The organism is Prochlorococcus sp. ALOHA_ZT_50 (assembly GCF_022447305.1).
Taxonomy (GTDB): Bacteria; Cyanobacteriota; Cyanobacteriia; order PCC-6307; family Cyanobiaceae; genus Prochlorococcus_A.
Genome location: NZ_JAKVCI010000008.1, coordinates 1 through 87,151, shown reverse-complemented (window position 1 = coordinate 87,151; position 87,151 = coordinate 1). Strand labels below are relative to the sequence as shown.

Below are 87,151 nucleotides of genomic sequence, written 5' to 3'. Positions count from 1 at the left end.
GAAGCTCTTGACGAATCTTTTAATGCAATTAAAAAATAACCATTTACTAGTCTTTCTTTAAAGAAAAATAAGTAAATGATTAAAGCTTTGAGAAAAATTATTTTTTAATTATCTTTTACCACCAACTATTACTGGTGGAGTACCTCCTTCTGAACCTGGCAAGCCAGGAACAACTTGAGTACTGCCATCCCATTTGTCTAGGAATAATTTAAAAAGTACTTGATCGTCGAGACTTCTATTTAATGTCTCATATCTAAGTGCTTCTTGTTCAGCAATTTCAACTTCTGTCTTTGCTCTTAGTAATTGCTGACCAGCTATTTGCTTTTGTTCAATAGCAGCTCTATATTCTTCAGCAATCTCTAATCCAGTAAGATCTAAACTTTTAACATCTACATAATCGAATGAGTTCAGTTCTTGCGCAACGGTATCACCTACTTTTTCAGAGATTACGGCGAATTCAGTAGCAATTGTTTCTAGCTCATATTGAGAAAAAACTGATTTTAAAGCTTTTAGCAAAGATGGCTGAACAATTTTTTGATAAACATCGCTATTTCTACTTGCAATTGTTGCAAAAATCCTTCCTGCTTCGTTAGGTTTTACTGAATACTTAACAGTAGCTGTAGCCCTAATAACTTGAAGATCTTTAGTTAAAGTTTCAAATTTTTCGGGTTGAACTTGAGTTTTTATATCAAATGGATATACAGACTGAATAAATGGAAGTTTAAAGTTTAAACCAGCTCTCCTAGAGGGGCCACTTACTTTCCCTAGTGTTGTAACAACTGCAACTTGTCCAGAAGGTACAACAAATAATGATTGGGTGAGCAAAAGAAAGCCAGTAAAAGACAATACAATCAGTAATGTTGCTGTCCCACCAGGACCTGTTGGTGTGACATTTTTAAAGGATGTTGACATTAAATTTTTTCTTTTAATTAATCATATTTAAATAGACTAATTAGTGCATTAATAAGGCATTTAATTAAAATATTTTTTTAATAATTGTAAAAAGAAATATAGAAATAATTATTTAATATTTGATTTCAATTCTTGCAAAAGTTGTAAATAAAGTTCCTCATCTATCTCCCTAATGTCATATTCAGAGGGTAAAACACCATGCTTATGCTCATGTACCGCCATCCAACAAAATTTCTCTATTTCTTCTTTTGAAAAACGAGGATATTCTTTTACTTTCTTAATCAATGATTTAATGAGAGATTCTGAATAATCTGCCATATTTTAAAAAATAATCTTACTAAAGATCTTATCTAAAGTTATTAGCTTTTAGAGGAATGTTCAAAGACTCTTCCAACTCACTAACAAGCTTAATTGCTAATTGAAGATCATTTTTGCTCTTACTAGCAACTCTGAGTGTTTCTCCATTGATGCTGACATTAATTTTTTTTATTTGATCTCTAATATTTTTACTGATTTTTTTTGCGATTTCTTGTTTAATTCCTTGTTTTAATAAAATTGTCTGTTTTACTCTATTACCACTAACCATTTCAATTTCACCGTAGTCAAATATTTTTAAAGATAAGTTTCTTTTTATTGCCTTTTGTCTAATTATGTCATTAACAGCATTTAAGGTTAATTCGCTATTGGTGATTATAAAAATATTTTCTTTATCTAAATCAACTGAAGTGTCTGTGCCCTTCAGATCGTAACGCTGAGAAATTTCCCTTTTTACTTGATCCAAAGTGTTTACTAATTCTTGTCTATCAAAATCAGAAACTACATCAAATGAAAAACTTTCTGCCATAGTAAATTATTAAACGCTAAATATTATTAGCATAAATCATCTTTTAATAAGGGGAAATGGATTAATTTAATCAAAAAATAACAAACTAACCACTTTGCCCATTTCTTCAGCACATCTACAACTATTTAGCAAAGTTTCACTATCGTGAAAGGCAAAGCATATTAATTGATCGCACCTAGTAATAATTTCTTGATTACAAAGACTGCTTGCAAGTGGCAAAGGTAATTCATCATTTTCACTTTTTTCAACCAAATGCATAACCCTTTCAAGTTGATCCTTTATTTCGGGTATTTGTCTATCAAGACTTTGTGGTAATAAGACAGTTAATAATGATGGATTAATATCTAAGACAGCTCGAATAACAGCTGCATTGACACCTTGAGATCCAGAAGTAAGGATATTATGTCCTTCCTCTGCTAACGACCTTGCTATCAACTCAATTAAGTGGATATCTACAACCGGTACGTGTCTACTACCTAAAAAAGCAATTCTCCTTTTCCCATTATCTTGGAGTTTTGCAAGTTCTTGAGCTAAGGCATCAACACCTTCAGTTGCTGGTAGATCTAAAGAGCGACTCAAAATAATATAGTTCCTATATTTGAAATTAGCATTTATCTGAAAAATTGCAGGGAAAATCTATCTTTTCGAGAATTCTTTTTAGATTTACATGCTCTTGAACTAATTGAATAGCATAAGAAGCTTTAATTGATTCATGTATTCTGACATGACCAAAAGCTTGTTCAATAATTTCTACGGAGGAAAGAGTATCTAATTCCACCTTTAAAATTGGCACCTCCAATTCCTCCGCTCTATGAATCAATTGTGACAAAGGATCTCCTAAACCAGTTAAAATAAGGCATTGAGTCGAAGCCTCCAAAGCAGCAAGTTGGATATCAGTTCTATCAGCTCCAGTAACTACAGCCATATTTCGTCTTCTCCTGAAAAATTCCATTGCAGAATTTACCCCCATTGCACCAATACTTAATGTTTCAACAAGTAATTGATCTTTTTCAGGGCAACAAATTACTTGGGCATCTAGTCTTCTTACAAGCTCACCGACGGTGACACTTCTAAGAAGTGGTGATTTAGGCATCACCCCAAACACTTCAATATCCAGATCTTTAAGAGAAGGTATTATTTCATTTTTAACTTTTTCGACTTCTTGCGGCAAAACTCCGTTCAATACAACTCCAGCCAATTTCTCACCTAATTGTTTTTTCGCATCAAGTAATGCATCCACGCTTTTACAATCTTCCCATAAATTCACAATTAAAACTTCAGCATCTAAATCCTTAGCTAGTTGTGGGAGACTTAAGCCATAAATCATACCTTCATGAAGACTTCCAGCTGCCTCTAAAATATTCAGACCTTCAAAATCATCATTAACCAATCCTTCAATCTGATCAAAACCTTTTCCTGGGAGTAAGTCTTTATTAAAGATTCTTTTTTCAGCTGATATATTATCCAATAATCCTACTGAAGAAATTAAATTCTCCTCTTCGATATTTAATGTAGATCCAATAAACTTAACATCATCATCTATTAATCCTTCATAAGACATTGAAGGAAGATTAGTAAGTTCAATACATGTTGCTAGAGGTTTTCCTATGCGTACTTTTTTTTTCTTCTGTAAAAGTTTTTTTGCTATCCCAAGAACCATTGCAGACTTACCACTAAATGGCTCACATGAGCCAATTAATAATATATCGCTCATAATTTAGTAAATTATTTATTAATAGGTTTAAGATAATATTTTTTTCAGAACTAAACAAATATTTATTTATGAGTTTTAATCAAATAAAAAAATAAATAATCTTTTTTTGGTAAATTTATTTTAATTCTTTGGTATCTCATAAAAATCAAGCAAAATGATAAATTCAACCAAAAACGAAAAAACTATAGGGATTACTGGAGCCTCAGGTGCGCTAGGGAAAGAATTAACAAAGTTGTTTCGTCAAAAAGGATATAAAGTGATTGGATTTACTCATAGTAAAACTAATTATGAAATAAATCTTGAATCTCCAAATGAATGGATTAAATGGGAATGTGGGAAGGAGTCGTCATTAAAAAAACAATTAGAAAAGATAGATATTTTAATTTTGAACCATGGTATCTATGATTTGAGTAGAGAAAATTCCAATTATGAAAACTCAATAGAAATAAATGCATTAAGCAAATTCAAATTTTTAAATTTATTTGAAGATATTGCTCTAAGCAATGATTCACTAATAAAAAAAGAGATTTGGATAAATACATCTGAAGCAGAAATATTACCCGCCCTAAATCCGTCATATGAGATTAGTAAATCCCTTATTGGTCAATTAGTTTCTTTCAAAAAAAATCTTCTGGACAAAAATACAAAGAAAAAATTAATAATTAAAAAAATCATCTTAGGGCCTTTTAAATCAGAACTAAATCCTATCGGAATAATGAGTCCCAAATTTGTTTCTAAAAAAATTTATGATTTAGCCAATTCAAAAAATTATTTAGTAATAATTAGTCCAAACCCTTTAACCTATATACTTTTCCCATTGAAAGAATTTTTTAATTTTTTGTATTGCCAAATTATCTATAACTACAAATCATAGTTTTTAGAAATCTCTATCTGTCAATATTTCAATACCATCTTTTAAAACAACTATTGTATGCTCCCATTGGGCCGATAATTTTCCATCTTTTGTTATTACGGTCCATCTATCATTTAATGTTTTGCAAAATTTAGTCCCTTCATTAACAATAGGTTCCACAGCTAATGTCATTCCTTCACGAAGGACGACGTTGGGCAATTCTTTGGTCCGAAAATTAAATACCGATGGTTCTTCATGAAGATTTCTTCCAACTCCATGACCTGTATAGTCTTCTACAACACTAAAGCCATTTTTTACAACAATGTCTTCGATTTCCCCAGCCACATCTAGAAGTGTATTCCCTGCCTTGATTTTCGAAAGCCCCGCATACAATGCTTTATAAGCTATATCACTAAGTTTTTGAGCCTTTGGACTAACTTCTCCTACACAAATTGATATACAACTATCTCCATGGAAACCATCTAAATATGCCCCTGTATCAATTTTAACCAAGTCACCATTTTTAATTATTTTATTTTTACTTGGAATACCGTGGACAACCTCATTATTAATACTAGAACAAATACTAGAAGGGAATCCATGGTAGCCCTTGAAACTTGGCACAGCTCCAAAACTTTTTATCCTCTTTTCTGCGAAATCATCTAAATCTTTTGTACTCATTCCAGGTTTAATTAAGTCATTAATTTCCCTCAAAACAGTTGCTACAATCCTGCTAGATTTTTTCATCAAATTTATTTCACGTGAAGACTTTATTTCAATTCCTCTTCTCCTCTGAATAAAAGGAACTTGATCATTAGCTTTGGAATTATTTTTATTTAACAAAAGATCTGCAAAATGTCTCATTGGAATAAATAATAGTAATAGGTAAATATCTTCAAAATAGCCTTTATGGTCTTGGCTACCTTAAATCTATCAATAACAATGGGAAAGAAACAAAAATGAAAACTTTATTTAATTCTAGGCAATTTCATAAGGCTTTGGCGCCCTGGGTTTTTCTTCCATTATTTATATCTTCAATTACTGGTCTTCTTTATAGGGTTTCAAAAGATTTACTAGGTTACTCTAGAGAACAAGTTCATTGGTTAATGTCTCTCCATGAGGGCGAATGGCTTGGAGATAATGGAGAACTTATATACGTAATATTGAATTCCCTTGGAGTTTTATGGATGCTCGTAACAGGATTCCAAATGTTTTCAAAAACAATTTCATTTACCAAAAAGGTTACTAAAGGCGAGTCAAAAGGTTAAGATATAGAACTTGTAGGATAAAAAAGACCAAAATGGCCAAAGAGAAACAAGAGAAGGAATTAGAAACCGGTATTAAAGCTGACGCATCAGTTGATGTAGCAGTTGAACAAAAAGAAAAAAATACGGTTTCTGAGACTACGCAAACCTTAAGCGCATCCAATCTTATTAAGGAATTTGAGAATGAACAATTAAAAAAAGAATTACCTGAAATATATGTTGGGGACACTGTTAAAGTTGGAGTAAAAATTACAGAAGGTAATAAAGAAAGAGTCCAACCTTATGAAGGTGTTGTCATAGCAAAAAGGCATGGAGGTATTAACCAGACTATTACAGTTAGAAGAATTTTTCAGGGTATAGGTGTTGAAAGAGTATTTATGCTACATAGTCCACAGGTTGCCTCTCTAAAAGTTGAACGTAGAGGTAAAGTAAGAAGAGCTAAGTTATTCTATCTGAGAGATAGAGTAGGAAAAGCTACTCGCGTAAAACAACGCTTTGATCGATAAAGTTGTAAATTAATCAACTTATTGGTCACAAAGACGCTTATAATCATTTAAATGCGTCGTTAGTTCAGTTGGTAGAACGCAGGTCTCCAAAACCTGATGTCGGGGGTTCAAGTCCTCCACGACGCGTTTGATCAACATTATGTAAATCATTTTTTCATAAGATGGAGTTAGATCTTCAACCTGGGGACGTAGTTAAAGTCCTCGAATCAGCAGCTTTAGGATGGGTTCGTGCAAGAGTCATCAGAGTTAAGTCTGGTGGGAGAGTTGTCGTACAAAGTGACCAAGGCAGAGAATTTACCGCTAGAGGCAACCAAGTTAGGTTGATAGAACCTGCTGGTTTTAGACCTCAAAAATAAATAGTTGTTTACACTAAGGCAGTTAAAAAACTAATTATTTCTGTAAATCCTCAAATTAATAAATTTTTTTTATTACAACCCCATAAATTAAGTATTATGATCTGATAATTTTAAGAATGAAGTTCTAAATAAATTTAGAACAAAACTCTGGGACCGTAGTTCAACTGGTTAGAGCACCGCCCTGTCACGGCGGAAGTTGCGGGTTCGAATCCCGTCGGTCCCGTTTTTTCTAAAAGAAATTTGGAAAAACGTTTAAGACTAGCCCCGAGTCCAACGGGTTTATTTCATATTGGGACAGCGCGAACAGCACTATTCAATTGGTTGTATGCACAAAAAATAGGTGGAAAATTTCTTATCAGAATAGAAGATACAGATTTTCTTCGATCTAAATCTGAATATACAAAAAATATATTAGAGGGCTTGAAATGGCTTGGACTTAAATGGGATGAAGAACCTATAAAGCAAAGTGACCGAATTTCGATTCACAAAAGTTATATCAAAAAGCTATTGGAATGTGGAGCTGCATATAGGTGCTTTACAACAGAAGATGAAATATCTGAATTAAGAGAAGAACAAAAAAAGAAAGGATTACCTCCAAAGCATGATAATAGACACAGAAGTCTTTCAAAAGAAGAAATAGAAACATTCATATCCCAAGGGAGGACTTCAGTAATAAGGTTTAAGATTGATGAAAAAATTGAAATTAAATGGGTAGATCAGATAAGAGGCGAAATCAAATGGCAAGGGAAGGATTTGGGTGGTGATTTAGTTTTGTCAAGAAGGGCAAAGGGATATGAGATTGGAGATCCTTTGTATAATCTTGCAGTTGTAGTTGATGATAATTTCATGAATATTACTCATGTTGTAAGGGGTGAAGACCATATCTCGAACACTGCAAAACAAATATTGATTTATAAAGCATTAAATTTTAATTTGCCAACTTTTTCGCATACACCCTTAATACTAAATAGTGAAGGGAAAAAATTATCTAAGAGAGATTGCGTTACTTCAATCGACGAATTTAGAGATATGGGATATTTACCTGAGGCCTTATCGAACTATATGGCCTTTTTAGGTTGGTCTCCAAAATCTGCCGACAGAGAAATACTTTCACTTGAAGAGATATCTGAAATTTTTGACTTATCAGAAATAAATAAAGCTGGAGCCAAATTTAGTTGGGAAAAACTCAACTGGATTAATTCTCAATATATAAAAAATATGGAATCAATAAAGTTAATTGAGATCATGAGAAAATACTGGGATGACAATGGTTGGGAGCCGCCATCTCAAGAATGGGCTAATAAATTAGCAATTTTGATTAGAGACTCTATGACTCTTTTAAAAGATTCAATTGATCAATCAAAACCATTTTTCTTAATACCTACAATTCAAAAAGAAGGTCAAGATTTTCTGGAAAACCGGGAAAGCAAATTATCTTTAAAACTAATCTTAAATTATTTAATTGAGCAAAATACTATAAAACTAAATAAAGAGAAAGCCAAAGAAATAATAAACGAAATCTCAAAAAAGCATAATATTAAAAAAGGGATATTAATGAAATCATTAAGAGTAGCCTTTTTTGGATCTCTCAGTGGGCCAGATTTAATTCAAAGTTGGGAGCTTTTCGCAGAGAGTAAAACTGATAGAACTCGAATTGAAAGATGTCTTTAATCAATCAAAATTATTTTTTTGGCCTAATTTAAGTCTATTTACCAAAGGTTTAGCTGAAAGTCCTTGTATTCCTACTGTCATCAAAATAGTAAGAAAAACTAAACCTTGTAGACGGCCAGCCCCAAGGATACCAGCCTGCTCTAATCTGATAGAAAAAAGAGAAGCTACAGCTGCAGTAACAATACCTCTTGGGGCTAACCAGGCTAAAAATATTTTTTCTTTTAAGTTCAAGTCTCTCCCCATTGTTGCTATCCAGATAGAGATAGGGCGAACAATTACCATCAACATAAAAACGCAAACAACCCCTCCCCAGCCAAGCGGACTTAATTCACCCCAAGAAACGTCAGCGGCCAAAAGAGGGAAAAGAACTGTTATTGCTAATTGAGCTAATTCACCTATTAGATTATCCAATCTCTCCTTATCTATAACTTCTCTTTTGCCTACAATAAAACCTGCCGCGACTGAAGCCGGCAAGCCTGATTCTGGTAAAAAATATTCGCAAATTCCATACACAAGGAAAATAAATCCAAGGGTAACTTGAAGCTCTATACCAAATGAGGCTTCATTTTTTATTTTTTTTAAAATTTCTGATAGTAACCATCCTGCACTTAATCCGATTAAAACTCCTCCCCCTAATCTTTGCATTAATGCTATAAATACATCGTTAATCCCACGAAGGTCCCCTAAAGTCAGTTCTAAAAGCAGTAATGCTAGTACTGCACCAATTGGTTCAAGCAACAACCCCTCAGCTTTTAAAACTTCCGAGAGTGGGGAAGCTAATTTTATTTGTTCCACTAATGGAGAGACAACTGTTGGTCCAGTAGCTAGAACTATGGCACTATATATTCCTGCGACTTGCCATGAGAGGCCAGCCAGCCAATGAGCAATAAAAATTCCAGCTGATAATGAAATAAAAAGTCTTACCAATGAAATTTTCAAAACAGTATTTCTTATATTCCCCTCAGGCAGTTTTAAATTTAATCCCCCTTCAAAAAGAACCAAACAGACCAAAAGCCCCACAATAGTTTCAAGCCCTTGCCCGAGATCTAAAGGCTCAACAAGTCCTAATCCTGATCTTCCAATGAATAATCCAGAAAGCAATAAAATAACAACACTTGGGAATCCTGTAAAAGAAGAAAATAATCGAGCGCAAGCACCTGCAAATACAGTTATCCCCCAAAGTAATCCAAGCCTTTCAGGCGTCATATAAAATTATAAATAATAAAAATATTAATTATTTTGATTAAATCAATAATCTTATCTCAAGTCCAATAAATACAATACTTTTTAATTTAATTCATCGGCTGAACAAGAGTATTTTAAAAAATTCTTTCAAAAATACTTTTAAGAAAATTAATTTTATTTCTATTAAGAAAACTGGCTTATTAAAGCAATAATTATAAAAATAATTCCTATACCAACAGTTGCCATCCTTCCATTCCATATTTCAGCTTGAGGGGTAAAACCTCTTTTCCACAAATTCAGTTCCTTTTTATCAACGAAGTTTTTTGTCTCTTTAATCTCGATTTTAGGTTGTTTGTTCATTGAAATTAGAAAGGAGGGTTTTCTTCATAAAGGGTATTTGCTTGTTCAATTGATAGTCTTCCTGCGACACCTAATTTAAGGGAACTTAAATGATCCTTAAATTTGATCCTGAACAACGCCGCCGCTCCAATCATTGCCGCATTATCTGTACAAAGATCAAGAGGAGCTAAATGAACTTTAATAGATTTTTTACTAGCTTCACTAATCATCATTTTTCTTAATGTATTGTTAGCAGCCACTCCCCCAACCACAACTACATTATCCAAGCTATGATCTTCTGCGCATTTTATTGTTCTCTCTACCAAGACCTCTGCCACTACTCTCTCAAAACTTGCAGCAATATCAGGAATTGGAACGGTCTTCCCATCCAAATTTATTCTCTCAACTAATCTTAATACGGCAGTTTTTAGACCACTAAAAGAGAAATCATATTTAAGAAATCCACCTTTTTTATCAGAAATCCTACATTTTGGTAAATTAAATTTCATTGGGTCCCCATTTTTAGCAATCTTTTCAATTGCCGGTCCTCCTGGATAACTAAGACCTAATAGTCTGCCAACTTTATCAAAGGCTTCTCCAGCAGCATCATCAAAACTTTTCCCAAGTCTTTGCATTCCCCTTCTATCATCAACCTTTATCAATTCAGTATGCCCGCCGCTAACAAGTAATGTAAGAAAAGATTTCTTTGGATAGTTTTCTGAAAATAGAATTGAAGATAAATGCCCCTCCAAATGATGAATTCCCAAAAATGGTTTTGAATGTAACATGCAAAGTGATCTTGCAGTTATAGAGCCAACTCGTAAACAACCAACTAATCCAGGAGCTACAGTTGATGCAATATAATCGACTTCCTCAATTTTGATTTTTGATTCTTCTAAAGCCTTATCTAAAACAAAAGGTAATAACTCTAAATGCTTTCTAGCTGCAAGTTCAGGCACAACTCCTCCCCATTTTGAATGATCTTCAATTTGAGAGGCAATTATATTTGAATGTATTCTGAAAGTATCGCCAATATTAGAAACTATTGAGACAGATGTCTCATCACAACTTGTTTCAATAGCTAAAACTTTATGCATTTTTGATTCAACTTGTTCTATTTTAATATTAATTTCTTACTTAACACACTATAAGGAATTAAAGATTGCAACTTATGAAATTCTTTTTTTCAATCATAACCTCAGTTTTTCTGTTCCTCGGAATTACTCCAATTGCTCTAGCTGCAAATGGGCCTGCCTTAAACGCAGATAGAGCTAGCACAGAATATACTGCTTCAGCCCTCACAAAATGCTCTGAAAATCCTAAATTCATTGAGAGAGCAAATTCTGCAACTACTCAAAAAGACATCGCAAGATTTGAAAGATACGGAAAAGCATCATGCGGAGATGATGGTCTTCCACATTTAATAATTGGACCTCCTCTTGAGCCATGGGGAGCCCTTTTAAATAGAGGTCATGAAGGAGATTTACTTATTCCAGGAGTATTGTTCATTTACATTGCTGGAATTATAGGTTGGTCAGGAAGAGAGTATCTGATTGAATCAAAAAAGACTAAGAATCCAGCAGATCTTGAGATCATTATTGACCTAGACTTAGCCAGAAAATGTCTTGTAAAAGGAGCGCAATGGCCTCTTCTTGCTAATAAACAAGGTAGAAATGGAGATTTAAGAGAGAAAGATAACAATATTACACTTAATGGTCCTCGCTAAACATCCTTAAAAACTTTCATAAAACAAATGTTCAAAATTCTAAACACAAAATTTGTCAGATCTGCTCCAGTGGTAGCAGCAATTTGGCTAAGCCTTACAGCTGGAATAATTATTGAATTTAATAGGTTTTTCCCAGATTTATTATTCCATCCAATGAGTTGATAAATAGAAAATAATCAAGTTTTTATTAACTTGATTATTTTTTTTGCTGTTTCATCAACATTGTGATTTGTTAATGCAAAATCAAATTGATTTGATACTGAAATCTCATAATTAGCCCTTGAGAGTCTTTTTTTAATTGCCTCTTCTTTTTCTGTACCTCTATTTCTTATTCTTCTCTCTAACTCTTCTTTATCCGGAGGAAGTAAAAATATTGACAGTGAATTAGGAAACTTATTTTTTATTTGCCTTGCACCCTCTACTTCAATTTCAAGTAGTACGGTAAATCCCTTTTTTATTTTCTCATTAACAGAAGACAAAGGCGTTCCATAGTAGTTTCCAGCAAATTGAGCCCATTCAAGGAAAAGGTTTTGTTCAATCATTTCTTTAAACTTTTCTTGGTTTAAGAAATAATAATTTTCTCCGTCCTTCTCTCCCTCTCTAGGTTCTCTAGTAGTTGCAGATATTGAAAGCCAAAAATTTTTTTCTTTACCTAATATTTCTTTAACAACTGTTCCTTTACCTACCCCGCTGGGTCCAGTAAGGATAATAAGTTTTTTTTGATTTTTCATATTAAATTTTTTACAGTAAAATAAACATCTTGTGAATTAAAAAGGAATAATGCAAAAAGGTGTTCCACAGATAATGGATATTACATCTATTAGATCTGTCTTGCATTATTTGACAAAGAACATCTTACCTACAAAGTTTGAGACTGCCCAACAACCAGAGCCTAATACAATTCAATTATGTTTCAGAGGAGTTGATTCTCAAACATGGTTAGAAGTTTCATGGAATGGAGACTCTCCTAGAATACTAAAGATAAATAAGCCAGAAAAGATTGGGAGAGAAAGCACACTTTCTAAACAAATAAGATACGGATTAAAGTATATGGCTTTAATTTCGATTGATCAAGATGATTTCGAGAGAGTTATAAAATTTAGTTTTGCGAAAAAACCTGGAGATGAAATTAATAAGTATTTAATTTTTGAATTAATGGGAAAACATAGTAATATTTTTTATCTGGATAATAAACATAAAATAATTGCCGTTGGTAAACAAATTAAATCAAGTCAATCTAGTTTTAGAACAATTTCAACAGGATCAATTTATTCTGGCCCTCCAGTCAATCTCAAAAAACAACCTAGAGAAGATGAGTCTTTTCAATCATGGAAAGACTCAATTTCAATAGTACCTGAGTCTTTGAAATACTGTTTAATAAATACCTATCAAGGAGTAAGCCCTATCCTCACAAAACAATTAGAGGTTGTTAGCGCAACTGTTAATTCAGAAATAATGGAAAAAAATATTGATTTCATTAGCAACTCAGACTTAAAGGAGATATTTAAAAATTGGAAGATTTGGATAAACAGGTTTAAAAACAATAACTTTAACTTTTCTACATTCAACAAAGATTTTTATTGCGTTTGGTTTTTTGATAAGGAAATTAATTGCGAAAATAAAATAGATTTATGCACAAGCTTAGAGAATTATTATGATTATCATCTGAAACAAAAAAAACTTGAATTATTGGAAAAGAAAATTGAAGGGATAATTTTTAAACAGACCAATACTGAGAAAAAGAATTTAAATATTCAATATGATCTTCTGACAAAATCAGAAAACTACGAGATATATAAAGAAAAAGCTGATAATATATTCTCTTCACATGAAATTAAAAAACAAGACATTATAAAGGGACAAAAACTATATAAAAAATCAAAAAAACTAAAGAGATCTAGAGAATTAATAAAAGAAAGATTAAGTATTTACAAAACAAATATAGAGAGATTAGACGAATTCACTACGCTTCTAGAAAATTTAAATTCTTTAAATCATGAAAAACTTTTTATGAGAATCAAACTACTAGAAGAAATTATGGAAGAAATTTGTAACGAGTTTAATATCAATATCAAGAAGCAAAGAGAAGATCAGAAAAGTACATATGAGATAGAGTCTTCACCAATTCAAGTTGACACTCCCACAGGATTAAAGCTTCAGGTAGGGCGAAATATGAGGCAAAATGATTTAATAAGCTTTAAGTTCTCAAAAAAAGGCGATTTATGGTTTCATGCACAGGAATCACCAGGCAGTCATGTAGTTTTGAAGTCTTCATCTCAAGTAGCATCTGAACAAGATCTTCAAATAGCTGCAGATTTAGCTGCTTTATTTAGTAAGGCAAAAAGAAACATTAAAGTTCCAATTAATTTAGTAAAGATTAAAGATTTGCAAAAAATCAAAAACGGAGGACCGGGTTGCGTTTCCTTTAAAAATGGAGAAATTATTTGGGGAAATCCTACAAGAGGAGAAGATTACATTAAAAAAAATCTTAAAACAGTAATTTAGTTTATAATAAAAAAAATTTTTAAATCTAAATGTTTGATTTTCTTTTGGGCACTCATGAATTTTTAGGAAATCATAGTTTTCCAGAATTTATTGTTGGATATCTATTTGGTGCTGCATTAATAATTGGAGCTCCTACTGTTTTCTTACTACTTGCCTTCGTAAGCGCTTTAATGAAAACAAATGGGAAAATGGGTGGATATAGAGAATATGAAACTTATGGTGAATCATCTTTAAATGATGCCCCTCCTTTCTTATTACCAGATCCAACAAATCCTAAATTAAGCAAATAATTAAGTTTATCGAAAAATAAATTGGACTTTGACAATAGTAGTTTTAAACCTTTTTCTTACACAATTTTTATCAAATAATAATGAGAGGTACAGGTCAAAGTGAAAAAAAATTATCAGATTCGATGACTTTTAGTGATCATTTAGAGGAGCTTCGTCAAAGGATACTAAACTCAATTTACTCAATACTTATTTCAATATTCTTTAGTTTTCTCATCATAAAGCCATTAATATCTTTTTTAGAAATCCCAGCTGGTGATATTCATTTACTACAACTTGCTCCAGGAGAGTTTTTATTTGTCGCTATTAAAGTTGCAGGTTACAGCGGATTGATAGTTTCTATGCCTTATATTTTTTATCAAATAATATTATTCATTTCTCCTGGTTTAACAAAACAAGAAAAAAGCCTTATCTTGCCTGCAGTTTTTGGTTCAGGTCTTCTATTTTTTTTAGGATTAATTTTTTCATGGTGGATATTAGTCCCTGCAGCAATAAATTTCTTCATTAGTTTCGGTGCTGATATTGTTGAACCAACTTGGTCTATAGAAAGATATTTTGATTTTGTTCTCTTATTAATGTCTAGCACTGCAATAGCTTTTCAATTGCCAGTATTACAATTTATTCTTGGTTCTCTTGGAATAATCACAACAGAAAAAATGATTTCGAATTGGAAGATAGTTGTAATTTCCTCTGCAATATTATCTGCAGTGATTACCCCTTCAACAGACCCATTGACTATGTCATTGCTATCTATATCGATTGTGTTTTTATTTTTTGTGGGTACTGGATTAACTTACTTATCAGAAAATCTTAAGTCAAAAACTCTTTCATCTTCTCATTAAGATTTAATTGCAAGCTGACAGCTCTACCTAACCTTGGCTTAGCATTGACTTTCTTTAGCCATTCCCTTACTTCTTCTGAATATCCACATCTATTTAAAATCTCGATTTTATCAGCTATCGATTTTTTATATTCATCTTCACTTAAAGGGAATGATTCCTGTCCAAGAAATCCCCACATCATTTGAAAATACACGAATTTTCCTCTTCTAAAGAGTCTAAAATCATATTTTTTTCCCCAGCGATGAATCAAATAATGTATAACTTCATCTACTAGCAATGGGTTCATTTAAATCAATTAATTAAGACTTCCTAAACTTTTACTTTAAATTATTAAAAGTCCTATCTATTTGCAACAGAAATTGAACAATTTGCTCCATAATAACTAATAAATAACAGAACCAAGTAGCGAATGACTCAATTAAGTTCCAATGATGTCCCTTCAATGGGTCGAAGGCAATTTATGAATCTTCTTACATTTGGTACTGCAACTGGTGTAGCTTTAGGAGCCCTTTACCCTGTAGCGAATTATTTCATGCCTTTAAGAGCAGGCGGTGGTGGAGGTGGAACTTCTGCTAAAGATGAATTAGGGAATCCAATAACTAAGACAGGTTGGTTAGCTACCCATCAAGCAGGAGACAGAAGTCTAGTTCAGGGTCTAAAGGGAGATCCAACTTATTTAATAGTTAATGAGGGTGGGGAAATAGGAGAATTTGGTTTAAATGCAATTTGTACTCATTTAGGTTGCGTTGTCCCATGGGATAGTGGTGCTAATAAATTCATATGTCCTTGTCATGGCAGTCAGTACGATACTAACGGGAAGGTAGTAAGAGGGCCTGCGCCTTTATCTTTAGCTCTAGCTCATGTCGATATTGAAGATGATGCTGTACTCGTCAAACAATGGTCAGAAACTGACTTTAGAACTAATGAAAATCCATGGTGGGCATAAAAAAATGAAAGGTCTTAAAAATCAAATCATGAAAAAAACAAGTTTATTTATCTGTACTCTGCTTTTCATTTCAAGCATTGTATTTTATCCAGAGATCAGTTTTGCTTATCCATTTTGGGCTCAGCAAAACTACGAATCCCCAAGAGAAGCCACAGGTAAGATAGTCTGTGCAAATTGTCATCTAGCTCAGATGCCTACAATTGCAGAGGTTCCACAATCTGTTGGAGCAGACAGTGTTTTCAAAGCTGTAGTCAAAATACCCTACAAAAATGATTTAAAAGAGATAGGGGCTGATGGTTCGGAAGTCCCATTACAAGTTGGTGCTGTTGTAATGCTGCCTGATGGCTTTAAACTTGCTCCACAAGAAAGATGGACCGAAGAAATAAAAGAGGAGACAGAAGGGGTTTATTTCACTAATTACAGTGAAGAGAAAGATAATATCATTATTGTCGGACCTTTACCTGGCGATACCAATAAAGAAATCGTTTTCCCTGTACTTTCCCCTGACCCATCCACTAATAAAGAATATCACTATGGGAAATACTCGTTACATATTGGAGGCAATAGAGGTAGAGGTCAGGTATATCCAACTGGAGACAAGAGCAATAATGTAGTATTCACTTCTTCCACCGCAGGAACTATAAATTCAATAGAAACAATTGAAGATGGTAGCTATCAAGTCAATATAGAAAACGATAATGGTGAAATAACTACTGAAGCAGTGCCTGTTGGTCCTCAACTTATCGTAAAAGCGCAAGACAAAATTAATGTAGGTGACCCTCTTACTAATGATCCCAACGTTGGTGGCTTTGGGCAATTAGATGCTGAGGTTGTACTTCAGAGCCCTTATAGAGTTATTGGATTGATTGCATTCTTCATTGGTGTAGGCTTAACACAAATACTTTTAGTATTAAAGAAAAAACAAGTAGAAAAAGTGCAAGCAGCAGAGGGTATCTAACTTTCTCTAAATGCTTATACTTCAAGCTTTTATACAATCTCCAGGAGAAACTTTTTTAAATTTAGGATTTATAACTATTAGATGGTACGGACTTCTTATTTCGGTTTCAGTTTTAATAGGCCTATTTGTCTCTAAAAAACTAGCAAAGGCAAGAAATATTAACCCAGAGTACATTAGTGAAATACTTCCATCATTAATAATCTCTTCAATAATTGGAGCTAGAGCTTATTACGTAATTTTTGAGTGGAGGCAATATAGCGGAGAGAACTTTTTTACTTCTTTTGAACTATTCAATAACATCATTCAAATACCTTCTTTTCTTGCAGTTTGGGAAGGAGGCATAGCAATCCATGGAGGTCTAATTGGAGGATTAATATCTATTATCTATTTCTGTAAGTCGAAAAAAATTAATTTAAAAACTTTTATAGATATATTAATACCCTCGATTATTCTTGGACAATCAATAGGAAGGTGGGGAAATTTTTTCAATAATGAAGCCTTTGGAGTTCCTACAAATTTGCCTTGGAAATTATTTATACCTATCCAAAATAGGCCTTTAGAATTTCTTAATTATGAATTTTTTCATCCTACATTTCTCTATGAGTCATTGTGGAATCTTTTAATTTTCATCGTCCTTATTATTACCTTTAATAAACAAAATAAAACAGATTTTTTCAGGCCTGGCTTTATTAGCTGTCTTTATTTAATAAGTTATAGCTTTGGAAGATTCTGGATTGAAGGTTTAAGAACTGACCCACTATGCATTGGTGGACTTCCACCTTTCTGTGATGGCGGTATAAGAATGGCTCAATTTATAAGTATTTTTCTATTTTCTTCTGGATTAATTGGAATATTTTTTTTAAGATTGAGAACATATAGTGGGAAAAATAGAAAGAATGGATAACAAAATATCCTTTATTGGTGTTGGTCCAGGCGATCCAGAATTATTAACTTTAAAAGCATTAAAAAAGATAAAAATTGCAGATGTCATTATTTGGACTGATTCTCTAATTCCTGAAAAGATTTTAGATTCTGCTAAAGAAGGTTCTGAAAAAATAAAAACGAGTTCGCTCAACTTAGAGCAAATCACCTCAATTATGATAGAAAAATTTCAGGCAGGGAAAACTGTTGTAAGGTTGCATGATGGAGACCCTTGCCTTTTTGGAGCAATTAGAGAGCAAATCGAAATTTTAAAAAACGAAAAAATTGAAATCGAGGTTGTTCCTGGAGTAAGTGCTTTTCAAGTTGCTGCAGCATATCATGAAGCTGAGTTAACCATCCCTGACGTAACGCAAACAATAATTTTAACTAGAGCAGGAGGGCGAACAGGGATGCCCGAAAAAGAATCTCTGAAAGATCTTGCGAAACACAATTCCTCTATATGTCTATATCTAAGTGCTAGGCATGTGAAAAGGTCTCAAGAAACTTTACTAGAGTTTTACCCTCCAGAGACTAAAGTGATTGTTGGATTTAGAGTATCTTGGGATGATGGTTGGACATCATTAATAGAATTAAAAGATATGGAAAAATTTTCTATTGAGAAAAAACTAATTAGAACAACCATTTACATAATTAGCCCAGCAATTAGTAATTCTCAAAAAAGATCTAATCTTTATAATCCATCTTATAAGCATCTCTTTAGGAATAAATAATCTTAAAGTTGATAGAAAAATATTAATTACTATAATTAGTAAAAATTTATTTGCTTTGAAAGAAATAAAATCTGTTTCGGGAATCAACAATAAAGGAGGAGATTCCTCTTTAAAGAGAATCGGAAATTTCATTAAAGAGGCTAGGTTAAGTAAAAATCAATCAATTGAAGAATTGGCTTCTGATTTAAAAATTGGAGCTCATCAACTTGAAGCCATAGAAGAAGGTAATGAAGAAAAACTACCTGAAAAAGTATTTATCAAAGCAATGATTAGACGGATTTCACAGAAGCTAAAACTTGATACAGAATTTTTAATGGATGAATTCAAGACAGAGAGGAAAGAAGTGAAAATTGAAGAAATAGTTGAAGAAGTTTCCAAAAAAAATTATAAATCTAGGCAATCTAAGAATTTTAATCCACTAGGATTCCTAATATTTATTTTAATTTCAGGCTTTCTCGGACTAATCGCCTCGTCCTTAATTTTCAATTTATTTTCAGATTCTTCTCAGAATCAAACTCCAAAACAAGAACTTATTAAAAAAACTAAATAACTTTTAATTCCAAATTCTTTAGTTCTTTTATTACATTACGGCATAATCCTAAGTTCCATTTTTCAAGAAGAAGATCATGGTTTCTATCTAAAGGTAAAAGTTGAAATGTAAGATTATTTTCCTGCAATTTTATTTGAACTGAGGAGATCACCTTGTCAGGTCTTTGATCAAGAGCTGCTGCTAGTCTCAGGATTAATGACATTTCAAGAACTAATGTTTTATCTTCTTTGGATATTAAATTTTGCCAAGACTCATGTCTTTTCTTGGGTAGAGTCTTTCTATGGTACCTAGCAATTGAAGCAATAATATTTGTTTCTGCTTCAGAATATCCCAACAACTCACAATTTTTTATTAAGTACCAAGAGTGTTTGTGATATGAACCAACATTCACGTATTTCCCACAATTATAAAGATTAGAAGCTGCCCAAAGAAGTTCTTTAGCTTTAGGGTCATTATCGCTATGAAAGATATTTTTAGTCTGATCATAGATTTGAAAGGCAATATCAATAACTTTCTCAGCTCTTGTATTATCTACTCCAAACTTTCTGGCCTGATGAACTATAGTTGTTTTTCTAATATTGCTTTGAATATTTAACTCGTTTTTAATTATCCCTTTACGAAGCATCCAATCCACAACCAAACCCTCTCGAAGCGCCCTCTCACTTATTATTAATTCATTAAAGTTCAACATCTCCATTGCGGTGTTTAATATCAATGCTCCTGGAATAATTATTTCTGCTCTTCTCTCACTTAATGAAGGTATTTTCTTGATTTCCGAAACTGGCAATTTAATTAGTTTTTCCAATACATTTTGTAAATTTTCCCTTTTAAATTTATAACCATGCAACTTTTGTTTAGATTCTCCCAAATCATCTGAAATCAAATTTCCTAATGAGGTTGCAGTGCCACTGGTTGCAATCATAGATAAAGGCTTATCTCCCTTAGATCTACTCTTTATTTTTCGAACAGATGGTTCTAAAGATCCTTTAATAAAAGTTGTTAGAAAACTCGATCTTTCTGAATTTATAGACTCTTTATTTAAAAAATCATTTTTAAGTCTTACCGCACCAATTCTCGAACTGGTAAGAGCTATAGCATCTTTTTTATCTGCAAGTATTAATTCTGTAGATCCTCCTCCAATATCTATGATTACAAAAGACTGATCTTCAAAAGCCATACCAGAAAGAACACCAAGGTAAATTAATCTGGCTTCCTCAGAACCACTTATCATTTCTATTTGAATATCAGTTTCATCAAGAACTCTTCTAATAAAATCTTGACCGTTTGGAGCTTCCCTAACTGCACTTGTTGCTGCTGTTACTATTTGTTTTACTCCATTACTTTTACAATATTCCTTAAATCGCTTAAGAGTAACTAATGCTCTTTGGATTGATTCTTCAGTAAGATTACCCTCCTCATCTCTTTCTCCAAGACGAGTGGTTGATTTATCAGTGAATTTTATTGAAAATGATTTTAATTCTAGATTAATTTCTGCTACCAAGAGATGTGTAGAGTTAGTTCCAATATCTATAGAAGCTACTAAAATTTGCTTTTCTTGAAAATATCTTAAATCTTGTTTCTGTATCATTTCTTTTTATAAGATGCAGATATCTTTAATCCATTAATAAATATACCCAAGATTGATTATTAAATAATAGAAATCATTTAATCCTAGTAAGATTATTTAAAGTTATGAAATATACAATAGGTCATATGCAAAATAAAAATCGACAAATTAAATTAAGTACTTTTTTTGAATTATTAAGGTGGAATAAGCCGACTGGAAGAATGATCTTACTTATTCCTGCTGGATGGAGTTTATATTTAACCCCAGATGCTAATCCAACATTTTTAATGTTGCTAAGAATAATACTGGGAGGACTACTAGTAAGTGGATTAGGCTGCGTGGTTAATGATATTTGGGACAAAAAAATTGATCAAAGAGTTGTTAGGACAAAAAATAGACCTCTAGCTGCAAATAAAATCGGTCTTAAAACAGCTTATTCAATTCTTTTCTTTTTAATTTTATGTAGCTTCTTTTTAACTTTGTCACTACCTCAGCCTGGAAGAATCCTTTCCATTTCACTTGCTTTTTTAGCTTTACCTATTATTTTAATTTATCCTTCTGCCAAAAGATGGTTTAAATATCCTCAATTAATCTTATCCATATGCTGGGGTTTTGCTGTCTTAATTCCCTGGGCCGCAAATGAAGGCAATTTAAATAGTATTGTTTTATTATTTTGCTGGCTAGCTACCATTTTTTGGACTTTTGGCTTTGACACGATTTATGCTTTAGCAGATAAAAAATATGATATCAAAATTGGAATAAATAGTTCCGCTGTTAACCTCCAGAACAATACAAGAATAACTATTCAAATTTGTTATTTTTTAACTTCTAGTTTTCTCGCATTATGCGGATTTATTAATCAAATGGATTTTATTTTTTGGCCAATTTGGCTTACAACGTCAATCTTAATGCAGAGAGATATACTAAAAGTATTTCCTGAGGAAAAGCAATCAATAAAAAATATTGGGAATCACTTCAAAAATCAATCAATTTATGGAGGAGTCCTTTTATTAGGAATTATTATTGCCTCATAAATTCTAAATATGGTTTTTAGATTAAAAAAAGGGGATTTAATAGATATTTTAGCTCCAGGCTCCTTTATTGATGAAGACGAAAATTTTCAAAAAGGCATAGAAATCTTAAAAAACTGGGGCTTGGAAATTAATGAAAATAATTCTCTATCAAAAAAATTTGGTTATTTTGCAGGTGATGATCTAACTAGATTTGAAGAACTGGAAAAAGCACAAAATAGTAAGCTAATCATTTTTGCAAAAGGAGGCTGGGGTTCAGCAAGACTTTTAGAAAAAGAACCTTCTTGGCAGCATGGTTTAATGCTTGGATTCTCAGATACATGTTCTTTATTACTATCTAAATATTCTCAAGGATTTATAGGTTCTATTCATGGGCCCATGGTTACTGGCCTTTTCAAAGAGCCAGAGTGGAGTCTTGAGAGATTAAGAAATTTACTTTTTGAGGGATATGTTGAGGACATAAGAGGAATTCCTTTAAGAGGTGGGAAAGCTAAAGGAGAAATTATCGTTTCTAACTTAACTATTGCTACTTTTTTAATTGGTACTAATCACTTTCCAGATTGCAAAGGGAAAATAATAATTTTTGAAGATATTAATGAAGATATTTATAAAATTGATCGCATGTTGACTTACCTCAGAATGACTAAAACACTTTCTGAAATTGCTGGTATTGGATTCGGAAGTTTTTCTAATGATTCCTGCGACCTTGAATGGAAAGATTTACTAAAAAACTGCATTATTGAAAGACTCCAAGAGTTTGATTTTCCTATTCTTTTTGACCTCCCAATAGGCCACATATCGGGAAATGCTTGCATTCCTTTAGGATACGAAGCCACCTTAAATGGTGATGATGGCATTCTTAGTATCGATACACCTTTTTAACTAGGGGTTCTTCACAAAAAGTTTTGCTATTTTCAAATCTATAGGGGATGTAATTTTTATATTTGAATAAGTTCCTTCAATAATCTTCACTTTCCAATTAAGCATTTCGAATAGTGAGGCATCATCTGTGACTTTCCAGTTTTTATCAATTGCCATCTTATGAGCTTTTTTTAATCTATCTACTAAAAAGCCCTGAGGAGTTTGCGCTGCCCATAAATAATTTCTATCTGGTGTTTCTTTAATAAAACCTTCATTATCAACAATCTTTATTGTGTCAGTTACCTTAGTAGCCAAAATTACAGCTTCATTTTCATCTAATTGCTTGGCACAAAGGTCTATCAATTCAGGATTAATTAGACATCTAGCACCATCATGTATTAAAACTTTTTCAGCATCTTTTGGTAACGCTTTTAAACCATTAAAAACTGACTGTTGTCTGGTGTCACCACCATTAATCCAATGAACTTTATGGGCAAAATCCTTTGCTGAATTTAATAATAAATTTTTATCTTTCGGTTGCCCAATTATTCCAACCCAATTTGTTGAGCTTGCAGAAAATACAGATTTAAGTGTCCAATAAATCAAAGACTCTCCCTCTAAATCAATAAGTAATTTATTTTTTCCAGCTTTCATTCTGCTACCGCTCCCTGCAGCTGGTATTAAAAAGTGCACAATAGAAGGTCTTAATATTTTCTAGACAATTATAAATAAAAGCAATATCTTTACACAAATAGTACTACGATTGAAAATTATAAAATTTCATAATGTCCAATACAGATTCATTATCAGGCAAAGTTGCTTTAATCACTGGAGCTAGCAGAGGAATTGGTAAAGAAATTGCTTTAGAACTAAGCCGCTTAGGAGCAGAAGTTTTTATTAATTACTCTTCTTCTGATGAAAAAGCTGAAGAAGTTGTAAATTCAATAAAAAATTCGGGAGGTAAAGCTCATAAATTAAAATTTGATGTATCAAGAGAGGATTCTGTCAGTTCAGCTTTTGAAGAAATCATAAAAATTAATGGTTCCATTGATATTCTTATTAACAATGCTGGTATTACTAGAGATGGACTATTGATGAGAATGAAATCGGAACAATGGGATGATGTACTAAATACAAACTTAAAAGGAGTTTTTCTTTGTACAAAATATGCTTCAAAATTTATGATGAAAAAAAGAAGTGGTAGTATCGTAAATATTTCATCTGTTGTTGGAATAATTGGTAATCCCGGTCAAGCAAATTATTCTGCAGCTAAAGCTGGAGTTATTGGATTCACCAAAACTTGTGCTAAAGAATTTGCTTCAAGAGGTATAAACGTAAATGCAATAGCTCCAGGCTTTATAGAAACAGAAATGACTGAAAAACTTAATACTGAAGAGATACTTAAAGTTATCCCTTTAGGGAAATTAGGAAGTTGTACTCAAATTGCAAACTTAGTGTCATTCTTAGTTTCAAGTGATGCAGGAAGTTACATTACAGGGCAAACAATCAGTATAGACGGGGGTATGAGTATTTAGTTATGTACTTTCATAAGGCTGGCCTAATTCATCTCTCAACCTTCTAATTTTTTGTAAAAGTTTTAGTCTTCGACTTCTAGCAGTTAATGTCAAGAAAAATCTTAAAGGAAAGTATATTAGTGTCATAGCAATCGCGAGGATTGCGGTAAGAGTAAAAATAAGATTATTTGTTTCTTCCATAACTTAAAGATACTCTTATTTGAGTTAATTTGTATGTCCTATTAAAAGAAATTCGGCTTTCCCCACTTAATTAAATATCCCTTAAAAATGATTCTATGGGAGATTAGAATAAGACTAAAGATCGAGTAAACATGGCTAAACAGTTAAGTTTTTCTAATGAATCAAGAGAAGCGCTAGAAAAAGGTGTGAATTTCGTAGCTAATGCAGTAAAGGTTACTATTGGGCCAAAAGCAAAAAACGTTGTAATAGAAAAGAAATTTGGTTCGCCAGATATAGTAAGAGATGGATCTACAGTTGCTAAAGAGATCGAGATTGAAAACCCTATTTCTAATTTAGGTGCGAAATTAATAGAACAAGTTGCATCCAAGACAAAAGAGAGTGCTGGTGATGGAACAACAACAGCAACCATTTTGACTCAGAAGATGGTTCAGGAGGGATTAAAAAATATTGCTTCTGGTGCCAACCCTATGGAGTTAAAAAAAGGTATGGAGGCAGGCCTAGCTTTTGTCTTAGAAAAATTAAGTTCCAAAAGTATTTCATTAAGTGGTTCTGATATCCAAAAAGTTGCAACAGTTAGTGCTGGAGGTGATGAAGAAATTGGATCTATAATTTCGAAAGCAATGGATATTGTTACTTCAGATGGTGTAATAACTGTTGAAGAATCTCAATCACTAGAAACAGAATTAGATATAACTGAAGGAATGTCTTTTGATAGAGGTTATAGTTCTCCATATTTCGTAACAGACCAAGAAAGACAAGTTTGTGAACTTGAAAACCCTAAAATATTAATAACTGATCAAAAAATCTCAACTTTAGTTGATCTAGTTCCAATACTTGAAGAAATTCAGAAGTCAGGCTCACCTTTTCTAATTCTTGCTGAAGATATCGAAGGAGAGGCTTTAACCACTCTGGTTTTGAATAAGAATAGTGGGGTTTTAAATGTAGCTTCCGTAAGAGCTCCGTTATTTGGTGAGAGAAGAAAAGCTGCCCTTGAAGATATTGCAATTCTTACAGGGGCTAAGTTAATTAGCGAAGATAAATCGATGACACTTGATAAAGTATCGATTAATGATTTAGGAAAAGCAAAAAAAATAACTATCACAAAGGATAAAACTACAATTGTTGCCTTCGAAGACACTAAAGATTTAGTTAAAGCGCGAGTAGAGAAATTAAAGAGAGAAGTTAATATAACTGAATCTGAGTATGATCAGGATAAAATCAATGAAAGGATAGCCAAACTAGCCGGAGGAGTAGCTCTTATCAAAGTAGGAGCTGCTACAGAAACAGAGATGAAGTATAAAAAGTTGAGAATCGAAGATTCCCTTAATGCTACGAAAGCTGCTATTGAAGAGGGTGTTGTTTCTGGAGGAGGACAAACTTTAATTGAAATATCAGATGACCTTTTAAATTTAAGTGAAACATCTTCAGATGATTTAAGAACAGGGATAAATATAGTCAAAGAAGCCCTTTTGGAACCCACCAAACAAATAGCAAAAAATGCTGGTTTTAATGGAGATGTAGTTGTCGCTGAAATTAAAAGACTTAACAAAGGCTTTAATGCTAATTCAGGAAAATATGAGGATTTAAAAGATTCAGGAATATTAGATCCAACCAAAGTAATAAGATTAGCTCTTCAAGATTCAGTATCTATTGCAGCTATGCTCCTCACAACAGAAGTTGCGATGGCCGACATTCCAGAGCCTGAAGCCGCAGCCCCTGGAGGACCAGGTGGAGATCCAATGGGAGGAATGGGTGGCATGGGAATGCCAGGAATGGGTGGCATGGGAATGCCAGGAATGGGTGGCATGGGAATGCCAGGAATGGGTGGCATGGGAATGCCGGGTATGATGTAAAAGCTAACTAGCTTTTTTATCGTTGTTAATCCACTTTCTTAAATTTTTAATATAAGGTAGGGGTAATTTTGGGGTTTCAGTAAATTGATTTATTTTATTAGAATTTTGATTTTTGCTAGATATTTCATTGCTGCTAGCAGTTTCCAGGCCATTTGATTCCCACTTTGTTTCTTCAATATTTTCAAAAGTTTTTGATAATTCAAGCTTAATTTGTTCTTGATTTTCTTCATGCACTTCATCAATTAAAGAGATCTGTTCTTGATTTTCTTCTTCACGCTGATTTTCTTTTTGTAGTGAACTATGGATTAATAAATCATTTAATGAATCAATCCCAAATCTATGGACCCACTTAAGAACAACATTTTCTTTAAGCAAAAAATTATTTTCTAAAGAGGCTTGTTTAAAAACTTCTATTAAATGATTTTTTAAAAGCATAAAATTTCTAATTTAACTTTCTATTTAACAGAGGCCTTATAATAATCAAGGAAAAAACTGTTAAAGAAAATAAAATTGAGATACAACTCTTACAAGTTAAATCACCATATGGGGCATGTAAAGCCACTAATTCTAAATCCATAGTTTGTGTATAGGCAGTCCTAATAGGTTCAATAGCAAAAGTTAATGGATTTAATGAAGCTAACCAGCCCAGCCAATTTGGCATAAAAGAGATTGGAGCTAAAGCAGTACTCGCAAATAGAAGAGGTAAATTTATTACGAATATAAGAGCGATTAATTCAATATGTCCCGGCAAAACAAACGCTAAACATAAACTTATTGATGTCACAAAAAGAACTAATAAAATTAGTGTTGTAAATACAATTCCTAAACCATATAAGTTGGGCCATCCATAACCCAAAATGTATGAAACAATCATTATTACAATACTCTGAACAAAGCTCAAGATTGTTATGTAAAAAAAAGAAGATAAAACTATGGATAATCTACTGGTTAAAGGAGCCACAAGTAATCTATTAAGAAATCCAAACTCTCTATCAAACATTAAAGGAAGACCAGAGTTTAGGGCTCCGCTAAAAGCAGTAAAAACAATAAGTCCTGCTCCTAAAAAATTCCCATAAGAATCAACTCCTGGTAAAAAACCTTCAGGAGCTTTAGAGAATAATGCCCCAAATAAAAAAAGCCAAATTATTGGTTGTAATATTCCTGCTAAAAGAGTTGATGGTCTTCTTTTTAATTGAATAAATAATCTCTTTGTTAAGGCAAATGTTTCTTGATATAAAAAAAATAAATTATACTGTTGTAATTCCATAATTAGCAGTAATTAGTATTCATTATAGTTAGTTAACCAAAAGTTTTTTTATCGCATGGATTGCTTTGATTCTTTTTTTAGGTCTCTTTTCCCTGCCATAGAAATTTCAGCATCCAATAATGTTTTCCCAGTTGCCTGAAGATATACATCATCCAAGCTTGGCTGACTTTGGGTAAGAGAAAAAATTTCAAACTTTGAGAAGGCCAATTCCACTTTTAGCTTCGTAAGTAAATCTTTTTGCTTATCTGCTACGAAATTTATCGAGAAACCTTGAGCTTCATTTATGATAATCTGACTAATTCCATCTATTGAAGATAAAATTTGACATATATTTTTTGCTTCTTCCTGATTACTAAATTCTCTTACTTTCAAAGTTACTCTATCTCCTCCTAATTTATTTTTGAGCTCTGCAGGAGTCCCTTTTGCTATAACTCTTCCATCATCAATTATCACTAATCTGTCTGCCAATTTATCTATTTCATCAAGATAGTGACTACTTAAAATAATGGTCATTCCATTATTTCTCAAATCTTTCAAAAGTTGCCATATAATATTTCTACTTTCAATATCTAAACCAACTGTAGGTTCATCCAAAATTAATACTTGGGGCAAATGTAAAAGTCCAGCTGCCAGATCTATTCTTCTTTTCATTCCCCCTGAATAAGTTCCGCACTTACGATCAATCCAATCATTCATTTCTAATTGATCTATTAATTTATTTATCCTTTCAAATTTTTTATTTTTGTTGATGTGATATAAATCTGATTGAAAATCCAAAAGCTCTCGTCCAGTTAATATTTTATCAAGTGCAATGTCTTGGGCAACATAACCAATTAATTCTCTAATTTTCCTTGAATTTTTTATCAGATTAATATTATTTATAAAAACTTCTCCACTATCAGGCTCTATTAAAGTAGCGAGTATTTTTATTAGTGTTGATTTGCCAGCACCATTTGGACCTAGTATTCCGAATAATGTGCCAGCTTCAATTTCCATCGATAAATTTTTTAATGCATTGATATCTGAATAAGATTTTGAGAGCCCTTTAACTTTTATATAATTCATCAAACTTACTATTTACTTAAAAAACATTTTACATCTAATTTAATTACTAAGCAGGGATACTATAGATAAAAATATTTGCATAGATTGCTGCTCAAATTCTACGGATAGTTGGGTTCTGGAAATTAATAACAAAAGACAAATACCAAACATATAGAGAATAGACCACCTAAAAAGAGACTTTGCTCTTGAAAGATCATCAGGAGATTTCTTTAATTCATTTATTAATTGCAAAAGTCTTCCATTAAATGGCAATAACATAATTCCGTATAAGAGACCCCCTTCAGGTAAAGCAAAGACTCCCATAATACTCATTAAAACTGTTGCCCATCCGTAACGAGAAATCGCTTTAGCAGTAAAAACAGATCCTTTAACAGAAGGGAGCATAGGAATACCAACAGATGCGTAATCATCCTTCAACAAAATTGCAAGTGCCCAAAAATGAGCTGGGGTCCATAACATTACTAAACCAAACAACCACCAACCACTAAGACCTACATGCCCTGTGGCAGCAGACGCTCCAACTAAGGGTGGTATCGCACCAGCAACTCCTCCGAAAACAATATTTTTTGTTGTACGAGGTTTCAAAATAACTGTATATAAAATTACGTAGCTAAATAAACCAAGAAGAGTTAATCCCGCAGCCAAATAATTTACACCACTTACTAAAAGCATCGAAGCTGCCAAAGTACATGATACGGCAGCTAAAAATACAGTCTCAGATGACAACTTTCCTGCTGGCAAGGCTCTTTTGCTAGTTCTTGTCATCCTCTTATCTAATTCCATTTCCCACAAGCAATTAAGAGCTCCTGCTGCTGCTGCTGCCAAAGCTCCGCCTCCTAAAGTACAGATAAGTTTCGGTGAAGACAAAGGCCATTCTTCTGTTAAAGCCATTCCTCCTAAAGTTGTTGCCAGTAAAAGTGGGATTAATCTAGGTTTTGCTACTTCAAGCCAAGGTGGCAAAGTTAATCTTTTTCTTGAAGGTACAACTTCATCCCTAATTGAAGATTTATAGTTCAAGTTTTCTAAGTTACTACTGTTCATGAATTGATACCAACCATTTGAGAATTTAGGGAGTGGTTTAGACCTTTTTTGGTAAAAGGATTTCTAAAAATTAATGTTGTTAATATCGCAATAAATAAAGAGGCGTTAAGTTGATGACCGATAATAAAAATAGGTTCATTCAAATTTGTTTTAAGACTTAAAACACCCAAAGCAATTTGGGAAAACAAGAGAAAAATAAGTGCTGAGAGATATTTCCAATTTTCATTAAGCAAACTTCTCTTATAAATTGCAGTAGCAATAATCAATAGAATTGAAAAAGCAATTGGAAAAGCAAATAATTTATGAGTATTTAGAATTAGACATTGTTTATTAAAAGATAAGCAAATATGTGCTGACCAGGTTGATGAAAGCCTTACTCCAATAAAAGATTGAATCAGAGTAAGTAAAAGAGGAACAAACAATAATAATCTCCACCAAATTAATGGCTCTTCTATGTCGTCATTTTCTAAATTTTGATTTATTGAAATTGTTGTAATGAGAAGTAGAAAAGCTATTAAAAGATGGCCAGTAACAGTATATGAATCAAGCAGGTTTATTACTGTTAAAGCTCCAAAAGATCCTTGGACAATAACGAGAAAAAGTAATAATGAATAAGTTTTAGGTAACCAATTTGGAATTTCATTTTTCCAAATAATTGAAAGCGCAAATTTAAAAAGAATTAATATTCCAACCAGAAAAGCATCTAGACGATGAAACCACTCTAGAAATACTCTTAGGTTCATATGATTAAAAGGCAAAAAAGATCCATAACATAATGGCCAATCTGGACAGGCAAGTCCCGCCTCCATGACTCTCGTAGCACCTCCAATTACGATTAGTGCGATAAGTGCAAATACACTATGACTTCCCAACCTTTTAAAAATTGTCAGATATTTTGATTTATATAATTGGTTATTAATCAAATGGATAAAACCTATTATTTTGCATAATAAATTAGATTCAAAAACCAAACATTAATTAAAAATTAATATGTTTAATTTAAAAAATAATTTACTAATTTAATCTTTTTTCCCTGACAATTAACTCTAAAAAGTTATTAATAATACGCCTTTTATTTCATAAATCTTAAGAAGTTGTGAATTTAAATGTTTTTCTTTTAACAAAGGATGCAGGATTAAAAAAATTGAATATCTTGAGGATATAAATACAAATTTTTAGAGATCAATTGTTAAATAAAAACATTTATTTAATACTAATTATTTCCCTCGTTTTTGCTATATCTTTTTGGATTGGTTTTAATGTAAATTTGCTCCCAGCGGAAGCAAGTATTAATGCACCAATTTACGATGAACTTTTTAAAATTCTTTTCATCATTGGATTAATTATTTTTATAGGAATGACAATAGCAGTTATTTATAGCTTATTTAAGTTTAGGAAAAGAAATGATCAGATAGGCGATGGTATAGCTTTAGAGGGAAATTTAAGCTTAGAAATTGTATGGACAATTATCCCTTCAATAATTGTTTTATTAATAGGTTTATATAGCTACAACATCTACGATCGAATGGGAGGGATGAAAGAACTAAATCATAACCACGAAATGATGAGTTCTAACACTGAAAAAATATGGGCTGGAATAAGTCAAACTTCTGATAATGAAATAGCAATAAATAATTTATCAATTGAAGTTTCAGCTATGCAATTTGCATTTCTATTCAATTATCCCAAGGGCAATTTCATATCAGGAGAACTACACGTTCCTGTTGATCAAAAAGTATCAATGAAAATGGAATCCAAAGATGTAATTCATGCTTTTTGGGTACCAGAGTTCAGAATTAAACAGGATATTATTCCTGGACAACCTACTATTCTAAATTTCACTCCTACAAAAGTAGGAAAATATCCGATAATTTGCGCAGAATTATGTGGCCCATATCATGGAGGAATGAGAGCCTCCATAATTGTTGAAGAAGAATCTGATTACAACGAATGGTTTAACAAAAATAAAAAACCAGAGGTAAATTTATGACAATATCAATTGATCCACAAAAAACTAATAATGAAAGCCTTCAACCTAAAGGCTGGCTTAGATACTTTAGTTTTAGCCTTGATCATAAAGTAATTGGGATACAATACTTAGTCTGCGGTTTTCTTTTCTATTTAATAGGAGGAACCTTAGCGAGCGCTATAAGAATTGAACTAGCTAGTCCAATGTCTGATTTTATGCCAAGAGATGTTTATAACCAAGTTTTAACTTTACACGGAACAATAATGATATTCCTTTGGATAGTGCCTGTAGTTAACGGTGCTTTTGGAAATTATTTAATTCCATTTTATGTAGGTGCGAGAGATATGGCATTCCCAAGATTAAATGCCGTAGCTTTTTGGTTAATTCCTCCTTCAGGTTTGATGCTGGTAGCAAGCTATTTTGTTGAGGGTGCTGCTCAGGCTGGATGGACGGCTTATCCACCTTTGAGCATAACTACTCCTCAATCAGGACAAATTATTTGGATTCTGAGCGTTCTATTACTTGGAGGCAGTTCTATATTTGGTGGAATAAACTTTATCGCGACCATTATCAAATTAAGAAGGCCAGGATTAAAACTTATGCAATTGCCAATGTATTGTTGGGCAATGCTTGGAACAAGTCTATTAGTTGTTTTGTCAACTCCTGTTTTAGCAGGCACTTTAATTCTACTTAGCTTCGATATCATCGCTAATACAGGTTTTTTCAATCCTGTTTTAGGTGGCAATGTCGTAGTTTATCAGCATTTATTTTGGTTTTATTCTCATCCAGCTGTATACATTATGGTCCTTCCTGCCTTTGGTTTAGTTAGTGAAATACTTCCTGTACATGCTAGAAAACCACTTTTTGGATATACAACAATGGTTTTTTCAATAATGGGGATAGTAGTTTTAGGTTTAGTTGTTTGGGCGCATCACATGTTTACGAGTGGAACGCCCCCTTGGATGAGATTGTTCTTTACTATTGCCACAGCATTTATTGCTGTTCCAACAGGTATAAAATTTTTCAATTGGGTTGCAACATTATGGGGAGGTAAAATTTCCATCAATAGTGCAATGTTATTCTCTTGCGGATTTATTATAAATTTTGTTTTTGGAGGTATTACAGGAGTTGCTTTGGCACAGGTACCTTTCGATATTCACGTACATGATACCTATTTCGTTGTAGCCCATTTTCATTACATAGTTTATGGAGGGACTGTTTTTATTATTTTCTCTTCAATTTATCATTGGTTCCCCAAAGTAACTGGGAAAATGCTCAATGAAAAATTAGGAATTTTACATTTTATCATTACCTTTATTGGATTTAACTTGTGCTTTGCTCCTCAACATTGGCTTGGTTTAAATGGAATGCCAAGAAGAGTTGCAGAATATGATCCTCAATTCCAGTTCGTTAATCAAATTAGTAGCCTTGGGGCTCTTTTGATGGCTATAAGTACAATTCCTTTTTTAATTAATGTATTCCTTAGTGTGAGAAATGGAAAAGATGCTGGAGATAACCCTTGGAATGCTCTTACACCTGAATGGTTAACATCTTCTCCACCTCCAGTTGAAAATTGGGAAGGAGAAGCTCCATTAGTTGAAGAACCATATGGTTATGGTAAAGAAATTTCTGAACAAAAATAAAAACATATGACAACACTAGATAGCTCAAAAGAAATTCAAAAAAATAATTCTGAAGTTAATGAAACACATGAAGACTTCAGAATGTTTGGTCTTATAACTTTCCTAATTGCGGACGGAATGACTTTTGCTGGATTCTTTGCTGCTTATTTAACTTATAAAGCAGTAAATCCATTACCTGATGGTGCTATTTATGAATTAGAACTACCAATACCTACACTCAATACAATTTTGTTACTTGTTAGTAGTGCAACTTTCCATAAAGCAGGCAAAGCACTTTTAAAAGATAAAAACTCTGATTCCCAAAAATGGTTATTTTTTACTGCTTTTCTTGGAATTATATTTTTAATATGTCAATTATTTGAATATTTTCATTTACCTTTTGGATTAACCGATAATTTATTTGCAAGTACTTTTTATGCTCTTACTGGTTTTCATGGATTACATGTCACTTTAGGCACTTTAATGATTTTAATTATTGCTTGGCAATCGAGAATCAATGGCGGAAGATTAACTAGTCAAAATATGTTCCCATTGGAAGCTGTTGAATTGTACTGGCATTTTGTAGATGGAATATGGGTTATTTTATTTATTATTTTGTATCTTTTATAAAAAACTAAATTTTAAAAATTAAATATATTTTTTATTAATTTATATTGCCACAGTTCTCCTTTTTAGTAAGAATATATAATTAGAAATTTGTCAGATAATGCTAGAAGGAAAAGAACTTCTTGAAAAAGCAAAATTATTAAGTAAAAAATCTGAAGATGAGATAGCAAAAGGTTGTGGGTACGTAGGTCCTAGTGGAAGAATCTTAAGAAAAAGTTTTTATAGGGCGCTTATCGAAGCTAAGGGTTACAAAATAGGAAATGGTCGTCAGGGGAAAAATGGTAATAGAGCTTCAAGAGGCAGACAGACAGAATTCAAAACTAAAGTTCATGGCAATGGGAACCTATTAATTGGTCATGCCTACACCAAAAAATTAGGTCTAGAACCTGGTCAGGAATTTAAAATCGATCTTAAAAAAGAGTCAAAAACAATTTATCTGATTCCATTAAATTAAAAAATATATTTTACCAACCGTTTTCTTTAAGCCACTCCGAAGAAATATTATTTGAAGATAAATCTTGATTACTATTTTTATTAAATAAAAGTAATTTCTCTACATATTTAATTAGTGCATCTGCCTCAAGGTTTACGCTGTCACCGATATTTAATTTATTCAGATTTGTGTTATGCCAAGTATGAGGAATTATCGCAATAGTAAATATTTCTCCTTCCTGCTCATATTTTGCAATCGTAAGACTTATACCATTTACACAAATACTCCCTTTATTAACTACATATTTTGAAAAATTATTATTTTTCCACTTTATTGATAAGAGCCAAGATTTCTCTAATTTTTCTATATTCTCAACTGTTCCAAGGCCATCAACATGTCCGCTGACTATATGCCCTCCTAGACGGTCAGACACCCTAAGAGCGGGCTCCAAATTAACAATCTGATTCAGGTTCGACTTTACTCCTAAAGTTGTTTTTTTTAATGTCTCCTCACTAACATCAACAGTAAATTTATTTTGAAAAATCTCTTTAACTGTCAAACAAATTCCATCAACAGCTATGCTGTCACCGATTGCCATATCAAATAAATTATCTAGAATTTCAATTTCTAAAATATTTTTTTCTTGTCTTAGTTTTCCAACTGATTGAATTATTCCTGTAAACATAGATTTAAGAAAAATATTTTTGCAAAATTTTGTATTTACTTTAATTTACTTTAAATGATTTTCAACTATAAATAAATTAAAGAGTAAATAAAAAGAAATTGATCATATTTAGATGATTATTAATTCACAAAAAAGATCATTTGGTAGAGGGGCGAAAGTGAGCTTATTCACTTTAGGGACAATGCGAGCAACTGAAAGTCTCGAAAAAATGTATAGCATAATAAAAAATGCATATTATGTAGGAATTAACCACATAGAAACAGCACCCTCTTATGGTGATGCTGAATCACTTATTGGAAATTCAATAAAAAAATTAGCAATAGAAGAGAATATAAAAGAAAAAAATTGGGTGATTACTTCCAAAGTTTTACCAAAGGGTGATTTTGACTTTTTAAAAAATAATTTTAAAAAGTCTCTTAAAAATTTAAATCGCGAGAAAATTAATAATCTTGCAATTCACGGACTCAACTTAAAACAACATCTAGATTGGGTTCTTGCTGGAGAGGGTAAGAAATTCATATCTTGGATACTTGAGAAGGAACTAGTTGATCAAGTTGGTTTTAGTTCTCACGGAAGTTATTCACTAATTAAAGATGCAATTAACTGTGAAGTTTTTACTTTTTGTAGTCTTCATTTACATTATTTAGATCAATCTAAGATTGCTTTAGCAGAGGAAGCTATAAAAAAAGGTATGGGAGTTTTAGCAATATCACCTGCAGATAAAGGCGGTAGATTGTATTCTCCAAGTGATATTTTGATAGAGGCCTCTAAGCCTTTTCATCCATTAGAATTAGCGTATCGATTTCTTCTCGCAAAAGGCATTACAACTTTATCCTTGGGGGCGACAAACAAAAAAGATTTTGAATTTGCGCATAAACTTAGAAACTCATTCGAGAAGCTTACAAAACTTGAAAAAAGCGCCCTGAATAAAATTGAGGAAGTTTCTAATGAAAGATTAAACTCAACCAAATGTGAACAATGTAGATCTTGTCTTCCATGTCCAAATGAAGTGCCTATTCCAGAAATACTTCGTTTAAGAAATATATCTATTGGTTATGGCCAATTAGAATTTTCAAAAGAAAGATACAATTTAATAGGAAAAGCTGGCCACTGGTGGGAAGAAAAAAATTCCTCATTTTGTCAAGAATGTAATGAATGTGTTCCTAAATGTCCTAGTAAATTAGATATACCAAATTTATTAAAGGAAACTCATAACTTATTAATTGAAAATCCTACAAAAAGATTATGGGGATAAGGACTCATTCCAGATATTTTTAAGATTAATTTTTTGTTCATTTGTTAAGACAGGGAAAGACCAACTATTTTCCCAACATTTCTCAGAAGGTCCTGAGATGGGGAGCATTTCAGTTTTATATTTACTTTGCAAATAATCACTATTGAATGGAAGATACCAACCCTGGCTTACTAATTTATCTACTATTGATTTATTTTCTAAAGATTTAATCCATTTAATTAATATTGCATTATTTAGATTTGATCGACTAAGTAGAAAATGCCACATCAAAGGTACGCCTTGGCTTGGGAAAACTAAAGAAAGCCTTGGATCTATTTTTAAATATTTTGAACAAAGACTATAAGGAACTATTGCGACAATAGCATCAGAATTAATCAACCAATTGAGCATATTTTTATCATCAAATAACATTGCTTGGCTTTTGAGTTTTTTTAAAGAATTAGATGAATTAATTTTTTGAGCAATTGACAATATTATTCTGGGACTTTGTGGAAAAATAATTTTCCCAGTTAATTTTTTAGAAAGAAGAAAATCCCAAGATGTTCTGGCTGAATTTATTAATTCTTTATTATTTTTAATGATAATTGTATAGGGTACTACGCCAATAGGAAATAATTTACTCCTCTGATTTTGATTAAAGCTTCCCAAAAAATCTATCGATCTCTTATCCAAATTTTCGAACAGTGCATATTCATTTATTTTTTCAAATTCTGAAAAATCTATACTAGAAATCCATCCATCATTTATTAAAGTAAAGTCAGAATTGAAAATTGTGTTTCTATTTTTTTGTAGCTGAATATTTTCAAAATTAATTTTTTCCTGCTTCCAATCTTTTGGAATCGTATCTTTAAAAGATTCTGGATAAAAAGAATTTTGTAATGCAATTTTTACTTTATTAGGTAGATTACTGCAAGAGTTTAAGAAAAATAAAAGCGAAAGCTTACCACAATTTAAAAATTCTCTTCTGGTTGCAAATTTTGAAAACATTCAGCAATCCTTCTCTAAAGAAATTTGACCTAGGCCCTTCATCATTTCCAGATTTTGTTGACACAATGAAACTATTTCTTCATTTTTAAATCCATCTAAGAAAGCAAGCAATGATATTCCACCAGCACCTACACCTTCTTTTACATGACCTAATTCATAATCCTTCAATTCTTTGTATTTTGAAGATTTGAAATTTAAAGGACTGGCTAAACCTAATAATTTGACATCATATTTTTCATTAATTAGATTTACTAAATCATTTAGAGAATTATCTTTCACAAGCCACCCAGTTGTCGCAATAAAAACATCTTCAATAAATTCATCTTTATTTTTTTCATCTAAAAATTCTAATACAAGCAAAATGACCGCTAACATCTGACTTCCTCCAGACAATATTACAGGTTGTTTTGCTAACCTGGCACCAATTAATAGACCCATTGAGAAAGCTTGGAAAGGATCACCTACCGCCGCGACAACATCAAAAGAGTCGAAATCAGCCTTGAAATTTGCATTGAAAAGTCCTCTTTTAACTACTTGTCTTCTTAGTTCTCTTGGAGCTTTAAATAAACTACTCCCTACTAAATTAGATACCTGCAAACCAAAAGCTTCCATTACTGCCTGAGCAGTTGTGGTGCCCCCCGGTACAGATTCAGAAATTAAAACTGGTTGTTTTAAGGATTTTCCTATCGCAAGACCTTTTTCATAGAGATTTAAAACTCTCTCTTTAGTCATCGATTTACCAGTAGTAAGACAATTTGATGGGCCCAAATTTCTATCTTCTACAACCAAATGATTAAAATAAGGCTTTGCTCCTATTCCCAGAGGAACAATAACTGGATAAATATTTATAAGCTTTGAACAAACATGACTGATTAGGGCCGGAGTTACTCCTGCATTGAGAAGAGGCAATTTATATTTATGATCTTTTGAAGCACCCTCAAGCAAAAATTCGGCATCTGCGAGCGCAGTTGTTCTCCTTGATTTTGCATTAATACCTGCTGCGGAAATTCCTGGAATTTGAGATGTATTAGTGCCAGCAATTATAAGAAATATTTTTAAATTTTTAATATTCTTTTTCAGTATTTCTATCTTATTAAGTTGTCTTTTTTTATTGGATTCATTACCAAAAAAATTTATCCCTAATTCTGTACTGTACATTCTTACTTTTTTTAATTATTAAAATCAACTAAGCTATTTAACAATCTTGGAGGATCTGGGATGGTTAATTTAAATCTAGGAAACAGAGAATAGGCAACTACATGTACAGTTAAAACATAAACTATTTCTTGAAAAATTATTAATAAAATTGCACCTAATTGTATACTCAAAATTGAGGGATATAAAGGTAAATTAAATAATCCAATGAACTTTTCTATTAGACCATAACTCGCTCTAGTAATTAACACCCAAAGATTATCTCCAACCAACGTAGATAATGCTATTACTCTTAGTAAGAAGCCAAGGGTTCCAATAACAACTCCCCCAGTTAAACTAAGTTTCCAACTCTTTTCTTTAAACCAACACCAACCTAACCAAAAAGCCAAGATCCCATAAGGAAATAAAAATAAAGTTCCTCTAACAGGACCCATAATTATGAATAAAAGTAGAAATTGTATTAGGAGTCCTTCCAATGCAGTTTTAGTTCCTCTTCTCAAGTGCAACAGGATCATTGGGAGGGGTAAAATCAACCTTAATAAAGCTCCCCCAATTGGCAAATAATATAATGCAACCCATAATAAAGACGAAAGAGATGCTAAATAAGAGGTCTCGACAATATTTAATGCTTCAGTTTTTGTTGTTATTTTCATTTTTTGTTGAATATTTTTAATTAATTTTTATTCATACTTTTATTTTTTGAATCTAAGATACGTTCAATCTTTTCTATTTCAAAATTTACCTCAGAATTACTCAATATGGAACTCAACTCTTCCGTGGGATCTTTTGGATCTACATCTTTTAAAATGAATATTATTTTGTAAGATTGAAGCTCAATTTTTCTTTTTTTTGAAAGATTCTTAATTTTTTTATTTTTTTTATCATCAAATTTTTTGTTTTCTTTTTCTAAATTTATATCGTTTTTATTTTCTGGAACATTTTTTGGCTTTTCTACTTTTTTAATTTTTTTATTTTTTTTATCATCAAATTTTTTGTTTTCTTTTTCTAAATTTATATCGTTTTTATTTAATAAGTTATTTTGTAAATCTTCATTTTTGCTTGTTTTTTCTAAATCATTAAAACTACTTTCAAGAAAATTTCCAATCCTCCCTCCAGAGCATGATTGCAAGAAAATTAAAAAAATTAATAAAAAAAATTCTTTTTTTTTAAAAATCATATTTTTTCTAACTTTTCTTTTTCCTTGTAGTTTTTTTATTACTAATCTTTGTTTTTTTTAAAATTGCGCCTTTTTTATCTTTTAGTTTTTCTTCTAAAAGAGATACTGCTTCATCTATGGTAAATTTTTCTATGTCAGTATCTTTGGCAATCGAAACATTAGTTTTGCCACATTTTAAATAGACCCCATATCTTCCATTTAATATTTGAATTTTTTCTTTAAATTCTTTCGGTTTTCCAAAGTCTTTAAGTACCTCTTGACCACCTCTACCCATTTTTGGCATCGCAAGAATTTCTAATGCTCGTTCTATATCAACTGTAAAAACATCATCCTCTTTCTTTAAGGATCTGTTTTCAGATTCATTTTCATTTTTAATCCATTTGATATACGGGCCAAATCTTCCTCTATCAGCCTCAACAACTCCTCCTTCAGGATGAACTCCTAACAATCTAGGCAAACTTAAAAGTACAAGAGCCTCATCTAGAGTTAGATCATCAGTTTTCAACTCTTTGGGTAATGAAGCTCTTCTTGGTTTAGCTTTATCTTGATCATTATTTCCCAATTGTACGTAAGGTCCATAAGGGCCAAATCTTAAAAAGACTTTTTCCCCAGTTTTTGGATCAGTTCCAAGATCTGATGGGCCACTTAAAATTTGATCAACTTGCTTTATATCTAAATCTCCAGGAGTAATATCCATTGGAAGATTACCTTTAGCCTGAATTTCATTACCAGATTCATCAATTTTTGTACCCTCTAGCCAAGGTCCGTTAGAGCCTATTCTGACTACGCAAGGAAGGTCTTCGAAATCAACTTGTCTATAAGCTTTACCATCAATATCACCCTCTGTTTTCTGAACCTTTACCTCCAAACCATTTTTACCTTTATAGAAAGTTTCGAGGTATGGTAGCCACTCAAGATTGCCTGAAGATATTTCATCCAATGAAGATTCCATTTTTGCAGTAAAAGTAGTATCAACCAGATCAGGAAAATGTTCTTCTAATAGAGCAGTAACAGCAAAAGCTGTAAACGTTGGAGCCAAAGTATTGGAAGATATATTCGCATAACCTCTATCAACTATGGTCCCAATAATGCTGGCATAGGTAGAAGGTCTTCCAATCCCTTCTTTTTCAAGAACTTTAACTAATGCAGCCTCTGTATATCTTGCAGGAGGTTTAGTTTCATGAAAAGTAGATTCCTTATTAGTAACTTCAAGACATGTTCCAGTTGTTAAGTTTGGGAGAATAATTTCTTGTTGTTCAAGGGATGAACTTGGGTCATCACTTCCCTCGACATAAGCTCTGAAGAATCCTGCGAAATCAATACTTTTCCCGCTCGATTTAAATAATCCATCCCCTACGCTAATTTCAGCATTAATCATTGTTAGCCTAGCTTCCGCCATTTGACTAGCTACAGTTCTTTTCCAAATTAAATCGTAAAGAGATAAGTCTCTACCAGTTAGATTAGTTTCCTTTGGTGTTTTAAATACCTCACCTGCCGGCCTAATAGCTTCGTGTGCTTCTTGAGCATTTCTTGCAGTTGAATTAAATTGTCTTGGTGAGTTAGATAAATATTCTTTTCCATACATAGAACTGACACATTCTCTAGCAGCTCTTGTGGCTTGTTCGGAGAGATGAACTGAATCAGTTCTCATATATGTTATGAAACCTCTCTCATATAGCCCTTGTGCACATCTCATAGTTTCTCTTGCAGACAAACGAAGCTTCCTATTTGCTTCTTGTTGTAATGTGCTAGTTGTAAATGGAGGAACTGGCTTACGAGTGGATGGCTTTTTTTCGATTTTTGAGACTAACCAATCCTCTGAGGAAAAAGTCTTCAATAAATCATTTACTTTTTCTTCTCCAATTATTAAAGATTTATTTCCTTGTTTTAATTTGCCGGTCTGTTCATCGAAATCGGAACCATTAGAAATTCTTTGACCGTTTAAACTGAATAATTTAGTTTCGAAAGTAACATTATCTTTTACTAGGGAAGCTTTAATCCCCCAGTAACTAGCTTTTTTAAAGGATCTTCTTTCTCTCTCTCTCCTAACAAGAAGTCTTACAGAAACTGATTGAACACGACCAGCAGATAATCGGGGGGCTACCTTCTTCCAAAGTAAAGGAGATAATTCATATCCAAAAAGCCTGTCCAAGATTCTTCTTGTTTCTTGAGCCTGAACAAGTTCCATATCAATTTCTCTTGTTTGGTCTAAAGCTTTATTAATTGCCTTTTTTGTAATTTCATGAAAAACCATTCTCTTAGTTGGTATTTTAGGCTTAAGTATTTGCAGGAGATGCCAGCTAATACTCTCTCCCTCTCTATCTTCATCAGTTGCCAGTAATAGCTGGGTCGCACCTTTCAATGCATCTTTCAACTCTTTAACAACCTTTTTCTTATCTTTTGGAACTATATAAAGTGGTTCAAAATCTTCTGTTGTATTAACTCCTATCCTTGACCATTTTTCCTTTTTAACCGCAGCAGGTATTTCAGCAGCTCCTTTTGGAAGATCTCTTACATGTCCCATTGAAGCGAGAACTTCATAATTAGAAGGCAAAAACTTTCTTATAGTTTTTGCTTTGGTGGGACTTTCAACAATAACAAGTGTGTGATCCAAGGTTTATTTCAAAAATTGGTGTTTTTGTTCAGTTAGGGCATATTATGATTATTTGAAGCTTTTTCAAGTAATTTCTTCTGAAAATTTCAAAAATCATACCCACAAATTATAATCAAGTTAAGATTAACTCTTAGACCCTTACAATCAAACATCTAATTTAATCCAATTTAATAAAGTGCCCAACGAAATCTTTACAATTAATTTAAATGCTCAAGCCATTATTCCAGAGGCTTTTATTTTATTAGGTATTGTTGGAACACTTCTTGTAGATTTAGCTGGAGAAAAAACTGCATCAAAATGGGCACCAATAATTTGCTATTTATCAATTGGCAGCTCTCTTGTTAGTTTGGCATTGCAATGGAGTAATCCGGTAGAAAGCGCATTCCTTGGGTCCTTTAATTCAGATAATTTGGCAATCGCATTTAGAGCAATAATTTCTTTATCAACCTTAGTATCTTTACTTATAAGTTGGCGTTATACAGAACAAAGTGGTAGCCCTATTGGCGAGTTTGCTGCGATAGTTCTTTCGGCCACCCTTGGAGCAATGCTTTTGTGTGGATCTACTGACCTTATTAGTGTATTTATATCTCTGGAAACTTTATCTGTAGCAAGCTACTTACTTTCTGGTTACCTCAAGAGAGATCCAAGAAGTTCAGAAGCGGCCTTAAAATACCTCCTTGTTGGATCAGCTGCTGCTGCTGTCTATTTGTATGGATCCTCTTTTCTTTATGGATTAAGTGGTTCAACAAACTTAGCGACAATAGGTTTAGAGATTATCAATAAGCCATCCTTCATTACTTCACTAGCTCTTGTATTTGTCTTATCAACAGTTGCATTTAAAATTGCTGCTGTTCCCTTTCATCAATGGACTCCTGATGTATATGAGGGTTCACCTACACCTGTAGTAGCTTTTTTATCTGTTGGTTCAAAAACAGCGGGCTTTGCATTTGCAATAAGAATATTAAGCACAACTTTCTCTTCTTTTGACGAAGAATGGAAACTTTTATTTACCATTTTGGCCATATTGAGCATGGCTCTAGGAAATGTTGTAGCTCTAGCTCAAACCTCAATGAAAAGGATGCTAGCTTACAGTTCTATTGGACAAGCCGGATTTGTAATGATTGGAATAGTATCTGGCACACAAGATGGTTTATCAGCAGCTGTTTTATATTTGGCTGCATATTTGTTTATGAATTTGGGTGCATTTTCTTGTGTAATACTTTTCTCACTAAGAACTGGTTCTGACAGAATTCTTGATTACTCAGGACTTTACCAAAAAGATCCTCTCATTACATTAGGCTTAAGCCTTTGTCTTCTATCTCTTGGAGGTTTACCTCCAATGTTAGGATTTTTTGGAAAGATATACTTGTTCTTTGCAGGTTGGGCAAATCATCAATATCTATTAGTAATAGTTGGATTAGTAACTTCAGTTATATCTATTTATTACTACATTTCAGTGATAAAAATGATGGTAGTTAAAGAACCACAGGAAGCTTCTGAAATAGTCAAATCATATCCTGAAATTAATTGGGGAATTGTAGGATTACCTCCCTTGAGAATTGCACTTTATACTTGCGTGGCGGTAACTGCTCTTGGAGGAATCCTATCTAATCCTCTTTTTAAATTAGCTAATACAGCAGTTTCAGAAACTCCTTTCTTACAAGATATTATTGCTACAGCAAACAATATTTCCTAGAAGAATTCTTCAATAAATGTCTAAGAAAGTCGCGAGTTTAGAAAATATATCTAAAACATATGGGAAAGAGGATCTAACTGTTAAAGCCTTAGACAGCATAAACTTAGAAATTTATAAAGGTGATTATTTAGCTGTAATGGGAGCTAGTGGCTCAGGCAAAAGTACAGCTATGAATATTATTGGATGTCTAGATAGACCATCTGAAGGTATTTATAAATTAAATGGTATTCCTGTTGAGAATTTATCTGATGATGAGCTCGCGGAAATACGTAACCAAAAATTAGGCTTCGTTTTTCAACAATTTCATCTTCTTTCAGACGCAACTGCACTTGAAAACGTAACTTTGCCAATGATTTATGCTGGTATTGAGCCTGAGCAAAGATTAGAGCGAGGTAAGAATGCCTTAAAAAAAGTTGGCCTTTCAGAAAGAATGAATAATCGCCCAAACCAATTATCCGGAGGTCAACAACAACGAGTTGCTATTGCGAGGGCTATTATCAATAACCCTGCAATTTTGTTAGCAGACGAACCTACTGGAGCACTAGATTCAAAAACCACTGAAGATGTATTAGATCTTTTTGACAAACTGCATGAATCTGGAATAACTATAGTTTTAGTTACGCATGAAGATGAAGTTGCAAATCGCGCAAAAAAAATAGCCAAATTTAAGGATGGAAGAATAGTTGAATTAAAAGTTAATTAAATTCAAAACCTTCTAATTACCTTCAGTTGAGTTTCATTTTCAATTCTTAAATTCCCATTCGAATCAATATCTTTAATTTTCCATGTATGAGGACAATAACCACTAGGTAAAAAACTTTTAGTAAGAAACTTATTTGCAGATTTAATCACATATTCTTTTTTCTTATTACATTCAATTGAATCATAAAAAGCTTTAAGAACTTTGGCTGTCCAATAATGTTGATTAATATTCTTAGTTTGAAGTACTTTTGATAATGAAATACCTTCTGATGGAGTGTAATTTAAAACATTCATGCCAAGTCCTACTCTTACATAGATAATTTCTTTGCCTCTTGTTATCACCCTTGGTAAAAATCCAATCAACTTTTTTGAACCAAAAAAAATATCATTTGGCCATTTCAAACAAACATTTATATTCTCTTGTCTAAGCATTTCACATAACTTAATACCTAAAGACAAATTAAATATTTGACATGCAAATTCTTTTGAAAATATTGGGTAAGCTGCACTTAACCAAATCCCGCCTTTTGGAGAAACCCAAGTTTTTGAGTTTTGGCCAACCCCTGAGAACTGTTCTCTTGCGATTATCGCTACTGGCTGGTTTTTCTTTATTTCAGAATATCCAAGCAAGTTTGTTAGCTCATTTTCGGTACTTTTACATTTTATTTTGTAATGAAGTGTCCAGGTTGGATATTGACCCTGAATTTTTTTTAAATAAAAAACTGTCTTAGCTGCAGGTCCAATAACTTTCACAAATTCTTTATTAAAACAACGAGCATCTTTTTGAAGATTAGATTAACTTTAGTCTTAATAAGTAAATTTTACAAATTGGACAAAAAGTATTTGCCAATAGTGAATAGAAGGAATCCACATCCATTAAAAAATTGTCTTGATAATTTCAAAAAATCATGGGGAGACTTAGATAAACTTTCTAAAATCAACGAAAACTGGAAGAACTTAATCGGTTTAGAACTATTTCAAGAATGTAAACCATTAAATATTGAAAAAAAAATACTTACTATTGCAGTAAATCATCCACAGTGGCGCCAAGCTTTAATCTATAACAAGCATAAATTAAAAGAGAGAATCGAGAAAATTGGAATAACTTTGAATGAAATAAAAATAATACAAAATTATGAAATTAAAAATAAAAATATCAAAGCTACTAATGCAAAGATAGTTTGGGCAAAGCATCCAAGCAGAATCAATCAAAATAATATGTGCATTTGTACTCTTTGTAATTCCCCTACTCCTGAGGGCGAAATCAAAAGATGGGGAAAGTGTTCTTTTTGTTGGAGAAAAATAAAAAACTAAATTCTTTATTTAGTTAAAATTAGTATTCCCATTTGCCCCCCCCAAATAGTCCTATATTCAGCTTTTTTAAATCCAACTTCCTTAGCAATATTTATAAGCTCATTTTTCTTTGGAAAATTTCTAATACTTTTTTCAATATATGCGTACTCTGGACCTAAATTAAAAAGCCGCGAAATGGTTACTACAATTAATCTCAAATAAATTTTCTGAAAAATATTGGATAAAGAATTTCTTGTTGAGTGATTAAAATCCAAAAATCCTGCCCTTCCCTTATCCTTCAAAAGATCAAAAACTTTTTTTATTCCTTCTTCAACATTATTTAAGTTTCTAAGTCCATATGACATGCAAATCCCATCAAAATTTTTTGAATAATCATTAATTTCTAATACATCTTTAATTTCCCACTTAATAAATTTATTTTTTTTAAGCTCTGATTTTTTTTTTGCAATATTTAAGATATCCTCTGCACTGTCAATCCCAGTAATTGAACCCCTTGGACTAACTCTCTCAGAAATTAAGAATGCTAAATCTCCAGTTCCACAGCATAAATCAGCCCAATCTTCACCATTTAAAGGTTCCAATAAATTAACTAATTTCCTTTTCCATAATCTGTGCAGCCCAAAACTTAATAGATTATTTAAAAAGTCATATTTATAAGAAATTTTATTAAATATATTTTTGACTTCGATAGTTTTTGTGAATTTCATTTTTAAATTTTTAACTTATTTCTTTTTGGTATTAAATTAAATTTTTTATTCATATGGTCTAATTGGAAGTTTTTTTTCGAGGAGGAAAGTCTTTATTTCTCTTAAAGAAAGTTTCTTATCATGAAGTAATGATGCTAAAAGTGCGGCAGATGCCCTGCCTTCATTGAAAACATCATAGATATCTTCTAAACAACCTGCTCCTCCAGAAGCAATCACTGGAATATTAACAATATTGGTAACAGATTCAGTCAGATGTAAATCATATCCATTCTGCGTGCCATCACCATCCATTGAAGTAAGCAAAATTTCCCCTGCGCCTAACTCCTCAACTTTCTTTGCCCAACTTAATACATCTATTCCAGTATTTTCTCTCCCTCCTTTTACATATACCTCCCATTCATCAGTCTTATTAACTTTTCTTTTAGCATCAATTGCTATCACGATACATTGATTACCAAATTCTCTAGAACTTTTAGAAATTAAATCAGGATTTCTAACAGCAGAAGAATTCAAACTCACTTTGTCCGCTCCAGCTCTTAAAAGATCATTAATTGAAGAAACAGAATCTATTCCTCCACCTACTGTAAATGGGATTTTTACTGATTTTGCGGTCCTAGAGACAAGGTCAACTAATGTATTTCTATTTTCTACACTAGCTCTAATATCTAAGAATACTAATTCATCTGCGCCCTCATCAGAATACCTACAAGCCAATTCAACAGGATCGCCTGAGTCTCTCAAGTTAACAAAATTTACACCTTTAACCACTCTGCCATGGGCGACATCTAAACAAGGAATTAAACGAAGAGCTACCATTTTAGTAAAAATTGTCCAAATGCTGTTAATCTTGCATAATAGCTTCCATTTTACCTCTTATGGCTGAAACAAAATTATTACCCAAAATCGGTAGTAAAATCAAAATTAACATTAACAAAGTAAAAGATAGACTACCAGCTAAATTAATCGATCAAATATCCTCGAATCCTAAAGCCGTAATAACAGGCTATAAAATGACAGACGGCAGAAGTATTGGAATCACCGCAAAATTTCAGAATGGTGAGCAAAATTGGTTTTTCCCAGAAGAAATTGAGAAAGGTTAAAGAGTAAAGTGAATGATCCAAAACAACTATTAGGAATTAAGGGTGCCTCTGAAACATCAAGTATATGGAAACTCCGTATACAGTTAATGAAACCCATAACGTGGATCCCTTTGATATGGGGAGTTATTTGTGGAGCAGCTGCAAGTGGGAATTTTGAATGGACATTTAGTAATGTTCTAGCTTCATTAGCATGTATGTTGATGAGTGGACCACTTCTGGCTGGTTATACCCAAACCATAAATGATTTTTTTGATAAAGAAATTGATGCAATTAATGAACCAAATAGACCAATTCCTTCTGGGAAAATTTCAATTAAAGATGTAAAAATACAAATCTGGGTATTACTTATAGCGGGTTTAATAGTTGCTTTTCTATTAGATTTATATGCTAAGCACAGCTTCCCCTCCGTCTTACTTTTGGCATTAGGAGGTTCCTTTGTTAGTTATATATATTCTGCTCCACCACTCAAATTAAAACAGAATGGTTGGCTTGGAAATTATGCATTAGGAGCATCTTATATAGCTTTACCTTGGTGGGCAGGACAAGCCTTGTTTGGGAAATTAACTATCGTGACGGCGATACTAACACTTGCTTATAGCCTCTCAGGACTTGGAATTGCTGTTATTAATGATTTCAAAAGTGTTGAAGGAGACTCAAAGCTAGGCTTAAATTCTCTACCAGTAGTATTTGGAATTAAAAATGCAAGTAGAATAAGTGCAGGACTGATTGACATTTTTCAATTAGCAATGGTTGTAGTATTAGTCATTATTGGTCAACATTTAGCCTCTGTAATTTTGGTTTTATTGGTAATTCCACAAATTACATTTCAAGATATGTGGTTACTAAGAGATCCTCTAAAGTTTGATGTCAAATATCAAGCAAGTGCCCAACCGTTCCTTATAACTGGAATGTTAGTTACAGCTTTAGCGATAGGACATAGTTTTTTAGTTGCTTAAGGTGCAAAAGATTAAATTCAAATCTTTTGTTTTAATAATTCCAATATTAATTTTTTCTGGAATATCTTTTTATTTTTTTAGTCTAATATTTAGTACCTTAAAATTTGACGTTTCTAAAAATAAAAAGTCTCGGGAAACCAAATATTCTTACGTAATATCATCTTCTGATAATAAGATACTAAGCAAATTAAGCCGCAAATTTGAAATAGATAATAGTTATCATAAAATTCCATTTTTTCTTAAACATTCTTTTATATCTTCTGAGGATAAAAGATTTTATAAACATAATGGAATAGATTTAAAAAGTATTTCACGTGCCCTTATTCAAAATATTAGAAGTGGTTATGTTAAAGAGGGAGGAAGTACGATTACACAACAAGTTGCTAGATTACTTTTTCTAAATAATGATTTAAGTTTTCAAAGAAAAATCAAAGAAATATTTATATCACTCATACTTGAATTTAGATATAACAAAAATCAAATTTTAAAATTATATTTAAATAATATTTATCTAGGATCAGGAGCATACGGGGTAGACGAGGCTGCCCAAGTTTATTTTGGAAAATTTATAGAAGAATTGACATTATCAGAGATCGCATTAATTGCAGGATTAGCTCCAGCTCCATCAATTTATTCACCTTATCAAAATTTAGAACTAGCTATTAAAAATAGAAATAAAGTTCTTGAATCAATGTATGTTGATGGATATATTTCTCTTGCAAATAAGAATAAGGCTATTAAAGAAAAAATAAAGTTAAATTATCAAACAGCTGATAATTTTTTAGATGATAAATTACTAATAAACTTTATTCTTCAGGAAACAGATAAAAAAATTGGAAGTAAAAATGATTATAAGTTTTTAAGAATTAAATCTTCTATCAACAAAGATTGGCAAGAAAAAGGTCAAAAAATATCAAGATATGCAGGGCCTAAAGAACTTGAATTTGGTCTGTTATCTATCGAATCAAACACAGGACTAATCAGGACAATGATAACCAGCAAAAATCCATCAATTAATGAATACAATAGAGTGATTTCATCTGTAAGACCTTTAGGTTCTACTTTTAAAATAATCCCTTATGCTGCTGCATTAATAGAAGGAATAAAATTAAGCGATAAATTTGAAGACTTACCAATATGCTGGGAAAGTTATTGCCCAAAAAATTTTTCAGAAGACTATAGAGGTTCAATATCTTTGATTGAATCATTTAAAAGTTCATCAAATATCGTTCCAATATCAATAACAAAAAAAATCGGCTTAAAAAATATTATTAATTTAGCGAATTCATTTGGACTAGGTTACGAGCAAGAGTTTGAGGAATTCCCATCATTAGCTATTGGCGCCTACGGAGATAATCTTTTAAACATCACAAATGCATATTCTGCAATAAACAATAATGGGAAGATTCAAAGCCCTGAAATCATAGAAAAAATAGAATCATTTAAAAAACAACCTATTTGGGAAAATAAATCTATTTCCAAGAAAATATTAGATTTAAAAATAAACAAGAAAATAAATAAACTTCTTGAAAAATCTGTAAAAGAAGGCACTTCAAAAGCAGCCTCTATAAAAGGAAAGAAAATTTATGGGAAAACAGGAACATCTGATGGAAATAAAGATCTCTGGTTTATTGGTTCCATTGATAACCTTACAACAGGGATCTGGATAGGTTACGACGATAACAAGGAATCTGAATTATCTAGTGGGAATGCAGCTTATTTATGGAAGAAGTTCATATCTGAAATTTATAAAATTCCAATTAAAAAATAAATTATATTTTTAAGATTTATAAGAAATTATTGCAGAATAAAATCCATCACCAGGATAATCCAAGCTAGGTAAAATTTGCTTTTGGCTAACCAATTTTAAAGTTTTGTTTTTTTCAATAAATCGTTCAATTAATAGATTATTTTCATCGGGACAAATAGTACAAGTTGAATAAACTAAAGTACCATCTTTTTTCAAAAGAGGGAAAATACTCTCCAAAAGTTTTTCCTGTAATAAAGTTAAAGATTTTATTTTTTCTTTACTTAAAGACCATCTAGAATCTGGATTCCTGGAAAGAGTTCCAATGCCTGAACATGGAGCATCTAATAAAATCTTATCAAAATAAGATATAAACTTAGGATTTAATTCAATCAAACTCGTAGCATCAGCCTTAAGGGTATTAACAGATTTCAAATTTAACCTTTCTAAATTTGATTGCAGTATTTTCAATCTTTTTGCTGATCTATCTACGGCAATGATTTCAGCACTATCATTTGTTAATTCTGCAAGGTGGGTAGACTTACTTCCTGGAGCTGCACAAGCATCTAAAATCTTTTCACCTTCTTTTGGATTTAAGAGAGGTGCTATCCACTGAGAAGATCTATCTTGAATTGTCCAAAGTCCATCACTATATCCTGGTAAATTTTTTATAGATCTTGGATTAGATTTTAAAGTAATTCCATTATGTAAATCTTTAATAATTTCAGCATCAATTTTATTTTCATGAAGTACTTTCAAAAAGTTATCTAAATTAGTTTTTAATTGGTTAATTCTCAAATCAATTGATGGTTTTTTATTAAATGCCTTAATGATATTTTCACCCTCGCTATTGCCGACCCATTTATAAAGATCCTTCACAAGCCATAATGGAAATGATTCAAGATATGAAATTCTTTCTTTTCTATCAGAAGATAATTCCGGAAAGATTTTTTGTTCTAATTTTCTTGATGCATTTCTCAATATCGCATTTACAGTTCCCGCTAAACCATTTAAATCTGTTTTTTTAGCTACTTCTACAGTGGTAGAAATAGCAGCAGGAAATGGGATTTTATCCATTTTCAATAGTTGATACAAACCTATATGTAGAAGCCATCTTAACTTTGGAGGCTGCTTTTTATGAGTAATTTTTGATGTATGATCCGTCCAAAGATCAAGAAATTTTCTATACCTTATGCATCCAAAAGATAATTCCGTAATAAAAGCTATATCAAGAGGATTAAATTGATAATTTTTTAAAACCTTTTCAAGAGCATGATCAGAAAAATCACCAGAACTAACTTTTAATAAAATTTCCCAAGCTGCCTTTCTTTGTAAATATCCTATGCTCAAAATATAATTAATTTTTTAAAGATAACTTTAATATACAAAAAATTCAAAAATTTAAACTACTTTTTCAATTGCAGAATTAAACCAAATAAAACCTAAGATAGAAATAAGTGAAAGATTAAATCCTAAAAAAAGAAAGATATTTAAAGAATGGATTCTTTCCCGAAAAAATATTTTTTTCTCTTTTTGATACTTCATTATTAAAATAAAAACTTATTCAGGATTTCAAACGGCAACCAATATTGATAGATCCTGCATCAAGCATTCTGCCTAATTTAATTGCTATGGATTCCTCCAACCTAGTGAAATTAGATTGATGGGTAGTTATCCAATCTAATTCAGAAAAAGTGATAATTCCCGTCGAATTACTTTTTAAAAAAAGTGTTCCAATTTCCATTAGATAAATCTAATTTTTTCTAAGTTAACATCCGTACTTAATATTTCTTCATAACATAATATTCTTTTAATTTTTCAAAGACAACTGTAGGTTATTACTCTTAATTTATTGAATATCTCTTAAAAATTTATCGGCCGTTTTTAAGTGATTATTTAATTTTTCCTCTGACATTTTATCGAGATTTCTCGTTAACATTGCCAGACGATATTGCTTTCTAAAAAAGCTTTCATTATCTTTAATAAATTTCCAAAATAAGCCATCCCATATTTCACACCATGGGCCACTTTTAAAATTAGACATTTTTTTTACATAATTAGAGCTTGATATATATGGCTTTGTTGAAAAGATACCACCATCACTAAACTGACTCATTCCGTAAACATTTGGGACCATAACCCAATCATAGGAATCAATAAACATTTCCATAAACCATTTATAAACTTGGTTGGGGTGAATTCTACATAGAAGCATAAAGTTGCCAACAATCATTAGCCGCTCAATATGATGACAATAACCAAATTTAATAATATTTTTTATAACAACGTCTACTGGTTCAATTCCTGTATTTCCTTGATAAAAAGATTTTGGAATTGGCTTATCTTCAAAATTCCAAAAATTACTATTTCGCATCTTTGTTCCGTACTTTTTATAGACGAGGCAAATAAATTCTCTCCATCCAATAATTTGACGAATAAAACCCTCTAAAGAGTTAATAGGAACATTATTATTTTTTGCAAAAAGTAATGCTTTATTTACTACTACATCTGGGGTTAATAAGCCGCTATTTAAAAGAGGAGAAAGTAAACTGTGCCATAAAAAAGAATTTTCTTTAGAAATAGCATCCTCATAATCTCCAAATAAGAAAAATCTATGTTTAAAAAAATCATTTAACCATTCATCTGCCTCTTCAAAATTAGTTGGATATAAAAAGTTATTACTTTCTCCAATAAACTCAATATCAAAATTGGCTAATGACCTTTCTGCATTAACTACAAATTTATTTTTTTGTAATTTAGGTGTATCGGGTATATTTATTTTTTTTGGTAATTTTTTTCTGTTCATTTCATCGAAACTCCATTTACCACCTTCAGGTGTATCATCAGGATTAACTAATATCTTTTGGCTCTTTCTTTGATTCTCATAAAATCTCCCCATAAGAGGTTTTTTTGCATTTGATGCAAATAAATCTTTTAAATCTTCACTGCTCATAAACATAGGAGAAGGCAAAATATTTAAAGCTAAATTATTACTTTCAACAAAATTATTAATCCTCTTCATTATTAAAAAATCATGAGGGTCAATGAGATTTATTTTCTGATATTTATTTTTAATAAATTCCGATAAGTAATCAACTGTAGAAACATTATTCTTGTTTTCGATATATAAAACTTTAAAGCCAGATATTTCTAAATAATTTTTATAAGCGAGCATAGATGCTCTATGAAAAACTAACTTATTTTTATGGTTAATTAATTTATGAAATTTATCATTTCCAAAAAATAATGAGTCTTCCAAAATCAAAACTTCACAATTTATTTTTAAGATTGGGCTTTCTCTAAAAAGTTGATTCGGGAAAATAATTGATACTTGTTTCATCTTTGCGACTTCCTGTTACTGCATCTTTTTGAACAGTAGATAACATCATCCCAACAGTTTTTCCATTTTTTACGCCACTCAAACGGCCTATTGCAAACAGGACAAGTTTTAGTAGAAAGATTTTTCAAAATTTATAATTTTCTTTTATGAGTAGATTTAAATCTAGTTGAATCTTTAAGGGCCATATGTTTTGTATTTCTTCCCGAAACTCTCTTTCTCCAGACTTTGAAAGATTTGGGTTTAAGATTTTGACGCATAATTTTTATCGCATCTTCCTCTTTTAAACCAAATTGATACTCGATAGCTTCAAAGGGTGTTCTATCTTCCCAACACATTTCTATTATTCTGTCTATATCGATACTTTCCATATTTATTGTTCACATTGTGAGGTACAAAGTTTTTCAATATCGGATCTACCTGTAATTTGAAGTCTATATTTTGCCCAATATCTGTAAACCAATCTCAATAATGGAGATAAGAGCTTAATCTTCAAGGGATAATAAACCCAACCTAAACCAACTAATTCATAAGAATATGCAAGTACATCTAGTCCCCTAATAATTTCACCATTTTCAATAATCCCATGCAGGTTTGACATAGCTTCTGAATATGAGATGTCATTAAAAAGACTTTGATCATAATCCTTACTATTAATATCTATAAATGCAATTTGATTTAAGGTATCTCTTTTTTTAAGAAAATTTGTTTCTCTCAAACAAAGTGGACAACCACCATCGAATAAAAAGGTTAATTTATTTTTCATATTTTTATTCAAATATAGAAATTAAATAACTTTTTTGTGGAATAAAAAATTTTTTTTAGAGTACAAGCTTTATAAAGCCTTAATAATTGCCAGTTCTAATTTAGTGAAATTATATTATCTTATTAATTAATAAGCCATTGATTAAGGGATACATCAATGGTTTAAAACTATTTATGATCAGTCATCTAGAAGATGAACTCCTTCTCCTACGTCAGGAGTAAATTTACAATATTTTTCAAAAATAAGTCCAACACCTCTCATTTTTTCTCCTAATTCATCGTTAAATTTATTCCATTCTTCCGATTCACGATCAGGTAAATCCCACCCTTGTTTTTCTACCATACTTGTTATTACTGTATAGTCCCATTCTATGTATGCCATTGAGTTAATTTAAACTACCAAAATATTATAAACCAAGAGATTTAATAGGTAATCAATATTTTTTGAATATAATTTAAAAGTGTGAAAAAATTATAAATGTCAATTTTGCCAAGAAGATTTGAACGAATCAAAAGTGTTTTAGATTGCAGAATGAAAAACTTGACTGTTTTAGTTGAGGATGTCAATAAACCACATAATTTATCTGCGATATTAAGGACATGTGATGCAGCAGGAGTTTTCGAAGCAAATTTTATTAGCAAAACGAATGCCGTTAAGACTTTTAATAGTACTGCTCAAGGAAGTCAAAAATGGGTAAAACTGAATAATCATGAAAACACTATCACGGCAATATCTGATTTAAAGAATAAGGGTTTTAAATTATATGGAACGACTCTTAATAGTGAATCAGTAGATTATAGAAATTTTGATTATTCTCAAAATACATGTTTTGTTTTAGGAGCAGAAAAATGGGGACTAAGTAATGAACTTATATCAATGGTTGATCAATCAATTTTTATACCTATGAGAGGTATGGTTCAATCTCTGAATGTTTCAGTTGCTGCTTCTATATTATTATTTGAAGCTGTTCGCCAAAGAAAAAATAAAGGTATATTGCCCGCTAATGGAGAAGGGTTAAATATGGATGAATATCAAAAAACACTTTTTGAATGGTGTTACCCAGAATTAGCTGCGGTGTATAAAAAATCAGCTAAAGAATATCCAAAGTTGAATGATCAAGGAGAACTTGATCCTATTACAGATAACTAAATTTATTCAGAATTTTGACTATCAAAAATTTCTTCAAGGTCCTCTCCTATAAAAGAAAGACCTAAAACTAAAAAAAACATTGCCAAACCTGGGAACAAAGCCGTCCACCAGATACCTGTAGGTAAAGCGGCAAGAGCCAGATTTAAATCACTTCCCCACTCTGGGACATCTGCAGGAACGCCAAGGCCTAAAAATCCTAAACTTCCTAATACCAAAACAGCATCTGCAGCATTTAGGGTAAGCAGAATAGGCAATGGTGTTATTACATTTGGGAGAATATATTTAAAAATAATTTTTTTAACATCAGCTCCTGCAACTTGAGCTGCCTCCACATAAGTTTCGGATTTAACCAATATTGTCTGATTTCTGATTAATCTAAAATATTGAGGAGAGTAAACAATACACAATGCCAAAGCCGCGTTAAGGATACCCTTACCCAATACAAAAGCCACAACAACTGAAAGCAAAATTACAGGTATTGAAAAAATAGTATCCATTATTAGTGATAAGCATTTATCAAAAAAACCACCAAAATATCCACTTAATAATCCCAATGGCAAACCCAAACTTAATGAAAAAAGAATAGCTAAGAATACAACTTCTATCGCTAATGATGATCCTTGCAAAGTTCTTAAGCAAACATCTCTTCCTAATCTATCTGTGCCACAAAAATGATTAAGAGAAGGAGGGGCAAAGATATCATTGCTTAACATTGAAAATGAATAGCCAAAAAAATTATTGGCCTCTAAAAATTTCATTATTAAAACAACAAGAAGATAAAAAAGTACAATTAAAAATCCAGCTTTTCTGATATTTGCGCCGACACGATTAAATGAGTTAATATCCAAAATCTTTTTTTAAAGATATAAATGAAATATACCCAATTCTTTTAAAAATAAATAGCTATAAATTTTAAATTAAAAGAAATTACTGGTTTAATTTCAAGACTGCCATAAAAGCTTCTTGAGGGACTTCAACTTTACCCATTGCCTTCATCCTCTTTTTACCTTTGGCTTGTTTCTTTAAAAGTTTCTTTTTCCTAGAAATATCCCCTCCATAACATTTAGATAAAACATCTTTTCGCAAAGCACTTATGCTTTCACTTGCAATAATCCTGCTACCGATTGATGCTTGAATAGGTATTTTAAATTGTTGTTTTGGAATAAGTTCTTTTAATTTCTCAACTAAACTTCTGCCAATTCCATAAGCCTTATCTTTATGAACAATAGAAGTTAATGGATCTGCTCTTTCTGAATTTATTAGAACATCTAATCTAACAAGGTCATTTTTTCTATAGCCAATCAAATGATATTCCATTGATGCATAACCTTGGGTTCTACTTTTCATTTGATCAAAGAAATCTGTAACAACTTCTGCTAATGGAATTTCATAAATCAAGGTAACTCGATCTGTTGTTATGTATTTCATATCTATAAATACTCCCCTTCTTTCCTGACATAAACCCATTAATGTTCCATTAAATTCATTGGGAGCATAAATTTCCATTTTCACATAAGGCTCTTCTATTGATTCTCTAAGTTGTGGATCAGGAATTGTAGAAGGATTATCAATAAAGATATGTTCCTGCTGATTTAAATTAACTTTATAAATAACTGATGGTGCCGTTACGATTAGATCCAAGTCATATTCTCTTTCTAATCTTTCTTGAACAATCTCCATATGAAGAAGTCCTAGGAATCCGCACCTAAATCCGAAGCCCATTGCGCTACTGGTTTCGGGCTCATATTTTAAAGCTGCATCAGATAATTGTAATTTTTCTAGTGATACTCTTAAATCTGGGAATTGATCAGCATCAGTCGGGAATAAGCCACAAAAAACCATAGGATTTGCTGTCTTATATCCAGGCAAAGGATCATTGGCAGGTGAATTTAAAAGAGTAATCGTATCTCCCACTCTCGCATCAGCAACTGATTTTATAGAAGCAGCTAAATAACCAACTTCTCCTGCATGTAATTCATCAACTTGCTGCTGATCAGGCGCCATTATTCCTATCTCATCTAGTTCATAATTTTTCTTACTTGCCATTAATAATATTTTTTCTCTCTTATTTAGAGACCCAGATATCACCCTGAAATAAACAATAACTCCCCTGTACGGATCATAATAAGAATCAAAAATCAGTGCCTTTGTAGGTAGTTTAATTTCATCTTGAGGAGGAGGTACTCTTCTTACGATTGCTTCCAAAATATCTTTAATACCAACTCCAGTTTTTGCTGAACAATTTATTGCATTAGATGTATCAAGTCCAATAATTTCCTCTATTTCTTGTTTTATTTTTTCAGCATCAGCCCCTGGTAAATCAACTTTATTTAAAACAGGAATTATTTCAAGATTATTTTCTAAGGCAAGATAAACATTAGCTAAGGTTTGAGCTTCTACTCCTTGACTTGCATCAACAACAAGTAAGGCGCCTTCACAAGCTTGAAGAGATCTACTAACCTCATAAGAGAAATCAACATGCCCTGGAGTATCTATTAAGTTCAAAACATATTCTTGGGAATCGTCAGCTTTATATTTCATCCTAGCGGCCTGTAACTTGATAGTAATTCCTCTCTCTCTTTCAAGATCCATACTGTCCAAAAATTGTTCTTGCATATCCCTTTGCTGCACAGTACCAGTATCTTGAAGCAACCTATCTGCAAGGGTAGATTTACCATGGTCAATATGAGCGATTATGCAGAAATTTCTAATTTTTGAAACCGATATATCAGTCATATAGAAAGAAAAATTCTCCTCTTATTACATCTTGATTAATATTAGCTAATTAGAATTATGGATGGAAACCAAAAATGGAATTATTTCTTTTTTTAATTTCTTTTATGAAGGTACTGTAATTTTCAGAGACTGATAGTTCTGGATAAATTAAGTCATTTATTTTTTTCTGAAGATTATGCTTATCGTTTAAAAATAAAACAGATTTTTCTAGAACCTCAACCATAATTGAAACCGCAGTACTTGCTCCCGGAGAGGCTCCCAACAAAGCAGATAATGATCCATCAGATGAATTTACAATCTCAGTTCCAAATTTCAAAGAACCACCACCTTCAGTTTTTTTAATTATTTGGACTCTTTGACCAGCATTCTTTAAATACCAATCAGAAGGATTAGCTGATGGCATCATATTCTTTAAATTCTCAACTCTTGAGTTATGGTTCTTTAATGATTGTGATATTAGGTAATTAATTAAATCGTTGTTCTTGAAACCAACGTCTAACATAGAAAAAATATTATTCTTTTTAATTGAACTAAATAAGTCAAAGTATGAACTTTGTTTTAGAAATTTCGTTGTAAATCCAGCAAAAGGTCCATATAAAAGAAGTTTTTTATTATCAATCCATCTGGTGTCTAAATGAGGCACAGACATTGGTGGCGATCCAATATCAGCTTTACCATAAACTTTTGAGTTATGTTTTTCTGTTAGATCTTTTTTCTCGCAAATAAGCCATTTCCCACTAACAGGAAATCCACCATAACTTTTTGCTTCTGGAATTTTTGATTTTTGTAAATAATTAATTGTTTTTCCACCAGCACCAAGAAAAACGTAGCCAGTTCTAATTGAAGTTTTTCTACCTTCAGAACTGATTTCTAGTTCCCATTGTTTTTTATCAATTTTCTTTAAATCTACTAATTCTGTTTTGTATCTAATTTCAACATTTTTGTTTAAGGAAACTAATGACAAATACTCTTTAGTTAAAGCCTCAAAATTAATATCAGTTCCTCTACCTATTCTGGTAGCAGCAATTTGAGTAGATGGATTTCTATCTTTTGTTATTAGAGGAGCCCATGATGAAATTTCATCAAAAGATGTAGAAAATTCCATATCGATAAATTCAGGATTTTCGGTCATTTTCTGAAATCTTTTTTTTAAAAAAGAAATATTATCCTGACCAGACACAAAGCTAATATGAGGAATAAATTTTAGAAACTTCTTAATATCAATTTTCCCTGCTTCATACAATGAGGCCCATAAAGACATGGATGTTTCAAAAGAACGATTTATTGAGAGCGCTTTATCTATTTTTAGATTTCCTTTTTCATCTAAAGGGGTATAGTTTAATTCGCAATTAGCCGCATGTCCTGTACCTGCATTATTAAAAGCGCCAGTACTTTCACTTCCTGGAGCATTTAATTTTTCTATAATAAGAAATTTTATATCTGGTAAAACTTCTGAAATTAGGAGGGCTAAAGTACTACTCATTATCCCTGCTCCTACTAAGACTGCATCAAAGTAGCTATTGTCATTAGTGGGATTTTTAGATGAAGTCACAACAGAAAATTATCTTTTTTGCAATTAATCAGATTTCTTTCTAGGCTTATTATAAAGTTAATCCAAAATTATGAGTACTGAAACACTCTCGCTGACAAACGAAAATGTAGAAAAAGTCCTTGACGAGCTAAGACCTTTTTTAATTTCTGATGGAGGTAATGTAGAGATTGCAGAAATAGATGGTCCAATTGTCAAAGTCAGACTTCAAGGAGCATGTGGTAGTTGCCCAAGTAGCACTATGACTCTCAAAATGGGTATTGAAAGAAAGTTAAAAGAAATGATTCCTGAAATAAGCGAAGTTGTCCAGGTTTTATAAAAATTTTTAACTGAAATATATATTATTTAGTTTTTAATTCCTTCAACAAAGATGATTCCATATCAAGGCAATCAATTGGAAGTCCTTGACCAATAGCGATTAAAAGAGGTGCAAGAATTCCTAAAGTAAAAACTAAATTTGATTGGCTTACATCATATTTACTCAAAGTAAAAGTTATCAAATAAATAATTGAAAAATAAGCATGTAGTGAAAAAAATTCTTTTGGCTTTAACACTGGCCACCTTAAAGTATTTCCCAAGAAATATAAAAAACCTGTCATAAATAAATAGTTACATGAAGATTAAACCAAATATAAACATAAACCTTTTTAGAGACTATTTATAAAAAAATTTACCTAAGATAATAATTAAAAAAACATTAAATCTTCGTTTCTATTTGTAAAAGCTAGACATGCAGTTAAAAATACGCTTATAATAATTTGGTAGCAATCGCTACTTTTTCGTTCACCCTCATTTGAGGGCGCAGTTCGAGTCATACCATGGAACGGGGGATGGCCGTGTTGTCACATCGAAACATGACTACTTTAACTTACAGAGGTAAAAACTACGTTCAAAACAAAGAAGCTGCTAAAAAGCAACTTGTTGAACTTACCTACAGAAGAAACGTATACACCAACAGAATGGATGACGCTTCTTCAAGTAATGAAAAAGCAGAATTAAATTACAGAGGTGTTAATTACACTAAATAATTTAATTAAACAAATTAAAAGCCCCTTTTTCAGGGGCTTTTTTTTTGGCTATATTTATCAAGAGTCCTTTAAAAAATATGTCTGAAAGTTGCTGTAATACAAACACATCGAATAAAGCACCTAATCAATTCGATCATAAAGATGCGATTCAAGAAAGATATGGCTCAGCCGCACAAGAAAAAGAAAGTTGTCTTTGTACACCAGTTGGGTTTAATCCCGTTTTACTTGAAGCAATTCCTCAAGAGGTTATAGAAAGAGACTATGGGTGTGGTGATCCAACAAAATATGTTCAAAAAAATGATATAGTCTTAGATCTTGGAAGTGGTAGCGGCAAAAATGCTTTCATTTGTGCCCAAATTGTTGGGAAAGAAGGGAAAGTTATTGGAGTTGATCAGAATCCTGACATGCTTTCTTTATCAAGATCAGCCTCTAAAGAAGTTACAAAAAATATAGGTTTCAACAATACAGAATTTCTAGAAGGTTCAATTGAAAAACTTGATGAATTAGATAAAGATTTAAATCCATTAATCGCAGATAAATCAGTTGATATTATTTTAAGTAATTGCGTTTTAAACTTGGTAAGTCCAGAATCTAGAAATAACCTTCTAAATAACATAAAAAGAGTTTTAAACGATAATGGAAGAATTGCAATTAGCGATATCGTCTCTAACAAAAAAGTTCCTTTAAGATTGCAAAATGATCATGATTTATGGACAGGATGTATTAGTGGAGCATGGTATGAGCCAGAGTTTATAAGTGATTTTAAAGAACTAGGATTTAAAAATTTAAAATTTGCAGAAAGGAGTGCTGAACCTTGGAAAGTAATTGAGGATATTGAATTTAGAACAGTAACTTTAGTGGGCAATATTTAAAAAAATTCAAGAGTTGAAAATATAATATAAATTTCCATGAGAAATAATCTAAGAGATCAAATACCCGCATTAAAAAATAAGTATTATTTCAACTATGGCGGTCAAGGACCATTACCAAAATCTTCTCTAGAAGCAATAGTTAAAACTTGGGAAATTATCCAAGATTTAGGACCATTTACCAATGATATGTGGCCTTTTATTTACAAAGAAATATTGACCACAAAAAGAATCATTGCGCAAAAATTAGGTGTCAATTCAAAGAATGTAGCTTTTACCGAAAATATCTCTTCCGGTATGATTTTGCCCTTTTGGGGAATAAAAGTAGAAGAGGGAGAAGAGTTGTTAATAAGTGACTGTGAACATCCTGGAGTAGTGGCTGCAAGTCGAGAATTTTGCAGAAGAAATAAATTAATATTCAAAATTTTGCCAATCCAAAAAATTAAAAATCTAAACGACGAAAATATAATTTTAGAGATTTTGAAAAATCTAAATAGTAAGACTAAGATCCTAATTATTTCTCATATCTTATGGAACTTTGGATATAAAATTCCTTTAAAACAAATTTCTATCGAATTAAAAAATAATCGAGAAGATTCTTATTTACTTGTTGATGGTGCTCAAACCTTTGGGCACATAAATATTGAAAAAGAAGTTTTTTATTCTGATTTATATTCAATAACTTCTCATAAATGGGCATGTGGACCAGAAGGACTTGGAGCCATTTATGTCTCAGATAGATTTATTCATGAAACAGATCCAACAATAATTGGTTGGAAATCATTAAAAAAAGAACAAGGCATTTATGAGCCTTCAGATAATCTTTTTCATGATGATGCAAGGAAATTTGAAATAGCTACCTCTTGTATTCCTTTACTTGCTGGGCTCCGGAATTCTTTAGATCTTTTGGATAAAGACTGCCATGAAAAAGAAAAAAACAAAAATATCAAAAAATTAAGTGGAAAACTTTGGGATGAATTAAATCAATCAAAGGGTGTTGAATTAGTTTTAGAAAAAAAATATTTAAATGGGATTGTTAGTTTTAATATCGAAAATATTAAAGATAAGGATAAATTTGTAAAGAAACTTGGAGAAAAGAAAATTTGGATTAGAGTTTTAGAAGATCCAAAATGGTTTAGAGCATGCGTACATCAAATGACTACAGAAGCTGAGATTGATTTACTTGCTAGAGAAATAAAAAAAATATTGACTTAAAGATCTATTGATATAAAAAAAATTTAGTTTACCAAGGTATCTCCGAGTTGTCCCATGCAATAAATTTTCCTGTAGATTCTGGTGATTGATTTTTAATAATATTGATCAAGAATTGGGAGGATTTTTCTTTACTAAATAATTTATGTTCTGGAACAAATTTATGAAAAGGTCTAGATAAATCAGTATCTACTGTTCCTGGATGAAGCAATGTGATAGTAGCCTTTGGGAAACGTCTAGCCCATTCAATACTTAAAGATTTAAAAAACTGATTTTGCGCAGATTTTGCAGCTCTATATGAATACCAACCTCCAGTTTGATTATCTCCAATGCTACCAACTCTTGCACTTATACTTGCAAAATTAAAATCAAAATCTTTTGGTATAAATTCTTCAATCGCTTTAGCTAATAAAATAGGAGAAAAGGCATTTATTGAAAAACTTTCCATCATATTTTTTTTATCAAGATGTTGTAATCTTTTTTCTGGTTGAAGAGAATCACTATGAAGTCTACCTGTAGCATTAACAACTAGCCTTAATTTTGAAGGATGATTTGATATTTTATTTTTCAACTGCAAAAGGGATTGAGAATCCTCTATATCTAATTCCCAAAAAGAATTAAATTCACTTTTTCTTCCACACAAAACAACATCTAAATCTTTTTCACTTTCATTCAGATCTTTAGCTAGTTGTGTTCCAATTCCACCTGCGCCTACAACTAAGGCTAAGCCTTTCATTTTATTAAAAATAACTCCATTGATTCTAAGAAACTTTTCTTGTGATTTGCGTAAAGATCTTTCTTATTTGATTAGGAAATTTTATTGAGATTTATTTTTTTCTTTTAATAATTTATAAGCTATTTTTCTATCATCAAAATTAATAACTTTATCATTGAGAATTTGGTAGTCTTCATGTCCTTTTCCTGCAATTAAAACAATATCTTTTTTATTGGCAAATTTAATAGATTCATTTATTGCTTTAAATCTATCAATTTCAATTGTTATTTTTTCTCTTTTTTTTATACCCATCAAAATATCATTTACTATCTTTTGGGGTTCTTCTGATCTTGGATTATCTGAAGTTATAAAAAGTTGATCAGAAAACTCTTCAGCTATTGATCCCATTAAAGGCCTTTTACTACGATCACGATCTCCGCCACAGCCAAAAACAGTTATTAGTTTCCCTTCACAAAGTTTTTTAATTGATTGCAAAACTTTTTTTAATCCATCAGGAGTGTGGGCATAATCAACAATTACTGTTGGAAGAGATCTTGAAACGTCATTATTATCAATTTGTATTTTCTCCATTCTCCCAGGAGCACCAGGGAAAGATTGTATTAACTTTGATAGATCTTTTAAAGAAAAATTAAGTTTATACAAAATTGTTATTGCTTGAATCGCATTCATTAAATTAAATTCACCGACAAGTGGAACAAAAAGTTGAATTTTTTCCCTAGGTGTATGAAAAATACAGGTGGAACCACTTTCAGTAAATTTTTTATCTGTTACGAAAAAAAAATCATCATTTTCAAATTCACTTTCAGTAATCTTTGTAGAGACTAATAAAGATCTTTTTTCAAGATCAGATGATAATTTAGATATCCAATGGTCATCATGATTTAATACACAAATCCCATCTTTTTCTTTTAAGTAAGGTGGGAAAAATAATTTTCTTTTTGTTTGAAAATATGATTCCATATCTGAGTGATAATCAAGATGATCTTGAGTTAAATTAGTAAAAATAGCCGCCTCAAATTCGCATCCTGATATCCTGTTTTGAGCAATAGAATGAGAACTTACCTCTAATATCGCGAATTCAGATTCTGCCTCAACAGCAGCATTTAATTTCTTTTGAAGTTTATCGGCGAAATCAGTTGTATGAGAAGCCACTTCTGAGAAGCCAGGCCATCTATTAAACAAGGTCCCAAATAATGCAGTCTTTTTCCCTAATTTTTTTAAAAGATATTCCAATAAAAAAGTAATTGTCGTTTTTCCATTTGTACCCGTAACACCAATAAGTTTAAGTTTTCTTGAAGGCCTATTCCAAAACTCAGCGACTATTTGACCAAAAATATAATCTAAATTATCCTCTATAACCAAAATCCTTTCTCGATCAATAGATCCAATTTTCTCTTTTGCAGCAGACCCAATAATGGCAGCCTCTGCACCATTTTCAATTGCCTCAATACAATATTTTCCTCCATCAACATTTAAACCAGGCATACCTAAAAATAAAGTTCCTTTTTGTACTTCTTTAGAGTTAAAAGAAATATTATTGATTTCATGATCGATTAAATCTAATGAAGGAATAATTCCTACCAAATCTAAAAGTTTATGTAATTTTATAGATCTCATATAAAAAAATTATTTCTCCAGAATGGTACTAATATTTTTTTGAAACCAATTCTTTAATTGATCATCTTTTAATCTTGGAGAAATGCGAGGCAATTCTATGATCTCCTCGGACCTAATTCTTTCAACAGCAATAACAGGTACTTCATAATCATATTTTTTATATTTATCTTTATATAAATCGACCCTATCAATATCAATTTCTTTAAGCTCCTCTAGATTAGGGAATAACTCATTAAGATTTATTTTTGCCAGTTTGTTTTTTAATGAATCACAAAGGCAACATCCCTGCCTAACAAAAATAAATATTTTCATTCATTTAGTCAGGCACAGGGTCACATCCACAGGGAGTTAAAGGATGACATCTGCTTAATCTTTTTAAAGTTAACCACCCTCCCTTCCAAGGACCATGTCTAGTAATTGCCTCATATCCATAAGAGCTGCAACTTGGAATAAATCTGCATCTTGGTCCAAAAAAAGGAGAAAACCACTTTTGATAAAACGAAATCATAAAAAGAAGTATAGAAGTAATTGATTTATTAATAGTTTTGAACACTTTAATGATGTAAAATAATATTTCCAGTAGTAATTAGTTTAATTGAATTTAATCAATTATCCAATTTATTGCAATTTTCTATTTAATTTAAAATTATGTCAAGATACCGCGGCCCCAGATTAAGGGTTACGCGTCGCTTGGGAGAACTACCAGGTCTCACCAGGAAAGCTTCAAAGAAGTCTAATCCTCCAGGTCAGCACGGCCAAGCCCGTCGCAAGCGATCAGAATATGCAATTCGTCTAGAAGAAAAGCAGAAACTTAGGTTTAATTATGGAGTTTCTGAAAAACAACTAGTACGTTATGTAAAAAAAGCTAGAGCTCAAGAAGGATCTACAGGAACTAACCTACTAAGACTTTTAGAAAACAGACTTGATAATGTTTGTTTTAGATTAGGTTTTGGAGGTACCATTCCAGGCTCAAGACAATTAGTAAATCATGGCCATGTAACCGTTAATGGAAAGGTTCTTGATATTGCTGGTTATCAATGCAAATCAGGCGATGTAATCGGAATTAAAGAAAACAAAGCAAGCAAAAAACTTGTAGAAGGTAATATAGAATTCCCTGGTTTAGCAAATGTCCCACCTCATCTTGATTTAGACAAACCTAAATTAACGGGAAAAATAAATGGGAAATGCGATAGAGAGTGGGTGGCTCTTGAAATAAACGAACTACTAGTTGTTGAATATTATTCAAGAAAAGTTTAATACTACTTTTCTTTGGATTATTAAATCTCTCATTTTTTAAAAGAGAGATTTAATTTAATTCTTATTTTTAAAAATAATGGGAAATAAGGAAAATAATATAAAAAAGCCAGGTTTTAAGACCTTATCTATTCACCATGGGGAAACATTTGCAGAAGAAACTGGATGCGTTATGCCTCCTATTTTTTCTACATCTACTTTCAAACATGGAAATAAAGATAATTTCGACTACACCAGATCAGGCAATCCAAACTTTAGAATTCTAGAAAACATCCTTAAATCAATAGAAGATTCTAAATACTGTACAGTTTTTGGATCTGGAATTAGCGCGGTAACTGCAATTTCATCAACACTAAAATCAGGTGACAAGATACTCTGCGAGTCAAATCTCTATGGTTGTACAGTGAGGATGTTCGAAAAAGTTTTCAAGAAATTTGGACTAGAAGTTTTATACACAGATTTTACAAACGAAAATAATATCAAAAAGATTTCAAACTTCGAGCCAACCTTGATATGGCTAGAAAGTCCAACTAATCCACTTTTGAAGGTACTTGATATTAAGGCGATTTGTGATGAAGCGAATAAACTCGAAATACCAGTAGTTGTAGACAACACATTTTCTACAGCGCTTATTCAAAAACCATTGGACCTTGGTGCAACACTATCGGTTGTAAGCACCACAAAATTCATTAATGGACATAGTGACGCACTTGGCGGAGCAGTACTTACAAATAATGAGGAATGGAATAGTAAGATGCTTTTCTCTCAAAAAGCTCTCGGGCTTCAACCATCTCCTTTTGATAGTTGGCTCATTACGAGAGGAGTAAAAACTCTTCCTTTAAGAATCGAACAACAAACTAAAAGTGCAGAATTTATTTCTGAAGAATTAGGTAATCATAAAATTATTAGTAAAGTAATTTACCCTTTTAATCAAGAACATCCGCAATTTAATTTAGCAAAATCGCAAATGAAATCTGGAGGTTCAATGATCACCCTAAAATTAAATTTAAATAAAGAGGATACTTTTAAATTTTGCAAATCTCTCAAATATTTCTCTCTAGCAGAAAGCCTTGGAGGAGTTGAAAGTTTAATTTGTCACCCTGCAACGATGACTCATGCTTCTGTTGATGACAAAACAAAAAATCTACTAGGGATAGATGATGCTCTTGTCAGATTATCAATTGGATGTGAAGATACAAACGATTTAATCTCGGACATTTTATTTGCTTTAAATAAATTCTGAAAATTGAGAGATTTACTTAAAAAACCTATATGGAAAAATTTAGAGTTGGGATATGCAATTCCTGATAGTATTCATGCCGTTTCTGTAGCATTACCAACTTGGAATGATGTAATAAATTACGAGGAAAAAGATCAAGAATGCATGAATTTATTGAAGTCCATTTACCCACGATTCGGGCTAAACCCCATAGTGAAAAGATTATGCGAAAAAGTAAAAAAGCAAAATTACTACAACAATAAAAGTATCTGGCCATATCCGAATGAAAGCATAGCTTTTAAAGCTAAAAAATACATTGATAGAAATACTTCTGAACAATTCTCGTTAATAGAAAAAAGAGATAATTTAGCTTTCTTAATAACTGAAAAAGAAGGAAGTATTTATGCAAAATATTTTTGGCAACATACTGGTCTTGGTCTATCTTCAAGAGCTGCCGCTATAGAACTAGGTCTTGAAGATTGCCCTCCAAAATCTTACGTAAATGAATGTTCTCAAAGAATAAAAAATAGAATTTCTAAATCTACAAAAATTAACTCTAATGATATTCACTTAACTTCATCTGGAATGTCTGCATTGCATACATCATTAGAAATCATATATAAATTATTTCCAGCTAAACCAACACTCCAAGTTGGTTTTCCATATGTAGATGTACTTAAATTACCAATGAAAATCTTTCACGGAGCAAAGTTAATTACAGAAGAAAATTGCGCGGATATTGAATTAGAAATCAAAAGAATAAATCCATCAGCATTAATTATTGAACTTCCAAGTAATCCAATGCTCAAATGTGTAAACATTAAAAAAATTTCAAAAATTGCAAAAAAGCTAAATATTCCGTTAATTGTTGACGATACAATTGGTTCGAATTTAAATATAAATTCCATAGAACATGCAGATATAGTTTTTACTTCACTTACAAAAATTTTTTCAGGTAGTGGTGATATTCTTGCCGGATCATTAATACTAAATCCAAAAAGCAAATGGATTGATCAGTTTAGAAATGCATTAAACGAGATTAATATTCCAATACTTTCCGATGGAGATATAGTTTATCTAGAGAAAGTTAGTAGAGATGTAAATCAAAGAGTTTTTGAACAAAATAAAGCATGTTTAGAATTAAAAAAAAGATTAGAGACCCATAGCGAGATTAAAAATATTTTCCATCCTGAAAATTGTCCAAATTTTAATTCTTTACTTACTTCTGATGGAGGATACGGCTGCTTATTATCGTTTGAATTAAATGGAGGATTGAACAAAGCTAAAAAATTTTATGATTCTCTAAAAGTATCTAAAGGACCTAGTTTAGGTACAAAATTTACTCTAGTTTGTCCTTATGTTTTACTAGCTCATTATGACGAGTTGGATTGGGCTGAAAGTTTTGGTATACCCTCGCACCTTATTAGAGTATCAGTTGGATTAGAAGACCAAGATCAATTATGGAAAACCTTTTCTGAAGCACTAAATAATTTCTAAATTCCTAGTATTTACCGTATAGAAACTTATATACTCTTTTTCTGAATAATAGTTAGTATTAATATATATTTTCTCAATATATAAATGGCAAAAATTTATGAGGACAACAGTTTTGCTATTGGAAACACTCCATTAGTAAAATTAAAATCAGTTACTAAAAACGCGAAAGCTACAGTACTTGCAAAAATTGAAGGTAGAAACCCCGCTTATAGTGTCAAATGTAGGATTGGCGCAAACATGATCTGGGATGCAGAGAAAAGTGGGAAACTTACAAAAGACAAAACTATTGTTGAGCCAACTTCTGGAAATACAGGAATTGCTCTAGCTTTTACTGCTTCAGCAAGAGGTTATAAACTGATCCTTACAATGCCAGAATCCATGTCAATTGAAAGAAGAAGGGTTATGGCAGTGTTGGGTGCTGAAATTGTTTTAACAGAGGCATCTAAAGGTATGCCTGGAGCAATAGCTAAGGCTAAAGAAATTGCAGAAAGTAATCCTTCTCAATATTTCATGCCAGGTCAATTTGATAATCCAGCAAACCCTGAAATTCATTTCAAAACTACTGGACCAGAAATCTGGGATGATTGCGATGGTGAAATTGATGTCCTAGTTGCAGGGGTTGGAACTGGCGGCACAATTACAGGAGTTTCAAGATACATTAAGCAAGAGAAGGGCAAGAATATTACTTCTGTAGCTGTAGAACCATCACACAGTCCTGTTATTACACAGACAATGAATGGAGAAGAGGTTAAATCCGGACCACATAAAATCCAAGGAATTGGAGCAGGATTTATTCCTAAGAACCTTGACTTATCAATTGTTGATAAGGTCGAACAAGTAACAAATGACGAATCAATTGAGATGGCTCTTAGGTTAGCTAAAGAGGAAGGTCTATTAGTAGGAATATCTTGTGGGGCTGCCGCTGCTGCTGCTGTTAGATTAGCTGAACAAGATGAATATGCTGGGAAGACAATTGTAGTTGTTCTACCTGATTTAGCAGAGAGGTATTTATCATCAATTATGTTTACTGAAGTTCCAAGCGGAATCATTCAAGAACCAGTCAAAGCCTAAATCTATTTTTTCTCCAGTAGTGAATCTGGTGAAATATACATCGCATCGCCATAAGAGAAGAATCTAAATTTTTCTTTTATGGCTTTTTTATACAGATCTAATAATCTTTCTCTACCAATCATTGCACTTACTAAAAGTAATAATGAACTTTTAGGGAGATGAAAATTAGTTAATAATCCATCAACTACCTTAAATTTATAACCTGGCTTAATTACTAAATCTACGTATTTAGCTATGGGAATAAAGTCATTAATTTCGTGAGAATAACAACTTTCAAGAGCTCTTACGCTAGTTGTACCAATAGCAATTATTTTTCTATCTGTTTTCTTTATTCTTTTTATTTCCTCCACTACTTCCTTATTAACACTTACCCATTCTTTATGAAGTTTTAAGTTACTTAAATCTTCTTGATCAATTGGTTTGAATGTTCCATAACCCACGTGCAAAGTTATCGGTAAGATTATTACGCCTTTTTTTTTTAGATTGGAAATAAGACTTTTGCTTAAGTGTAAACCAGCTGTTGGTGCAGCAACTGCCCCCGGATTTGTTGCATACTCAGTTTGATAACTTTTCTCATGAAAAGATTCTTCTTCGGAATTTTTTATATAAGGAGGAAGAGGGATTTCCCCGTATTTATCAAGAAGTTCATTCATTGAATTGAGACAAGTTATATTTTCCGGAAATTTAATAAATCTCCCTCCAGTTTCTTCATCAACTCCATCAACAATCAAATTAATATCTTGTGCTAATGGAGATTTTAATTTTAATTTTCTATTTATTTTTAACTTTTTTGCTGGCTTTGCCAAACATAACCAAACACATTCATGGGATCTTTCTAAAACTAATAATTCGACTAATGTCTTATTTTCTAATTCAACCTTTAACCTAGCTTTCATAACTTTAGTATTATTTACAATTACAAGATCCCCTTCTCTAAATTCATCTAAAAGATTCTTGGTAAATTTATTAGTTAAACAGTCTTCTTCTAAAAAACTATTTCTAACTATCATCAATCTTGATTCATGCCTAATTGCAGAAGGTTTACTAGCAATTAATGAAGGATCAAGTAAATAATCATAAGCTTCAAGCTTATAATCTCTTTCTTCATTATTAATTTGAGAAATCAATTAAATTTAGGAGACAAGAGTCTCTGGCTCATCTTCAATTAGGGAAGCCAAGTCTTTTAAGAATGAAGCTCCATCAGCTCCATAGATCACTCTATGATCAGCTGTTAGATTTACTTGCATTATTTTTTTAACAGATATTGAACCATCACTATTAGCAACAACGGTTGGTTTCGATGATGCTATGGCTAAAATAGCACCGGTACCTGGAGGAAGAATTGCGTCAAATCTATCAACTCCAAACATCCCAAGGTTAGATAAAGTGAAGGTTCCCGTTGAGTATTCATCAGGTTCTAATTGTTTTGATCTTGATCTTTTTACGAGATCTTTCCATTCCCTAGACAATTCAAATAAATCAGTATTGCATGGTTCTTTTAAAACTGGAGTTATTAGTCCACCATCTTCCATCGCAACAGCAACAGCAATATTTATATTTTCTGGATAAGAAATTCCATTTTCTGAAAAACTTGAGTTAACTTGAGGATGTTTCTTTAGTGTCTTTGCAACTGCCTTTACTAGTAAAGCAGTCATAGTAACTCCGTTCTGTTTTACTTTTTTGTAGAAATTATCTAATTTATCTGTGTTAATGGAATAACCCACCCTAAAACATGGCACATCTAAACTAGATTCCATATTTTTATTTACCGCTTTTTGAAGAGTATTAAATTGAACTGTTTCTCCGGGATTACCAAAACTATTTCCTGAAGTTTCTGGTTTACTTTCAACTCCCAAATTTGCACCAGGTATACTTGCAGGAGAACCACCTTCACCTATCCATGGTATAGAGACTGGTTGGCCATTAGCTTTTAAAATATCATCGGCTTGAATCCTTCCGTGAGGTCCGGATCCATGAACCTTTGCTAAATCAACACCCATTTGAGAGGCAAGTTTTTTAGCTCTTGGAGATGCAATCACCCTCGAAGAAACATTACTCGTAGCAGCATTTATTTGATCACTATTAAAAGATGAGGCTGCCTTTTCACTCATTAATACGACTTCTTTTTCTTGTTTTTCAACAATTTCACTTTGAATCACAGGTTTTTCTTCCGTTTTATTGCTTACCAATTCAAGTTGATCCGAACTAGAAACTTCGGGTTGTTTTCCTTTATTTTGTTCTTGAACAGAAGCTATCTCATCCTCATTTTCTACAATAAGACCGATAGTCTCTCCTACTGGTGCAGTGCTGCCAGCAGGCATTAAAACAGCTGCAAGATATCCATCTTGAAAAGATTCAACATCCATATCTGCCTTGTCAGATTCAACAACCAAGACAGATTCACCTCTTTCAACTTTATCTCCTGGATTTTTCAACCATTCCACAATCTTGCCCTCCGTCATAGTAGAACTCAAGGCAGGCATGAATATTTCGTGAGACATAAGAAAATTGTTATTGCATAAGTTTCAAGGGATTTCTACCAAACTTCCTAAAGTTTTTATGGTTAAGAACCCTTTAAACTCTTGTTTTAATTATACGAAATCATGTTCACAGTGGGAACTCTTAAAACTTAAGAAAGTAATAATTTAGATCGATTAGAATTTAAAACTTTTCGAAATTAAGATTTACTTATATTTATCAAAAATACTAAATCTTCTCTTTAATTATTATCTATAGATTGAATAACTCCATCTTTAACCGTAATCGAGACTTGCATTTTTTCAATAAGATTGTCTCCCACAGTGACATCACAGAAACTATCCACTTGCCCTTGATCAACAATTTCGTCCATTTTTAATTCGCGAACTTGACTCTGTTGTTGAAGTAGATTTCTTTTTTGTTCTTCAATTTCATTTCGTTTTGCTGCGACTTGTTGTTGCACCTGACTAACCTGTTCTTGAACTCTTGGATCTAGGGGATTAACCGATTGGGATCTAATATTATTTACTATTTGCTGCCCCTCTTGCTCCAGTTGCGATAATTGCTGATCAATGTTTGAAATTGCTTTACTTAATTCTTTTTCAGCATCTTCCTTCCAAGTTGGTGTAACTACAGCTTTAATAGCTATTGAGCGCTTTATAGATATTGAGTTTTTTGTTTCCATAAAAAATTAAATTACCTTTTCAATATAGATAGAACAAATCAAATTTTCTTACTAAATTTGTTTTCATACATATTTTCTATTTGTAATGAATACTTTTTTTCTATTTCTTTTCTTTTTTGTTTAAGAGTTTGTGTTAACAACCCATTTTCTAAAGTAAAGGCATCAACAAAATAACAATCTAATATTTGTTCTTCTGATCTTGCTCCTAATCGACTTTTAAGCAAATTATTAATTTGTGATTTGAAAAATGTACCAATTTTCTTATTCAGGTTTAATTTTGAAAGGTCTTCTTCCAAAAACTTGCTTTTAACCAATTCGACATTAGGAACTACAAGGGCTGTTAAACATTTCTTATCTTGTCCTACTAGTTGAATCTGATTAATAAATTCAGAACTAAGGATTTCAGTCTCTAGCGGATTCGGTTCTATATTTTCACCACTTGATAGCACTATTGTATCCTTGGCTCTTCCTGTTATAAAGAGAGAACCATTTGGTATTAGAAAACCTAAATCACCAGTATCAAACCAACCATCCTTGGATAAAACATCATTTGTAGCTATTTCATTATTAAGATAACCTTTCATTACTTGCGGCCCCCTAACAAGAATTTTCCCGACTTCTCTGAACTTCAGAATCTTTTTTTTATCATCATTCACTATTTTGATTTCAGTAAATGAAAGAGGCTGCCCAGATGATCCTCTAACATTTAATTCTCTTCTCCTACAAGTTAATACTGGACTAGTTTCTGTGAGTCCATATCCCACCAAAACATCTACACCTAAAGATTCAAAAAAAAGATCTACATGTTCTGGCAATGCACCTCCACCATTAATGGGAAATTTCAGTTTTTCTCCGCATAGTTGTCTAAGAATATTCGGCCATAAAAAAATAGTAGACAATTTATGTAAAGGATATCGGCTAATAACAGAACCCAGTAAGGGGATTTTTGATTTAAAAGTTATTTGATTTATATCTATATTTCTTATCTTTCTAAGACTTCTTTTGAAAACCGAACTATTACTTATCAAAAACTTAATAAGTTTTTGCTTTTTGGAAGGCATTTTTTTCAAAGCCTGAAAAAAACCATCATGTATTGCTTCCCATAGTCTCGGTACAGTAGCCATGACAACAGGTTTTATTTGTGTAATATCATCTTTAAGAAATTTTGGAATTGTATAGTATTGAGAACAACCGCATGAAAAAAAGAAGTATTCAGCACTTCTCTCATAAGAATGCCAGATAGGCAAAACGCTTAATACAGAGGTCCCTGGTTCTGGATCAGCGATATAGGCTAAATTGATTATTTGATGTAAAAAATTTGCATGAGTCAAAGGCACACCTTTAGGTTTTCCGGTCGTCCCAGAAGTGTAAAGAATAGTAGCGACGTCATCAATTTCTGGATTAAATTTTTCAAGATTATTATTTTGTGAATTTTCTTTTTCTACTGAACTTATGAATGTACTCCAACTTATTAAACTTTCAAATTGTTCATCTTCTAAATTGATTATAAATTTCAGTCTTTTTTTTAATTCTTCTTTGTTGTTTAACTTTAGCCAAATTTCCTTAGATTGAACTATTAGTCCTACTGAATTAGAGTGCTCAATAATATAGTCTAATTCTACTGAAGGAGAATTAATACCTCTCACTGCATTTATAGCTCCTAAACGCATTAAGCCTTGATCTACTGCTAGCCATCTTGGAGAATTTTCAGATATTACAGTAACTACATCCCCCTTTTTTAAACCATAATTTTCGAAAGAAAAAGAGACTTTTGTTATTAAATCAGCCAGCTCAGAATAAGAAAATTTTTCTTTGTATTTCCCTCTTAAATCGCAAACAGCTAAAGTATCACCACATTTAAATTTTAATTTTTCCCAAATTTGATCTATATGATCAAGGTTCTTAATAAAATCTCTATTTTTAGCAAATTTATCTTTTTTAGAAAGAGGTTTGGCTGAAGGCCAGTACGCTAAATCACCCATATTAAATTGATTTTGAAATTTTAATTTCTATTTTGATACAAAATCAAAATTAAATTCTTCCTGAATGATTTTTTTAACAATTCTCTTGACTTCTTGAATATTTAAATTTTTGTTGTAATCAATCATATTTGCCATAAGACAATTTTCTATTCCGCAAGGAACAATTTTATTAAAGTTTTCTAATTCGCAGTCAATATTGATTGAAAATCCATTTATCGTAATCCATCTTTTACACCCAATTCCAATTGATGCGATTTTCTTATTTCCTATCCAAACACCAGTAAACCCTTTTCTAGAGTGACAATCTATATTAAAAGCTCCAAGGATTTTTATAATAATTTCTTCAATTTTTCTTAAGTACCAATTTAAATCTTTATTAAAATTTTTCAAATCTAAAACCAAATACGTTACTAATTGTCCTGGCATATGACAAGTTACCTCACCACCTCTATCAATCTTAAAAACATCATATTTAGCATCATTCAGAGAAAATAGTAAATTATCGTAATTAGATCCTCTCCCCAATGTATAACAGAGTTGATGCTCCCCTATCCAAATAAAATCAGGGTTAGAATTATCTAAAATCAATGCCTCCTGATATTCTTTTTGTAATTTATAAACATCATTAAAAGAAGAAATATTATCAGGTTGTTTAATTATTGCTGTTCTATTATCCATATTTAAGTAGATTTAGAAAGTAAGTAAATATTTTTAGATTTGTTATGAAAATTTTAATCCATGGAAAGAATCTTGAGCTCACTGGAGCATTAAAAGAATATACTGAGGCAAAGATAGAAAAAGCAACACATCACTATAAGGATATCGTTAAAGAAGCTGACATACACCTTTCAATTGAAAAGAATCCAAGAGTCTCGTTCCAAACTGCAGAAGTTACTATTTTTGCAAATGGTACCGTAATTAGAGCTGAAGAAAAAACTGAAAATCTATACTCAAGCATTGATTTAGTTTCAAATAAACTTTGTAGAAAATTACGCAAATACAAAGAAAGAAACAATAAAACAATTCATAATAAACAATTTAAAAATAAAGATTCTTTACCAATTGAAAGTATGGAATCAAATTTTTTAGATAAAGCTTTTTTTAAAGAAGGAACTGAAGCAAGTCTGCCTGAGCCATCTATAAAAAATAAATACTTTGAAATGACTCCAATTTCATCAGACGAAGCAAGAAAACAATTAGATCTAATTGATCATGATTTTTATGTTTTTCGAAACAAGAAAAATAATGAACTTCAAGTTATATATAAAAGGAATCATGGAGGTTATGGACTGATTCAATCTAAATAAGTTTTAAATGCCCAATATTGAATATGAATTAAACGAGAAAATTCATGCGATTATTATTAACCCTTATTTATCATGGGAAGATTTCTGTGTGAATTGCGATTTAATAAGAAAATACAATATCAAAAATATTTCTACTTCACTAAATTATTTAACTGATCTTAAAAACTGTTTGGGTAATTACAGTGCGGATATAAACGCACTTATTTCTTACCCTTTAGCAGATTTACCAGTTTCATTTATTGAAGAATTAGTTTGTTTTGCAAAAGATAAGGGTGCAAAAGGAATTGAATATATCCCAAACTTTATCAATTTATCCAAAAGAAATTTAGAAACTTTCGCTGCTGAAATTGAGCAAGTTAAATTATCTGGATTACCAGTTTCAATAATCATAAATAAATCAAAACTACAAGAAGAAGTTTTTATTAATGCGATAGAAATATGTTTGGAATTAGGAATAAAAAATTTTCAATTCGGGGACGGGTTTGGATCTCCTCTTACATCTAATGATGTCCCCGAAATACTAAAAATAACAGGCTCTCAAAATCAAATAAAAGTTGTAGGTGGTATAAAAAAACTGACACAAGTTATTGATTTGTTTGATAATGGAATTAGTTGCGTTGGAACTTCTAATTTTTGTGAGATTTTCCAAGAAGTAAATTTTTAAATGTCTGGTTCTGGTGAGTGCAGACTAGAGGGTCTCTGTATTAAAGCTTCTCCATTAGGCGAGAATGATAGATTAATAACTATTCTTACTGATGAGCAGGGGATTGTTCGATTAGCGGTACCTGGTGCTAGACGTCCTAAAAGTAGTCTTGCCGCAGCTACTCCATTAACATATTTAAGTCTGCAAATTTTTGGGAAAAGAAATCTTAAATCTGTACGTCAAATTAAAATATTAAAAAGCTATTCTGGTCTAGGGAAAAATATTGAATGTCTTGCAGCCGCGCAAGCAATAACTGAATTAACTTTTTTATTAGTAGGTAATAATGATAAGCAACAAAACTATTTAACTTGTGTTCTTGCACATCTAGATAGGATTTATTTGTATGAAGAATCTAAAGAAGAAGATATTAAAATGCTCTCAATGAGTATTCAATCTTTAATCCATCTATTAGCCATCGGGGGTATTAATTTACCAATTCATCATTGTTGTAAAACTGGAGAACCTATTATTCCACCTTTAGGAAATTGGGAATGGAGTTGTTATTATTTGCCAAGTGAAGGGTTTTCATCCATAGAAGATCCTCAAAGTAATCTAAAAATAAATGCATCTGAAGTTGCTCTATTACAGAGACTTCTTTTCCCCGAATTACCAATAAAATCTAATGGAGAGTTGTTGGGTCCCAAAAAAGTCTGGCTTAAAATATTATTCATTATTGAGACATGGATCTCTACTCAATTAGAGAAGGAGCTATCTTCACTAAAAATGTTGAGAGAAATATATAGTTAGCATTTTCATGAAGCATTAAAAAATTTAAAAAATATGATCATGGCGCCTTTGCCTGTTAACTTAATAAATAGTTAATTCAATTAATGTGGTTCATATTGCCTGGTTGGGAAAAAAATCCCCTTTTTGTGGAAATGTAACTTACGGTAATTCAACTACTAAGGAATTAAAGGCCAGAGGGCATAAAATTAGTTTTATTCATTTCGACAATCCCTCTAGTTCAAATTCATCAAACCCATTATTTCTTGCAAATGATCCTGATGTAAGTCTCCCATATTTAATTAAATCTCAAGTTTATACAATACCCTCACCAAGGGCAGAAAAAGAGCTAAGGCTATCATTGGAAAGATTAAAACCTGACATAGTACATGCAAGCCTAACTTTATCTCCTTTAGACTTTAGACTTCCAGAGCTTTGTAATGAAATTAATGTTCCTCTTATAGGAACATTTCATCCACCATTTGATGCAAAAAATAGAAATCTAACTGCGAGCACTCAACAATTAACATATCAACTTTATGCTCCCTCTTTAGCAAAGTTCGATAAAATAATTATTTTTTCTGAACCTCAAAAAAATGTTCTTGAGAAATTAGGAGTACCTAAAGAAAAACAAATAATTATTCCAAACGGCGTTGATGAAAATATTTGGAAACCTTTTTGCGAAAAAAGTAAAAAATATGATCAGGTAAAAAACAAACTTGGAAATGAAAGAATCTTTTTATATATGGGAAGGATTGCAAATGAGAAAAATATCGAGGCACTTTTACGTTCTTGGCGCCAAACAAAAACTCAAAATTGCAAATTAGTTATTGTTGGGGATGGACCAATGAAGCCAACACTTGAAAATAGTTTTTCTAACCTTGGTAATGAGAAATTAATTTGGTGGGGTGCCGAATTAGATTTAGAAACTAGGATAGCAATAATGCAAATAGCAGAAGTATTTTTCTTACCAAGCTTAGTAGAAGGTTTATCATTATCACTTTTAGAGGCAATGTCTGCTGGTACTGCTTGTGTAGCTACAGATGCCGGAGCTGATGGTGAAGTTTTAGATAACGGAGCAGGAATAGTAATTTCAACTGATAATGTGGCTGCACAATTAAAAACTATAATCCCAATTCTTGTAGAACACCCTTCATTTACAAAAGATCTTGGAGAAAAAGCTAGAGAACGTATACTTGAGAGATACACAATTGCTAAAAATATAAATTCACTTGAAAAAGTTTATATGAACTTAAAAGATAATTGAAAAACCTAACGAAACTCTTTACTTCGATTACTAGCTGAAACTATTGATTCAATTAATGCTGACCTTACACTCTTTTTTTCTAAAACCCTTAAAGCAGAAATAGTTGTTCCACCTGGAGAGGTTACTAAATTTTTAAGCTCAGAAGTAGTAAGTTTATTTTCCTTTATTAGACAAATAGTCCCTAGTATCATTTCCATAACAAGTTCCTCTGAAATTATTTTTGGTAATCCCCCGCTTAATCCTCCATCACTTAATGCTTCTATAATTAAAGCAATAATTGCAGGACCTGATGAAGTTAAAGCTAAAAATATATCAAGGTAATCTTCAGTAAATTCATAAATTTTACTAGTATTTTCAAATAATTTTTTTGTAAATTGTTTCTGATCTTCTGTAATTTCTTCTCCCCAAGAAATCCCTGTTAAACCTTTTCCAATAGTTATTGGAATATTTGTAACCACCCTCACACATTTATGATTAGGAAACTTTTGAGTAAGTCTATTTATTGAAACCCCGGCAAGAATTGAAACTATTAAATTGTCCTTATTTTTTATATGATGGGCCTCACTTATATCATTTAATTGTTGGGGTTTTATCGAAAGAAGTTTATATTGACAATCCCAAATTATTTTTGACTCTTTAGAACCTGATTTATAAACGTTTATATTATGTTTATAATTTTTTTTTATGTTTTCTAAACTTTTTTCTGTATTTACAACACAAAAAACATTCTCTGGCTGAATTAATTTGTTATCTAATAGAGGGGTAACTATAGCACTTGCAATATTTCCAAAACCAATAATCGCAATTTTATCTGTCACAGATTAATCATGAATAAGCACTTAATTTAGAATTACCCCATGCTGGTTCAGGAGTAGTATTTTTGCCCAAACTATATTGTGGTGTGTTTTCTGTAGACACAGAAGAAGGAGAAGCTTCTTCTGGGGAAGAACTAGTTACATTTACACAACTTGGAGCAAAAAGAAAAATACTTTCACCGACTCTCTCTTGATGTCCATCAATTGCATATGTGCCCCCAGCAATAAAATCAACCGCTCTTTGAGCTTGATCAGGATCCATCATAGTTAAATTGAGAATTACAGTTTTTCTCTCTCTTAATGCTTGTATAGCTTGAGGCATCTCATCAAAACTTCTTGGTTCCATTAAGCTTACTTCTGAGGATGAATTTGAGATTCCAGGCATACCAACTACTTTTGATGATCTGTTGTTATTCATAAAATCGAATGGATTTGAATTTGCAAGGGCATTTGCATTCTTTGGATTTTGTTTGAAATTATTAATATCATTTAATTCATCCTCTGAAGCATAATCCAACTCATCAAAATCATCATCGAGATACTCATCCCCTGCAACAACTGCCTTTAATCTAGAAATAAGTGACACCTTTTAAATCCTCTTGAAATTGATTACTAAGGTTTAAGAACCTTAAGTAATAGATTCATTTTTTAAATGAATAAACTACCTATACTTAAATAACGTTAGTTGAACTTTACTGCAAGTTTATAGATAAGATTTTTATAAAAAAATAACTAATTAGGATCTACCTCCAAAAATCAATGATCCTAATCTTAACCAAGTTGATCCAGCGTCAATAGCTTCCTCCCAATCACCTGACATCCCCATGGAACAATCTGGTAGTTGCAGTGAATCAGCGAGAGCACGACATTTTTTGAACAACCCTGAATTTTCTTTAGAGCTAAGTCCTTTAGGATTGATAGTCATCAAACCGGTTAATGAAATATTTTTCAACTCTTGAATTTCTCTCCATTTCAAAATTAAAAATTCAGGATTAAAGCCTCCTTTAGTAGGGTCATCACTCAACTTAACCTGCAACATTATTAATGGATTTTTCTTCTCTTCACGTGAAATATTAGAAATCTTTTGCAACTTTTCAAATGAATCTACTGAATGAATGTATTTAAAATTTTGAACTATTTTTCTTATTTTATTACTTTGTATTCTTCCAATAAAGTGCCAATTTATTTGTTTAAGATCTTTTAAGGTTAATTGTTTTTCAAACGCCTCTTGAACCTTACTTTCACCAAAATCGTTCTGACCTATATTTTGAATAGTCTTGATTTCTTGACTTTTAAATCCTTTACTTACCGCAAGAATATTTACATTTGATGGTATTTTATTTTTTATTTTTAAATAATTTGCAGGGTTCACCTTTTATAAGAAAGTTTGCGTAAATAAATTCTCCCATTTAGATAGTTCTTCAGATCCTTTTCTTCTAGCTTTTTGAAGGTTTAATTCGGCCTGATTACGGGCATCTAAATAAGGTATAACTTCAAAAAAAACTTCTCTCTGTCGAACTTCTACCAAGAAAAACATTTTTTGAGCGTATAAAGTCGCATAAATATCTCTCCCATCATTTCCAGGAGAAACTTGGTATAACATGCCAAATGTTGGATGGTTTAAATAACGCTCAGAACTCAAACCTAAAATATTGTGTTATTTATAATGCACCATACAGTTTTCTAAGAAAAATTGCTATGCAAATAAAACAAATCGATAATGTATTAACAATTACATTGAGAGATTTTGAAGGATAAAGAGTTCTAAATCTGTTGGTTTTTATAATAATTTTTTTCTTTGAGAGTAATGATTCTGCTCCATGATCAATTCTCAGAAATATATTTTGAAATAACCTTTCCACTAAGATTAATAAAACATTAAAGGATTTCTTTAATCCTAAATTTCGAAAATTTATTGATCTAACTGACACTGATTTAATGATATTTTGAAGTTCTTCCTGCACTAGAGGAATAAAACGTAATGCAATTAACAACTGAAAAAGCCACTTACTAGTTGGCAATCCAATCTTTCTTAATGGATACATAAACCAACTTAATCCCCATACAATGTCTTCCTGCAATGTGGTTAAAAGCATCAAATTCACACTATGAATAACGGTAAATATCAAAGTGGAGGTTTTTATTCCTAGTTCAAAGGCTTTTCTTGATAAGTTGTAGGGACCAAAATTAATAAACCATATCTTCTGCGAAGGAATTTGCAAAATATTCCATTCTTTTTGGCTTTCCAGTACTACTTGCAACTCATTGGGATTTCTTAAGTAGCCATCAAGAGATTGAATATCAGACGAGGCAAGTATTGATATACATCCAATTAATAGTGACAAACATGAGAGAAAAAATAATGATCGCCACCATACTCTAGATGGCAATAAACTTAAAAAAGTAATTAATAGTAAAAAACCAACTAAACTCAATCTCCATATTGGACCTGCCCAAATTGGAGTGATTAAAAATATCATTACGATAATTATTTTTAATCTACTATCTATAATTCTTAGCCAACTTCTATTACCATGAACGTATTGACCAACAGAAAATTTGGTTAGCAAATTCATTAATCTTTTTGAATTAACTCAATATTTTCTCTTTCGACTTCTTTATTTAAAGCTCTTTGCTGTTTTCCTCTCCAAAGTAAAATGAGGGGTGTGCCTTCAAAGCCTAAATTTACTCTAATTTGTTTTTCAATATATCTTCTATAAGTTATTCCGAATAATTTAGGGTCATTTACAAAAAGAGTAAAAGTGGGAGGTTTGTTCTTTACTTGAGTACCGTAATAAAGCCTACCTTGCTTGCCGCTTCTCTTCGTTGGAGGACTTTTCCAACTGATTGATTCTTTAAGTACTTCATTAACTACAGATGTTGTAACTCTTCTTCTATGTTGATTTACAGCATTAAGAGCATGCTCAAAAATATTATCAACTCTTTGACCAGTTAGGGCAGATATAAAAATCATTTTTGACCAGTGTAAAAAATAAAGTTTAGATCTAAGTTCTTTTTCTACTTGATAAATTGTTGAACTATTTTTTTCTACAAGATCCCATTTATTAACAACAATTATGCAAGCTCTGCCTTGTTCTTCTATGCGCCCAGCCAGCTTCTGGTCTTGATCAGTTACTCCATCTATAGCATCTATAACTAAAACACAAACATCACTTCTATCTATAGATTTAAAAGCCCTATTAATACCAAAGAATTCAGTGCCATATTTAACATTTTTCTTTCTTCTAATCCCTGCAGTATCAATAATTTTCCAATGATTATCACCTTTTTTAATAAGCGTATCTATTGAATCAGTTGTCGTACCACTAATATCACTAACTATTGCTCTTTTTTCTCCACAGATTGAATTTAACAAACTAGATTTACCAACATTAGGCCTACCAATAATTGACATCATTATCTTTTCTTCATCATCCTGGATATTATTTTCAGGAAGTTCGCCAATAACGAGATCTAAAAGATCTCCAGTACCTGAACCATGAATAGCCGAAACAGGGTTAGGTTCGCCCAATCCTAATTTCCAGAACTCCGAAGCTAGGGATATTCCTAGAGTAGTCGATTCGCATTTATTAACAGCAACAATTGTTTTACAGCTTGAGTTTCTTAACCATTTTGCTATTGATAAATCACCATCAGTAACGCCTTGATTCCCATCTACCACCAGTAACGCGAGTGAAGCCTCTTCTAGAGCCAAGAAAACTTGTGTCCTTATCTCTGGGAGAAATTCACTATCATCATCAAAAACTAAACCTCCAGTATCAACTATTTGAAATTCCTTACCTCCCCATGAAGCATTTTGATAAGTTCTATCTCTTGTAACACCAGGCTTATCAAATACTATTGCATCATTACTTTGGCAAAGACGATTAACTAAGGTAGATTTCCCAACGTTAGGTCTTCCGATAATTGCTATTGTAGGAAGAATCAATTCTTCTCTCCAAAGAAAGTAGTATCCATTACAACTATACCTTTAATAGAATCATTTACCTTTTTCAAAAAAACTTATTTAATTTCTGGATCGCCAAAATGTCCTTTAACTGGATTAACAGGGGGTGAACTAGGACTTGGCATTAATCCATTATCTTTTGAAAAACAATCATTTTCAATCGCCCAATAAATCAACCAATTTACTGCCGTCGCTCTTCTAGTTCTTCTTGGATAGAGTTCATTAATCTTATAACCTTTAAAATTAAGAAAATTTTTCAATCCCTGTTTATATTCTTTTGGAATTGATCGAGTCAAATGTATTGAGGCTGGTCGCTCTGAAATGATTTGAGGAGCTTTTTCAAATTTTTCTGACCAATAAGAAGGAGTTAATGCGCTAAAGGCCCAATCATTTATAGATAGTTCTTTAGTATAAAAAAGTCTTTCCCAAACCAATTCACAAACAAAAACATCACTAACCCTATCTTCGAGAACAAGAAATAATAGATCCTTACATATTGGCCATGTAAATTGATTTTCAACTAATTTTTCTTTTTTATACATTAATCGAACCTTATCAAAATCAAAGAAAAATAAGGCATAAATTCCTTTTTATATTGTGATGCATATTGAATAATTTGATCAGGCATCCCAACACTTAAAGCTATTAATGTTGTATTGATGATATCCTCTTTTTTTAAAATTTCCCTGACTAAATTCCATCTTTTGCCAACTTTCATAATGGCCAATACCGTTTTATTTGCCTTACTTTCCCTAATTAGGGTTGTTAATTCAGATTCTGAAGAAGGGCATTCTTTGATGATCAATGTCTCGCCTTTTTTTACCAAATCAAAATCATTCAAAGCTGCTGCTGCTGAAATAGAGGAAATACCAGGTATGGTTTTGGTAATAATTTCAGCATGATTATTTTTTATTAACCTCAAAATATTAGAAGAACTTGCAAATAGTGAAGTATCTCCAAGACAAAGTAAAACAACTGATTCGCCATTTTGTATAAATTTCACAATTTTTTCTACAGCATTAGACCATATTTCATCTGGATCAAAATCCTTCCTAGCCATTGGAAAGATGATAGGGATATTTTTTTTAAATTTGGTGTATTTCTTGACTATTTCCGCAGCAAAACTCTTTTTATTATCATCTGATATTGGGAAAACTATAACTTTCGCTTTTTTTATTGCATCCACAGCAGCAATTGTTAAAAGCGATGGATCTCCAGGGCCTACACCAACGATGGTGAATGTTGGTAAATCAGTTTTATATCGATTAAGTAAACTTAAGAACTTTTTTATTATCATTTTTATTTTATTAACTTTAGCTATGTACCCTTGGCAATATAAAAGTTTCAGCTAGTATTGCTGACTCAATTTCAGACAATTCCTCTAACCTTTTGAAAGTTTGATTTTTAGAGAATTTAGTTTGCGCTAGTTTCCAGTAAACTCCAAAATGTCTTGCCTCACTCTCAAGCAGAGACTCATAAAGGGATTTAAACGATTTATCTTCAGAATTCAGCGCAAGCAAGCTTAATCTTTCATGACTTCTTGCTTCAATAAGTCCTGCTATTAAGAAACTATCAAGCATTCTATTGGGCTCTTCCTTTCTTATATTCTTGGACAATTCAGCTCCATATGGAGGCGGTTTTAAGGACTCAAGAGAATGTCCAAGATCCTTTAAAAAATAAAGTATTTTTTCAAAATGCTCTAATTCCTCTCTCGCTATTGGACTTAGAACTTCTGCCAGATTTGGTTCTGATGGATATCTAAACATCAATTGAATAGCTACTCCTGCTGCTTTTCTTTCACAATGAGCATGGTCAATAAGAATATCTATTGGATTAGATAATGCGAGTTTGATCCACTCATCTGAGGTAAATGACGATAAATATTTAATATGAGAAGTGGGCCTTTTAAAATCGACTAGCATTTAATCTTTAATACTCAAATATCCAATGATTCCTTCAAGAGCTAAGGAATAACTTGATATGCCGAATCCACTAATAATTCCTATAGCTTTATCTGTAAGAAAAGATTCTTTACGAAAATCTTCTCTACTGAAAATATTTGAAATATGTAACTCTACAAACGGAATTTTTGATCCAATTAAAGCATCACGAATAGAAATCGAGGTATGAGTAAAAGCGCCAGCATTTATAAGAATACCTTGGATACTTTTTACAGACTCCTGAATTTTATCTACTATTTCTCCTTCATGATTACTTTGAAAACATTCAAGATTAATACTTTTTTCTTTAGCAACTTTAGTTAAATCTTTTTCTATATCACTCAATGTTTTATTACCATATATTTCAGGTTCTCTAGTGCCCAAAAGATTTAGATTTGGTCCATTTATCAATAAAATATTCATCATCAATAAAGTCTTTTCTTTACAAATGCTATCTAGAAAGAAACAAAAAAACCAAAACAATTTCACACAAAGTGTCCATTAACTGATAAGTTCAAATAGTGGGGGTCGGTGCCCGAGTGGTTAAAGGGGGCGGACTGTAAATCCGCTGGCTCTGCCTACGTTGGTTCAAATCCAACCCGGCCCACTTTAAAATTGCCCTTGTAGCTCAGCGGTAGAGCACTCCCTTGGTAAGGGAGAGGTCTCGGGTTCAAGTCCCGACGAGGGCATGAACAAGAAGTATCTCCATAACTGAGTTTATAAGAATTTGAAAAAATAAAATAATTTTAAGACCACTGAATATAAACGAATTAGAGCAGAAATTAGAGCATAATTATTTCTTATTAAAATAATTTACTTCGCTTGGTAAGGGAGAGGTCCTGATCTCTGGTCTCGGCGAGGATATAGCCCAATAAAACTAATTAGTCTTAAATAACATTAATATATTTTAGAATTTAAAAACATTGTTTTAAGAAATGGCATTATCGTCATACAGAATGCACAGAATATCTCTTGCGGCAACCATGA

The 87,151-nt window shown here is 31.8% G+C and carries 101 protein-coding genes and 4 tRNA genes; 47 read left to right on the top strand and 58 right to left on the bottom strand.

Features of this window, described 5'->3' with window-relative positions; translation table 11 throughout:
• Positions 1-108: 108 nt before the first annotated feature.
• The 5 genes from MK115_RS02850 to MK115_RS02830 form a co-directional block, all read right to left on the bottom strand.
• Complete coding sequence (locus MK115_RS02850) at positions 109-912, bottom strand: prohibitin family protein (protein WP_287609025.1); 804 nt, start codon at positions 910-912, stop codon at positions 109-111.
• A 108-nt stretch (positions 913-1,020) separates the two neighbouring features.
• Entirely contained in the window at positions 1,021-1,230 is a 210-nt protein-coding gene (locus MK115_RS02845) for a DUF8662 family protein (protein WP_287609023.1), read from the bottom strand.
• A gap of 28 nt (positions 1,231-1,258) precedes the next feature.
• On the bottom strand, positions 1,259-1,756 hold the full coding sequence (locus tag MK115_RS02840) for a YajQ family cyclic di-GMP-binding protein (RefSeq protein WP_287609022.1): 498 nt from the start codon (positions 1,754-1,756) through the stop codon (positions 1,259-1,261).
• A 66-nt stretch (positions 1,757-1,822) separates the two neighbouring features.
• A complete protein-coding gene (locus MK115_RS02835) occupies positions 1,823-2,335 on the bottom strand; it encodes a hypothetical protein (protein ID WP_011817989.1) in 513 nt (170 codons plus the stop codon).
• A 25-nt stretch (positions 2,336-2,360) separates the two neighbouring features.
• Positions 2,361-3,470 carry a DRTGG domain-containing protein gene (locus MK115_RS02830; protein ID WP_287609018.1) on the bottom strand — a complete coding sequence of 370 codons (1,110 nt, stop codon included), beginning with the start codon at positions 3,468-3,470 and terminating at the stop codon, positions 2,361-2,363.
• Between the two features lie 154 nt (positions 3,471-3,624).
• Between MK115_RS02830 and MK115_RS02825 the strand changes: the two genes are divergently transcribed.
• A complete protein-coding gene (locus tag MK115_RS02825) occupies positions 3,625-4,344 on the top strand; it encodes an SDR family oxidoreductase (RefSeq protein WP_287609016.1) in 720 nt (239 codons plus the stop codon).
• 3 nt (positions 4,345-4,347) lie between these two features.
• Here MK115_RS02825 and map read toward each other — a convergent pair whose 3' ends face one another.
• Positions 4,348-5,187: a type I methionyl aminopeptidase gene (map, locus tag MK115_RS02820; protein ID WP_287609014.1), complete on the bottom strand. Its 840-nt coding sequence runs from the start codon at positions 5,185-5,187 to the stop codon at positions 4,348-4,350.
• A gap of 95 nt (positions 5,188-5,282) precedes the next feature.
• Between map and MK115_RS02815 the strand changes: the two genes are divergently transcribed.
• The 6 genes from MK115_RS02815 to gltX all read left to right on the top strand — a co-directional run bounded on the left by MK115_RS02815 (position 5,283) and on the right by gltX (position 8,121).
• Positions 5,283-5,591 carry a PepSY domain-containing protein gene (locus MK115_RS02815; RefSeq protein ID WP_032519451.1) on the top strand — a complete coding sequence of 103 codons (309 nt, stop codon included), beginning with the start codon at positions 5,283-5,285 and terminating at the stop codon, positions 5,589-5,591.
• A gap of 32 nt (positions 5,592-5,623) precedes the next feature.
• Positions 5,624-6,094, top strand: coding sequence for a 50S ribosomal protein L19 (gene rplS, locus MK115_RS02810; RefSeq protein ID WP_287609010.1), 471 nt, complete (start codon positions 5,624-5,626; stop codon positions 6,092-6,094).
• Positions 6,095-6,147: 53 nt separating this feature from the next.
• A tRNA-Trp gene (locus MK115_RS02805) sits at positions 6,148-6,220 on the top strand.
• Between the two features lie 35 nt (positions 6,221-6,255).
• Positions 6,256-6,450 carry an SH3 domain-containing protein gene (locus MK115_RS02800; protein WP_002807701.1) on the top strand — a complete coding sequence of 65 codons (195 nt, stop codon included), beginning with the start codon at positions 6,256-6,258 and terminating at the stop codon, positions 6,448-6,450.
• A 149-nt stretch (positions 6,451-6,599) separates the two neighbouring features.
• A tRNA-Asp gene (locus MK115_RS02795) sits at positions 6,600-6,673 on the top strand.
• 17 nt (positions 6,674-6,690) lie between these two features.
• The gene (gene gltX / locus MK115_RS02790; protein ID WP_287608986.1) at positions 6,691-8,121 is read left to right on the top strand and encodes a glutamate--tRNA ligase; all 1,431 of its coding nucleotides are present in this window, start codon (positions 6,691-6,693) and stop codon (positions 8,119-8,121) included.
• Here the strand turns inward: gltX and MK115_RS02785 are convergent, their stop codons facing one another.
• From MK115_RS02785 to tsaD, 3 genes are all read right to left on the bottom strand, one after another.
• A complete protein-coding gene (locus MK115_RS02785; RefSeq protein WP_287608985.1) occupies positions 8,122-9,327 on the bottom strand; it encodes a cation:proton antiporter in 1,206 nt (401 codons plus the stop codon).
• Positions 9,328-9,489: 162 nt separating this feature from the next.
• Positions 9,490-9,666 (bottom strand): high light inducible protein, encoded by a 177-nt coding sequence (locus MK115_RS02780; protein WP_025933243.1) that lies wholly within the window; start codon positions 9,664-9,666, stop codon positions 9,490-9,492.
• 5 nt (positions 9,667-9,671) lie between these two features.
• Positions 9,672-10,742: a tRNA (adenosine(37)-N6)-threonylcarbamoyltransferase complex transferase subunit TsaD gene (gene tsaD, locus MK115_RS02775; protein WP_287608983.1), complete on the bottom strand. Its 1,071-nt coding sequence runs from the start codon at positions 10,740-10,742 to the stop codon at positions 9,672-9,674.
• Between the two features lie 74 nt (positions 10,743-10,816).
• On the opposite strand from tsaD, the gene MK115_RS02770 reads away from it, so the two are divergent.
• The gene (locus tag MK115_RS02770) at positions 10,817-11,371 is read left to right on the top strand and encodes a photosystem I PsaF protein (subunit III) (RefSeq protein ID WP_011817979.1); all 555 of its coding nucleotides are present in this window, start codon (positions 10,817-10,819) and stop codon (positions 11,369-11,371) included.
• Positions 11,372-11,398: 27 nt separating this feature from the next.
• The gene (gene psaJ / locus MK115_RS02765) at positions 11,399-11,533 is read left to right on the top strand and encodes a photosystem I reaction center subunit IX (RefSeq protein WP_011862490.1); all 135 of its coding nucleotides are present in this window, start codon (positions 11,399-11,401) and stop codon (positions 11,531-11,533) included.
• Positions 11,534-11,547: 14 nt separating this feature from the next.
• On the opposite strand, the gene gmk is transcribed toward psaJ, so the two are convergent.
• Positions 11,548-12,102, bottom strand: coding sequence for a guanylate kinase (gmk, locus tag MK115_RS02760; RefSeq protein WP_100883317.1), 555 nt, complete (start codon positions 12,100-12,102; stop codon positions 11,548-11,550).
• A gap of 73 nt (positions 12,103-12,175) precedes the next feature.
• Between gmk and MK115_RS02755 the strand changes: the two genes are divergently transcribed.
• The 3 genes from MK115_RS02755 to tatC all read left to right on the top strand — a co-directional run bounded on the left by MK115_RS02755 (position 12,176) and on the right by tatC (position 15,005).
• The gene (locus tag MK115_RS02755) at positions 12,176-13,876 is read left to right on the top strand and encodes an NFACT RNA binding domain-containing protein (protein WP_287609033.1); all 1,701 of its coding nucleotides are present in this window, start codon (positions 12,176-12,178) and stop codon (positions 13,874-13,876) included.
• A 29-nt stretch (positions 13,877-13,905) separates the two neighbouring features.
• Entirely contained in the window at positions 13,906-14,166 is a 261-nt protein-coding gene (locus MK115_RS02750) for a hypothetical protein (RefSeq protein ID WP_011376025.1), read from the top strand.
• A gap of 80 nt (positions 14,167-14,246) precedes the next feature.
• Positions 14,247-15,005, top strand: coding sequence for a twin-arginine translocase subunit TatC (tatC, locus tag MK115_RS02745; protein ID WP_025933237.1), 759 nt, complete (start codon positions 14,247-14,249; stop codon positions 15,003-15,005).
• Here the strand turns inward: tatC and MK115_RS02740 are convergent.
• Complete coding sequence (locus MK115_RS02740) at positions 14,974-15,291, bottom strand: DUF3067 family protein (protein WP_209127690.1); 318 nt, start codon at positions 15,289-15,291, stop codon at positions 14,974-14,976. The genes tatC and MK115_RS02740 overlap by 32 nt on opposite strands.
• Positions 15,292-15,414: 123 nt before the next feature.
• Here MK115_RS02740 and petC point away from each other — a divergent pair, with 123 nt between their 5' ends.
• The 5 genes from petC to MK115_RS02715 are packed head-to-tail and all read left to right on the top strand — an operon-like array spanning position 15,415 to position 19,111.
• A complete protein-coding gene (gene petC, locus MK115_RS02735; RefSeq protein ID WP_011817974.1) occupies positions 15,415-15,951 on the top strand; it encodes a cytochrome b6-f complex iron-sulfur subunit in 537 nt (178 codons plus the stop codon).
• 25 nt (positions 15,952-15,976) lie between these two features.
• On the top strand, positions 15,977-16,909 hold the full coding sequence (gene petA, locus MK115_RS02730; RefSeq protein WP_502923585.1) for a cytochrome f: 933 nt from the start codon (positions 15,977-15,979) through the stop codon (positions 16,907-16,909).
• A gap of 10 nt (positions 16,910-16,919) precedes the next feature.
• Positions 16,920-17,813, top strand: a complete 894-nt coding sequence (gene lgt, locus MK115_RS02725) for a prolipoprotein diacylglyceryl transferase (protein ID WP_287608946.1) — start codon at positions 16,920-16,922, stop codon at positions 17,811-17,813.
• Positions 17,806-18,561 (top strand): precorrin-4 C(11)-methyltransferase, encoded by a 756-nt coding sequence (gene cobM / locus MK115_RS02720; protein WP_025945723.1) that lies wholly within the window; start codon positions 17,806-17,808, stop codon positions 18,559-18,561. Before lgt ends, cobM begins: the two co-directional genes overlap by 8 nt.
• A 55-nt stretch (positions 18,562-18,616) precedes the next feature.
• Complete coding sequence (locus MK115_RS02715) at positions 18,617-19,111, top strand: helix-turn-helix domain-containing protein (RefSeq protein ID WP_287608944.1); 495 nt, start codon at positions 18,617-18,619, stop codon at positions 19,109-19,111.
• Here the strand turns inward: MK115_RS02715 and MK115_RS02710 are convergent.
• Entirely contained in the window at positions 19,104-20,699 is a 1,596-nt protein-coding gene (locus MK115_RS02710; RefSeq protein ID WP_287608942.1) for a Ppx/GppA phosphatase family protein, read from the bottom strand. The genes MK115_RS02715 and MK115_RS02710 overlap by 8 nt on opposite strands.
• 104 nt (positions 20,700-20,803) lie before the next feature.
• On the opposite strand from MK115_RS02710, the gene MK115_RS02705 reads away from it, so the two are divergent.
• Complete coding sequence (locus tag MK115_RS02705) at positions 20,804-21,712, top strand: 4-hydroxybenzoate polyprenyltransferase (protein ID WP_502923584.1); 909 nt, start codon at positions 20,804-20,806, stop codon at positions 21,710-21,712.
• Between the two features lie 9 nt (positions 21,713-21,721).
• Positions 21,722-22,591 carry an LD-carboxypeptidase gene (locus MK115_RS02700; protein ID WP_287608940.1) on the top strand — a complete coding sequence of 290 codons (870 nt, stop codon included), beginning with the start codon at positions 21,722-21,724 and terminating at the stop codon, positions 22,589-22,591.
• Here MK115_RS02700 and ispD read toward each other — a convergent pair whose 3' ends face one another.
• Positions 22,592-23,263 (bottom strand): 2-C-methyl-D-erythritol 4-phosphate cytidylyltransferase, encoded by a 672-nt coding sequence (gene ispD, locus MK115_RS02695; RefSeq protein WP_287608938.1) that lies wholly within the window; start codon positions 23,261-23,263, stop codon positions 22,592-22,594.
• A 92-nt stretch (positions 23,264-23,355) separates the two neighbouring features.
• Here ispD and fabG point away from each other — a divergent pair, with 92 nt between their 5' ends.
• On the top strand, positions 23,356-24,105 hold the full coding sequence (gene fabG / locus MK115_RS02690; RefSeq protein WP_025931480.1) for a 3-oxoacyl-[acyl-carrier-protein] reductase: 750 nt from the start codon (positions 23,356-23,358) through the stop codon (positions 24,103-24,105).
• Here the strand turns inward: fabG and MK115_RS02685 are convergent, their stop codons facing one another.
• Complete coding sequence (locus MK115_RS02685) at positions 24,106-24,285, bottom strand: hypothetical protein (protein WP_011862475.1); 180 nt, start codon at positions 24,283-24,285, stop codon at positions 24,106-24,108.
• Between the two features lie 131 nt (positions 24,286-24,416).
• Here MK115_RS02685 and groL point away from each other — a divergent pair, with 131 nt between their 5' ends.
• On the top strand, positions 24,417-26,138 hold the full coding sequence (gene groL, locus MK115_RS02680) for a chaperonin GroEL (protein WP_287608934.1): 1,722 nt from the start codon (positions 24,417-24,419) through the stop codon (positions 26,136-26,138).
• A gap of 3 nt (positions 26,139-26,141) precedes the next feature.
• Here groL and MK115_RS02675 read toward each other — a convergent pair whose 3' ends face one another.
• The 5 genes from MK115_RS02675 to MK115_RS02655 are packed head-to-tail and all read right to left on the bottom strand — an operon-like array spanning position 26,142 to position 30,434.
• Positions 26,142-26,573, bottom strand: coding sequence for a glycoprotein (locus tag MK115_RS02675; protein ID WP_287608932.1), 432 nt, complete (start codon positions 26,571-26,573; stop codon positions 26,142-26,144).
• A gap of 7 nt (positions 26,574-26,580) precedes the next feature.
• Entirely contained in the window at positions 26,581-27,405 is an 825-nt protein-coding gene (locus tag MK115_RS02670; protein ID WP_025890476.1) for an ABC transporter permease, read from the bottom strand.
• Between the two features lie 48 nt (positions 27,406-27,453).
• Positions 27,454-28,470 carry an ABC transporter ATP-binding protein gene (locus MK115_RS02665; protein ID WP_287608930.1) on the bottom strand — a complete coding sequence of 339 codons (1,017 nt, stop codon included), beginning with the start codon at positions 28,468-28,470 and terminating at the stop codon, positions 27,454-27,456.
• Positions 28,471-28,509: 39 nt separating this feature from the next.
• Positions 28,510-29,511: a heme o synthase gene (locus MK115_RS02660; protein WP_042849912.1), complete on the bottom strand. Its 1,002-nt coding sequence runs from the start codon at positions 29,509-29,511 to the stop codon at positions 28,510-28,512.
• Positions 29,508-30,434 (bottom strand): COX15/CtaA family protein, encoded by a 927-nt coding sequence (locus MK115_RS02655; protein WP_287608927.1) that lies wholly within the window; start codon positions 30,432-30,434, stop codon positions 29,508-29,510. Before MK115_RS02655 ends, MK115_RS02660 begins: the two co-directional genes overlap by 4 nt.
• 263 nt (positions 30,435-30,697) lie before the next feature.
• Between MK115_RS02655 and coxB the strand changes: the two genes are divergently transcribed.
• From coxB to MK115_RS02635, 4 genes are all read left to right on the top strand, one after another.
• Positions 30,698-31,501: a cytochrome c oxidase subunit II gene (gene coxB, locus MK115_RS02650; protein ID WP_032524158.1), complete on the top strand. Its 804-nt coding sequence runs from the start codon at positions 30,698-30,700 to the stop codon at positions 31,499-31,501.
• Positions 31,498-33,123, top strand: coding sequence for a cytochrome c oxidase subunit I (gene ctaD / locus MK115_RS02645; protein ID WP_287608924.1), 1,626 nt, complete (start codon positions 31,498-31,500; stop codon positions 33,121-33,123). The genes coxB and ctaD overlap by 4 nt, the downstream gene beginning before the upstream one ends.
• Before the next feature lie 6 nt (positions 33,124-33,129).
• Positions 33,130-33,732 carry a cytochrome c oxidase subunit 3 gene (locus MK115_RS02640; RefSeq protein ID WP_032515541.1) on the top strand — a complete coding sequence of 201 codons (603 nt, stop codon included), beginning with the start codon at positions 33,130-33,132 and terminating at the stop codon, positions 33,730-33,732.
• Positions 33,733-33,829: 97 nt separating this feature from the next.
• A complete protein-coding gene (locus MK115_RS02635) occupies positions 33,830-34,183 on the top strand; it encodes an AbrB family transcriptional regulator (RefSeq protein ID WP_025955288.1) in 354 nt (117 codons plus the stop codon).
• 10 nt (positions 34,184-34,193) lie between these two features.
• Here MK115_RS02635 and MK115_RS02630 read toward each other — a convergent pair whose 3' ends face one another.
• Positions 34,194-34,847 (bottom strand): riboflavin synthase, encoded by a 654-nt coding sequence (locus MK115_RS02630; protein ID WP_209112653.1) that lies wholly within the window; start codon positions 34,845-34,847, stop codon positions 34,194-34,196.
• Positions 34,848-34,959: 112 nt separating this feature from the next.
• On the opposite strand from MK115_RS02630, the gene MK115_RS02625 reads away from it, so the two are divergent.
• Positions 34,960-36,102 (top strand): aldo/keto reductase, encoded by a 1,143-nt coding sequence (locus MK115_RS02625; RefSeq protein WP_287608919.1) that lies wholly within the window; start codon positions 34,960-34,962, stop codon positions 36,100-36,102.
• On the opposite strand, the gene MK115_RS02620 is transcribed toward MK115_RS02625, so the two are convergent.
• From MK115_RS02620 to topA, 5 genes are read right to left on the bottom strand one after another with little or no spacing between them, the layout of a single operon-like run.
• Positions 36,091-37,089: a hypothetical protein gene (locus tag MK115_RS02620; RefSeq protein ID WP_287608917.1), complete on the bottom strand. Its 999-nt coding sequence runs from the start codon at positions 37,087-37,089 to the stop codon at positions 36,091-36,093. The two genes, MK115_RS02625 and MK115_RS02620, sit on opposite strands and share 12 nt — an antisense overlap.
• Positions 37,090-38,247, bottom strand: a complete 1,158-nt coding sequence (gene cobT, locus MK115_RS02615; protein WP_287608915.1) for a nicotinate mononucleotide-dependent phosphoribosyltransferase CobT — start codon at positions 38,245-38,247, stop codon at positions 37,090-37,092.
• Between the two features lie 11 nt (positions 38,248-38,258).
• On the bottom strand, positions 38,259-38,897 hold the full coding sequence (locus MK115_RS02610; RefSeq protein WP_287608913.1) for a DUF2232 domain-containing protein: 639 nt from the start codon (positions 38,895-38,897) through the stop codon (positions 38,259-38,261).
• Positions 38,898-38,917: 20 nt separating this feature from the next.
• Positions 38,918-39,421: a hypothetical protein gene (locus tag MK115_RS02605; RefSeq protein WP_287608911.1), complete on the bottom strand. Its 504-nt coding sequence runs from the start codon at positions 39,419-39,421 to the stop codon at positions 38,918-38,920.
• Between the two features lie 7 nt (positions 39,422-39,428).
• Positions 39,429-42,035 carry a type I DNA topoisomerase gene (gene topA, locus MK115_RS02600; protein WP_287608910.1) on the bottom strand — a complete coding sequence of 869 codons (2,607 nt, stop codon included), beginning with the start codon at positions 42,033-42,035 and terminating at the stop codon, positions 39,429-39,431.
• A 175-nt stretch (positions 42,036-42,210) separates the two neighbouring features.
• Between topA and MK115_RS02595 the strand changes: the two genes are divergently transcribed.
• A complete protein-coding gene (locus MK115_RS02595; protein ID WP_209109658.1) occupies positions 42,211-43,731 on the top strand; it encodes an NAD(P)H-quinone oxidoreductase subunit N in 1,521 nt (506 codons plus the stop codon).
• A 16-nt stretch (positions 43,732-43,747) separates the two neighbouring features.
• Positions 43,748-44,434: an ABC transporter ATP-binding protein gene (locus tag MK115_RS02590; RefSeq protein ID WP_025922211.1), complete on the top strand. Its 687-nt coding sequence runs from the start codon at positions 43,748-43,750 to the stop codon at positions 44,432-44,434.
• Positions 44,435-44,436: 2 nt separating this feature from the next.
• On the opposite strand, the gene MK115_RS02585 is transcribed toward MK115_RS02590, so the two are convergent.
• The gene (locus MK115_RS02585) at positions 44,437-45,186 is read right to left on the bottom strand and encodes a biotin--[acetyl-CoA-carboxylase] ligase (RefSeq protein ID WP_287608908.1); all 750 of its coding nucleotides are present in this window, start codon (positions 45,184-45,186) and stop codon (positions 44,437-44,439) included.
• A 75-nt stretch (positions 45,187-45,261) separates the two neighbouring features.
• On the opposite strand from MK115_RS02585, the gene MK115_RS02580 reads away from it, so the two are divergent.
• Positions 45,262-45,747, top strand: a complete 486-nt coding sequence (locus MK115_RS02580; protein ID WP_287608907.1) for a DciA family protein — start codon at positions 45,262-45,264, stop codon at positions 45,745-45,747.
• A 5-nt stretch (positions 45,748-45,752) separates the two neighbouring features.
• On the opposite strand, the gene ubiE is transcribed toward MK115_RS02580, so the two are convergent.
• Together ubiE and hisF are read right to left on the bottom strand one after the other, a co-directional pair.
• Positions 45,753-46,454, bottom strand: a complete 702-nt coding sequence (gene ubiE / locus MK115_RS02575; protein ID WP_287608906.1) for a bifunctional demethylmenaquinone methyltransferase/2-methoxy-6-polyprenyl-1,4-benzoquinol methylase UbiE — start codon at positions 46,452-46,454, stop codon at positions 45,753-45,755.
• Positions 46,455-46,499: 45 nt separating this feature from the next.
• Entirely contained in the window at positions 46,500-47,270 is a 771-nt protein-coding gene (hisF, locus tag MK115_RS02570) for an imidazole glycerol phosphate synthase subunit HisF (protein WP_287608905.1), read from the bottom strand.
• Between the two features lie 59 nt (positions 47,271-47,329).
• On the opposite strand from hisF, the gene petP reads away from it, so the two are divergent.
• From petP to MK115_RS02555, 3 genes are read left to right on the top strand one after another with little or no spacing between them, the layout of a single operon-like run.
• Positions 47,330-47,554 carry a cytochrome b6f subunit PetP gene (gene petP, locus MK115_RS02565; protein WP_011375988.1) on the top strand — a complete coding sequence of 75 codons (225 nt, stop codon included), beginning with the start codon at positions 47,330-47,332 and terminating at the stop codon, positions 47,552-47,554.
• An 8-nt stretch (positions 47,555-47,562) separates the two neighbouring features.
• Positions 47,563-48,510, top strand: coding sequence for a chlorophyll synthase ChlG (gene chlG, locus MK115_RS02560; RefSeq protein WP_011817939.1), 948 nt, complete (start codon positions 47,563-47,565; stop codon positions 48,508-48,510).
• A 1-nt stretch (position 48,511) separates the two neighbouring features.
• Positions 48,512-50,281 carry a transglycosylase domain-containing protein gene (locus MK115_RS02555; RefSeq protein ID WP_287608898.1) on the top strand — a complete coding sequence of 590 codons (1,770 nt, stop codon included), beginning with the start codon at positions 48,512-48,514 and terminating at the stop codon, positions 50,279-50,281.
• Positions 50,282-50,290: 9 nt separating this feature from the next.
• Here the strand turns inward: MK115_RS02555 and MK115_RS02550 are convergent, their stop codons facing one another.
• From MK115_RS02550 to MK115_RS02520, 7 genes are all read right to left on the bottom strand, one after another.
• Complete coding sequence (locus tag MK115_RS02550; RefSeq protein ID WP_287608897.1) at positions 50,291-51,607, bottom strand: 16S rRNA (cytosine(967)-C(5))-methyltransferase; 1,317 nt, start codon at positions 51,605-51,607, stop codon at positions 50,291-50,293.
• A gap of 214 nt (positions 51,608-51,821) precedes the next feature.
• On the bottom strand, positions 51,822-52,001 hold the full coding sequence (locus MK115_RS02545; protein WP_025887585.1) for a PM-15 family protein: 180 nt from the start codon (positions 51,999-52,001) through the stop codon (positions 51,822-51,824).
• Positions 52,002-52,106: 105 nt separating this feature from the next.
• A complete protein-coding gene (locus MK115_RS02540; protein ID WP_287608894.1) occupies positions 52,107-53,597 on the bottom strand; it encodes a cryptochrome/photolyase family protein in 1,491 nt (496 codons plus the stop codon).
• Positions 53,594-53,725 (bottom strand): DUF2256 domain-containing protein, encoded by a 132-nt coding sequence (locus MK115_RS02535; RefSeq protein ID WP_071813202.1) that lies wholly within the window; start codon positions 53,723-53,725, stop codon positions 53,594-53,596. Before MK115_RS02535 ends, MK115_RS02540 begins: the two co-directional genes overlap by 4 nt.
• 3 nt (positions 53,726-53,728) lie before the next feature.
• Complete coding sequence (locus MK115_RS02530; RefSeq protein WP_002806923.1) at positions 53,729-53,965, bottom strand: TIGR03643 family protein; 237 nt, start codon at positions 53,963-53,965, stop codon at positions 53,729-53,731.
• A gap of 2 nt (positions 53,966-53,967) precedes the next feature.
• A complete protein-coding gene (locus tag MK115_RS02525; protein WP_042849887.1) occupies positions 53,968-54,360 on the bottom strand; it encodes a thiol-disulfide oxidoreductase DCC family protein in 393 nt (130 codons plus the stop codon).
• A gap of 177 nt (positions 54,361-54,537) precedes the next feature.
• Positions 54,538-54,741 carry a hypothetical protein gene (locus tag MK115_RS02520; protein WP_011817930.1) on the bottom strand — a complete coding sequence of 68 codons (204 nt, stop codon included), beginning with the start codon at positions 54,739-54,741 and terminating at the stop codon, positions 54,538-54,540.
• Positions 54,742-54,837: 96 nt separating this feature from the next.
• Here MK115_RS02520 and trmH point away from each other — a divergent pair, with 96 nt between their 5' ends.
• Entirely contained in the window at positions 54,838-55,509 is a 672-nt protein-coding gene (gene trmH, locus MK115_RS02515) for a tRNA (guanosine(18)-2'-O)-methyltransferase TrmH (protein WP_287608886.1), read from the top strand.
• 2 nt (positions 55,510-55,511) lie between these two features.
• On the opposite strand, the gene MK115_RS02510 is transcribed toward trmH, so the two are convergent.
• From MK115_RS02510 to MK115_RS02500, 3 genes are all read right to left on the bottom strand, one after another.
• Positions 55,512-56,267: an ABC transporter permease gene (locus tag MK115_RS02510; protein WP_012007248.1), complete on the bottom strand. Its 756-nt coding sequence runs from the start codon at positions 56,265-56,267 to the stop codon at positions 55,512-55,514.
• Positions 56,268-56,436: 169 nt separating this feature from the next.
• On the bottom strand, positions 56,437-58,245 hold the full coding sequence (gene lepA / locus MK115_RS02505) for a translation elongation factor 4 (RefSeq protein ID WP_011817927.1): 1,809 nt from the start codon (positions 58,243-58,245) through the stop codon (positions 56,437-56,439).
• Between the two features lie 55 nt (positions 58,246-58,300).
• The gene (locus MK115_RS02500; protein WP_287608883.1) at positions 58,301-59,797 is read right to left on the bottom strand and encodes a malate:quinone oxidoreductase; all 1,497 of its coding nucleotides are present in this window, start codon (positions 59,795-59,797) and stop codon (positions 58,301-58,303) included.
• A gap of 70 nt (positions 59,798-59,867) precedes the next feature.
• Here MK115_RS02500 and MK115_RS02495 point away from each other — a divergent pair, with 70 nt between their 5' ends.
• Complete coding sequence (locus MK115_RS02495) at positions 59,868-60,113, top strand: NifU family protein (protein ID WP_002805305.1); 246 nt, start codon at positions 59,868-59,870, stop codon at positions 60,111-60,113.
• 22 nt (positions 60,114-60,135) lie between these two features.
• Here MK115_RS02495 and MK115_RS02490 read toward each other — a convergent pair whose 3' ends face one another.
• On the bottom strand, positions 60,136-60,393 hold the full coding sequence (locus tag MK115_RS02490) for a hypothetical protein (RefSeq protein ID WP_011375974.1): 258 nt from the start codon (positions 60,391-60,393) through the stop codon (positions 60,136-60,138).
• Positions 60,394-60,648: 255 nt separating this feature from the next.
• Between MK115_RS02490 and MK115_RS02485 the strand changes: the two genes are divergently transcribed.
• From MK115_RS02485 to MK115_RS02475, 3 genes are all read left to right on the top strand, one after another.
• The gene (locus MK115_RS02485) at positions 60,649-60,822 is read left to right on the top strand and encodes a DUF4278 domain-containing protein (RefSeq protein ID WP_071813219.1); all 174 of its coding nucleotides are present in this window, start codon (positions 60,649-60,651) and stop codon (positions 60,820-60,822) included.
• Positions 60,823-60,899: 77 nt separating this feature from the next.
• Positions 60,900-61,694, top strand: coding sequence for a methyltransferase domain-containing protein (locus MK115_RS02480; RefSeq protein WP_287608862.1), 795 nt, complete (start codon positions 60,900-60,902; stop codon positions 61,692-61,694).
• A gap of 36 nt (positions 61,695-61,730) precedes the next feature.
• Positions 61,731-62,906 (top strand): aminotransferase class V-fold PLP-dependent enzyme, encoded by a 1,176-nt coding sequence (locus MK115_RS02475; RefSeq protein ID WP_287608860.1) that lies wholly within the window; start codon positions 61,731-61,733, stop codon positions 62,904-62,906.
• 28 nt (positions 62,907-62,934) lie between these two features.
• Here MK115_RS02475 and MK115_RS02470 read toward each other — a convergent pair whose 3' ends face one another.
• The 4 genes from MK115_RS02470 to yidD form a co-directional block, all read right to left on the bottom strand.
• Positions 62,935-63,639, bottom strand: a complete 705-nt coding sequence (locus MK115_RS02470; RefSeq protein WP_287608859.1) for an SDR family NAD(P)-dependent oxidoreductase — start codon at positions 63,637-63,639, stop codon at positions 62,935-62,937.
• A gap of 81 nt (positions 63,640-63,720) precedes the next feature.
• Entirely contained in the window at positions 63,721-65,256 is a 1,536-nt protein-coding gene (locus MK115_RS02465; RefSeq protein WP_287608857.1) for a UDP-N-acetylmuramoyl-L-alanyl-D-glutamate--2,6-diaminopimelate ligase, read from the bottom strand.
• Positions 65,257-65,265: 9 nt separating this feature from the next.
• Positions 65,266-65,568 (bottom strand): glutaredoxin family protein, encoded by a 303-nt coding sequence (locus tag MK115_RS02460; protein ID WP_011375968.1) that lies wholly within the window; start codon positions 65,566-65,568, stop codon positions 65,266-65,268.
• Positions 65,569-65,572: 4 nt separating this feature from the next.
• Entirely contained in the window at positions 65,573-65,809 is a 237-nt protein-coding gene (gene yidD / locus MK115_RS02455) for a membrane protein insertion efficiency factor YidD (protein ID WP_025922190.1), read from the bottom strand.
• A gap of 95 nt (positions 65,810-65,904) precedes the next feature.
• Between yidD and rpsD the strand changes: the two genes are divergently transcribed.
• The 4 genes from rpsD (at position 65,905) to cysK (ending at position 70,297) form a co-directional block, all read left to right on the top strand.
• The gene (gene rpsD, locus MK115_RS02450) at positions 65,905-66,513 is read left to right on the top strand and encodes a 30S ribosomal protein S4 (RefSeq protein WP_011817920.1); all 609 of its coding nucleotides are present in this window, start codon (positions 65,905-65,907) and stop codon (positions 66,511-66,513) included.
• Between the two features lie 76 nt (positions 66,514-66,589).
• Complete coding sequence (locus MK115_RS02445; protein ID WP_287608853.1) at positions 66,590-67,753, top strand: trans-sulfuration enzyme family protein; 1,164 nt, start codon at positions 66,590-66,592, stop codon at positions 67,751-67,753.
• A 3-nt stretch (positions 67,754-67,756) separates the two neighbouring features.
• Positions 67,757-69,226, top strand: coding sequence for a PLP-dependent transferase (locus MK115_RS02440; protein ID WP_287608852.1), 1,470 nt, complete (start codon positions 67,757-67,759; stop codon positions 69,224-69,226).
• 84 nt (positions 69,227-69,310) lie between these two features.
• Entirely contained in the window at positions 69,311-70,297 is a 987-nt protein-coding gene (gene cysK, locus MK115_RS02435) for a cysteine synthase A (protein WP_002805805.1), read from the top strand.
• Positions 70,298-70,299: 2 nt separating this feature from the next.
• On the opposite strand, the gene queA is transcribed toward cysK, so the two are convergent.
• From queA to lipB, 5 genes are all read right to left on the bottom strand, one after another.
• A complete protein-coding gene (queA, locus tag MK115_RS02430; protein ID WP_287608851.1) occupies positions 70,300-71,424 on the bottom strand; it encodes a tRNA preQ1(34) S-adenosylmethionine ribosyltransferase-isomerase QueA in 1,125 nt (374 codons plus the stop codon).
• A gap of 6 nt (positions 71,425-71,430) precedes the next feature.
• Positions 71,431-72,798, bottom strand: coding sequence for a dihydrolipoamide acetyltransferase family protein (locus tag MK115_RS02425; protein ID WP_287608850.1), 1,368 nt, complete (start codon positions 72,796-72,798; stop codon positions 71,431-71,433).
• Positions 72,799-73,016: 218 nt separating this feature from the next.
• Positions 73,017-73,460, bottom strand: coding sequence for a YlqD family protein (locus MK115_RS02420; RefSeq protein ID WP_025880659.1), 444 nt, complete (start codon positions 73,458-73,460; stop codon positions 73,017-73,019).
• 38 nt (positions 73,461-73,498) lie between these two features.
• Positions 73,499-75,442, bottom strand: a complete 1,944-nt coding sequence (locus tag MK115_RS02415; RefSeq protein WP_287608837.1) for an AMP-binding protein — start codon at positions 75,440-75,442, stop codon at positions 73,499-73,501.
• 27 nt (positions 75,443-75,469) lie between these two features.
• Positions 75,470-76,120, bottom strand: a complete 651-nt coding sequence (lipB, locus tag MK115_RS02410; protein ID WP_287608835.1) for a lipoyl(octanoyl) transferase LipB — start codon at positions 76,118-76,120, stop codon at positions 75,470-75,472.
• A gap of 44 nt (positions 76,121-76,164) precedes the next feature.
• Here lipB and hpf point away from each other — a divergent pair, with 44 nt between their 5' ends.
• The 4 genes from hpf (at position 76,165) to MK115_RS02390 (ending at position 79,442) form a co-directional block, all read left to right on the top strand.
• A complete protein-coding gene (gene hpf / locus MK115_RS02405) occupies positions 76,165-76,749 on the top strand; it encodes a ribosome hibernation-promoting factor, HPF/YfiA family (RefSeq protein WP_011862425.1) in 585 nt (194 codons plus the stop codon).
• Between the two features lie 7 nt (positions 76,750-76,756).
• Complete coding sequence (locus MK115_RS02400) at positions 76,757-77,413, top strand: beta/alpha barrel domain-containing protein (protein WP_079323428.1); 657 nt, start codon at positions 76,757-76,759, stop codon at positions 77,411-77,413.
• Entirely contained in the window at positions 77,414-78,199 is a 786-nt protein-coding gene (gene recO, locus MK115_RS02395) for a DNA repair protein RecO (RefSeq protein ID WP_287608831.1), read from the top strand.
• An 85-nt stretch (positions 78,200-78,284) separates the two neighbouring features.
• On the top strand, positions 78,285-79,442 hold the full coding sequence (locus MK115_RS02390) for a glycosyltransferase family 4 protein (protein WP_287608829.1): 1,158 nt from the start codon (positions 78,285-78,287) through the stop codon (positions 79,440-79,442).
• 5 nt (positions 79,443-79,447) lie between these two features.
• On the opposite strand, the gene proC is transcribed toward MK115_RS02390, so the two are convergent.
• From proC to aroQ, 10 genes are all read right to left on the bottom strand, one after another.
• Positions 79,448-80,260, bottom strand: coding sequence for a pyrroline-5-carboxylate reductase (proC, locus tag MK115_RS02385; RefSeq protein ID WP_287608827.1), 813 nt, complete (start codon positions 80,258-80,260; stop codon positions 79,448-79,450).
• Between the two features lie 7 nt (positions 80,261-80,267).
• Positions 80,268-80,843 (bottom strand): cell division protein SepF, encoded by a 576-nt coding sequence (locus MK115_RS02380; RefSeq protein WP_025955246.1) that lies wholly within the window; start codon positions 80,841-80,843, stop codon positions 80,268-80,270.
• Positions 80,844-80,993: 150 nt separating this feature from the next.
• Positions 80,994-81,629, bottom strand: a complete 636-nt coding sequence (locus tag MK115_RS02375) for a YggS family pyridoxal phosphate-dependent enzyme (RefSeq protein WP_287608824.1) — start codon at positions 81,627-81,629, stop codon at positions 80,994-80,996.
• Positions 81,630-81,632: 3 nt separating this feature from the next.
• Positions 81,633-81,899, bottom strand: coding sequence for a PII-interacting protein PipX family protein (locus MK115_RS02370; protein ID WP_025880619.1), 267 nt, complete (start codon positions 81,897-81,899; stop codon positions 81,633-81,635).
• A gap of 19 nt (positions 81,900-81,918) precedes the next feature.
• Positions 81,919-82,833 (bottom strand): energy-coupling factor transporter transmembrane component T family protein, encoded by a 915-nt coding sequence (locus MK115_RS02365; RefSeq protein WP_287608821.1) that lies wholly within the window; start codon positions 82,831-82,833, stop codon positions 81,919-81,921.
• Positions 82,833-84,206 (bottom strand): ribosome biogenesis GTPase Der, encoded by a 1,374-nt coding sequence (gene der / locus MK115_RS02360; protein WP_011862416.1) that lies wholly within the window; start codon positions 84,204-84,206, stop codon positions 82,833-82,835. Before der ends, MK115_RS02365 begins: the two co-directional genes overlap by 1 nt.
• A 74-nt stretch (positions 84,207-84,280) precedes the next feature.
• Positions 84,281-84,766, bottom strand: coding sequence for a DUF1823 family protein (locus MK115_RS02355; protein WP_287608819.1), 486 nt, complete (start codon positions 84,764-84,766; stop codon positions 84,281-84,283).
• Positions 84,766-85,521: a precorrin-2 C(20)-methyltransferase gene (gene cobI, locus MK115_RS02350; RefSeq protein ID WP_287608817.1), complete on the bottom strand. Its 756-nt coding sequence runs from the start codon at positions 85,519-85,521 to the stop codon at positions 84,766-84,768. The genes MK115_RS02355 and cobI overlap by 1 nt, the downstream gene beginning before the upstream one ends.
• Before the next feature lie 16 nt (positions 85,522-85,537).
• Positions 85,538-86,146 (bottom strand): MiaE family protein, encoded by a 609-nt coding sequence (locus MK115_RS02345; RefSeq protein ID WP_287608815.1) that lies wholly within the window; start codon positions 86,144-86,146, stop codon positions 85,538-85,540.
• A complete protein-coding gene (gene aroQ, locus MK115_RS02340; RefSeq protein WP_025971782.1) occupies positions 86,147-86,587 on the bottom strand; it encodes a type II 3-dehydroquinate dehydratase in 441 nt (146 codons plus the stop codon).
• A gap of 102 nt (positions 86,588-86,689) precedes the next feature.
• On the opposite strand from aroQ, the gene MK115_RS02335 reads away from it, so the two are divergent.
• A tRNA-Tyr gene (locus MK115_RS02335) sits at positions 86,690-86,771 on the top strand.
• Between the two features lie 10 nt (positions 86,772-86,781).
• Positions 86,782-86,853, top strand: a tRNA-Thr gene (locus MK115_RS02330).
• Positions 86,854-87,151 lie beyond the last annotated feature (298 nt).

Excerpts from the sequence above, each read along its gene's own strand:
- MK115_RS02850 (WP_287609025.1), bottom strand. The coding sequence starts at position 912 with ATGTCAACATCCTTTAAAAATGTCACACCAACAGGTCCTGGTGGGACA.
- MK115_RS02845 (WP_287609023.1), bottom strand. The coding sequence starts at position 1,230 with ATGGCAGATTATTCAGAATCTCTCATTAAATCATTGATTAAGAAAGTA.
- MK115_RS02840 (WP_287609022.1), bottom strand. The coding sequence starts at position 1,756 with ATGGCAGAAAGTTTTTCATTTGATGTAGTTTCTGATTTTGATAGACAA.
- MK115_RS02830 (WP_287609018.1), bottom strand. The coding sequence starts at position 3,470 with ATGAGCGATATATTATTAATTGGCTCATGTGAGCCATTTAGTGGTAAG.
- MK115_RS02825 (WP_287609016.1), top strand. The coding sequence starts at position 3,625 with ATGATAAATTCAACCAAAAACGAAAAAACTATAGGGATTACTGGAGCC.
- map (WP_287609014.1), bottom strand. The coding sequence starts at position 5,187 with ATGAGACATTTTGCAGATCTTTTGTTAAATAAAAATAATTCCAAAGCT.
- MK115_RS02815 (WP_032519451.1), top strand. The coding sequence starts at position 5,283 with ATGAAAACTTTATTTAATTCTAGGCAATTTCATAAGGCTTTGGCGCCC.
- rplS (WP_287609010.1), top strand. The coding sequence starts at position 5,624 with ATGGCCAAAGAGAAACAAGAGAAGGAATTAGAAACCGGTATTAAAGCT.
- MK115_RS02800 (WP_002807701.1), top strand. The coding sequence starts at position 6,256 with ATGGAGTTAGATCTTCAACCTGGGGACGTAGTTAAAGTCCTCGAATCA.
- MK115_RS02785 (WP_287608985.1), bottom strand. The coding sequence starts at position 9,327 with ATGACGCCTGAAAGGCTTGGATTACTTTGGGGGATAACTGTATTTGCA.
- MK115_RS02780 (WP_025933243.1), bottom strand. The coding sequence starts at position 9,666 with ATGAACAAACAACCTAAAATCGAGATTAAAGAGACAAAAAACTTCGTT.
- tsaD (WP_287608983.1), bottom strand. The coding sequence starts at position 10,742 with ATGCATAAAGTTTTAGCTATTGAAACAAGTTGTGATGAGACATCTGTC.
- MK115_RS02770 (WP_011817979.1), top strand. The coding sequence starts at position 10,817 with ATGAAATTCTTTTTTTCAATCATAACCTCAGTTTTTCTGTTCCTCGGA.
- psaJ (WP_011862490.1), top strand. The coding sequence starts at position 11,399 with ATGTTCAAAATTCTAAACACAAAATTTGTCAGATCTGCTCCAGTGGTA.
- gmk (WP_100883317.1), bottom strand. The coding sequence starts at position 12,102 with ATGAAAAATCAAAAAAAACTTATTATCCTTACTGGACCCAGCGGGGTA.
- MK115_RS02755 (WP_287609033.1), top strand. The coding sequence starts at position 12,176 with ATGGATATTACATCTATTAGATCTGTCTTGCATTATTTGACAAAGAAC.
- MK115_RS02750 (WP_011376025.1), top strand. The coding sequence starts at position 13,906 with ATGTTTGATTTTCTTTTGGGCACTCATGAATTTTTAGGAAATCATAGT.
- tatC (WP_025933237.1), top strand. The coding sequence starts at position 14,247 with ATGAGAGGTACAGGTCAAAGTGAAAAAAAATTATCAGATTCGATGACT.
- MK115_RS02740 (WP_209127690.1), bottom strand. The coding sequence starts at position 15,291 with ATGAACCCATTGCTAGTAGATGAAGTTATACATTATTTGATTCATCGC.
- petC (WP_011817974.1), top strand. The coding sequence starts at position 15,415 with ATGACTCAATTAAGTTCCAATGATGTCCCTTCAATGGGTCGAAGGCAA.
- lgt (WP_287608946.1), top strand. The coding sequence starts at position 16,920 with ATGCTTATACTTCAAGCTTTTATACAATCTCCAGGAGAAACTTTTTTA.
- cobM (WP_025945723.1), top strand. The coding sequence starts at position 17,806 with ATGGATAACAAAATATCCTTTATTGGTGTTGGTCCAGGCGATCCAGAA.
- MK115_RS02710 (WP_287608942.1), bottom strand. The coding sequence starts at position 20,699 with ATGATACAGAAACAAGATTTAAGATATTTTCAAGAAAAGCAAATTTTA.
- MK115_RS02705 (WP_502923584.1), top strand. The coding sequence starts at position 20,804 with ATGAAATATACAATAGGTCATATGCAAAATAAAAATCGACAAATTAAA.
- MK115_RS02700 (WP_287608940.1), top strand. The coding sequence starts at position 21,722 with ATGGTTTTTAGATTAAAAAAAGGGGATTTAATAGATATTTTAGCTCCA.
- fabG (WP_025931480.1), top strand. The coding sequence starts at position 23,356 with ATGTCCAATACAGATTCATTATCAGGCAAAGTTGCTTTAATCACTGGA.
- MK115_RS02685 (WP_011862475.1), bottom strand. The coding sequence starts at position 24,285 with ATGGAAGAAACAAATAATCTTATTTTTACTCTTACCGCAATCCTCGCG.
- groL (WP_287608934.1), top strand. The coding sequence starts at position 24,417 with ATGGCTAAACAGTTAAGTTTTTCTAATGAATCAAGAGAAGCGCTAGAA.
- MK115_RS02675 (WP_287608932.1), bottom strand. The coding sequence starts at position 26,573 with ATGCTTTTAAAAAATCATTTAATAGAAGTTTTTAAACAAGCCTCTTTA.
- MK115_RS02670 (WP_025890476.1), bottom strand. The coding sequence starts at position 27,405 with ATGGAATTACAACAGTATAATTTATTTTTTTTATATCAAGAAACATTT.
- MK115_RS02665 (WP_287608930.1), bottom strand. The coding sequence starts at position 28,470 with ATGAATTATATAAAAGTTAAAGGGCTCTCAAAATCTTATTCAGATATC.
- MK115_RS02660 (WP_042849912.1), bottom strand. The coding sequence starts at position 29,511 with ATGAACAGTAGTAACTTAGAAAACTTGAACTATAAATCTTCAATTAGG.
- ctaD (WP_287608924.1), top strand. The coding sequence starts at position 31,498 with ATGACAATATCAATTGATCCACAAAAAACTAATAATGAAAGCCTTCAA.
- MK115_RS02640 (WP_032515541.1), top strand. The coding sequence starts at position 33,130 with ATGACAACACTAGATAGCTCAAAAGAAATTCAAAAAAATAATTCTGAA.
- MK115_RS02635 (WP_025955288.1), top strand. The coding sequence starts at position 33,830 with ATGCTAGAAGGAAAAGAACTTCTTGAAAAAGCAAAATTATTAAGTAAA.
- MK115_RS02630 (WP_209112653.1), bottom strand. The coding sequence starts at position 34,847 with ATGTTTACAGGAATAATTCAATCAGTTGGAAAACTAAGACAAGAAAAA.
- MK115_RS02625 (WP_287608919.1), top strand. The coding sequence starts at position 34,960 with ATGATTATTAATTCACAAAAAAGATCATTTGGTAGAGGGGCGAAAGTG.
- MK115_RS02620 (WP_287608917.1), bottom strand. The coding sequence starts at position 37,089 with ATGTTTTCAAAATTTGCAACCAGAAGAGAATTTTTAAATTGTGGTAAG.
- cobT (WP_287608915.1), bottom strand. The coding sequence starts at position 38,247 with ATGTACAGTACAGAATTAGGGATAAATTTTTTTGGTAATGAATCCAAT.
- MK115_RS02610 (WP_287608913.1), bottom strand. The coding sequence starts at position 38,897 with ATGAAAATAACAACAAAAACTGAAGCATTAAATATTGTCGAGACCTCT.
- MK115_RS02605 (WP_287608911.1), bottom strand. The coding sequence starts at position 39,421 with ATGATTTTTAAAAAAAAAGAATTTTTTTTATTAATTTTTTTAATTTTC.
- MK115_RS02590 (WP_025922211.1), top strand. The coding sequence starts at position 43,748 with ATGTCTAAGAAAGTCGCGAGTTTAGAAAATATATCTAAAACATATGGG.
- ubiE (WP_287608906.1), bottom strand. The coding sequence starts at position 46,454 with ATGAAATTCACAAAAACTATCGAAGTCAAAAATATATTTAATAAAATT.
- hisF (WP_287608905.1), bottom strand. The coding sequence starts at position 47,270 with ATGGTAGCTCTTCGTTTAATTCCTTGTTTAGATGTCGCCCATGGCAGA.
- petP (WP_011375988.1), top strand. The coding sequence starts at position 47,330 with ATGGCTGAAACAAAATTATTACCCAAAATCGGTAGTAAAATCAAAATT.
- MK115_RS02545 (WP_025887585.1), bottom strand. The coding sequence starts at position 52,001 with ATGGAAATTGGAACACTTTTTTTAAAAAGTAATTCGACGGGAATTATC.
- MK115_RS02540 (WP_287608894.1), bottom strand. The coding sequence starts at position 53,597 with ATGAAACAAGTATCAATTATTTTCCCGAATCAACTTTTTAGAGAAAGC.
- MK115_RS02530 (WP_002806923.1), bottom strand. The coding sequence starts at position 53,965 with ATGGAAAGTATCGATATAGACAGAATAATAGAAATGTGTTGGGAAGAT.
- MK115_RS02525 (WP_042849887.1), bottom strand. The coding sequence starts at position 54,360 with ATGAAAAATAAATTAACCTTTTTATTCGATGGTGGTTGTCCACTTTGT.
- MK115_RS02520 (WP_011817930.1), bottom strand. The coding sequence starts at position 54,741 with ATGGCATACATAGAATGGGACTATACAGTAATAACAAGTATGGTAGAA.
- trmH (WP_287608886.1), top strand. The coding sequence starts at position 54,838 with ATGTCAATTTTGCCAAGAAGATTTGAACGAATCAAAAGTGTTTTAGAT.
- MK115_RS02510 (WP_012007248.1), bottom strand. The coding sequence starts at position 56,267 with ATGAAATTTTTAGAGGCCAATAATTTTTTTGGCTATTCATTTTCAATG.
- lepA (WP_011817927.1), bottom strand. The coding sequence starts at position 58,245 with ATGACTGATATATCGGTTTCAAAAATTAGAAATTTCTGCATAATCGCT.
- MK115_RS02495 (WP_002805305.1), top strand. The coding sequence starts at position 59,868 with ATGAGTACTGAAACACTCTCGCTGACAAACGAAAATGTAGAAAAAGTC.
- MK115_RS02490 (WP_011375974.1), bottom strand. The coding sequence starts at position 60,393 with ATGACAGGTTTTTTATATTTCTTGGGAAATACTTTAAGGTGGCCAGTG.
- MK115_RS02485 (WP_071813219.1), top strand. The coding sequence starts at position 60,649 with ATGACTACTTTAACTTACAGAGGTAAAAACTACGTTCAAAACAAAGAA.
- MK115_RS02480 (WP_287608862.1), top strand. The coding sequence starts at position 60,900 with ATGTCTGAAAGTTGCTGTAATACAAACACATCGAATAAAGCACCTAAT.
- MK115_RS02475 (WP_287608860.1), top strand. The coding sequence starts at position 61,731 with ATGAGAAATAATCTAAGAGATCAAATACCCGCATTAAAAAATAAGTAT.
- MK115_RS02470 (WP_287608859.1), bottom strand. The coding sequence starts at position 63,639 with ATGAAAGGCTTAGCCTTAGTTGTAGGCGCAGGTGGAATTGGAACACAA.
- MK115_RS02465 (WP_287608857.1), bottom strand. The coding sequence starts at position 65,256 with ATGAGATCTATAAAATTACATAAACTTTTAGATTTGGTAGGAATTATT.
- MK115_RS02460 (WP_011375968.1), bottom strand. The coding sequence starts at position 65,568 with ATGAAAATATTTATTTTTGTTAGGCAGGGATGTTGCCTTTGTGATTCA.
- rpsD (WP_011817920.1), top strand. The coding sequence starts at position 65,905 with ATGTCAAGATACCGCGGCCCCAGATTAAGGGTTACGCGTCGCTTGGGA.
- MK115_RS02445 (WP_287608853.1), top strand. The coding sequence starts at position 66,590 with ATGGGAAATAAGGAAAATAATATAAAAAAGCCAGGTTTTAAGACCTTA.
- cysK (WP_002805805.1), top strand. The coding sequence starts at position 69,311 with ATGGCAAAAATTTATGAGGACAACAGTTTTGCTATTGGAAACACTCCA.
- MK115_RS02425 (WP_287608850.1), bottom strand. The coding sequence starts at position 72,798 with ATGTCTCACGAAATATTCATGCCTGCCTTGAGTTCTACTATGACGGAG.
- MK115_RS02420 (WP_025880659.1), bottom strand. The coding sequence starts at position 73,460 with ATGGAAACAAAAAACTCAATATCTATAAAGCGCTCAATAGCTATTAAA.
- MK115_RS02415 (WP_287608837.1), bottom strand. The coding sequence starts at position 75,442 with ATGGGTGATTTAGCGTACTGGCCTTCAGCCAAACCTCTTTCTAAAAAA.
- lipB (WP_287608835.1), bottom strand. The coding sequence starts at position 76,120 with ATGGATAATAGAACAGCAATAATTAAACAACCTGATAATATTTCTTCT.
- hpf (WP_011862425.1), top strand. The coding sequence starts at position 76,165 with ATGAAAATTTTAATCCATGGAAAGAATCTTGAGCTCACTGGAGCATTA.
- MK115_RS02400 (WP_079323428.1), top strand. The coding sequence starts at position 76,757 with ATGCCCAATATTGAATATGAATTAAACGAGAAAATTCATGCGATTATT.
- recO (WP_287608831.1), top strand. The coding sequence starts at position 77,414 with ATGTCTGGTTCTGGTGAGTGCAGACTAGAGGGTCTCTGTATTAAAGCT.
- MK115_RS02365 (WP_287608821.1), bottom strand. The coding sequence starts at position 82,833 with ATGAATTTGCTAACCAAATTTTCTGTTGGTCAATACGTTCATGGTAAT.
- MK115_RS02355 (WP_287608819.1), bottom strand. The coding sequence starts at position 84,766 with ATGTATAAAAAAGAAAAATTAGTTGAAAATCAATTTACATGGCCAATA.
- cobI (WP_287608817.1), bottom strand. The coding sequence starts at position 85,521 with ATGATAATAAAAAAGTTCTTAAGTTTACTTAATCGATATAAAACTGAT.
- MK115_RS02345 (WP_287608815.1), bottom strand. The coding sequence starts at position 86,146 with ATGCTAGTCGATTTTAAAAGGCCCACTTCTCATATTAAATATTTATCG.
- aroQ (WP_025971782.1), bottom strand. The coding sequence starts at position 86,587 with ATGAATATTTTATTGATAAATGGACCAAATCTAAATCTTTTGGGCACT.